Consider the following 115,343-nt stretch of genomic DNA (forward strand, 5'->3'; position numbering starts at 1 on the left):
TATGAAGAATCGATGCGAGTACCATTATTAGCTTACGCTCCAGGCTACTTAGAAGGTGGTAAAATTGTTACTGAAATGGTTGCTAACATTGATATCGCACCAACATTGCTTGAAATGGCAGGTGTTGAAAGCCCTGAACATTTTGACGGTGAGAGCTTCTTAGACCTTGCTAAGGGTAAAGAAAATGGTAAATGGCGTAATGAGTTCCTATACGAGTATTACTGGGAATTTAACTACCCTTCTACACCAACAACGTTTGCATTGCGCTCTGATAATTTCAAAATTATCCAATACCATGGCGTTTGGGATACTGAAGAGTTATACGATCTTAAAAACGATCCAAGAGAAATGAATAACTTAATCAACGATCCTAAGTATTTACCAATTGTTGTTGAAATGCGTGCCAAATTATTTAAGTTACTAGCAAACAATAAAGGTGAGCATACCGTACCATTTACTGAGAAATTTAGCTCTGGTGCAGTATACCGTGAACAAAACCGTTCAAAAGCGGCTGAATTCCCTGAGCACTGGCTTAAAGAAGACGGCGAAGATGGTTTACGTAATTTTATGAAACACGATAAAAAGCGTTTACCTAAAAAGCAGCAAACTAAATAAAAAGTTAAGATTTTATAGCAATTAGTTAGGCTCACATCTTTATGTGAGCCTTTTTTATAATCCCATTATTGCTAATTGCAACATTATACGGTTTAATGCAAATAATTAACCAAATAACATCGCGTTAACAATTTTTCTTCAAGTAGTAAGGATTTCCTTTGCGAGCAACGATAAAAGATGTAGCTAAATTAGCTGGAGTATCAGTTAAAACAGTATCAAGGGTTATTAATAACGAACCTAATGTACGTCCTGCTATGCAAGAGTTAGTTAAAAAAGCCGTTGATGAGTTAGGTTTTAAAAAGAATCCTTTAGCTAGTGCATTGCGCGGGCAACGTAGTTTTATTATTACATTACTGTATTCTAATCCTAATCCAGGCTATGTATTAGAGCTGCAAAATGGCGCCATAGAACAAGCTAATGCGCAAGGTTATAACTTACAAATTCAGCCATGCGATCACAACCAACCTAACTTGATTGAAAATATTGAAACTATGATCAATCACGCTAGGCAGGATGGTATGTTACTTACTCATCCGCTATGTGATAACCAAGAATTAATTAAATTACTTGAAGACAACAAAATCCCTTTTGCTAGGATTTCTCCTTTCAATCGTGAACATGATTCTCCATTTGTTTGTTCTGATGATGAACAAGCGGCATTTGATATTACCAACTTTTTGATTTCTTTAGGGCACACTGACATTGCCATAATTAAAGGTCATCAAGATTTTGGCGCTACACCAAAAAGGTTTGAAGGCTATCAAAGAGCGCTAAAAGAAATGGGCATGCAAGTGTCAGATGACTTGGTAAAACAAGGTGAGTTTACTTTTGAATCTGGTGAAGTTTGTGCTCGTCAGCTATTAACACAAGAGCATAAGCCAACAGCAATTTTTGCTTGTAATGATTATATGGCCGCGGCGGTATTAAAAGTTGCTGCGCAAATGAAGATTAATGTGCCATCTGATTTATCCGTTGTTGGTTATGACGATGCCCCTGTGTCACAACAAATTTGGCCGTCAATTACCACAGTAAAACAACCTATAGCTGAAATAGCCAAACACGCGGTACAAAAATTAATATTGCACATGCAAAAGCAAGATTATAGCGATGTTCAAACCCAGTTCCCGTGTAAGCTTGTTTTAAGAAACTCTACAAGTTTAAAAGCATAATCATATAAAAAACCTTGATGACATAAGTGAAATCAAGGCTTTTTACATTTACTCTCTAAAAAACTGTTATGTGCTAGAGCCTACTTGCTATTAGGCGGTCAGTTTAACCTTATAGGCCTTAGCATCAGGAAATACTTTACTAATATCTGCATTAGATAATTGCCAGTGTTGCTGTAAAACCGTCGCTATCCAAGAAAAGGTGCTAGTTGTTGGCATAAGATCTCTACCAGCAAAAAGCTGCTCAGCTTTTAATCCGGGCCAGTTGCCCAGAACTTTACCGCCATTAACGGCGCCGCCAAGCATAAACATTGCACCACCAGTACCATGATCAGTACCGCCAGTGCCATTTTCTTTAACGGTACGTCCAAACTCGGTTGCAACCATCACTACCGTATTTTGCCAGTGCTCACCCAATTCTTGTTGCAGAGCAGCAATACCGCTATCTAAATCGGATAACTGCTTAGCAAGACGAAATGCCTGATTGTTATGAGTATCCCAGCCACCAAATTCAAGCATTGCGCAATCGGTGCCATTATCACTGGCTAAGAGCTTGCCACACGAGCGAGCTAAATCTATAAACTTAGCTCGTTTTTTACTAGTGTTTTCGCCAGCCATTTGCTGGGTATTTAAGCCTTCGTTTAAGCGAGATAATAAAAGTTCATCATCTTGGTATAAATTCATTAACGAATCATAGATACTCTCATCTGCATCTTTAAGATTGGTTGGGTACCATGAACTTACCTTATTGGTGTCGCGTAAGCTAATGGGCACCGAATTAGCGACAGCTAGCGCTTTACTATTAGGTTGCAGCTCTAATTGATTCATCGCACGGCCTAACCAACCAGTATCATGGTTCATCGTACTAAGACCACTTTCAAGGTAGTCTTGACCATCAAAGTGCGAGCGCTTTGGGTAACCTGAGCCAACGGCAACAACTGGCGACATTTGCTTATTTTTATATAAGCTATGTAAATGTTTTAATGACGGATGCAGGGCAAAATTAGCATCTAATGGTAATAACTCATCTTTAAATGCTTTCGATAGCTTAGGCCTTAATGCTACATAATCAGGGTCAGTAACAGGTACAACTGTGTGCAATGAGTCCATCGCCCCCCTTAGCACTAACCAAACAATTTTAGCTGGTTTTTTAGAGCTTTTATTTATTGCGGCTAATACCGGAGATTGCATAGCTACTAACGATGCAGATGCGCCGAGCATTTTTACAAATTGACGTCTTTTCATCTTATTTCTCCGTTATCTTCTTAAAAACTCTGGGCTAAGTAATAAAAGGGCTAAAGCTTGGGTTCTACTTTCGGCTCTTACAACACTTTTATAAGTATGTTCACTTGGTTTTAAATTTAATGTTTGCTGCATCACTTTTTCAGCATTGGCTTTAGACTTTCTAGCAAGCAACGACACCCAGTCAATTTTAGACATTAATGCGTTTGCGCCATCCCAATCTTGCTGTTCGTCGCTATAGCCTGCAGGAGATCCTGCTTGCATTGGTTGTTGTCCAAAAGTGTTTAATGTAAAGAATAGCTCTTTCGGCTTTATGTTTTTTTTACCAACTGCGCGTAACGATGACATCACAAATTCTCTTGGCGTTTTAAACTTTTGCTTTTGTGCTTGCCAAGCTAAATCAGAATCAATCATTGCATTCATCACAGCTTTAATATTGCCGCCTGATTTTTGCCATGTAGCAACTAAAATATTAACTAAATCTGGGCTAGGCTTATCACTAATGAAATGTTTCACTAATTTACTGCAAACGTAATTAGCTGTTTTAGGATGGTTAGCTAAATCTTTAAGCATGGCTTCACCTTGCGCCATACCCTCTTGCTTATAAGCCTTGCCTAAGAGCACTCTGTCACCCGGCTCTTTTCCCCAAGAGCGATACATAAACCCAACAGTATCTTCTTTACGTGGGTTAGCGATACTCCAACCCGTAATGCCCTTAGCGAGTTCAATAACATCTTGTTGTTGATAACCGCCATCAACACCTAATGTATGCAACTCAAGAATTTCACGTGCGAGGTTTTCATTTAAGCCCCTGCCTTTTTTACCAATACGAGAATTAGGACCAAAAGAGCGCTCGTTATTTAAATACACTATCATTGCCGGGTGTTTAGTAACGGCGAGTAACATATCTTCAAAATTACCTAGTAAATTAGGTGCAATTGCTTCTCGTTCTAAAGTAGATGCAATAGCTGTCATCTGAGGGCCAGATGCCGAGACACTAAAGTGATTAGAGAAAAAATCTAATAAACGCCAGCTCACACTATTATTGGAATTTAAACCGGCAACGAAAGTATCTGTTGATAACCCACGATAAGAGTTTTGTAAAAACTTACCTCGCTCTTTATTGGTTTTGTCAAATTCAGCTTCTGCATTTTTCGATTTTTTAGCTTGCCTACGAGCTTCACCGTATTTAGCTAATTCAGTTAAAATATAATCAGAGGTATATAAGCTATTAGACAACTTAATAGGCTGTAGTTGTTGTTTCAACCAAGCTTTAGGATTTGCATTTGCTTGTGCAAGTTCATCTCCTTTCGCACCTAAACCGAATCGGTTAACTGCTATTGCAGCTTGTGGAGTCGTGGCATTCATTTTAGCACCTAATAAATATAAAATTTTATCCTGATACAGTTAACATTATCAGTAATTTTACAACTCGCTAACCATTTTACAAAACTTTACACTCGAGATTATCATCGTCATGTAAATGTTTAGTAAAGCAATAAAGTTACAGTTGATAACGATATCATTACTTGTTAGTTTACCTGCAAATTATATATTCAGGTTAACTCTATGAAATTTTCTAAAATAAAATTAGTGCTTTCTGGCTTAATTCTTAGCTTAGGCAGTTACCAAGTAAATGCAGAAGCTGCTAGCAAAGCAGCAGATACCATTAAACCAAATATCGTATTAATTATTGCCGATGACTTAGGTCGCCAAGATCTAGAAACTTACGGTAGTGATTTTCATGAAACTCCTAACCTTAACCAATTAGCAAGCGAAGGTATGAAGTTTAACAATACTTACGTTTCTCACCCTCGTTGCGTACCTTCTCGCATTGGTTTTATGAGTGGTCAGTCACCTACTCGCACAGGTAGTAGCCTGAAAAATCATAAGTTGAATGCCCTCCCTCTAGCAAAAGTTACGTTTGCAGAGCATTTACAACAAGCGGGTTATTCAACGGGCTTTATTGGTAAGTGGCATTTAGGAAAAAAGAAAGATGGTTGGCCACAAGCACAAGGCTTTGATGAAAGTATTTTAGCGGCATCAGCTGGAGCACCTGACAGTTACTTTTACCCTTGGGGTGCTAAGACTAAAAAAGGTAAAGAGACCTTTGGTAGTGCAAAAGGCAAAAAAGGCGAATTTTTAACAGACCGTATGAGCGCGGAAGCATTAAGCTTTATTGAACGTCATAAAGAAGAGCCGTTCTTATTAGTACTTTCTCACTATGCTGTACACACTCCTATTGAATCTTTAGGCAAAGATACAGATTACTTTACCAACAAGTTAGAGAAAATGGGCCGTAAACCAGTTAAAGGTGGTAAGCAGTACGATATCAAGCCAGATGGCACTGGGATTTCAGAGCAAAAGACTCTGCAAAACCACCCTACTTATGCAGCTATGGTTAAGTCAGTAGATGACAGTGTAGGTAAACTAAATGCCAAATTAAAAGCATTAGGTTTAGATAAAAACACGGTAGTTATTTTTACTTCCGATCACGGCGGTTTATCTTCTCGTGGTCCAAAGCCTCGTGAAGTTGCAACGTCGAACTTGCCATATAAACACGGTAAAGGTTGGTTATACGATGGCGGTATCCGCGTACCTCATATAATAAAATGGCCAGGTGTTATTGCAGAAAATAGCGTATCAGATGTACAAGTAACCGGAACGGATCATTACCCTACTATGCTTGAAGCTGCAGGTTTACCACTGAGCCCGAAAGACCATTTAGATGGCGTAAGCTACATCAAAGCAGCCAAAGGTGAAAACTACACTCGTGCGCCTATGTTCTGGCACTCTCCAATATCTCGTCCTAACTCAACTGGAGATCGTATTAGTTCAGCTGTAATTGACGGTGACTGGAAATTAATTAACTGGTATAACGATGGCTTTGTTGAATTATTTAACTTAAAAGATGATTTAGGCGAAAACAATAATATTGCTAAGCAACATCCTGAAAAAGTAAAAGATTTACAGGCAAAACTTGATGCTTGGTTATTAGATGCAAATGCACAATACCGTAAACCAGGTAAAAAAATGAAATGGGACTTACCTAAACCAATAAAAGTGAGCGCGAAGTAATGCTAAAGTTTATAACCTCAAAAAGTACAATTTTATTATCCTGCTTAACTTTAATATTAGCTCCTGCAGTTAATGCTAAAGATAAAGTACCAGCGGGTGGAAAAGTAGTTCAGTACAAGCCTGCTTTAACCAAATTGGTTCGTAACAATGAGTTTGCAACCATTAAAAAAGTAGATATTAACGATAAACAATACCCAAGCGTGTTAGATATTAACGTGTTGAAGAAGTCACCAAAAATTTGGGGCATTCAGGTACCCTTTGCTTTTGATAATGCCGGTATTACTACAAATGACGTAGTTATGTTTAAAATAGTAGCTCGTTCAGTAAAGTCAGAAATTGCTGACGGTAGTGTTGGTCAAATGGATCTGTTCTTTAGGTTCAACCAAAAAGGCAAACCACTAGTCAACAAACGCTTAATGCTTACTAAGCAGTGGCAAACACTTTATGTGCCAATAAAAATCAAGCAAGAAAAAACGACTGAAAATATGCGCTTAGCATTTCTTTTAGGGGGCTTAGACAAACAACAGGTACAGATAGCTGAACTAGAACTAGTTAATTATCAGCAACAACAAACCGTTGCTAACTTACCTATGACTAAAATGAAGTATTTTGGTCACGAAGCAGATGCGCCATGGCGTAGTGAAGCAAATGCTCGTATAGAAGAAATTCGTAAAGCGGATTATGCCATCAAGCTAGTTGATGCAAATAACAATGCAATTAGCAATGCAAAACTAAACATTGAACTTGACCGTCACGACTACAGCTTTGGTTGTGGCTTAAAAGCGTTAGAGTTATTTGACGACAAGAAAAAGCGCTTCACTAAAGAGCAAAAGCAGCAGCAACTCGATAACATCGAAGAAATGTGTAACTTAGTGGTATTTAACAACGCATTAAAATGGCGCTACTACAAGCCTGAAGTTGTTGCAAGAGCGATGCAATGGACAGCAGAGCGTGATTTAAAAGTTCGTGGCCACGCATTAGTTTGGGGCCGTTTCCGCAGTGCTCATAAAGACATTGAAAAAAAGCAAGATTACTTCAAGCAACATCCTGAAGAGTTTCAGCAAGAGCTTTTAAAACACGTTAAAGAGTTTGCCGCACTTTACCCTGATCAAATCAGCGATTGGGATGTAATTAACGAGCCATCTCCAGAACATCACTTTGTTGATATTGTAGGTAAAGAAGCAAGTATCGAATGGTTAGAAGCCGCTAAAGAAGCGAATCCAAATGCACAGCGTTGTGCGAATGATTACGGTATTGTTTCTCGTTATGATGCATGGCATCAAGATGCATATTATGACTGGATGAAATTCTATACCGACAATAACGCTATCGATAAAGTTTGTGTACAAGGTCATTATCAAGGCCCTATGCCTATTACTGAAATTTATGAAAGACTAAATCGTTTTGCTGAGTTTGGTTTACCTATCAGTATGACCGAGTTCGATTTCTTTGAAATTGATGAAGAATTAAAAGCCCAGTTCACCAATGACTTAATCACGGTATTTTTCTCACATCCAAGTACCGATGCTTTTATGCACTGGAACTTAACGGATTTATATAATGAACAAGGCCAATTAAATTTAAGTGGTCAGGTTTACGATAAGCTAATCCATAAAACTTGGCATACTAAGTTAGAAAGCAAAGCGAATAAATCAGGCGAAGTTAATTTCAGAGGCTTTAAAGGCCGTTACAAAGTAGTAGTAACTTTAGCCAATGGTAAGCAAAGTGAGCATTTAATTGATTTTGCTAAGCAAGCCACGCAACAAATCAAACTGTAAGCAGATATAAACTTACAGTTTAAAGCCCTAATTCATGAGCGTGAATTAGGGCTTTTTATTTTGTAATAAAAAATACAATTGTTTGTATTGTATATACTTTTTATTACATTAAAGTCTAATTTTTCAGCTATAGTTATACCAATCCCATTAATTTTTTGCTCAATTAATCGCATAATTAATGGCAATAGTATTAAAGACAAAAGTCACTAACATTAATAAATTGAAGGTAGTCGTTATGTTGAAATTATTAAGTTTATTTTCCTTATTACTTTTATCGGCATGTGCAACAAATACAGCTGACCAAGCACCACAAAAGCCCGACCCTCGCCAAGGAGAAGAGGTTACGCAAATATGTTTTAACCGTACTATGGATAGCTGGAGTCCTATTGAAGGCGAAAATAAAGCGTTAGTTGTTTTTGACCGTAGGAAAGAGCAATACAAATTAGACCTTATCGGCACCTGCGATCCAGATTTTGCCATGCTACGCATAGCCACCATTTCAAGAGGTGCGTCTAATTGTTTATCTAAAGGTGATAAAGTGATCACCGATGCAGATATGGACAGACACGATAACTGCACCATTATGGGTATATATAAATGGCATCCAGAAAAAGCTGAAAAGCCTGCTGAAGATAAAAGTACCGAAAAAGACGAAAGCGCTGACAGCAATAAATAGCCGATAAATATAACTATTCGTTGTTACATACAAGACATAGATCAAAATCCTTGCTAGCATCGAGGTAATATATTTTCAGTTACTGAAAATAACAAAACATTTTTATAGATCAATTAAAATAACAACAACGATTTTTATCAGGATTTTTTTATGAGTGCACCACGTGAGCATTTTAGTTCAAAATTAGGATTTATCTTAGCTGCGGCAGGCTCTGCCGTAGGTATTGGTAATATTGTAGGCTTTCCAGTTAACGCAGCAAAAAATGGCGGTGGCGCATTTTTATTAATGTACGCTATTTTTGTATTTGCTATTTGTTTACCGGTAATGATGGCTGAAATGGCGATTGGCCGTAAAACAGCAAAAAACCCAGTAGGTGCTTATGGCGCGTTAGCTGGAGAAAACTCAAGATGGCGCCTTGCTGGTTTAGTCAGCATTCTTACGCCGTTTATGATAGCTGTATTTTATACTGTGTTAACTATCTGGATATTAATTTATTTAGTAATGACCCTAACCGGTAATTTAGATTACTTAGCTAGCACAGAAGGCTTCTCAAGCATTATTAACGACCCTCTTTACCTATTTGGCGCTATGGCAGGTGTTGGCGGCTTAGTTGCTTTCATTTTAAAAGCTGGGGTTAAAGATGGTATCGAACGCGCAGCTAAAGTAATGATGCCTGGCTTATTCGTTATGCTAATTTTATTAGTGATTTTTGTGTTAACTTTAGATAACGCTATGGCGGGCCTTAAGTTTTACATTATTCCTGATATCGACAAAATAACGCCTTCAGTTATTAGTGGCGCGCTTGCACAAGCCTTTTTCTCTTTATCTCTAGGTATGGGTATTTTAATTACTTATGGCTCGTACATTAGCAGAGAAACTAATATTCCTAACTCGGCAAAATTAGTAGCCATTACCGATACCGCTGTGGCATTTATTGCCGGTTTAATGATTTTACCTGCGATTTTCTCTTTCAACCCAGAAGTTAATCCTGATGATTTAAGCTCTAGCTCGGTGTCGATGATTTTTGTTTTCTTACCAAAAATATTCTTAGCCCTACAGCTAACTGTTGGCTACTTCTTAGCAAGTGCTATCGCAGCTGTTTTCTTCTTGTTAGTATTTTTTGCGGCGATCACTTCGCTCGTTTCAATTATGGAAGTACCGGTTGCTTACTTAATTGATGAGAAAAAACAAACTCGTAAAAAAGCACTAAGCAATATGTTTATTTGGGGTGGTATTTTAGCGGCATTATCAACTCTATCATTTGGTTTAGTTTCATTCTTAACAGAGCTAACAACTTATGGCGGCGCAACTAAGTCATTATTCGATGTAATTTACGACATGTTTTACGACACGATTTTACCTCTTAATGGTTTATTAATTTGTTTATTCGTAAGCTACCGCTGGAAAAAACATAACTTAAATGCCGAATTAAGCGAAGGTAACCCAGGCTTTGCTAATACCCTAATGGCGAAGTATGTGGATATTTCTTTAGGCACATTTATCCCTGTAGTATTAGTGGTTATTCTAGTGAACACTGTCGCTAAGATATATTTTGGCTACTCGATGTTTGGATAAGCTAGAAACTAGAAACTTTAAAGCCTAGGGTGAATAACTCTAGGCTTTTCTATGTTAAAATCAGCTAAATTTCATTTAAATCTCAGCTAACTTCATGATCGAACACATTCCTTTTGAGCAATACTCACAAGATGACCTACTAGAGAGCAGACGCTTATTTCATGGTCGAGGCCACGCTTACCCTGGATTAGAGCATGTTTGCGTTGATTGGATGCCTCCGGTTGCGTTAATCACCTTATACAAGGAAGAAGATGCTACTTGGTTAGCAACACAAGCTGAGTTACTAATGCAAAACCTGCCAGAATGTAAAAGTGTGCAGGTACAATTTAGGTGTCGTGACAAAGCGCCAACAGAGTTACTTCGCGGTGATGATGTAAGTAACCTAATAGCTATCGAGCATGGTTTAAAATATCACGTCCAACTTGGGCAAGCGCAGAACTACGGTATTTTTCTTGATATGCGCAATGGCAGACAGTGGGTTAAAGAGCATAGTGATAATAAAAATGTATTGAATCTATTTGCCTACACCTGCCCTTTTTCTATTGCAGCAATAGCAGGTAACGCTAAGCAAGTAGTTAATGTTGATATCAGCAAAGCCCCTCTTGCGAAAGGCAGAGACAATCACCGACTAAATAAGCACGAATTAAACAAGGTGAAATTTGAAGGGGTCGATATTTTTAAATCTTATGGTCGCTTAAAAAAGCACGGCCCGTATGATTTACTTATTAGCGATCCTCCGTCTTTTCAAAAAGGCAGTGTAGATATTAAGCGTGATTACCCCAAAATTATCAGGCGCTTACCACAACTTATGAACGATCAAGGCTTGTTAATGCTTTGCCTTAATTCGCCTGACTTATCTGAAGATTTTATTCATCAAATGATTGAGACACAATGCCCAAGTTGTGAATACATAGAAAGTATTACGCCGCCCGAAGTGTATAAAGAAGCCATGCCGGGCAAAGGCTTAAAGGTATTAATCTTTAAATATCATCAAACAGATTAAATAAAAACAGCTCAAACAAAAAAGGAAAAGCAGAGGCTTTTCCTTTTTTATTAGCTTGCCGGTATTAACTTAGTTAATAACAACGCGTACCGCTAACAATAGCAGTACAACACCGGTAACTTTATCGACAATATGGCTGTTTGATTTAAGCTTATTTAAAATAGGTCCACGCGAAAGACCAAACACAACCAGACAGTACCAAATAGTATCTATACCACCAACGGTAATAATCATAATAAGTTGTTGCTGCAAACTGGCATTAACGTCAACAAACTGACTAAATAACGCTAAGAAAAATATGGCTAACTTAGGGTTTAAAAAAGCAATTAAGAAGCCATCGCGCCAACCATTCACTTTGACTTTATTTACCTTCTCTGACAAATCAATTTTAGAGCCTGAGCTTTGCAGCGCATTTACAGCTAAGTAAACTAAAAATGCAGCGCCAGCATATTGCACAACTTGAAATATTACAGGGGATTGTACAATCACTAAGCCAATACCGGTAACTGCAATTGCCGCATATAAAGCAACGCCAAAACCATGACTAATAGCAGTAGCAAAACCCTGCCCTAGCCCGGCTGAAATTGTATTACGTACTACTAAAGCTAAACTAGGACCCGGTGATAAGGCACCTAACATGCAGATCACTACTAGCGATAACCATAACTCTAAATTCATTGTGTTATTACTCTTTTTTATTTTTCACAATTTAATCATTACCAGCGCATTCATACAAGCTAAAACGCCTTGCAGCTTTAACTTATTTAATTAATTCAGAAGTGCTTTCTCTGTCTTAAAAAACTAGCAAACCTTGGCACTCTAGTTTTAGTGTAGCCCCAATACTTATAAGTAATAATAGAACCAACTTGCGGCGGATTTAACCTTTGCTCATTGCTAAATCCGGTGCCAACTTTAAAGCGAATACCCTCGCTATTTTCCACCAATAAAGAGCCTAACATACCAGAAAACTTTCCTTGCCCTGGTAAGTGTGCCACGACAACCGCTTCGGCATCAAAGTGAGGCTTTAGTTTTAGAACATTATTATTTCTGCCGGCAACATATATAGCATTAGCACGATGTAGCATAAGCCCTTCGCCGCCATTTTTAACAACATCATCAAGTAACTCTTGCAAGTGTTGTCTCGATTGTATTTTTTGCTGAGCTATCATTTGTAAATAAGGCGAGTGCACTTGCCTAACGAGATCTTTCATCGCTTTGACTCTAGCAGTAAAATCTCCATTATATTCAGGCAAGTCAAAAATCATAAAACGCATTTTTTGCCAGCGAATGTCATTGGTTGGTGATGAAGATAATTGGGAAACAATACTTACCGTTTGCTCAAACTCCCCTCTACCTATCCAAAGTTCACCATCTAACGGGAAGTTGGGAAAACCTTTAATGAACCATGCCGGTACAGAAATTAATAAGCCATTGCGAGAAAGCAGCTTATTACCATCCCAGTAAGCACGAACGCCATCAAGTTTTTCACTAACAAAATAATCAGTAACAGCTATATTTTCGTGATAGCTTTTAGCGTGTTGTAATTGCAGCTCTTGGGCAGGCAGCTTAGGTATAAATAGCAATACATAAGCAAGCACAAATAAAAGTAGATTTATTTTGGGTATGTTTATAAAACACATAAGATTATCCTTAATCGTAACGAGCATCCTGCTCACTGTTTATATTTATACCAACCCCATCAATTTTCGGCTCATTGTGTAGCATTTATAAAAACAAAAGTGCTAGCCAGAGGGAATGATATTAACAATCAAAGTGTAGTTTAAATATGGCAATTAAAAAATAAACTATACTGAAAATCACCTATATCCCAATTTGATAAATTAACAAGGAATGTTATGAAATCTTTAATAGTGCAATCTATTGCAGCTTTAATGCTGCTGTCTTTCCCATCACAAGCAAAACATAAATGCGATCCTTTTATGCAAGATTTAAAAAAGGTGCAATCAAAACTTAAGCAAGGCTATAGCGTGCAAAGAGGTGAAAGATTAAAGCACCAAGAAAAACAAGCAAGGAAGCTATGGTGGCAGTGCAAAAATAATAAACTGCCCAAAAAATATAAGCGCGTTAAAGGGTAAATTGACAGGATAAAGCGAGAAGCTAAGCACAAACAAAAACGCCTAGCACTAATAACTAGAGCTAGGCGTTAATAAATAATGAGGTTGACTACTTATTAGCAGCTAAATAGGCATCTTTCATTGCATAAAATTCAGTGTTTACCGCATCAATAACGTCTTGCTCATATTCGCGTAAACCACTTAGCACCATGTATTTAACGCCATGACCGACGATTTCACCGTCACTAAGTAAGTCAAACTTAAGCTTAACTTGGCCGCGTTTACCTGCAGCTTTAAGAACGGTTTCTTCCTTATTAAGTTTTAAAGAAACTTCCTTAACATCAAGAGTATCTAAATCGATTTCCATGCTTTCATACATAATCATTGGGCGTGCCGGATTGATCATGACATTATTACGCTTCATTAAGTCACATAAAATAGTTGGGTAAGTATGCCCTGAAAATTCAACGTAAGAGCGAATTAATGATTCAATTAAAGTAGTACAAGTCGTATGTTCACCTGCAACATTATAATTTAAATACTCTTTACCATTATCATCTAGCACTTGCGCTGAGTCAGTCACTGATGTTGGGAAATTTAGCTCGATACCGTCGGTAACCATACCTTTGAAGTTAAAGGTCATTTTTTGGTTTAAACCCGACTTTGCTAAGATTATAGAAAAAAGCAGATCGCCAGGAACACAAAAACGTTTTGCTTCTGGGTTATGAATTGGGTTGAAGTCATCTGCTACTTTTTTAGCAAAATCACTTGCTTGTAGACGAGTAAAGCTAACCTTTTGGTTTTCTTCATTAAAATACTGCTCGATAAACATCGTTTACTAATTTCCTTGATTAAACAATTTTCGCTGCGTAGTTTAACAGTGTCATTAAAATAAAACGAATACTTATACACTAATCAGACCACAGTTTTGTACTTGATGTACGTATCATTCATTTATGGGGTTTGTTGTTGCGATTAATTTTAGCTTAGCTGCTCGCGATAATTTTTTAATTGCCGCTTCTCTTTTACAGGCAGTTGAACGGTCTTGGCAAGATTCTTGGTACATCAAAGTAATAGGCCGACGATGGCGAGTATATTTTGCTGACTTAACTCCGCCTTCATTATGCTCTTTCATTCGCCTAGTTACATCAACAGTAACGCCAGTGTATAAGGTGTCATCGGCACAGCGCAAAATATAAACAAACCAAGAGCTCTTCATTATTTTTGTATCTTTTCCTTTGATATGGGTTGCAGTGAGACAAGCAATCAATCAATATTAACGCAATTAAGCAAAGACCACCTCTTAAGCGGGCAGCATGCTATTTATATCAAACAACCTGTATTTAAACGAGCAAGAAATTGAATTTTCAGCAATCCGCTCACAAGGTGCGGGCGGACAAAATGTCAATAAAGTGGCAACAGCAATACATTTGCGTTTTGATGTAAAGCAGTCATCGCTACCTGACAAATATAAAGAATTGATTTTAGCTTATAGTGATTCTCGCATAACCAAAGATGGCATTGTGGTAATTAAATCTCAAGGCTCTCGTACCCAAGAAAAAAATAAAGAAGCGGCTATTGCTAGGCTAATCGAATTTATTAAAACCGCAACGGTAGTGCAAAAAAAGCGTCGGGCAACCAAGCCAACGAAAGCTTCACAAAAACGTAGAATGGACAGTAAAAATAAACGCGGACAAATTAAAGCTGGCCGTGGTAAAGTTCAAATCTAGTAGCGAATGAGCTACAAAAAAACATCACTAAGAATAATTAAGACAATAACTATGACAAACTCTATTACTGGCCACTTAGCTAAAATGACATCAAAGCTAATTGATGGACAAGTTGAATACAACCTGCCACTAGGTGAGCACTCACTTGCACTAAACCCACTTATTGGAAAGCACTTAACTTTAGAATTCTCTGGAAATATTAATTGTAGTGAATGTAGTCGTAAAACTAAAAAAAGTTACTCACAAGGGTTTTGTTATGTGTGCATGACTAAGCTAGCCAAATGCGACATGTGTATTATGAAACCGGAAACGTGTCACTTTGCCCAAGGTACCTGTCGAGAGCCACAATGGGGTGAAGATAACTGCTTTGTTGACCACTATGTTTATTTAGCCAATACCACAGCGATAAAAGTGGGCATAACTCGTCATACTCAAATACCTACCAGATGGATAGATCAAGGTGCTAATCAAGCATTACCTATTTTTAAAGTTAAATCTCGAATTATCTCAGGCTTGGTTGAAATTGCATTAGCCGAGTTTATTGCCGATAAAACAAACTGGCGAAATATGCTTAAAGGCAAAGCCGATAGCCTTGATTTAAAAGCCAAAGCAGCAGAGCTAATTCCACAAATTGAAGCAAAATTAGCAGATATAAAATTAAACTATGGCGAAGATGCATTTGAGCGATTAGACGCAGATGTAGTTGATATCGACTTCCCTGTTTTAGAATACCCAAGCAAAATTAGCTCTTTTAATTTTGATAAAACCCCGCAAGTAAGTGGCACACTTATGGGCATAAAAGGTCAGTATTTGTATTTTGATACCGGCGTTATCAATATTCGCAAGTTTTCTTCTTACGAAGTTACTGCAAGTTATTAATAATTCACTATAATAGGGCTAGAGATTGAGCCTTATACTTATAAATCGTTGTAAAGTGGACACCATGAAAAAATCAATATTAGCATTAACAATTCTTGCCGTAACTGCAGGTAATTCCTTTGTTGCCAACAGCGAAGAAAGTGAAGCCGCCGCTACCAAGGTATCAGCTACAGAAACAACCGCAGTCGAAGCTCCTGTTGAGCGTACAGCTGAAACAGAAAAGCAAGCGCTACAATTACTTTTCGATAATCACTTTAAAGCAACGTTAGATATGTCACCAATCTATGGTACGTACATTGGCTTAACAGAGTACAACGATAAGTTTAGTGCACCTATCAGCAAAGAATCCCTAGCAGCTGAGTTAGCTTTAGAAGAAGACTATTTAGCGCAAATTAACAATATTGACGAAAGCCTTTTATCAGGACAAGATTTACTAAGTTATCAGATATTTAAGCGCGATCGTGAAATGGCAATTAAAGGGGCTAAGTTTCCAAGCTACTTAATTCCTCTTAACCAAATGTATGGCATTCATAATTCTTTTGCGACTTTAGGCTCTGGCGAAAGTGCGCAACCTTTTAAGACGGTAAAAGATTACGATAACTTTATCAAAAGAAGCCAAGGCTATGTGGCATACATGGATAGTGTGATTGTGTCGATGCGTGAAGGTATCAAACAAGGTGTTGTTTTACCTAAACCAATTGTTGAAAAAATCTTACCGCAGCTTTCAGCTCATGTTGTAAAAAATGCTAAAGATAGTGTGTTTTATGGCCCGGTTAATATGCTAGCCGATAACCAAGATATTAGCGCTAGTGATAAGAAAAAGATCACTAAAAAGTACAACGACTTAATTTTAAAAACATTAGCGCCAAGCTATAAAAAGTTTCATGACTTCATTAAAAATGAATATTTAGCAAAAGCCCGTAGCACGGTTGGTTTATCCGATTTACCAAATGGTAAAGCTTGGTACGAACACCAAATAGAAGTTAACACTACCCTTGCACTAACGGCAGATGAAATTCATAAATTTGGTCAAGAAGAAGTTGCCCGCATTCTAAAAGAAATGAAGCAGGTAAAAGAAACCGTTAAATTTGAAGGTGACTTACCAGCATTTTTTGAATTCTTAAAAAATGATGAGCAGTTTTACTGGAAAACCGAAGAAGAAGTGGTTAAAGCTTATACCGACGTTAAAGCTAAAATAGAAAAGAGCTTACCTGATTTATTTGAAGTATTCCCTAAAGCTGATTACGAAGTAAAACCTGTTGAAGCGTTTAGAGCGGCATCAAGTGCGGGTGCAAGCTATCAAAGCCCTGCTCCTGACGGTTCTCGCCCTGGGGTGTTTTATATCAACACTCACAACTTAAAAGCACAGCCTAAGTTTTTACTAGAAACATTAAGTATTCACGAAGCTGCGCCAGGTCATCACTTTCAAATAACCATTCAACAAGAAGTTGAAGGCTTACCTATGTTCCGTAAATTCGGTGGTTATACCGTATTCTCTGAAGGTTGGGCACTATATGCTGAAAGTTTAGGTAAAGAAATGGGCATGTTTGAAGACCCTTACCAATGGTATGGCCGCTTATCTGATGAGCAATTACGTGCCATGCGTTTAGTAGTAGATACTGGCTTACATGCTTTTGGTTGGACTCGTGAGCAAGCGATTCAATATATGATTGATAACTCGTCAATGGCTGAAAGTGATATTACTGCCGAAGTTGAACGTTATATCTCTATTCCAGGCCAAGCCGTTTCGTATAAGATTGGCCAACGTGAAATACGCTCGTTACGTAATAAAGCGTCTCGCGCTTTAGGCCAACACTTTGATATTAAGAAGTTCCACACTCAAATACTAATTGATGGCGCACTACCTATGCCGATATTAGAACAAAAAATTGACAAGTGGATCGACTCTCAAGCTTATCTTAATATGGAAGAATAAATTGACTAGCTCAATTTAATCAAGCCAATAAAAAACGAGCTAAATAGCTCGTTTTTTTATTGGTCTATTAACTTAACTTAGATTAGGTTTATTCCCATTCAATTGTCGCAGGTGGCTTACCAGAGATATCGTAAACCACACGCGAAATACCATCGATTTCATTAATAATGCGGTTTGATACATGACCTAAGAAGTCATAAGGTAGGCGAGCCCACACAGCGGTCATAAAGTCGATAGTTTCAACAGCACGTAAGCTAACAACCCAATCGTATTTACGGCCATCGCCCATAACACCTACCGAACGAACAGGTAAGAATACAGTAAAGGCTTGGCTAACTTTGTTGTATAAGTCATGCTTGTGTAACTCTTCGATAAAGATAGCATCTGCACGACGAAGTAAGTCACAGTATTCTTTCTTAACTTCACCAAGAACGCGAACACCTAAACCAGGGCCAGGGAACGGATGACGGTATAACATGTCGTATGGTAAACCAAGCTCTAAACCAATTTTACGTACTTCATCTTTAAATAATTCACGTAATGGCTCAACTAAACCAAGTTCCATATCTTCAGGTAAACCACCTACATTGTGATGCGATTTGATCACATGCGCTTTACCAGTAGCAGATGCAGCTGACTCGATAACATCAGGGTAAATAGTACCTTGTGCTAACCATTTAGCATTGGTTAACTTACCGGCTTCTTCGTCAAAAATTTCAACGAATACATTACCAATAATTTTACGTTTCGCTTCCGGGTCGTCAACACCAGCCATACGATCTAAGAAACGGTTTTCAGCATCAACATGAATGATGTTTAAACCGAAGTGATCACCAAACATATCCATTACTTGTTGGCCTTCGTTTAAACGTAATAAGCCGTTATCAACAAATACACACGTTAATTTATCACCAATTGCGCGATGTAACAGCATAGCTACCACAGATGAATCAACACCACCTGATAAACCAAGAACGACTTCATCATCGCCAACTTGTGCTTTCATTTTAGCAATAGCATCTTCAATGATAGAAGCTGAAGTCCATAATTTTTCACACTGACAAATATCAACAACAAAGTGCTCTAAAATGCGCATACCTTGTTTAGTATGAGTAACTTCTGGGTGAAATTGTACACCGTAAAATTGTTTGTCTTCATTTGCCATTGCTGCGTATTTACAGCTTGGTGTTTGTGCGATGGTTTTAAAGCCAGCAGGAATTTCTGAAACTTTATCTCCATGGCTCATCCAAACATCTAATGACGCATTACCATTAGCATTAATAGAATCTTCAATGGCTTTAAATAAAGCAGATTCGCCAATAACCTCAACCGCAGCGTAACCAAACTCTTTATGCTCTGAGCTTTCAACACCGCCGCCTAATTGCTCGGCCATTGTTTGCATACCGTAACAAATACCTAAAACAGGCACGCCAGCATTAAATACGTACTCAGGAGCACGTGGAGAATCGTTTTCAGTTACCGACTCAGGGCCACCAGCAAGGATAATACCCGTTGGGTTAAAACCTTTAATTTGCTCCTCGGTAACATCCCAAGCCCAAAGCTCACAGTAAACACCAATTTCACGTACACGACGAGCAATTAGTTGAGTATATTGCGAACCAAAATCTAAAATTAGAATTCGATGATCATGAATATCTTGACTCATTAGTCTGTTCTCTTTTTTAATAGAGCAATACTTCAAAAAGCACTGCTCTTTATAATTTATATTCTTTATTATTCGTACTAGTCAACTTCAACCCATTTTTGGGATGGTTGACTTTACCCGGGGTGAGGAATTTGGTTCTAGTTCGGCTTTTAGTGCACGGAGTTTGCTCCTGCAAATGAGTACACTAAAAGTCGAAATAGGGACAAATAACCACCCCTGCAGAAAATTAACCCAATCTATAGTTAGGGGCTTCTTTGGTTATTGTTACGTCATGTACGTGCGATTCGCCCATACCTGCAGCTGTGATCTTCACAAACTGTGGCTTAGTACGCATTTCTTCAATAGTTGCTGAGCCAGTTAAGCCCATTGCACTGCGAATACCACCAATTTGTTGGTGAATAATTGCCGCCATTGGACCTTTATATGCAACGCGACCTTCAATACCTTCAGGTACTAACTTGTCTGCTTCGTCAGATTTTTGGAAGTAACGATCAGATGAACCTTCTTTTTGGTTCATTGCGCCAAGAGAGCCCATACCACGGTAAGATTTGTAGTAACGACCTTGGTATAGTTCAACTTCACCAGGTGCTTCTTCAGTACCTGCTAACATAGAGCCAACCATTACACAGTGAGCGCCAGCAACTAATGCTTTTGCGATATCACCAGAGAAACGAATACCACCATCGGCGATAATTGGAATATCTAATCCTGCTACACCTTTAACGGCTTCAGAGATAGCGGTAATTTGTGGAACACCACAACCAGTTACGATACGAGTAGTACAAATTGAACCTGGGCCAATACCAACTTTAACCGCATTAGCACCTGCTTCAGCTAATGCTTTAGCGCCAGCTGCAGTTGCAATATTACCAGCAACAATTTGTAAATCAGGGTATTGCGCACGAGTTGCTTTTACGCGTTCAATAACGCCTTGCGAGTGGCCATGAGAAGTATCAATTAATAAAATATCAACACCAGCGTCAACTAATGCAGCAATACGCTCATCAGTACCAGCGCCAACACCAACCGCAGCGCCAACACGTAAACGACCTAATTCGTCTTTACATGCATCTGGTTTGTTTTCAGCTTTTTGGTAATCTTTTGCAGTGATCATACCGATGATCGCATCGTTATCGTTAACCACTAAGATTTTTTCAATGCGATTTGCATGCATTAAATTTAAAATTTCTTCGCGTGATGCATCGGCTTTAACAGTAACTAAGTCATCTTGACCAGTCATTAACTCAGATACTTTACGGTCTAAGTTTGTTTCAAAGCGTAAATCGCGAGAAGTAATAATACCAACTAGGTTGTTGTTTTCATCTACAACAGGGAAGCCTGAGAATTTAAGCTCGTGTGCTAATTCTAATACCTCACGGATAGTAATATCTGGACGAACCGTAACAGGATCTGACACAATACCACTTTCAAATTTCTTAACTTGACGAACATTTGCAGCTTGTTCTGCAATCGTCATGTTTTTATGAATAAAACCAATACCACCTTCTTGCGCAAGAGCAATAGCTAAACGCGCATCAGTAACTGTGTCCATAGACGCAGATAAGATAGGTACATTTAGTTCTATTGTACTGGTAAGTTTGGTTTTTAGGTTTGCTGTGTGGGGTAAAACCGTTGAGTGGGCTGGTACAAGTAGTACATCATCAAAGGTTAGGGCTTCTTGGGCTATTCTTAGCATTGCAACATTCTCGCTTATGTGGGAGTCGTACTCCAATAGATGGAGTAATAATTGCGAATGGATTTTAACCACTTTAAAGCTCTAGGTAAACTTATATTTTGTAATTAACAGTGATTTTCTCAAATAATTAGTAAAAGTATCATAATGAATCAATTTAACGCGCCACAACAGCATATATTACAAGTAAGTGAGCTTACCAAAAAAGTACGTTTCATCTTAGAAAGTGAGCTAAGAACCGTATGGTTATGTGGTGAAATATCGAATTTCATGGCGGCAAGCTCTGGACATTGGTATTTATCGTTAAAAGACGGCAAGTCACAAGTCCGTTGTGCCATGTTTAAAGGCAACAATAGATTTGTCCGTATCAAGCCGGGCAACGGTCAGCAGGTTTTATGTAAAGCCAAAGTGTCGATGTATGAACCAAGAGGCGAATTTCAATTAATCATTGAGCAAATGGAAGATGCCGGTGAAGGTTTATTAAGACAACGCTTTGAACAACTTAAAGCCGAATTGCAAATGGAAGGTTTATTCGACAGTCGTTATAAACAACCTATTCCTGAGTTTGTACAAACGGTAGGTATAGTCACTTCTGCAACAGGCGCCGCGGTTAAAGATATCTTAACCGTTCTTAATCGTCGTAACCCAGGCATAAAAGTAATTATCTACCCGACCCTGGTACAAGGCGAATTAGCCGCCGAGCAAATAAGTGATGCCATATATACAGCAAACGAGCGGGATGAATGTGACGTACTTATCGTTGGCCGCGGTGGTGGTTCATTAGAAGATTTATGGTCATTTAATGAAGAAGTCGTGGTTAGAGCTATATTTGATTGTGATATTCCAGTAATAAGCGCTGTTGGCCATGAAGTTGATACCAGTTTAAGTGATTACGCGGCAGATTTGCGTGCGGCAACACCTTCAGCTGCGGCGGAGTTAGTATCAAAAGATAATCAGCATTTAGTGACCCAGCTAAATCATTACCGCCAACGTCTAACTCATTTGATCAAACAAATACTGCAAAACCACAAAGCCAATAGCCAGTACTTTTCACATCAACTAGCTTTAGTAAGCCCGGTTAAGCAACTGCAAAACCAGCAACAACGCGCCGATGATTTAGCAATACGTTTACAACAAGTAATTATTAACCAACAAACACAGCGCACCAATCAAATTACCTTATTGCAGCAACGTTTAACCGGTAGCAACCCAAGTCAAAATATTACCATTGCGCAAAATAAACTTAGCGATTTAAGTAGTAGATTAAAACGTGCGCAATTACAGCTTAAAGACAATAAACAACAGCAACTAGCTAAGCTTGCTCACAACTTAAATATCGTTAGCCCATTAGCTACCATAGCCCGAGGCTATTCAATTACCCGAGATGAAAACGGCAAACTAATTAACAGCATAAATGAGTTAACAACAGGTGATACCATCACCACACAATTAAGCGATGGTAAAGTAGAAAGTGTAATATCGAAGACATTGCCAGAATAGCAATGTCTAGTTTCTAGCTTATTAAACCCAGCGTCTCACTCGCTGGCAATAATCAACATAAGCAACACCAAAAATCTTATTGAGCGCCTGCTCTTCTGGCTTTATTTGAAAGCGTGTCATATAAAGTACAAACACCAGTAACCACAATAAAGCCACAAGTGTCTGCATCTTTATCGCCATAGCGAGCAACATCACAGCAAAACCTAAATACATAGGATTTCGGGTAAATTTGTATATACCAAAATCAACTAATTCTGAGCTTTTACTTGGGTTAGTTGGGTCAACAGTAGTGTTAGCTTTTTTAAAGCAATAAATACCTGACAATATAATCACTACAGAGAGCACACATAAAGCACGTGTTAAGTAATAAACCACTTCTAATGGTAAGTTAAAAAACACAATAGGGTTTGGAGAAAAGTACATAAGCAACGCGGCAATTAATACTAGAACTAGTGGCGGTATTTTCAACTCGAGAGATTTAAAGCTCATTTACTTTATCCAAATGATTAATTGTGAAGTTATATAATCCTACAAATACAATTAAGCCGCAATAAATGCGGCTTAATAAGCGATATTATTTTGCTATTTCTGATAGCAAAAAAACTATACTGACTATTTACTTTTTAGCAGCTTTGGCTTCTTCGCTCCAACCTTGAGTTTCACGAGCCGCTTTCTTACGCTCGGTGTAGGTTAGTTTACGTTTGCCTGCAAATGGGTTTACTGTACCTCTAAAGTCGACCTTAATTGGTGTACCCATGATCTTTAATGACTTACGGAAGTAGTTAATTAAGTAACGCTTATACGAGTTAGGTAAAGAGTCTACTTGGTTACCGTGAATAACGATAAGTGGTGGGTTATAACCACCAGCATGGGCGTATTTTAATTTAACACGGTTACCACGGATAAGTGGAGGTTGGTGGTCGAACGCCGCCATTTCCATGATTTTAGTTAGCATCGCAGTTGATGTACGTTTTGTTGCTGAATCAAACGCTTCTTCTACCGATTCAAATAAGTGACCAACACCGGTACCGTGTAATGCCGAGATAAAGTGAATTCGCGCAAAGTCAACAAAACCTAAACGGCGATCAAGTTCAGATTTAACTCGGTCTTTAACGTCGTTATCTAAACCATCCCACTTGTTTACTACTAGCACTAATGAACGACCAGACTCTAAGACAAAACCTAATAAGCTTAAATCTTGATCGGTAATACCATCACGAGCATCAATCACTAATAACACTACGTTTGAGTCATTGATTGCTTGCAGGGTTTTAATTACTGAGAATTTTTCTACTGCATCGGTCATATTTTTACGACGACGAACACCGGCGGTATCAATAAGTGTGTACTCACGATCGCCACGTTCCATTGGGATATAAACACTGTCACGTGTTGTACCTGGCATGTCATAGACAACAACTCGCTCTTCACCAAGGATACGGTTAGTTAACGTTGATTTACCAACGTTTGGCTTACCAATAATGGCAAGTTTAATTTTGTCATCTTGTTGAGTTTCATCTGAGTCGTCATACTCTTCACCTTCTTCAAGGTAAACAACCTCATCGCTGCTTTCATCTTGCTCAGCCATGTTTTCAACAAATGGTGCTAAGGCAAGGTTAATAAGCTGAGTAACACCACGGTTATGTGCTGCGGCAATAGGGTGAACTTCGCCTAAACCAATGTCGTAAAACTCAGCAACAGCAGAGTCGGCATCAACACCATCAATTTTATTGGCAACTAAGAATACTTTCTTACTTTGTTTACGTAAGTGCTCAGCGATAGCTAAGTCGGCAGATGTTGAACCACTACGAGCATCTACCATAAAAAGTACGGCATCAGCTTCTTCAATAGCTAGCAATGACTGCTCAGCCATTTTGGCATCGATACCTTGTTCATTACCTTCAATACCACCAGTATCAATAACAATGAACGGTAAACCTTCAACTTCAGCTTGGCCATATTGACGATCGCGGGTTAAGCCCGGGTAATCGGCAACTAAGGCATCGCGTGAGCGAGTTAAACGGTTAAATAATGTTGATTTACCAACATTTGGACGACCAACTAGGGCAACTACCGGAAGCATGAAAACCTCAAAATTTATTAAAAAAATGTAAACTAAGTCGTTTAATTACTTAGTTTTAAAAAACAAATAACGGCTCCACAAATTATGTGGAACCGTTAAAATTACTTTCTGTGCTAGTGTTTATTTTAGCAAAAAGCTCGAGAACTGCTTGAATTAATTAGCTTAACTGTAACAACAGTAATTAAATTGGCTAATTAATCGTTATTAACAGTGACGATTTCAGGCGTTTTAATTACTTCTAAATCACCATCTCGACTCATTACATATAACAAACCATTGTGCACTAGCGGCGTATTATAAATGCCACTACTATCAACTTCATGACGAGCAACAATACTACCATCGGCTTTACTTAACCAATGTAGGTAACCTTCAAAGTCGCCAACTACAACGTAGTCTCCAACACTTGCCGCGCCAGTTGTACTTCGGCCAGTAAATGCTAACTGGCTCCATTGCTCAATACCTGAGTTACGGTCAATGGCAAAAACATGCCCTTGAGTGTCAGTTGCAAAAATTTGATTGCCAGCAACAGTTAGTTGACGGTATGACGAATACTTGCGTTTCCAAACTTCACGGCCACTGCGTAAATCTAACGCAGCTAAGTTACCATTTGTCGAGATTGCATAAATTTTATCACCCATGATAACTGGAGTTACATCAACATCAACGATACGTTCAAGTTCAGTAGAGCCACTTGGTTCACCAATTTCAGTAATCCAACCTTGTTGGCCATTTTCTAAAATATATACACCAACTTCACCAGAAGCTAAACCAACAAAAGCACCTCCAGAAGAGGCAGATACACCGCTAACACCGCGCAGAGTTAATGGTGGCACCGATTGCTCAGCTTTCCAAACTTCTTCACCAGAGGTAATATCTAACGCGACTAAAGCACCTGATGCGGTATTAACAATAACTAAGTTACTGTCTAACGCTGGTTTTGAAATTACTTCGCCCGAAACTTTAGCGCGCCAAGCTAGCTTACCGCTGTCTTCTTCAATGGCAAATACATCACCGTTTTCACTGCCCCAAATAACTTTGTTATAGCCAGTTACTGCACCACCGGCAATACGAGCAGAGATAGCATCATCAAAGAAGCCACGCTCATCTTCAATATCGCTTAAGTCGATATTCCACAGCTCATCACCAGTGTTCACATCGAATGCATAGGCGTCGCCAAAACGGCTTGAAACAAATACTTTGTCGTAGGCAATTGCAGGTGATAAACGAGAAAAGTAATGACCTACGCCATCGCCAACCGAATCATCCCATACCACTTCAGCTTCAAATAACTCTTCAATTTCAGTTAGCTCTGCAATAACAGGAGCTTCATCTTCATCGTCTGATGAACAAGCAACTAAAGCTGATGAAAGTAAAATTGCACTGATCAGGCGTTTATTGAAAAACTTCATTAACGCTTCCTTAGTTTGCTGCAGTAACCGCTACAGCTAAATCATCAATTTTCATTTGTAATGCAGGGTTAGTTTGTAAACCACCCGCATCAGCCGATGCTTGATACGCAGTACGAGCCGCTTCACTGTTACCTTGAAGAAGGTATGCATCACCTTTAATTTCTTCAATTGATGCAACATATGATTCAGGCATCGGGTTAGCTAATGTAGCTAACGCATCATCATATGCTTGTTGTTGGATTTGCACTCGAGCTAAACGAAGGTAAGCAATTGCTTTCATGTTATCGCTGCTTGCTAAGTTAGCTGCTTGCTCTAAATGAGTTTGAGCACCAGCCCAGTTTTGGTGTGAGCTAGCATCTTTTGCTAAGGCAAAAGCAGCAAATGCTGAGTAGCTGTTTTCTTTGTTTGCATCAATAAATGCTTGTGCATTAGTGCGGAAGTTATCTTCCTGTGCTGCAAAGCTTTCCATTGTTGCTTGGAACTCGGCAGATAAAGCTTCTTGTGCTTCAATTTGGCTTTCTTGGTAATAGTTAAACCCAACAAAACCACCTAAACCAATCACTAAACCAGCGATTAATGAGTTACCATTTTCATGCCAAAACTTTTTAATTGCATCAACTTGTTGTTCTTCAGTTTGAAAATCGTCCACTTTACTACCCTTTAATTAATTCTGTTAATAACGTTGTAACCTGGTTAAAAGGCAACGTTTGTTGTTCTTTATTTTCACGTAAATACTTAACGGTAGCAACTTGCTGCTCTATTTCAGATTCACCTAAAATAATAGCTACTGTTGCACCAGATTTATCTGCGCGTTTCATTTGTTTGTTAAACTTGCCGCCACCACAATGCACTTGAATGCGAATATCGCTAACTTCGTCACGCCATTGCTCTGCCAGCTTAATGCCAGTCATATCGGCATTTTCACCAACCATTACCATGTAAACATCGGTAGTGGCTCGAATATTTTGTAATTTATCTAACTCGGTAAGCATTAGTACTAAACGCTCAATACCTAAAGCAAAACCTACTGCAGGTGTACCTTTGCCGCCAAGCTGTTCAACTAGTCCATCATAACGACCACCAGCACAAACGGTACCTTGCGCGCCTAATGAGTCGGTTACCCATTCAAATACGGTGCGATTGTAGTAATCAAGACCACGTACTAAACGCTCATTAATTACGTATTTTATTCCAGCAGCATCTAAACGAGTACAAAGCTGAGCAAAGTGCTCACTTGACTCTTCACTTAAGTATTCAGATAACTTAGGCGCATTTACCAATAGCGCTTGTACATCTTTATTTTTTGAGTCTAAAACGCGTAATGGATTAGCATGCATACGACGTTTTGAATCTTCATCAAGTGCGTCTTCGTTTGCAGTTAAAAATGCAATTAACGCATCACGATAATTTGCTCTGTCTTCGTTTGAGCCTAAAGAGTTCAACTCTAATGTGACAAATTCTTCAATGCCAAGTTCCCGCCATAAACGAGCACTTAACATAATAACTTCAGCATCAATATCAGCAGAAGCCATGCCGTAGGTTTCAATACCAAACTGATGGAACTGACGGTAGCGTCCTTTTTGTGGGCGCTCATGTCTGAACATTGGCCCCATATACCAAAGACGTTGCTCTTGGTTATATAACAAACCATGTTGATTACCAGCACGAACACAACTTGCAGTACCTTCTGGACGTAGCGTTAAGCTGTCGCCATTTCGATCGTCAAAGGTATACATTTCTTTTTCAACAATATCGGTAACTTCACCAATACCACGTTTGAAAAGCGCTGTAGATTCTACAATTGGCATACGGATTTCAGCGTAACCATAATTACCAGCAACGCGACGAAGTACATTTTCGACCATTTGCCATTTATTGGTTTCACCTGGCAAACAATCGTTCATGCCACGTACCGCTTGAATTGCTTTACTCACTTAAGTAGTTCTCTATACAAATCTAACCGCCAAAATTTTGACCGTTAGGGAATTATTAAAACAAAGGCGGCATTATAGGCTAAATGTGCTTAATCGTAAAACACATTAGCGCAGATAGCCGCCAATAAATTCTTTATTAAAAAATAGAAAACTAAACTTGTTTTATTTCTATTTGATTTTCTTTATCTAGCATCTGTGCACGAGCACGAATTTTGCTTTCTAACTGGTCGACAATATCGCTGTTGTCAATGCGTTCACGTTGGCGTTCACCATCTAAATAAAAGCCACTTTTTCGAGAACTACCGGTTAAACCTAGGTCTGATACTAATGCTTCACCTGGGCCATTAACCACACAACCTATAATTGACACATCCATTGGAGTGATTAAATCTTCTAATCGCTCTTCTAGCGCATTTACCGTTGAAATAACGTCAAATTCTTGACGCGAACAACTTGGGCAAGCAATAAAGTTAATACCGCGGCTACGTAGGCGTAATGCCTTTAAAATATCAAAACCCACTTTGATTTCTTCAACTGGGTCGGCAGCAAGTGAGATACGAATAGTATCACCGATACCTTCAGCTAAAAGCATACCTAAACCAACCGAAGATTTTACCGCGCCAGCACGGAAACCACCGGCTTCAGTGATGCCAAGATGTAATGGATTATTAATTTGTTTGGCTAATAAACGATAAGCACCAACAGCTAAAAATACATCCGAGGCTTTAACACTTACTTTAAATTGATCAAAGTTAAGACGATCAAGAATGTCGACATGACGCATTGCTGATTCTAATAATGCTTCCGGTGTTGGCTCGGTATATTTCTCTTGAATGTCTTTCTCTAAAGAGCCACCGTTTACGCCAATACGAATTGGGATATTTTTATCGCGAGCAGCTTCAACTACTGAGCGAATACGATTTTCATTACCAATATTACCAGGGTTAATTCGTAAACAATCAACGCCATATTCAGCCACCTTTAAAGCAATTCGATAATCAAAATGAATATCGGCCACTAAAGGTACATCAACTTGTTGTTTAATTTGTTTAAACGCTTCTGCAGCATCCATTGTTGGCACACTGACACGCACAATATCAGCACCGACATTTTCTAACGATTTGATCTGAGCAACCGTTGCGGCAACATCAGTAGTTAACGTATTTGTCATCGACTGCACGGCAATTGGCGCATCGCCGCCAACAGGTACATTACCCACCATAACTTGGGTGGATACTCGACGTTTTATTGGTGATTCACTAAACATAAAAGCTCAATTATTAAATTTATCTGTGTTGGTTACGCTTTTGGCCAAACAAACTTTGCAATTTGACCTGGTAGATACTGACTTAAATCGACAGTCTCTTTATTATACTCTATAGACACTAACTCTGGTTTACCCAAAGTTATGGTAAATGGTGCCTTGCCCGTTAGCGTCATTTTATAATCGGCACGCTTAATGCCCCATGCAAGGCGATCGCCATTTGCGTCAAAAATATTAACCCAGCAATCACCAACAAAATTAAATACAAACGTTTCTAATGGCGTAATGTTTTCATGCTCGGTGCCATCAATATTTGTTGGTAAAGTAGTGATTTCGGCTAAACTTTGCTCTTGTGGAATAAGTGCAGGGGCATTACTTGAGATTACTGTTTGCGTTATAGCATTGGCAGTATCGTTAGTTGCCTTTTCTTCACTTACTGTTTCAGCTTCAATAGTCTCGTTTGTTTCGATTGTCGTATCGACAGTACTATCAGCAGCACTGTCAACTGCACTTTCACTATCATCGCTTGTTACAGCTGTATTGGTTTGGTTAACGTCATCAACAACGCTTTGTTCAGCTACACCTTGCTCAGATGTTTTATTATTTGCATCTTGCATCCACCACATCACGGTTAACGCAACTAAGACAAAAATAATAAAGTAAATAATCATCATTAAGCGGTTATTTTCAGCTTTTTGACGAGTTACTCGCGAGAAGCTTTGCATTTGCGTGCCTTTATGGCGCGCGATAGTTAGCGATGCATAGCTGGCTAACACCTCAGATTCATTAGCACCAACAAACCTAGCAAAGTTCTTTAAATATCCTCGAACAAAAATTTCAGGGGTAGTTGAATCAAATTCATTCTTTTCTATTTGCGCAACGAGCATAGGACGTAAGTTTAAATGTTCTGCGACTTGTTGCTCAGTTAAACCTTGCTGATTGCGTGCATCACGTAAGATTTGACCTGGTCCTATTAAAACTTCATCGTTTTCGATATCAATAGGCTGTTGCGTATTACTCATAATTTCTTCTAACTTAAGGTTTTGTTAATCTAAGTACTTGTCCTACGTGGATAGTTTCTTCTTTTAAATCATTCCAACGGCGTAAACTGCTGATCATGATGTTATATTTTAATGATACTTGATAAAGGTTCTCACCTTTTTCAACTACGTGTACGGGTACATCATCTGCAACGGTTGGCGTATTTACCACAGCCACAGGTTGAACTGTCTGTTTAGCTGGAGTTTGCGCTGCAACTACTACACTAGCAGCTGGTTTATGAACCACAGCAGCCTGTGTTTGCACTGGCGTAGCGTTATTATTACTCGCCGCTGCAGGCTTACTTTGCTTATCAATTACACTATTGCTAGCAATACTTTGACCTGTTTGTTTGGCAATAGTTGCATCATCAACTAATTTATTATCTGTCGCCAAAACATTTGGCTTAGTTTGTTTAAAGTTATCGTCAGTTTTACTCGCTTTACGAGTAACAACCACTGGTTTTTTGTTAATTTTAATGCCCGATTTTAATAGTCGGTATTTACGATATTCCATCGCTAGATTGTCAGCTTCAATCTGTACTAAACCATTATCAATAAATGCTTGTGCTTGCTGTGAATCAGGAAACATTTTCAGCAACATAGTACCGTAGCTATCGGCAACTTCAGTGTTACCCATTTTTTTATTTACTTTATACGCCAAAGCAATCGCTTGCGGCGTAAATCGGCGCGTAGCAAGTTCGTATCGCCCTAAAAATTTAGAGCTTTTCTTGTACTGGCCTTTTGCATATTGTAATTGCGCCATTTGCAATAAACTTGATGCACTGTTTGGACTATGGGCAATACTTCTATTTAAAGCTTTTTCGGCTTTATCAAAGTTATTTTCTTTTAAATGACACAGTGCGATATTTTCATAAGTTTCAGATACTCGCACATAAGTAGGCACTTCGATAGCTCTCATAAAATGGGCTTCGGCTTCATCTACTCGGCCTTGACGACATAAAAACACACCAAAATTATTTAATGTATCGGCATTATCATCTGCTAGTGAAAGTGCTTGTAAAAAAGACTCTTCGGTTTGCTCATATTCGCCCACGGTTTCATAATAATGCGCAAATGCGGTATAAACATCAGGTAAATCTGGAGAGAACTGCTTGGCTTTTTCTAGATTATATTTTGCTTGGGTCATATTGCCCATTTGCAAATAACCAAGCGCTAATGAAATACGAGTGCGAGCAATTTGAGTATCGCTGTAATCACGTTCAACTACAGGCTTTTCTTCTGCAAAATTTTGCGTTACACAGGCACTTAAAGAGCCTAAAGATAAAATAACTAACGCAACCTTTCCTAGTTGCAGTTTGGCTTTTTTCACTAATTTTGGCATTGGGTCTTCCAGCTGATGCTATCGTTATTATTATTTACGCGGGTATTTACCCGCGCAGGTAATAAATTACACCATTTTTACGGAAAGATCGCCCACTTGCGCTTTATTTTTTACAGATCTTTTTGTTCTGTCAAAAACATCGCCTGCTAACTGACCACAAGCCGCGTCAATATCTTCACCACGTGGACGACGAGTGATCACCGTAAGACCATAACTTTGCAATACTTTATCGAATCTATCGATGCGAGAATTACTCGGTCTTTTATAAGGTGAACCTGGGTATGGGTTAAAAGGTATTAAGTTAATTTTACTTGGTGTGCCTTCAAGTACTTTGGCTAATTCATGTGCCTGCTCAGTTGAGTCATTAACATGATCAAGCATTACATACTCAACAGTAACTTGTTTATTAGCCTTTGAACCTTCAATGTAGTCGCGGCTGGCTTCTAAAAAGCTTTCTAATGGGTATTTTTTATTAATTGGTACTAGTACATCACGTAATGCGTTATCTGGTGCGTGTACCGAAATAGCTAATGCACAGTCAATTTTTTCTTTCAACATAGCAAGTGCAGGTACAACACCTGAAGTACTTACTGTTACACGACGTTTAGATAAACCGTAACCTAAATCATTTAAGAAAGTATCTAATGAAGGGATCAGGTTTTTCATGTTTAATAATGGCTCGCCCATGCCCATCATAACTATGTTAGTGATTGGGCGGGTACCTGCAATACGTGTCGCGCCAATATCATTAGCCACACGCCATACTTGGCCAATAATTTCTGATACAGCTAAGTTTCTGTTGAAACCTTGGGTAGCCGTTGCACAGAATGTACACTCAAGAGCACAGCCAACTTGTGAAGAAACACATAAGGTTGCACGCTCTTTTTCAGGGATCCACACAGTTTCAACTTCTTGACCGCCTTCAAGCAATAATGCGTACTTGATAGTGCCATCTTCTGAAACTTGTTTCTCTGAAATCGTTGGTGCTTTGATTTCACATAATCGAGCAAGCTTTTGCTTTAAGGCTTTATTAAGGTTGGTCATTTGCTCAAAATCATCGTAACCAAAGTGATAAATCCACTTCATTACTTGGTCGGCACGGAACGCTTTTTCGCCAATAGACTCAAAGAATTCGCGCATCATTTGATGATCAAAGTTTAATAAATTAACCTTTTTAACAGCCTGGTTTTGCGTAGCGGTGTCGGTCATGTGTATCTCTTTACTTAAATATCTAATGGGCCCAATTGTACACTTTTCATGCAAGTGAAACAATTTAGCCTTGTTATAATTTCGTTAATAAACGTACTGTCATTCGCATTTACAGCCGCATTATTGAAAAAAGCCCTTTTGTTTTTTCTCTAACGTAGAAAAAACAAAAGGACTTTACTGAATCCAGTAAAATCCTTTCGCATACTAGTCTAGCTATAAGCTAGCTAGTATTAACGTAATTCGTTTAAATTAACGAGTACGTGCACAAACTTCTTCGTCAGAGAAGAAGTAAGCAATTTCACGTGCTGCTGATTCTAAAGCATCAGAACCGTGACATGCGTTTTCGTCGATTGACTCAGCGTAGTCGTGACGTAAAGTACCAGCTAAAGCTTCAGCTGGGTTAGTAGCACCCATGATTTCACGGTTTTTAAGAACAGCGTTTTCGCCTTCTAAAACTTGAACCATAACTGGACCAGAAGTCATGAAGTCAACTAAAGCACCAAAGAAAGGACGCTCAGCGTGTTCTGCGTAGAAACCTTCAGCTTTTTCACGGCTTAAGTGGATCATTTTAGCTGCAACGATCTTAAGACCTGCAGATTCAAAACGGTTGTAGATAGCGCCGATTACGTTTTTAGCAACTGCGTCTGGTTTTACGATAGAAAAAGTACGTTCGATAGCCATGATAAGCCCTCAATTAGATTTATAGTCAAAAATTTGGCGCGAATTATAGAGCAATTCAAAACAAATTACATTAACTAATTTGTAGTCTTTAGTTAACCAAAGCTTTCAGGCAAGTTAAGTGCTGATAAAGCCTAGGTAATCTACTCTATGAATTCACGACTTTTAAAATATCAAAAACAATAAAACCAGAGTAATACTCTGGTTTTATCTTGGTTACTTAAAATTAAGCAACAATTTGTAAGTTATTTTCTGCGTTCTCGGCAGAAATTTCACCTTCAGTTTTAGCAACAATTGTATTTATTGCGGTATCACCTACAACGTTTGCTGTAGTACAGAACATGTCACAAATACGGTCAACTGCAGCAACAATTGCTAAAGCTTCAATTGGCAAACCAAAGGTGTGTAAACAAATACCGATAGACACAATACCACCACCTGGAACACCACCAGCACCAATACTAAGTAGTAAAACAGTGAAAGCTAAAGGCAGCATTTGATTCATCTCAAGAGGCATGCCGTAAGCATTAGCAACAAACATAACAGCAATGGTTGTGTAAACCGCTGCACCTGACATATTCATGGTTGCGCCAAGTGGTACTCCAAAACCAGCGATTGATTTTGATACGCCAATATTTTGTACTGTTTTCATTGTTACCGGGATCGTTGCATTTGAACTTGCTGACGATAATGAGAACATGATTTGTTCACGAATGTGCTTAATAAATACTGTTGGTTTAATGCCGGTAGTTAAATAAACAATTACCGGGTAGATCACCATAAACATTAGAATGAACATACCAACAACTAAGGCAATGTAACCGGCAACGGCTAACATTTTAGATGTATCTAAAGTACCACCTAAAGTAATCATTAAGAAGAACACACCGTATGGCGCTAATGACATAACTAAAGTAATTAGTTTCATCATTACTTCGTTACCTACTTTGAATGCTCGGTTAGCAGGGCCGCTTTGCTCACCCAATGCTTGAATTGCAATACCTGTCATAATTGCCATAAAGATGATTTGTAACATATCACCATCAACAAATGCTCTAAATGGATTAGATGGCACAATGTTTATTACCATCTGCCACATGCTCGGCGGCTCAGTAGCAGCAAGTTTTACTGTTTCAGCCATAGATCCTAAATCAACACCAGTACCCGGCTTTAACCATAAAACGATTAGCAAAGTAGCACCGATTGCTACAACAGTATTAAGTACATATAGACCAAAAGTTTTAGAGCCTAAACGACCAAAACTTGATAAATCTTTTAATTCACAAATACCGCTGGCAATCGAAAAGAACACTAAAGGAACGACGATTAATTGGATCATTTTAACAAACATACCACCAAAGCCTTGTGAAGCTTCTAGCGTAAATTTGCCAATTGCCCAAGTTGGCGGAACTGCGTACTGAATTAAAGTACCTATAGTTAGACCTAAAATCAGACCAATAAAAACTCTGGCTGATAAGGAATTTGTGATCTTGCTCATTATTTAACTCGACTAGTTTATGAATTTTTTGAATGGCCTTTTATATACTGAAAACTAGTGTTCAGGCGAGTAAAAACATTCGCCATTTACAAATTAAAACAACTCAAAAACACAGATAAACAAAGGGCTGACAATGAGCACACTTTTTTTAACAGTAATTAACTTAGGGTTTTATTTGATACAAAATCCAACATAAAAACTCACAAAATACTTACAATGTGTAAATGCAATTTATGCGATTATAAATGTACAAAAATGACAGAAGTGGATTTTTTCTAACTAATTTATACAAACGACTAATGTCCCATTAAGTTTGATCTATAGTTAATAGCTGAGTTGCTATTTAAATCCACCCTAATAAGGATTTTCATATATGAATAATATTATCGAAGTTGGTGTTATTGAATCACTTCTAATTGCTATATCGGTACTGTTTATTGGCCGCTTTATTAACTATATCGCGCCACCATTAAGACGATTCAACTTTCCAGAGCCTATTTTAGGTGGTTTAGTTGTCGCAATTTTTATTACCGTACTTCATGCGCAAGGCACAAATATAAACTTTAACTTACCACTTAAAGATACCTTTATGTTGCTGTTTTTCTCAACAGTAGGTTTGTCTGCAAGTTTCAAGTTACTTGCCCAAGGTGGTGCAAAAGTATTTATCTTCTTAGGCGTAGCTTCTCTTTATATTATCGTGCAAAACGCGGTAGGCGTAAGTTTTGCAACCATGTTAGGTTTAGAGCCATTAATGGGTTTAATTGCTGGTTCAATTACCTTATCAGGTGGTCACGGTACAGGTGCCGCATGGTCACAAACATTCTCTGAAAACTACGGTATGAATACCTTAGAGCTAGCGATGGCTGCTGCAACATTTGGCTTAGTTATGGGTGGTATTATTGGCGGCCCGGTAGCGCAACGCTTAATTGACAAGCACGGCCTTGAATCTGAATATGGTAAAGGTGGTCATACCCATGATTCACACCCTGATTTAGTTACTTATGATCAAATGGAAGAAGATAAAGTTACAGCTAAAAAAGTTACTGAGACTTTATTCATTTTACTAATTTGTATTGTTGGTGCAGGTTTTATTAAATCTTTCGTTGATAGCTTTGAAATTAGCCAATTAATGATCCCTGAGTTTGTTTACGCACTATTTATCGGTGTAGTTATTACTAACATTACCGAAGTAACAAAAGCATATAAAATTAATAGCGAAGCCGTTGATATACTCGGCACCGTATCATTAGCCTTGTTCTTATCAATGGCATTAATGAGCTTAAAATTATGGGAAATCTTTGATCTAGCTATCCCGTTATTAATTATTTTAGTTATTCAAACAATTACCTTGGCATTATTTGCTTACTTTATTACTTTCAAGCTAATGGGTGGCACATACGATGCAGCTGTTATCGCTGGTGGTCATTGTGGTTTTGGTATGGGTGCAACACCTACTGCGGTAATGAACATGGGTGCATTGGTAAACCGCAACGGTCCTTCACCAACAGCTTTCATGGTAGTACCAATTGTTGGCGCATTCTTTATTGATATTGCTAACCTAATTATCTTACAAGGTTACTTAGCCTTTATTGGTTAATACCAATGTATAGCTAATAAAAAAGCGCCATTCGGCGCTTTTTTTATATCTACAATCAAGGGGGTCAGATCAACTTGATTTTACTTCAACAGACATAATCTCAAGGTGTCTGACACCTTGATATTTATTAAATGGTTGAACGTTTGTATGTACGATACTCTGCTTTCCAGAAATTTTGTTCAATATTATTAAGCAACTCTTCGTCTGGAATTTCTAATGCTAAGTTTTGTTGTTGTGCAAGCTTACCTATAGCAAAAGCGATTTGCTTACTAATGTTTGCGATTTCTGTTAATGGTGGTAATAAATCACCTTTACCAGTATTGGCTAATGGCGATGCTGCGGCTAAGGTTTCACTGGCAACCATTAACATTTCATCACTGATATACTTTATATTCGCTGCTAATACGCCTAAACCAATACCAGGGAAAATATACGAGTTATTACATTGAACTATGTTGAATGTTTCACCATTGTATTCAACGGGCTCAAATGGGCTCCCGGTTGCAATAACTACATTACCTTTAGTCCAGTTGATCACTTGCTCAGGTGTAGCTTCAACTTGCTTAGATGGATTGCTTAGCGGGAAGATTATTGGCGTTTGAGTACCTGCGCTCATTGCCGTAATAACTTGTTCGGTAAATAATCCCGCTTGGCCAGAAACGCCAATTAAAATATCAGGCTTCGCGCAATGCATAACATCAAGTAATGATGCGTATTCACCGCTGTATTGCCACTTAGCAAGATCATCCGTTTGTTGAACAAGTTTTTGTTGGAAATCGCGTAAATCTTCCATTCCTTGGGTAAGTAAACCAAAACGGTCAACCATAAATACTTGCTTACGTGCCTGCTCGTCAGATAAACCTTCAGAGCGCATCTGTGCAACGATTTGCTCAGCAATACCACAGCCAGCAGATCCTGCTCCAACAAAGGCGACTTTAAGTTCAGATAGTTTGCTATTACGAATACGGCAAGCCGCTAATAATGTACCAACAGTAACCGATGCTGTACCTTGAATGTCATCATTAAAGCAACATATTTCGTTACGGTAGCGCTCTAATAATGGCATTGCATTAGGTTGAGCAAAATCTTCAAACTGTAGAAGTACGCCAGGCCAACGGCGATTTACCGCTTTAATAAACAAATCGACAAATTCGTTATATTCATCTTGGTTAATTCGCTTGTGACGAGCTCCCATATACATAGGATCGTTTAATAACTTTTCATTATTGGTACCAACATCTAGCATGATTGGCATAGTGTAGGCTGGGCTGATACCACCACATGAGGTATAAAGAGATAACTTACCAATTGGGATCCCCATACCACCAATGCCTTGGTCACCCAAACCAAGAATACGCTCGCCATCAGTAACAACAATTACTTTTACTTTATGCTTTGTAGCATTATGCAAAATATCATCGATTTGATGACGTTCATCATAAGAAATAAACAAACCTCGGTTACTGCGGTAAATATCTGAGAAACGCTCACACGCATCCCCTACCGTTGGCGTATAAATAATTGGCATCATTTCTTCAAGGTGAGCTTGTACTAGAGCATGAAACAAGGTTTCATTTTTATCTTGAATATTGCGCAGGTAAATATGTTTATTAAGCGCAGTACGAAAACTTGAGTATTGCATATAAGCTCGTTCAACTTGCTCTTCAATACTTTCAAATCGAGGCGGAATTAAGCCAGTTAAATTAAAGCTTGTTCTTTCTTGAGAGCTAAACGCACTTCCTTTATTTAGCAGTGGCGTCTCTAGCAAGGTCGGCCCCGCATAAGGAATGTATAAAGGGCGATTATTGTTGTCTTGGCTCATAATAATTATTCACTCGTTGTTTTGCTGTACTACAAAAAAGTGCGCCATTGTAATGCTATTTAACAACATAAGCCAACCCAGTTACACTTTATAACTTTTTAGTTCTTTCTATGCAGATTGGTGTGTTTATAAATATTTACAAACGGTGCTTTAACCTAGTCCATTTCATCGATCCAAGCTAGTTGAATTGCTTCCAATACTCTCTCTCCACAATGATTAGGGTCATCACTAAAACGTTCTAAATCTAACACCCACTGCCTTAATTCAGTAAAATGTAGCCGCGTTGGATCCACTTTAGGGTGTTCTTCCATAAGATCTAATGCAATTTCTAACGAGTCGATCCACTTTAATGTCATATAAAATTCTCTATTTTCTAAACCTTAAGTAAGTTTAGTCGAGTTTTAAAATTTTTTAGAACCTCATAGTAATCCCATTAGCTGTTCCTCCAAACAATGATAAGAGCAATTTGATTAATTAAGTGAGCTACTTTTAAGAGGAGGAAGGAATAAATAAAAGACATAAAAAAATCCAAGAGCAAACACTCTTGGACTTTTAAAATTCAACACCTATTAGGACAAGGCCAGTCTAAACTTGAGGTTAACTTAATAGAGCAAAACCACCCGGCACATGATAAACATTTTCAAACCCCATACGTTTTAAGGTTTTAGCTGCGGCATCACTTCGGCTACCACTGCGACAAATACACACATAACTAGGCTGTGTTTTCGCGGCTTTATGAGTATTCACAAAATGAGTGATTTGCGTTAATGGCACATTTATTATTTTTTGATCTCGAATATACTCTCTGCGATTCGCTTCAAACTCGTGCGGCTCTCGTACATCAAAGATCATAACATCTGGATTGCTTGCTAAAAATTGAGAGAAATCACCAGGGTCAACATCAATACTAGGCTCTATGTCAGCTTTTATATTACCGCACAGCGCCGATTGCGTATCATTATTAATACTTTGATCAAGCTCTAGCTTAGCTTCAACAAATTGCTCATCACTAAGTTTTTTAGCTAGCACATCGGCAAGCACAGGATTCGTTTGCTTTTCTAGGGCTAAGGTAGTGATAAATAATTGTTGGTAATCATGAGTTGGACAAATAAGCGTGTGCTCGGTGATCACTTGCGCTAATGATCGTAATGAATGATGCATTTGTACGCTGTCACTGGTATTTAAATCACTGCGACCTATGCCACCAATTTGCAGGGTATCGCCAGCAAATACATATTCAATATCTTCAGCGGCTAAGCGGCCTTGTTTGGCTTCTCCTAATAAGTAAGCCACGCTATTATCTGTGTGTCCTGGAATATCTATTTTAGCTAATACCTTATCACCAATAGTAATAGCATAAGCTAAGGTATCATTCTCTAAGCTTACTTGCTGAGTAACACTTTTATCCCAGCCTAAACTATCACAAGACTCTGAGCTTAACTTACCCGTAAATACATTACGGATCATCTCGGCACAATCTTCTTGGTGCTGATGTAAATGCGTTGCAAGAACCGCTTTAACATTAAAGTCTTGGCAGTTAACTAAGGTTTCAAATTTACTCGCAATTTCAGGCACAGGATCAATGAGTAATATTTCTTTTTTGTTTTTATCTACATAACACCAAGTACATTGTTGGTCATAAATCCATTGCTGTAAGCCATCAGCATTGCTATCAATGATTTCATCAGCATCGGATAAAATTAAACAACTGTTTTTAAGGGCGCTTACAGCATCTTTAATTGCCGCACATGCTTTGTCTATTTCATCTTGGGTATTTGCCGGGCCAAACGACATACGAATAGCACCTTCACTTTGCCATCTTGGTTTATTCATAGCATCAAGTACAAAGCTACCTGAAACTTTTGAGCTACAAGCTGAACCTGAGCTTACACGAATTTTAGCAGCATCAAATAAATCCATTATATCTTTGCTTGATAAGCCTTTAACTGAAAAGTTAAGTGTGGTTGGTAAAGAGTAAGCAAAGTCATGGTTAAACACTATTGCAGGAAATACTTCACGCAAAGTTTTTTCAAGTTGGGCTCGGTAGCTAACTAAAACATCATGAGATTTAAAGGTATCGTCATTTTCATCATTTAAAAGCTTAAAAATTGCATTTAGTGAGGCAATGCCAGGTAAATTTTCGGTACCTGAGCGTAAACCGCTTTCTTGACCACCGCCGGCAATAAAAGGGGTATAAGGCGCGTTATCACGCACATACAATACACCTATTCCTTTAGGCCCATACAGCTTATGGCCACTAAAAGGTGCATAGTCAATACTGGTATTGGTTAAATCTAACGAAATTTTGCCAAGTGCTTGCACACAATCTACCATCCATAAAACATCAGGATTGTTGCTACGAATAATATTTTGTAGTGCTGTTAAATCTTGAAATACGCCAGTCTCATTATTAGCCGCCATAGTGCAGACCATTAAGGCATTGCCAACATGTTTAGCAATAAAATCAAAATCTAAAATACCGTTGCCATCAACAGGAATAGCAACAACCTCTGCGCCAATATTTAAAATTTGATTCCAATGTTTTAATGTCTCAGGTACCGCTTTATGCTCTGTTGCACCATAAAGCAATACAGGTTTAGTAATTAAAGAAGCTGTTGCGCGCGCGGCAATTAATGCAGAAATAATCGACGTTTGAATACCTTCGGTTGCACCACTGGTAAATATTATTTCACCATCGGTAGCACCTGTTACTTGACGTGCAAGTTTTCGAGTTGACTCTAAAATGTACTTAGCACGAATACCTGTCATATGACTTGAGCTTGGATTTCCATAACATAAATTCATGGTATGAATAGCCGCTTCAGCAGCCTGAGGCAGCACTGGAGTGGTCGCGTTATTATCTAAATAAATCTCATCAGATTGAGGTTGGATATCGGTTAAATTGATCATTAATGCTTACTACTTGCTCTATTTTGCCAACATTCTAACCGCTTATAACTTTTGGCGCTATCATATAAGAATAATAAATAGTTATGATTAGTCACGTTTTCATTACTTTTTACTATTTACTACTTTTAGCCTTTGAATTTAAAGAAAATTTTTAATTGATAAGAATCTTCCCTATTCACTACCGAAACTACAATATCCTTGGCGTTTCGGCATACCCCACGTCCTTTGTGCTACCGATACTTCGCTCCCGGCGGTATCGGATTACGACCATCCATGGTCGCAAAAAAAAGGCTTACCTAAGTAAGCCTTTTCAAAATATTTAGATATACTGCGTTAAGCTATTAGAAGCTAAAGCGAGCACCAAAACCAACTACATCACCGTCTGGTGCGTCTTGGCCATTAGCATCTGTTGAATCATCAACTTTAACTTCACTAAATACTCTGAAGTTTTCAGACCAGTAATATGCTACACCTGCAATTAGGTAGCTTTTTTCATAATCGTTACCGGCATCATCAGTAGTTACATTAATAGCACCACCAATAACTTCAAAATCATTATCAAAGCGATAAGCAGCCATTAGCTCCACACCTGTTGATTCATCTAAAAATGAACCTGTGTTATCAAGGTGGTGATTTTCACCATCAACTAAAACAACCGCAGCATATAAACCTTTGCCACCACGAGAGCCATAAGTAACATTAGCTGCAGTCATGATGCTATCTTCTTCGCCTGCCCAGTTAGTATCAAAAGTGGCAGTGTTATAACCTAAAGCAACGCTGATTTTCTCTCCAATCGCGTAGCTAGCACCAAAACCTGCTGAGCCATCTAATTCAACTTCTGCGCCAACAACACCTGGGATATCAATTTCAATATCTTTATTAGATGCTTGAACTTGAGCACTAATTTTTAAGTTACCAAACTGGTTGTTGTACTGTAATGATTTTTCAGCACGACCAACACCGGTAAAACCACCATCGCCTAAATCGAAGATACCAAGACCTTCACCACCGTAGATCATGAAGCTATCTGTTGCTCCAGTAGCCATGTAACTTGAGCCCCATTGTTTACCAATAGTGAAACTACCCCATTTGTCATGAGCAACACCCACAAAACCTAAACGGTTTGAAAGTGATTGATCTGCATCATCACTACCTAAGGCTACGTTATCTTCGCCAGGTCTAAGTACTAAATCAGAATCGTTTTCAGTTAAACGTACTTTCCACTCTAACTTGGCAACCGCTGCCCAGCCATCTTTCATTTCGCTGTTTAAGCTAAAGTAAATACGGTTGAAACCATCTTTTATCTCAGTGTAACTATCACCATTACTGTCATCACCACTAACCATGTTAGCAGTAAGGTCACCAGCAAAGTTTATTGTAGTTTTGTCATCTTTATACAACTCTACTTCTGCTAATGCAGGAGCTGAACAAGCGACCATAGTAGATAAAGCAAGTAATTTTAATTTCATGGGGTACCCTAACATTTGATTATTTATCTTTATTATATAAAGCAGTGCTTTACATATAAAAGTAGACGATATTTTTAGAAATGTATAACTGCATGAATGAATTCATTTATATTTCACTGATTAAGTTCAATATTTCAGCTAACTTTTCAATCTTGTCATAATTTATAACAGGCTATTACAATTAATAATATAGGCAAAAACATCATTGGACGAAGTATTACATTTGAGTCACAAAGTTAATTAACCACTTGTTAAAAAAGTAAATTTTTTAATCCTTCTATGAAAAAAAACGGCATATTATATTGAATGCTTTATAATAAGCGAATAGATAAATATAGGTTGTAAATTATGCAAATCACCGACTTAAATACTGAACAAACTATCCTTCCCATTCTACGTTTAGGTTTTCGACCTTTCTTTTTACTCGGCTCACTTTTTAGTGTTATCGCATTAGTGTTATGGGGGTTAAGCTTAAATGGACTAATAGTTCTAGATTATTATGGCGGTCCAAATTGGTGGCATATTCATGAGATGGTATTTGGCTTTACCTGTGCCATTATCGTTGGCTTCTTACTCACCGCGGTACAAAACTGGACCGGGCAAAGAGGGCTTCACGGTAAACCATTGCTGTGCTTAGTTGCTATTTGGTTATTAGGTCGTATTGGCTTATTGTTCCCTGCAATTTTAGGTAATTTAGCAACCGCAATAATAGATATAAGCTTTATGCCGCTAGCCGCATTTTTTCTTGCACAGCCTCTAATTAAAGTAAAACAAACCCGGAATTTATTTTTTATACCTTTGTTATTGCTCTTTTCACTTGCCAATATCGAAATGCACTTAGCCAGTAATGGCGTATTTAACTTACAGCTGCAACCAGCAACTTATGCCTGTGTGTTATTAGTGACTTTTTTAATCTCAGTTATGGCTGGCAGAGTAACACCTATGTTTACTGCAAATGGCACTGGCACACAAAAAGTTGCCAGCATAGACCTGTTAGAAAAAGTAACCAATGGAAGTTTATTAATTATTTTGCTTACTTACCTGTTACACCCTTTGTTTACTGTCAGCAACACTGTTTATGCCATTTTATTTATGGTAGCAGCGACAAGCCAAATGATCCGTTGGTTACGCTGGAAACCTTGGATAACTTTGAATGTGCCTTTACTTTGGTCGCTACATATCGCTGTAATGTTCATTTGGTTAGGCCTTGCCACTTTAGCCATTAGCTTTATTGTACCTACACTGCCAAGTAATCATATTTGGCATATATTAACCGTTGGCGGCATGGGCGGATTAATATTAGCAATGATCTCGCGTGTATCACTTGGACACACAGGCAGTCCATTAGTGGTTCCTGGCTTAATGCCCTTTGCATTTATAATGATTTTTTTCGGTGCATTAATCAGAACACTTGGCCCGTGGTTAGCCCCTGAAAACTATATTATATTTATTAATTTCAGTATTTTAGCTTGGCTACTAGCATATGGTTTGTTTATTTTTTATTATGCTCCTAAGTTATTAAAAGCACGTAAAGATGGACGCCCGGGTTAGCACATGAAAATAGTATGTTTAGATAGAAGCACCATTGATGAAAGTATCAACTTCAAAGGCATAGAAGATCAAGCTGAAAACATCACCTACCATGACTTTACCCCAAGCGATAAAGTCATATTTAGATGTAAGTATGCAGAAGTGATCATCACCAACAAGGTGGTTTTAACTAAGGCGCAACTTGAGCAATTACCAAGATTAAAACTTATATGTATTGCAGCTACTGGTACCAATAACGTAGATATTGAAGCGGCTACAGCACTTGGTATTAAAGTATGTAATGTAAAGTCCTACTCAACGCCATCCGTGGCTCAATACGTTTTTTCTATGCTATTAGAGCATATGCAAAAGAGCGCACATTACATTGCAAACACAAGGCAAAATCACTGGCAAAACAGTCCTATTTTTTGTCATTTTAGCCTACCAATAAACGAACTCAGCAATAAAGTGATATCGATTGTAGGTTACGGTGAGATAGCCAAGGCGGTAGAAAGAATCGCCCACGCTTTCGGGATGAAAGTGTTAATTGCTGAACGCCAAGGAGCAACAAATATTCGCCCTGAACGGGTTAGCTTTGAGCAAGCATTGCAACTTGCCGATGTGGTTACATTGCATAGCCCATTAACAGCAGAAACAGCAGGTTTAATTAATAAGCAAACCTTAGCTTTAATGAAACCCACGGCTATTTTAATTAATACGGCTCGAGGTGGATTAGTTAACAGTAAAGACTTGCTTAGCAGCATCAAAGCAAAGCAACTTGGCGCAGCCATATTAGATGTTTTAGAACAAGAGCCACCACCTCAGGACCATATATTATTAAATACGGTACAAGACAATCTATACATCACTGCACACATTGCATGGGGAAGTCTAGAAGCTCAACAAAGGCTTGTCGATGGTATTGCCAATAATATTGCTAGTTTCTTAAATGGTGAAAGGTTGAATCAACTCAACTAATAAACGAATAACTTATTGACCAGTAAAGTTAAACACTGGTCAATAAGATATTCTCACAGTCTGTGTTTAAGCGATTGCTTGAATTGGAAAAGCTCTATCTCCTGCAGTATTCAAAATATCAATCATGCCTTCACAAATAGCAATAATTGACTTTTCTTGTTTAAATGAATCAGGAATATCTAGTAAGCCGTTATGATTAACGGCAAACTCTTGAACTTCGTGTTGTAACTCTAAGGAATGGTTATCGTAATACATTACGGTAACTGCTTTGGTATTTATATCTGACATACTGAACTCTCTTATTAATTATTTTATGAGTTCCATCTGAAACAATATTTGCTTTAAATAAACTAAATATTGTTAGCGAGTTGAAGATTCCTTCCAAACCGCTAAATAGACAATAAATCAGCAAATTAAATTATTCAAGCTTTTTCAACTAAAAAATGACAACGATATCAAAGATATTTTGTACGCAAGCTTTGGTTAGAAATATTGATCTTTAATCTTACCATAGTGAAAATAGCCCCATTGCCCTATACGTCTTAGTGCAGGCAGTGGAAATTTAGGTAAATGAGAATTAAACAAAGGTAAGTTAGGTAATTCTTTACCTGCTACTTTATCCGCTAAACGCTTACCCGCCTGCACAGAAAAAGAAACACCGTTACCACAATAGCCCATAGCGTATAAAACATTTTCGTTGTCCTGGGCGTTATTAATATGAGGGATATCATCTAAAGACATACAAATCCAACCGGACCATGCATATTGATATTGCAAGCTTTGTAGGGCTGGAAAGCTTTGCTTTAATACCGATAGCAAACGCTGAGCATAATAAGGGTCATCAGCTGATTTTCCGGTTATCGCGCCTCTGCCACCAAATAAAATTCTATTATCGGGTAGCTTGCGATAGTAATATTTAAGTGCCCTGGTATCCATTACCACATTAGCAGTTAAAAAATTACATTGAGCAACTTGTGCATCGCTCAAAGGCTCGGTAACAATAATCTGCGATAGTACTGGCAGAGTTCTATTGGCGATACTTAAATGGAAGCCTTTTGGTGTATAACCATTAGTAGCAATAACAACTTTTTTGGCAGTTACCTTTGCTTTAGGAGTAATTAATATTTGCTTATTATTTTCTTCAAACCATTGGCTAACTGGAGTGCCTGTATATACCTTAGCTCCTGCTTGTTGAGCTAACTGCTGATATCCCCAAGCTAGTTTTAATGGGTTAATCCCATAGCCATCTTTAAACCTCAAGCCGCCATGAGCATTTTCATCGGCCATGTAGTTTTGATGTATTTCGCTGCGGCTCAATTGTTCAACTTCATAACCAAAGGTCTTTTCTAATAGCTTTGCCTGTGTCGACAGTGACGCCATCATACTAGGTTTATGAGCAACCCGAATATAACCACTTTCTTGGGCTTGACAGTCTATTCCTTGCTTAATAAGTTCATTTACCGTTTCAACACCTTGGCAAACTTCACTATAGATACCTCGCATCACCTCTTCGCCCCATTGCGCAGACATAGCTGACCAAGGTTTGCGACCCGTTGATTTTAAGATAAAGCCGGCATTGCGGCCGCTACATCCCCATGCAGTTTGATTAGCTTCTAAGACAGTGGCTTTAATATTATATTCTTTGGCTAGATGCAAAGCACAAGACAGCCCAGTATAGCCCGCACCAATAATGACCACATCAATATCAATATCTTCATTAAGTTGACCATCACTTTTAGGTGCTTTACCCGAAACATCGGCCCAGTAACTTTCAGGATATGGCTGATTCTCACCAGGAGATGATTGCAATAAAGGATCGTACATAGGAAATTCTACAGTTTTATAGCTAATATTTTCACTTATCATGGCAAAATAGCATTACAATATAAAGTCTTTAGCAACGAATTACTGCCCTTAGGTGCATTTATGAACAAACAAGATATCACTTATCACTCGTTAACTGAGAACGACTTTAAGCAGATACTGATATTAGCCAATCACGTCCATGGTGATGGTTACCTGAATTTACAGCAAATGCAGCAATGGTATAAAAACGGGTTAAAAGACAACTTAAATGCAAGCTTTGTTGCTTATCACGATAAAAAGCTAGTTGGTTTTCGAATAAGTTTTAGCCAACAAAACTGGGCTATAGATCAGTGGTACTCACCAGATTTATGGCAAGTAGAGTTAAAAGATACTGCATACTTTAAATGTAACACTGTTGATGAAAATTATCGTGGCTTAGGCATAGGCTCTAAATTATTAAGCTTATCTATCGCCACCTTAAAGCAGCAAGGTGCAAAAGCAGGAGTAAGCCATTTATGGCGACAAAGTCCAGGTAATAGTGCGGTAAAGTACTTTACCAAGTGTGGCGGTAAGTTAGTTAAGTTGCACCCTGATAAATGGCGTGAAGACAGCTTAAATGGCTATGAATGTACAATTTGCGGATTTGACTGCCACTGTGAAGCGGCAGAAATGATTATTTATTTTAATGAATAGTTTGCTTATTTTAGCTATAAACCAACTTAAATAAGCAGGTCTTAACTAGAAAGTCGCTAATACTGACATATAAAACATGCTTTGGTCTGTTTTATCATTTTCATAGATAGGATTAGTCGAAGTAGTAGGAATTTCCTGTTCAACTTTATCGCGCACGTCATGAACAAAACTACCAGTAAATAAATATGCTGCGCCAAATTCAAATCGTAAGTTGTAAGGTAAAGGATCCCAACGTAAACGAGCTTCAATCTGATTGCCTAAGTAACGATCAGATTTTCCAGTCTCATCTCTAATACCTGTGGTAGACCAAGCATCTTTATCTGAAGCAAGCCAATAAAACTTATCAGCAATCATTACACTTATTTTATCTCGAGGAAAATATTCTAAACGAAAGCCACCTGCAATTAAGTTACTTCGAGCAAATGGGCCATAGAGGCTAGTTGGGCCAAAATCCCCTCTTCGAGCCCCATATAGAGTATCAAATCGGTTATTTTTACCGTCATCAGGGTCTTTATCTCCACTAGCATAATCGAGCTCAAGTGAAACCCGCGTTTCATGCTCATCAGTTAAGGTATAACCGATTTCAGCATGGTGAAAATGAGCAAAGTGATCTAAGTTATCTTGATCAGATAAAGCTGCTGACTCTCTAGATTTACCCGTTTGCCACATGGTTTCAAATTCATAGTCATATTCACCAATAGATGGTCGAGTATAAACTCGTGCGCCAAGGGTTAATAAATCACGATTTCGAGTAGTAAAATCCGGACCATCTTCTTCGATAAGACCGAATAAGAATAATTCAGTATTAGCGTCGTCAATTAAAGTGGATGAGTTTGCAAAAACACCTAAGAAGTTAGATTTAAAGTTTTCTTCATCAAATTCATATTTATTATCAACAAGGTCGTTTCGCTCACTAGGGGTTCTAACAACGGGAAACATATAAAAGGCTGTGATTGACTCACCAGAATCAAGTTGCCAGTTATTATTAATACCATTGAAATTATTCATGGTATTACGATAACCGTTTCGAGCGACCAATCGACGGCTACCTAGGTCCATAGTTTGACGACCAATTTTGACGTAATTATCACTATTAAGTGAAAACATACTTCGATAATGGTAACCAACATAAGCTTGGGAAATGGCAAAAGTGTTTACCATGCTAGAGGTTACTTTCGAGTTATCATCCGCTTGTGACTGACGAGAATCAGCTAGCTCAGCGACAATATCCATTTCGCCTCGTGTAATTTCAGCTTTTATCCGAGTTCGAAATAATAAAACTTGATCATTGCCATCTACGCCACCTTGAAAAACGCCATCGGTATGTTCAAAACGCGCCCTTGCATTACCTGATAGTTTTAACCATTCAGGTAACTCGAGAGAATCATTTACTCGCCAAGGCACAAATGGTTCTTCAGCAGAAGCTGACTGCATAAAAAATGCGGTAGAACACAGCGCAAATACGGCCTTTACTAATAGGTGCTTTATTGACACTAACAAACAATTCCCAAAAGACAATGATGAAAAATTAAGCTACTAAATAGGGCTGGGAAAGAAAACTAATACCCGACCTTAATTTATATAAAGTTATTATACTTATATTAGTTAAAGTTTTGCATTTAAAAATGCCAATACAGTACAAAATTATTACCGCTAGTATAGTCTGCTTCGATTTCATTTAACAAAACAAATTTGTAACTTTATACGGTAAAAGTGTTTAAAAGCTTTAAAATAAAGATGGTTGTTGCTCATCTATTTGCCAGTCTATGGGTTTAATTTTATTGGCGATTAAATACTGATTTATTTTTGAAAAGTGCTGACACCCAAAAAAGCCACGATAAGATGATAAAGGTGAAGGGTGTGCACTGGTTAAAACTAAGTGTTTAGTGCTGTCAATAAATCGCCCTTTTTTCTGCGCATGAGCCCCCCAAAGCACAAAAACAACATTGCTTTTATGTTCATTAATTTTTGCAATTATGGCATCTGTATATCTTTCCCAGCCTAACTTAGCATGGGAGTGAGCGTTACCTTGTTGTACCGACAATACGGTATTTAACAATAATACTCCTTGCTTAGCCCAACTTGTTAAGTTGCCATGTGTAGGTATAGTAAAACCTTCAATATCCGTGGCTAATTCTTTATACATATTAGCTAAAGATGGTGGTATTTTTACTCCTTGCTTTACCGAAAAAGATAAACCATGAGCTTGTCCTGGGCCATGGTATGGGTCTTGGCCAAGTATAACCACTTTAAGATCATCAAAAGACGTAAGTTCAAGGGCCGTATATAACTCATCATCACTAGGAAATATATTTACCCCTTGCGCTCTTTCATTGGCAATGGTGGTTAATATAGATTGAAAGTATTCTTGCTCTTGCTCACTTTTTAATAATTCATGCCAATGCACAACAGACTCCAAATAAAAAAACTCTAAGCATACTAGTATACTTAGAGTTTGATTTACTAAAATGATTTATTAGTACTATTTCTTACAACGCTCTAATAAGTAACTACGTAATGCAGAAAAATCAAAGTCTAAATCTTCAGATAGACTCATTTCACCGGCACAATCGGCAAGCTCTTTCGGTAAGCCCAGAGGACGACCTAGTATACTTTCAACTGTTTCTTTAAACTTAGCCGGATGAGCAGTACCTAAAAATACGCCATACTCTGAATCTGTAATCCCGTATTGCAGAGCTTTATATGCAACACTTGCATGTGGTTCACAGATGTAGCCTTTCGCGTTAAGCTTATGCATACCCATTTGTGTTTGCTCTTCATCAATAGCAATAGAACTTAAACAGTCCTCAGCTACAATGCCACTTTTCAGCATATGTTCAACTCGTGGCCAGTTATTTGGTTTCGACACATCCATAGCATTAGACATAGTAGCAACCGTTTCAGTTGGCTCCCACTCACCAGTTTCTAAATACCTTGGCACGGTATCATTTAAGTTAGTTGCCGCAATGAAACGCTTAATCGGTAAGCCCATAGCTTTTGCTAACAAGCCAGCAGTTAAGTTACCAAAGTTACCACTAGGAATAGCAAACACTAGCTCATCAATGTTACCTCGTTGACGGTATAACTGAGCCGCAGCTTCAAAGTAATAACTAATTTGAGCTAATAAACGGCTAATGTTGATTGAGTTAGCTGAATTTAAACCAATTGCATCGGCTAGCTCTAAATCATCAAAAGACTGCTTAACTAAACTCTGACAGTCATCAAAGCTACCATTGACCGATAATGTCGAAATATTATCGCCCAACGTGGTAAACATTTTCTCTTGTAATAAACTAATCTTGCCTTTCGGGAACATGATCACAACTTTAATGTTATCAAGTCCATAAAAAGCATGCGCAACCGCTGCACCGGTATCACCAGACGTTGCCGTTAAAATAGTAATTTTTTCATTATTATCTTCAGTGAATTTTTGTAAACACTGCGCCATAAAGCGTGCGCCAAAATCTTTAAACGCTAGCGTTGGCCCATGGAACAATTCTAAAATCGAATTTTTTTCATCAACCGCTTGAATTAATGCCGGAAAATTAAATGCATTAGTAACAATTTGAGCAAATTCATCTTCGCTTAAATCATCTTTAACAAATGGATATAAAATTTTGGTACTACGCTCAACGAGTGGCATAGATAATAAAGATTCAATGTCATCAGCAAAATTAGGTAACTCTTTCGGGAAAAATAACCCTTGGTTTTTACCAAGTCCTTGACGGACAGCCTGTGAAAAACTCACTTCTTGTTCTGGGTGTTTTAAGTTATAAAATTTCATATTATTCCTAGTGCTATATAACGCGAGCGCCTTGCACATCAATTTCGCAGATATGCACAAACCCTTGGTCTGATTGTAAATAGTGCTGTTTTAAATATTCAGCTAAGGTATCAGCCATAGCTTGGTCATCACAGACAGCAAAAAGTGTTGGCCCTGAGCCAGAAATGCCAGCCGCTTTGGCACCATTTTTTAATAAATATTGTTTAGTTTCACTAAACTTCGGCAATAAGTTTTCACGATATGGTTCAGCTACCACATCGGTAATATAATTTAGTGCTTGTTCATTATCTTCTCGATGACAAGCATCAACAAAACTCGCTAAGTTTTGCCCATATTGAATTAATTGCCCACGAGTGTACATTTCAGGCAATGCTTCTCTTGCTTCTTTGGTAGACATTTCAATACCAGGATAAGCCATAATCCAATAACTGCCCTTTAGTGCAGGTATTGTTTTGGTGATAACTTCAGGGTCGCTCACCATAAGTTGTAAGCCACCATAATAGCAAGGGGCAACATTATCATAATGTAAGCTACCACTAATTTTTGCTTCCATAGCGCCCATCATGGCTAACATCTGCTCACGGTTAAAGAAGTTATCATAATATTCATTTAAGGCAACAAGTGCCGCCACTACAGAGCAAGCACTAGAGCCTAGCCCACTTCCTACTGGCATTTTTTTATCAAGTACTAAATCGACACTCAATACATTTTGATGAAAGGCCGTTAATTGCTCATTAAATAAAACTAAGCAATCCCAAACAATATTACTTTTTGGCTCTTGTGGTAATTTATTAGCGAAATCCCCTACCACACTCAAGGTACTTGCTGTACCTTGCGCCGAGGATATTTCAACTACATCACCTAATAATTCGCCAGAGAGCGGTTGCACCGCCATACCGAGTACATCAAAACCAACACTAACATTACCGATAGAAGCAGGTGCAAATACTTTAATAGTCATTACATCTCCTGTTTCCATGCTTGTGTGCGCAGTAAGTCTCCAAATACACCCGCGGCTGTAACAGCAGCGCCAGCGCCATAGCCACGAAGAACTAGTGGAATTGGTTGGTAATAACGACTTAAGATAGCCAGTGCATTTTCACCGTCTTTAATTGCGTATAACGGATGACTTGCATCTACGGCTTCAATTGATACTTGGCATTTGCCATTAGTAATTGAGCCAACATAACGAAGTACTTTTCCTTCACTTGCTGCCTGTTCAATTTTGTCCGCAAATACTGGGTTAAGTTCAGGTAAACGTGCCATAAAGTCATCGATAGAACCACTATCGTCAAAGTCACTCGGTAGAACAGACTCAACCTTAATATGATTAAGCTCTAGTGGCATTCCTGCTTCACGAGCCATAATTAATAATTTACGTGCAACGTCCATACCACTTAAATCATCACGCGGATCTGGCTCTGTAAAGCCATTACTCTTAGCTATTTCTGTCGCTTCTGATAAAGACATTCCTTCATCTAGCTTACCGAAAATATAAGAAAGAGAGCCAGATAATACACCTTCAAATTGGACTAATTCATCACCGGCTTTAAATAAATTTTGTAGAGTATCGATTACCGGTAAACCTGCGCCAACATTGGTTTCATATAAGAATAAACGATTTGTTTTAGCGGCATTTTCACGCAGTTTTAAGTAATACTGCCAAGAGTCGGTATTAGCTTTTTTGTTTGGAGTAACAATATGGAAGCCTTCCGCAAGAAAATCTGCATAGGTCATGGCTAAGCCTTCATCTGAAGTACAGTCAACAATAACAGGGTTGATCAAATGGTTAGCTCGCGCAAATGTCTTTAAACTATCAACAGAAAATGCTTTAACATCAGCTTGCATACCTTGCTGCCAATTATCTAAATCAATACCTTCAGGGTTAAAACCAATGCCCTTACTATTAGCAATACCATAGACTTTCAAATCTATATTTTGCTCGATTAAGTGCTGTTGCTGACGAGAGATTTGTTGTAATAATTCACTACCAACCACCCCACAACCAACAACAAACGCATCGATTGTTTGACGGCGAGAGAAGAAGTTTTGATGACAAACCTTTAATGCGTCAGTACATTTTCTCTGCTCTATAACAACTGAAATACTGCGCTCTGACGAGTCTTGCGCAATAGCGATAACATTTACTCTTGCTTGTGCTAACGAACTAAATAATTTTGCCGCAACACCACGCTGTTGATGCATACCATCACCAACTAGAGAAACTATTGATAAGTGCGACTGTAATTCAATTGGTTCAAGTAACTGATTAAGCAACTCTAACTCAAATTCTTGTTGCAAGCTTTGCTGTGCACGATAGGCATCGTGTGAGTACACACAAAAACTAATGCAATACTCAGATGATGATTGACTGATCATCACCAGTGATACATTTTCGCGACTCATACAGGCAAATACTCGGCTCGCCATACCAACCATACCTTTCATTCCTGGGCCAGAAACATTGATCATGGTTAGTTCGTCAAGATTAGATATCGCTTTTACTTTTTTAAGACCTTTATCTTCATTAGAAATTAACGTGCCTTTAGCTTCAGGATTCGTCGTATTTTTAATTAAACAAGGAATATGATGTTGAGCGATTGGACCTATTGTTTTCGGGTGCAGCACTTTTGCACCAAAATATGATAACTCCATCGCTTCTTTATAAGATAAATGGTCAAGTAATTTAGCGTCTTTAATTAAACGAGGGTCGGCATTAAAAACACCATCGACATCAGTCCAAATTTCACAACACTCAGCATTGGCACATACCGATAAAACAGCAGCGGAATAATCTGAGCCGTTACGACCAAGGGTAGTCACTTGTCCTGACTGATTTGAACCGATAAACCCAGGCATAATTGAGATACGCTCAAGTTTATTATATGTCTCATTAAATAGCTGACGACACAGAACCATATCAGCAACTGCATTTAAAGGTGTTTCATTGGTTTTTAAGAATAGCTCCGGCTCTAATACCGTTACTTTCTGTTCATCTGTTTGTAGTAACGACTCTAAAATAGCAACGCTTAAACGCTCACCTAAACTTATAACACAAGCACGGATATGATCAGGGCAATATGCAAGCATTGCTGCACCTTCTAACCAACGTTGTAGCTGATTAGTCCAACGTTTAAGTGCTTGCTCAGCATGTTGACGATTAAAATAGCAGTCAGCAGAATCTAAACCATCAAAGATATGGTTAATTGCCGTCAATAGGTGGTCCATGCCACTCTTAAGTTCTTCACCTTCAGCCAAGTTTTCGGTCAGAGCCACTAAATGATTTGTAATACCTTGCGGAGCAGATACAACTACTGCGAGTGCCGATTGCTTACTTTTATTAGTAATGATGTCACTTACCGCTAAAAAGCGCTGTGCATTGGCTAATGAAGAACCGCCGAATTTTATTACTCTCATATTATTTCCTTACAATGCTATAAACAAAAAACCCGTGAACTTTGCAGGTCACGGGCTTTTTTAAATTTGTATTATTTAAACACACCAGCCAGTAACCTCCATTCGAGTACGAATGGTGGTGATAATAATGGTGGTAAGCGCGTGCATAAATATTCTCATGTGACCTACTCTGCCTCAGCTAATTTATTCTGTCAATGAGTATTTACTCGAATTTTGCAATGAATATGAATAACACAGTGGTTTTTGCTATATGATTTACTATATCCAGTATAAATGCGATTGGTGCTGTTTAAGCCAAACCTTGGCGGCATCTGGGTTTGGGAAGAATCGTTTAACCAATTGCCAAAATTTTGCCGAATGATTCAAGTGTTTTATATGACATAACTCATGGATTATTACATAGTCAATTACACTCATTGGCGCCATGATTAATAGCCAATTCAGGTTAATTCTGTGCTTAGCATCACAACTCCCCCAACGACTTTTATAGTGCCTAATTTTTAAAGACTGAATAGTTATACCAGTTATTTTTTGCAACTCATCAATGCGTTGAGTAAAAAGTAAGTGCGCTTGCTCTACTAGCCAATGTTGTAATTGCTGCTTAGCCAGCTGCTTTTGCTTTTCTTCATTTGGTTGCTTATCTAGGTGGGTATTATCAAGGTTTATGATAATAACTTGCTTATCTAAGTCGAGCTCTACTGCTTTATCAACCTTATTTAAAAGGCGAATATCTAGCTTATATGGGGCACCTAAGTAGTAAAATATTTCACCCGAGCAAAACTGCCTCTCACTCTTATTACTAAGGTGTAATTGTTGTTCGTCAATCTTGCGCCATAACCACTGTGCTTTTGATGCAACTAATCGTGATATTTCGTTCTGACAAATACTCGTAGGTGCTAACACTCGTACTTTCGATGCTTTGACTTGCAGACTAACCGTTTTGCGTTTATTACTTCGTACTAACTCATACTCAGGTACTTGTAACGGCTGTTTAACTTGCATCTTGTAATTTAACAGCAGCTTTCTTAACCGCTTTAGGCTTATCTACCTTTGGCTTTTTCGCTTGTAAAGCAATGAGTATGTCTTCTCTGTTTTTAGCTAAAAACACACTAATATCTTCCACCGCTTGCTCAGATAACTCTAAAGAAGATTGATCGAGTATTGAGGAAAGGTTATCTGCCATATCGAGCATTTTGTCATACTCATCTGCAGTTTTCTTATCCATAAATGTTTCAACCTCCGCCCCGTTACGTATAACAACAAACCGACTCTCGACTGCCATGGTTATCCCTTTTTATTTATCTAAAAAATGCATTTTTAACTGCATTAATAATATTTAAGTTTCATTTTTTCTATACAGAAAAACCTAATAACACAGGAACTGTATATATAATCAGTATATTAACAAGTTTTACAAACTTTTGGCAATAATTAAATCAAAATGATGTTTTTTTTATCGCAAAAAAACAGCAACTCACCTAGGTAAATATGCGCAAGATATTGAATTTTTATGCATCCATGTAAATAAATATTTCAGAAAATACACAATTTTATTTCCCCTTCCATCCATTACCCGCTGAATTCACGCGATTTTTCTTTAATTTAAGGTATATCCACTGAAATGATTTATTACATTCACAAGATTTTCATTAACAACTTTTTAGCAATTTTAGGTAACTATTAAAGGGTAGCAACAATTAATCAACGGGAAGAAAATTATGAAAACTTTAACTAAAATAGCAGCAGTATCATTAACATCAGCAAGCTTACTTGTAGCATTTAACTCGAGTGCAACAATGGACAATTATATGGAATCAGCATTAATCGATGTATGTAAAAAAGCCCAGCAAGATAATGTATTACAATTACGCAAAACAATTAAGGGTTATAGATTAAATGAAAAAACAGTGGCTATGGGGCTTATGTGTAATGGCGAGAATGTAATTAGCTTTGCTGAAAATAATGGCGCATTTAAAACAGCAAATCACTTAGATAAAAAATTAGGTGGCGCTGATATTGTCGATATAGCGCAAGTTTACTCAGTTAAATTTTAATTTATGAACTGCAATAATACCCTGAGAGTTAAAGAATTTACTTTCAGGGTAAAATTGTTTCTAGTAACAATATAGCTAACTAAGCCTATACATTACCCACAAAGGCAATATTTTCATTACATAACGCATAATTGCCCACGGCCACGTTGGTACAAATGCAATATCGACTTCTTTTTCAATCGCTTTAATTATAGCTCTACAGCCTTTATCGGCATTAACAATAAAAGGTACTTGCGTATTATGACTGGTGATCTCGGTAGCTATGTATCCAGGATGTATGGTTGTTACTTTTATTGGTGTTTTCAATACATCTATACGGATCCCTTCTGTTAAAGAGGCTAATCCAGCTTTTGTTGCCGCATAAACAGTAAATGCTCGTCGAAAGCCCCGTTGAGAGCTCACAGATGAAATCGTTACTAAGTGACCAAAATTTTGCTCTCTAAAAATTTCCATCGCCGCCTCACATTGGGCTAATGCCGCAACAAAGTTTGTCATCGCATCAAGTTTATTAGCCTCAAAAACACCAGTACCAACAGAGCCGCCTTTACCGACGCCAGCATTAACGATTACCCTATCAATATTGCCAAACTCTTGTTTCGCTTGCTTAAACACGGCAAATACTTGCTCATGGTCATTAACATCAAGAGCAACGGTTTTCACTTTAACCTGCGGGTATAATTCATTTATCTCAGCTTTTAATTGAATTAAATTTTCAACTCGCCTTGCACATAAAATGAGATTACGACCTTTATCGGCAAACTGTTGTGCCATGGTATAACCAAGGCCGGAACTAGCCCCGGTAATTATTATATTTTTGCGGATCATTTTATTGTCCTTAAAACTCTATAAATTCTTTATTTGCAACAATATCATCAACAACAAGTACTTACATTAACTCAAATATTATTTTTAACATCTAGGTTACTTTTGATAAAGATTTAATACATTTTTTTGATTGACCAGATCGTTTTTTTTGCCTATTTTTCACATATATTTTACACGCAAAGTTGTTACAACTCACAAGGTGTGTAGCCAGATAAAGTTCAATATTTAGGAAGTAGTTATGCCAACAAGTAAAATTATTGAAGATGCTGAAAACAGCATAGGCGAGCATAGTTTTAATGAAAACATCAGCGAGCAAAATGAATCTGATTCAGCAACTCAAGATAGCGCGAAAACACGCAAACGCATTGATGAACTATTAGAGAAAAAACGCCTAAAAGAATTACTCGACGAAGATGAGTGGGATATTTAAAAGCAAATCACTTAATTAAGCTAATTCTGGCCAATATGGCTTAAGGTATTGTTTATAAGGTTGCCACTGCCTTTGAAACTTTGATTGTAATCCTTGACGTAATTGTATGTCGCTAAGCGTGCCTATGTAACGACTACTACCTTCAAAAGACATACATTCAGCGTGCAGTTCCAGATTTAAAAAATTGAATAATTTTTCTAGTTCTATTTGTGGATTTTCCACCAACTCTTCATAGCGTACGTTATATACAAACTCGGGAATTAAATTATTCCAATGTTGCATAACTTTTTGATAGCTTTCTTGATATTCAGTGATTTCAGCTAATGAACAAAAGTATGGCTCTGGCTCAGCGAAATTATTGCGAAAAATAGACCAATTAACATCTAGATGATCACGACTAATGTGAATCACTTTCGCATGCGGCATTAACATTTTTATCAAGCCAATAGACTGATAATTACTCGGCATTTTATCAATAATATAATTTGAACTAGGGGCTATAGTTTGCAATTGGTTTAGATAATATTGAGCTAATTTATGCCGGTGTTGAGAAGTCAGTTTAGCGCAACCATGTGGAAAGTGCTCTCCGGTTAAGCCAACAATACCATCAGCTATTGAACCTGCCATCAGAGACATTTCTCCAGCACTAGCAATTAACGGGTTTCCAAGTAACATCTGCTCCAGTAAGGTAGAGCCTGAGCGGGGTTGCCCTAAGATAAAGATAGGAGTTAAGGTCGGCTGCACATCAGTAGCTAAAGAATTGTCTAATAAAGGTTTATTAAAAGTAGATAGCAAAGAGTTAAAATATGGCTGCATGTCTTTAACCGAGAAATTTATCTGCTGCCGTTGTAATTTATTGGCATCATAAAAGTAGCTAAATGCCTGTTGGTATTGCTTTGCTTTATGGTTGAGTTCGGCAAATCCATATAGCAGTAGAGCTTTATTCTCACAGCTAATCTCGCTTTTTTTGCTTGTTAACTTTGCAAGCATTGACCCAAGATAAGTTTGATCCTTTTTATTGCCTAAACAAAGCCTCCCCATACGCACAAGTAATGCAAACGCTCTAATATTTAAAGGCTCTGCGACTTGTAATTGTTCTATATATTTTTGGCTTTCATCTAGCTGATTTTGCTCACAATAAAACACAGCTAATGCTATTAATGTATTAATCGATTTAGTATTTATTTGATAGGCAAACTTCAACGCCTGTTCGGCTTTATCTAACTTTTGTAAACGGATACAGGCATTAGCAAGTGATAAATAAACTGTAGGCTGATTAGGCTCTATAGATAAGCATCTTACAAATAAGTTATATGCCTGTTTAAAGCTATTTAAATAATACGCAACTTCGCCCAAGCCCCAAATAGCATTTACGTCTTGCTTATTTATTTCGATAAGCTGTCGATAAACTTGCTCGGCTTGTTTATATTTGCCTTGCTGTAAATATTGCTTTGCTAAAATTGCACTCGACATAAATAAAAATAGCTTTAGGATGATAGGAAATTAATAGAAATCATCATCTATTTCTATTAATTAAGCAATAAAAAACCACATCATTTTGATGTGGTTTTTTTATTAATTTACTAAATTAAATTAGAAGTTATAAGTAGCTTTTACGTAGTAGAAAGCACCATTGTAATCAAATGGACCACTTTCGTAGTAAATACCGCCTAATACGCCTGCAGCTTGGTCATTTAGCTTCTCAGCTTCTTGATCAAGTAAATTATTACCACCCGCAGAAAGCGTGATGCTTTCATTTAAGTAGTAGCTAACTTCGGCGTCAAAAGTAATTGCCGCATCAGCAACTTCAGAACCCCAATCAGATGTATCATCAGCATGGGTAGCATAGTACTCACCAAAGTAGTTAGCACGTACAAATAATCCTACTTTATCCCACGTTTGTGAAACAGTGAATGTTGCACGATGATCAGGCATTCCTTCCTCTAAGCGACGGATTTTACCGTCAGATACAGTATCAGGGTTCCAAGAATCAACAGTTGTTTCATTAAAGTTATAAGCTGCACTGAAACCTGTATCGCCACCCATTAATTGCATAGAGTAGTTGGCAACAATATCTAAACCTTCAGTTGTTGTATCAAAATCATTAGCAAAGTAAGTAACACCTGAAATTAACTCAGGGTTTTGTACACCTAAATCACGAAGGTTCTGGTGATCTTCTGGCAACACATCAATTTGACTTGATTGTGCAAGGCGATCTGTAACTTCAATTGAGTACGCATCTACTGTTAAGAAGAAGTCACCATTTTGATAAACCATACCTGCAGCAAAACTAACAGACTCTTCTGGTGTTAACTCTTCACCGCCATAGTAAGCTGATAAAGGATCTGTAGGTGGAGCTAGGAATGTTTGAATTAAGTTACCATTTACAATTGATGTCTGCGTATTAACAACGTTTGCTTGACCAACAGTAGGTGCACGGAAACCTGTAGAGTGTGATGCACGGAATGATAAATTATCAGTTAAAGAGTATTGAGCTGTTAATTTATAATCGGTTGTATCACCAAATGTATTGAAGTCTTCGTAACGAACAGCTGCACCTAATAATAAGTTTTCAGTAACAGGGGCTTCAAGATCTACATAAAGAGCGTAGTTACGACGAACGTTTTCACCTGCTGTTTCAGGGCCGAAACCTTTAAAACCGTGTGAGCCGATGTTAAAGCCTTGATCTGCATAAGGACCGGCTTTCCATGAAGCTTCTTCACCTGCAACAATTTCAAAAGACTCTTCACGCCATTCATAACCAGCAGCAAAATTTAAGTCATCGTACATACCAATATCAAAACCGCGAACTAAATCGAAGTTAAACGTTTTTTCAAGTTGAATATACTTACCCGTTTCAAAAGTGGTTGGCGTGTCTAAACCTAAAGAAGGGTTCAAGGTATTATCTAAATTAAATGAAGATTCACTACGACCCACTGAGCCACTAAGATCAAAATACCAATCAGCTAGTAAACCAGTTTTTATATCACCTTTAGTCCCCATTGTTAATGAAGTATCAGTGATATTACCACCGAAAGCTGGTGTATAACCGCCTGGGAAGATTTGGTTCATTGAGAAACAGTTTGGATCAGCAACCATAGCTTGATACTCTGGAGTATCTAAAACATTAGGAACATTTGCAGGTACTGTAGCACAACTCGCTGCATCACCATTTGCTAAACCAACATCACCCACTAATAAAGTTTCACCTCCATCGGCTGAATAAACAGCACCACGAGTATGCGGGTTACGGTAATAGAAGCCACCCGTTACATCACGCTCAGAATAGTTACCAAACATGTAAAATTCTTTATCGTCACCTAAATCAAGACCAATGTTACCAAATACAGTAATGTCGTCTTCAATTTCTGGGTTACCCCAAATTTGTGCTGGGTTTTGAATATGTGTGTTGCCAGCTTCAGCTAATGCAGCTGCATCTGGACGTTGTACAGAACGACTTGTCGCATCTGCATTTTTAAGTTGGAAACTAAAGTTAGCAAAACCATCATCTGTAAATGGTAAGCCTATGTTACCGTCAACGATAGTTAAACCACCATCACCTTCAGAATATTCACCAGCTTTAACAGAGATTGAGCCGCCATCGCGATCATCTTTTAATACGAAGTTCATTACACCAGCAATAGCATCTGAACCGTACTGAGCTGCTGCACCGTCACGAAGAACTTCTACTTGCTTTAATGCAACTGAAGGAATAACTGAAATATCAGGACCTTGAGCACCATCGTTTACACCACCACCTTGGAATGCAATAACAGATGCTCGGTGACGACGCTTGCCATTAACTAACACTAATGTTGAATCTGAAGATAAACCACGTAAGTTAACTGGCTTAATTAGTGTTGCCGCATCCGAAATTGGCTGCTGACGTACGTTAAATGAAGGAATCGAGCTAACTAACATGTCTAGCATGTCGCTACCGCCAGATTTGGCTAATTCATCGCCATCGATAACATCTACAGGAACTGGTGAATCGGCAACAGAGCGAGGTGCCGCACGTGAACCAACAACGACGATTTGTTCAATGTTTTCATCTGCGGCTGGCGCAGAATTTTCTTCTGCAGCAAATGCTTGTGTGCTGCCTAATGCTAAGCCTACAGCAATGGCTAAATGTCCTAATGGAAATTTAGTATTCATTTTTTTCTCCCTAATTTATTTAACAATTTTTATTATTTGTTTGTAATTCTTATTGTTTGTATTTAATTATTTTTTTTATCAACCCATCTTTTATACTTAAGTAACAAACCTTTTACAAGAGCTAAAACTCTAAAAGCGAAAAACATTGATACAAAAGCACAACACTTTTTTACAAATTGTTTTAAAAGTGAACAGGTTTTAACACTTTATTAATATTTAGTTTTTGTAATCTAAGCTAAAATTAAAACGATAAATATAATCTTTACTGAGTACCTCAATGGACGAAATGACCCAACAATTTTCAGTTATCGCAACTAACAAGATAATTTTATCGCTTGTTATCGTGATATTTTTGCAGTTTATAAGTCATCAAATCGTTCGCCTTATTAGAAAAGATCATGACTTTTTAAATGAGAAACATCGTACTTGGATATCTCGTACCAAGAATATGTCGGTGATGTTTATCATCGTATTATTATTAAGTTTATGGTGGATAGAGTTAGAAAAGTTTGCCTTCTCTATTGCCGCAGTTGCTGTCGCAATTGTAATTGCATCAAAAGAATTAATTTTATGTATAAGTGGCTCTATTCTTCGAGCAACATCAAATGCCTTTATTATTGGTGACTGGATCCGTGCTGGTGATAATTATGGTGAAGTAATCGAGCACAATTTACTTTCAACAAGCTTACAAGAAATCGATTTTGAAAATAACAATTACAACTATACGGGGAAAACAGTAACTATCCCTAATAGTCAGTTTTTAACTCATACAGTTAAAAATATGAATTTTATGAAGCGCTACGTTTACCATACATTTTCTATAACTACTGATGGCGCTATTAACGTATTTGAAGCGAGAGAGCATATATTCAATAAAATGAACGAATACACTCAAGATTTTATTGAAGTTGGTAAGCGTTATAACTATGTTATTGAAAAACGCCTTGGTGTGGATTTACCTGGTGAAGAGCCTTATATTCGGATTACCACCACTAAACTAGGTGACGTAAAGTTCACCATCATCTTATTTTGTCCAACTGAGCAAGCTGTATCTTTAGAACAAAGAATCACTCAAGATTTTATGAATTTTCATTATCAACAAATGAGCTCTCTAAAAAACTAATTTCACTAATGACAACAAAATAAAAACGGAAAAATAAATTATTTTTCCGTTTTTTTATGGCATTTTTGATCTTTTTAGCATTTTTCAAATTTAATAAAAAATCACTTAAAAAGCATAGCTAACAGATTATAGATATCTATACGTCTTGGCTTAAAATCCAAACAAAAATAAAAAGCTAAATAAAAACAATACGTTTGAATATTTATTAGAATTTTGTGCAATTTTTCACACCTTGAATATTTAATAAAAGTGAATAAAATCAAGTAATTCCATTAAGTTATAAGCGTTTTTGTTTTGTTCTAAGGCAGCCTCTATTTTTTCTAATTTTTCTCCCTACACTGAAGTTGAAAAAAACATCTATTAACAAAATATTTACATCAGAAATATCAGTTAATAGACATAACAATATTTAAATAAAAACTATAATTATTTGGGAGTTACATTTTGAAATTATCAAATTTCCTAACCACGGCTTTGGCCGTATCTATTACTTCGTCTTTTAGCGCACAAGCAGCAGACGATCGTTACATCATCCAAGTTGAAAATAACAAAAAAGGCATTGTAAAAGCCTTAGCAAAAAAACTTGGCGGTGAATTACATGTTGAAGGTAATGGCTTTTTTGCAGCAAGTTTTAAGGGCAAAGATCTAAGCTCAGTAAAAGGCTTGCTTAATAACCCGCATGTAAAGTTGATTGAAGAAGATCAACGCAGAATGCCGTTAGCCTTATTTAACGATGACGCTGGAGATGCAAGTAAGGTGCAATTAACACCTTATGCCGTATATCAATCACAAGCGAACCAAGTAAGCTTTGATGCAAATGCAGGCATGAAAGTGTGTGTAATTGACTCTGGTCTTGACCGAAACAATAGTGATTTTATTTGGAATAATATCACTGGTAATGACGATTCTGGCACGGGTAATTGGGATGAACATGGCGGACCTCACGGGACTCATGTTGCAGGTACAATTGGCGCGGCAGATAACAATATAGGTGTTGTCGGTATGGCTCCTGGCGTTCAAATGCATATTATCAAAGTATTTAATGCTGATGGTTGGGGTTACTCATCTGATTTAGCTTATGCAGCAGATAAATGTGCAGATGCAGGGGCGAACATAATTAACATGAGCTTAGGTGGCGGCGGTGCAAATAGCGCTGAAGAAAACGCTTTTAAAGCGTTCACCGAAAACGGTGGTTTAGTCGTTGCTGCTGCCGGTAACGATGGTAACAATGTACGATCTTACCCTGCTGGTTACCCATCAGTAATGATGATAGGTGCTAATGATGGTGATAATAATATTGCCGATTTCTCACAATTTCCATCATGTACTGTTACAACCGGCCGCGGTAAAAACCAAACAACCGTTACCGATGAAACAGTATGTGTAGAGGTAACAGCAGGTGGTGTTGATACCTTATCAACTTACCCTGCTGATATGGCAACTAGCGCATCACTCACTGTAGACGGAAGTTTTGTTGCATCATCGGCAATGGAAAACTCAGGTAGTGTTTCTGGTAATACTTACTTTATGGGCACTGCAGAGGCTATCGATTCTGGTGCTAATGGTAATATCTGTGTTATTGCCCGTGGTAATATTTCATTCCATGACAAAGTCAATAACTGTCAGTTATCGGGTGGTGTTGGCGCAGTTATTTATAATAACGAACCAGGTATGCTTTACGGTACGTTAGGTGAAACAAATGCAACATCTATCCCGGCCGTAGGTGCAAGCCAAGAAGACAGCTCCACTCTATTAGCTGCTAGTACCATTGATATAGCCATTGGCACTAGCGATTATGGCTTTATGAGTGGTACCTCTATGGCAACTCCTGCTGTAGCCGGTGTTGCAGCCTTAGTATGGTCAAATCATAACGATTGTACAGGTACTGAAATACGTGAAGCCCTTAAAGCTACAGCTCAAGATTCAGGTGCTCCTGGTCACGATGTTAACTTTGGCTACGGTATTGTTAAAGCTAAAGCGGCGAGTGAGTATTTATCTGCTAACGGTTGTGGCGGCGGTGTTACTGAGCCACCTGCAGGCGATATTAATTTAGACGCGCAAGGTTACCGTGCAAAGGGTAGAAACAAAGTTGACTTAACTTGGTCTGGAGCAGCAACCAATTCCGTTGATGTTTACCGTGATAATGCCCTTAGAACAACAACAGCCAATGATGGCATGTACACAGACAGTTTCAGAACTTATGGCACATATACATATAAAGTGTGTGATCAAGGCACTGATAATTGTTCAGCTGAGGTAACGGTTAGCTTCTAATATCAAATCCATATTTATCAACTCAGCAAAGACTAAATAAGCGCAATACTTATTTAGTCTTTTTTATTTATTTTCAGCTATATTATGGTCGAGTAAAACGGCTTGTTTGTCTTGCACTAATTGCTTTAGATAATCCCAAAGAATTTGCACTCGCTTTACTCGTTTACTATCAGGTTGGGTCATTAACCAAAACTCTCGAATGATATCTATCTTATTATCAAGTACCACTTCGAGCTCACTATCTTGGCTTGCCAAAAAGCATGGCAGTACAGCAAGGCCTAAATCATTTTTAACCGCCATATACTGAGCAACAACGCTAGTACTTCTAAGTACAGGTGTAACCCCTGGAGCAATATCATTTAAAAACTCTAATTGATCACTAAAATCTAAATGCTCTACATAGCTGATCCAATTATGCTTGTTAAGATCATTTATTGCAGCGACTGGATTATTAGCCAGATATTTTTTACTTGCGTAAACCTTGAGTCGATAGTCACAAAGTTTAGCTACAACCATGGACGTATTTCGTGGCTTGCCGATACTAATAGCAATATCAGCTTCGTGCTTATATAGCTTTACTTTTCTTAGTAAAGGTAATACATCTACACTTATTTTAGGGTGTAAGTGATTGAACTTAAAAAGGTTTGGTGTAACAAAAAAACTACCAAAAGCCTCAGTAGTGCCGATACGAACATTACCACTTTCTTCCAAATCCAAGCCTTGCAAAGATGCAACAGAAGATTGTAATGACTGCTCCATCGCCAGCGCCGAAGTAAATAAAAGCTCGCCTTGCTCAGTAAGGTAATGCCCCTCAACACTGCGTTCAAACAAGCGCACTTCAAGCGATTCCTCTAACTGATGAATACGCCTAGATACCGTTGAAGAATCTATACCAAGCGCTCTAGCAGCAGTAGATAAACGTTGTGTTTTAGCAACTTCTAAAAATATTTTTAAACTTTCCCAATTCATAGCCTAATAGTGTAGCAAACAAATACTTAACGGTCTTGCAAAAATGCAAGACCGCATTGCACTATGCAATCTTGCGAAGTAATAGTTAAGTATTTATTCTGTGGGCAATAAACAAATGCTCATTGAGCAAACGATACAAAATGAAAGGCTACTATTATGTCAATTCGTGAAATTCCATTACTAATCAATGGTGAAAAAATCAGATCTAAAACAGATACTTGGTTAGACGTTTTAAACCCTGCAACGCAAGAAGTTGTGGCACGCGTTCCTATGGCAACAGTTGAAGAAGTTGATGCTGCTATTGCTAGCGCAGCCGAGGCATTTAAAACCTGGAGTAAAACGTCTGTTACCAAACGTATGCGTATCATGCTTAAATTTCAGCAATTACTACAAGAGCGCACTAGCGATATTGCCGAATTAATCACTTTAGAGCATGGTAAAACTTTACCTGATGCCGAAGGTGAAGTTGGCCGAGCTTTAGAAGCGGTTGAAAATGCCTGTTCAGTTACTCGTTTGCAAATGGGTGAAATGTCAAACAATGCAGCTACAGGTGTTGATGTTTACACATTAAATAAACCACTTGGTGTTGGCGCTGGTATCACAGCTTTTAACTTCCCAGTTATGTTGCCATCATTTATGTTCCCACCTGCTATTGCTTGTGGTAACACTTTCGTATTAAAGCCGTCAGAACAAGATCCATCATCTACCATGCTTATGGCTGAACTTGCTATTGAAGCAGGTGTCCCTGCCGGCGTATTAAACGTTGTTCACGGCGGGCCAGATGTGGTTAACCGCCTGTGTAGCCATGATGACGTTAAAGCCGTTTCATTTATTGGTTCTACTCATGTTGGTACTCATGTATACAACTTGGCAAGTCAGCATGGTAAACGTGCGCAATCAATGATGGGCGCGAAAAACCATATGGTTATTATGCCTGATGCAAACAAAGACAGAGCGATTAATGACTTATTAGGTTCAGCATTTGGTGCTGCGGGTCAGCGTTGTATGGCGAACCCGGTAACTATTTTAGTTGGCGAAACTCGTAATTGGTTACCTGAAATTGCCGAGCGTGCAAAAGCTATGGTTGTTGACGCTGGCACAAATAGAAATGCAGACCTAGGTCCTGTTGTTTCTCCACAAGCTAAACAGCGTATTATTAACATCTTAAACTCAGGTGTTGAGCAAGGTGCTAACTTATTAGTCGATGGTAGAGATATTGTTGTGCCTGGTTTTGAAAAAGGTAACTTTGTTGGCCCAACAATGTTCTCGGGCGTAACTACTGATATGGACATTTATACACAAGAAATATTCGGTCCAGCATTATGTGTTTTAGAAGTTGATACACTAGATGAAGCCATTGCCATCATCAATGCCAATCCAAACGGCAACGGTACATCAATCTTTACTTCATCTGGTTATGTTGCTCGCAAGTATGAAAATGAAATTGATATCGGCCAAATTGGTATTAACGTACCAATTCCTGTACCTGTAGCTTACTTCTCATTTACCGGCTCTCGCGCTTCTAAATTAGGTGATTTAGGGCCAAATGGTAAAGAAGTAACCAAGTTTTGGACTCAAACTAAATCTGTAACAGCCCGCTGGTTTGAACCAGATCACGAAGAAGGTCAAAAAGTACATACTACTATTAGTCTGTAACTAATAAACCTGAACAAGAATAAAGCCGACTTAACGTCGGCTTTTTATTTAGTTTGCCCGGCCTTTAGTTTTTATCTAAAGGTGTTGCTTTGCCGCGCGTAAGGTATTTTTAAGCAAGCAAGCTATCGTCATTGGCCCGACACCACCTGGCACTGGAGTTATTCCTGAGGCAACTTTACTTACCTCAGCAAAATCTACATCACCAACGAGTTTATCTTTACCTTGCTCATCTTCTATATGATTAATACCAACATCAATAACCGTTGCTCCTGGCTTTACCCAATCCGCTTTGATCATTAATGGTCTGCCAACTGCGGCAACAAGAATATCGGCTTGCCTGCAAAGTGCGGGTAAGTCGGTGCTTCGAGAGTGAGCAACAGTTACAGTACAGTTCTCTTGTAAAAAAAGTAAACTCACTGGTTTACCAACAATATTAGAGCGACCAACAATAACTGCATGCTTTCCTGATAAGTCATTACCTAGGTGTTTTTTAGCTAAAATCACACAACCTTGTGGCGTACAAGGAACTAACGCTTCGGCGTCACCATTAAGTAAATGGCCAGAATTCATTGCATGAAAGCCATCTACGTCTTTTTCAGGAATAATACTGGTGATAATAGCTTGTTCATTAATATGCTTAGGTAGAGGTAATTGCACTAAAATACCGTGCACATCATCATCATTATTTAAACCATGCAAAAGCTCAATTAGCTCTTCCTCTGTTGTCTTTTCAGCTAAGCGGATCTCGTTAGAGATCATGCCTACTTCAGTAGTTTGTTTTATTTTATTACGCACATAAACATGGCTGGCAGGATCATCGCCAACTAAAACAACCGTTAGGCCGGGCGTTATATTATGTTTTGCTTTTAACTCTTGTACTTGTAATTTTAATTTGCTGCGCAATTCCTGTGCAACAATTTTACCGTCAATAATCATTAAATATCCATTGCTTGCTGCTCTCGTATTTGAGAGTCTTTTTGTTGAGATTCTTCACTTTGAGAATCGATTTGTTCAGTTAAATCTTTTATCTGCACTAAATTACGGCCCATTTTTTTAGCTTGGTATAAGCAGGAATCTGCAATTTCAACCCAATCTAAAACATCTTTAGAAAATGTAGCCGGAGCTAAAATAGCACCGATGCTTGCGCTAATATGAATGATTTTTTCATCCGGTGTATAAATCACCGATTTTTCAATGCGGTGGCGTAATCTTTCTAATTTATAATCAAGGTTATGAGGTGAAATCCCTGTAATTAATATCACAAATTCCTCACCACCGTAGCGGGCATTAACATCGGTCTCACGACAAAATTCGGAGGTCATGATTTGCGCAACCTTGCGCAAACAATTATCTCCGGCTAAATGACCATGTAAATCATTGATGTCTTTAAAATTATCAAGATCAATCATAATAACGGCAATAGTTTGTTTATTACGATATGCGAGCTTTTGAAAAAATGAAAATTGACGGTCAAAATAGCCACGATTATAAATCTTAGTTAAGGCATCTTTTTCGGCAAGTTTAGTTAGCTTTTGATTAGCAAGCTCTAACTCTTGGGTTCTTAACTCAACTTGATTTTCTAGCTCTTGTTGATGATTTAAGATTTGCTTTTTACTTACTTGTAACTCGTCATACAGGGAGCTTATCTCAATTGATGCAGTTTTTCTCAGAGGCTTAAACTCATGAATATTATTAGCTTCTACCGATTTAATTTGTTTTAAGATAAACATTAAAGGCTTAGTTAAACGAATACCAATTCTTTCAGCTAAACCTAATGAAATTAAAACCGCTAAAATTAACAACGCAAAGAGCAGTAGATACTCTCTTTCTACCGGGCTAATAACATTGTCGGAATCAAGCATTACATAAATTTTCCAACCGTTACTTAATTTACCCCGCGATAAAAAGTAATCATTTTTTAACTCGCCACTTTCTGTTGAAATAGTAACTAAGCCCGTAGATTTAAAGCTTAAGTCCTTCTTTTCTTGATATTTAAAATGATCATTTAATTCTACAGGAACGGTAGGTGTTGCATAAATGATTTGGTTATTTGCATCGGTAATAACATAATGTAGCTCTTGCAACATACCCTCAGGCATAAGCTTAGCTAAAGAGAGCCACTTTATTGATATTTGTACAACACCAGCAACTTGTTTTAATTCGCTCCCGGTAAAATACGGGTAACTTATTAAAATTACTGGTTCAGCAATCGCTGAATTACTCATACCTTTGGCAATAACACCATCTTTACTTGTTATAGTTGCTTTAAAATTAGCCTGAGATTTAATGCTATCGTTTGCTTTAACTAATTTATCAGCAGTTATATTGCCATTAGAATTTGAAACAAGAATAGTACCATCTGCAGCGGCAATTAAAATTTCATCAATATATTGATAATCGTTTCGTTGCTGGCTAATTAGGGTCAGTTGTTGTTGCTGGTTTATATCTGGGCTAAGAGTTAATCCGTTTGCAATATTCTTAACCACTAAACCATACATATTTAAAAAGTCATTGGTTCGATGAACTAAATGCTTTTTGCCATCGATCAGGTTACTTTCCACCGTATCATGTTGATATGTTAGTACTTTATGAGTAACAAAAAGTGAAGTCGACATAATACAAAATATCACGATAAGCGAAGTAGCGTAGACTATTTGATCTTTTAAGCCACGAACTTTAGTTGCCTGTTGACGAAAAGAAAATGAGAATGTTTTTGAGAAAAAGTAAACAAGCAAGCCAGCAATACAAGCGCACAATAAACCATTGAAAACTTGTTTCACCATTATTAGTAATTTAAGTTGATAAGGTATATCTGCCATAGTAGACAATAACACCATAGTGACAGGCGTACCGATAAAGATCCAAAAGAACAGATCACCATAAAGTACATACCAACCGCGAGTTCTGAGGAACGCAATACAAATAGCTTCAAGGCCAAATATTAAAAAGCCAAATGGGTGACCTGCGGAAAAAATTAAAGATGATGTCACAATCAAAGCAGCGAACAATGTATAAAGTACGCCAAAGCGCATGGCCACAATAACAAAAGCGATATTACCTAAGATCAAGTAGACATTGGCAAATAAGGGCACTGGCGTTAGGTTTAATAAGTAGCCGATGGCAGAAAGTAGCAATACAAAAAGTATTGGTTTTATTTGCTCTTTTAATGATTGATTAAACATAATTTATTATTTTTATTATCTGCGTTTCTTAAAATTAACATTTACCTGTATATTATGCACATGTTAATAAATTATTTTAGCTATAATTTTTTATAGTAATCAAACAGTTTAAAAGCCATTTAGGAAATCACTTGGGCAACAAAATAATCATTGCGATGATCTTAGGATTGATCATAGGCTTTAGCACGCAATTTACCTTACCTATCATAGATCTTATTGGTCAAGGCTTTGTCATGTTGTTACAAATGACCGCTTTACCTTATATTTCTGTTTCATTAATTTACGGCATTGGCTCAATGAGTCGGCAACAAAGCAAGCAATTACTAAAGTATGGTAGTGCAAGCTTTATGCTTTTAGTACTCACCGTTTTATTCTTTATTTTCCTAGCGCCTATCGCATTTCCAGACTGGACAGCTGCAGCATTTTATAGTGCCAGTGCCATAGAATCTAAACCCGAGTTAAATATATTACAGCTATTTTTACCTGCTAACCCTTTCAATGCGTATGCAGAGTCAATTATTCCTGCGGTTGTGGTATTTAGTATATTTATTGGCATTGGTTTTATTGGGGTCGAAAACAAACGCCGCAGCCTTTATGTGTTTAAAGATATGAGAGAAGCATTATCTGTTGTTACTAACATCGTTATGTATCTAGCACCTATTGGTGTATTTGCTATTTCTTTAAATGCTGCAGCAACCTTAATTCCGGAAGAATTAGAAGGCCTTTTAGTTTATATCGTCACCATTGCTAGTATCGTCGGCCTACTCTGCTTTATCGTATTGCCAATGATACTAACTATCATCACCCCTTTAACTTATAAGCAATTATTAACCATAGCCAAAGCACCGTTAATTACAGCTTTTGCTACGGGCAGTTTATTTGTTGTATTACCACTGATTGTTGAAAATGTGCGTAAGCAGTTAAAAGATTATGCCAAGATAAATACTGCAGCAAAGCGCATTCCATCAATATTAGTTCCTATTTGCTTTAGCTTACCGGTCGGTGGAAAACTGCTTGCTATATTCTTTGTATTATTCGCCGGTTGGTTCTCAGGAGAAACTGTTGCCATAGCAGATTACCCAAAACTAATGCTGATGGGGGTTATGCAACTGTTTGGCTCAAGTATGATTGCGGTACCAAATTTACTAGAAAGCTTTAACGTATCCGGCGGTATGTTTGAACTATTTATCGTTGCAGAACAGTTAATTATTTCACGTTTAGGCGCATTGCTATCAGTCATGTTTATTATGGTATTTAGCTTACTCGTGACTTTAATGGTATTAAAACAAGTTAAATTTAATTTAAAGCCGTTTGCATTATTTAGTTTTGGTGCGCCATTATGCACTGCGCTGGTTTTAAGTGTATTAAGTTTTGGTTTTGATTCAATTGGCCATCAATACCAGGGCTATGAAAAGTTTATTAATCGCGATTTACTATTACCACCAGCCAAAGCGAGATACTTAAAAGAGCCATCAGAGCTTGCCTATACCGAAGTAAATTCATCTGACACATTAACTAACATTCAAAATCGTGGTTTTCTGCGCATGGGTTATTATCGTGATTCCTTACCCTATGCTTTTCATAATAAAGATGGAGTATTGGTTGGACTGGATATCGAATTAGGTCATCTACTCGCATATGAATTAGGAGTGGATATTGAATTTGTACAAATTTATCGTAACCGCACCAACGAACTACTTAATAGTGGTTATTTAGATATAGTATCGGGCATCCCTATTACTCCTGCTAACTTGATCAAATACAACCTAAGCGAATCTTATATAAGTGAACATGCTGCTTTGTTAGTTAAAGATGAAGCTCGCCAAAACTTTACTACATGGGAAAGTTTAATCGGCCGTAAAGACTTAGTGATAGGCATCCCTGAAGCTTACTTTTATGCTCAAGGTGTACAAAAGAATTTACCTGACAGTGTGGTGTGGGAGCTTTCTACCCCTAGGTTGTTCTTTAAAGAAAAAGGTGAAAAAATTGATGCTATGCTTTATGGCGCAGCCGGAGCCTCGGCCTGGACTTTACTTTATCCAGAATATTCAGTGGTGCTGCCTAAACCGCAAATGCCCGCCGTTGCCATTGCTTTTCCTTTAGCTCAGGACGATGCTGCTTTTGAGCATTTTATTAGCCATTGGATCCGTATGAAAAAACGTAGCAATACTATTTCAGCCTTCTATACTTATTGGATAGAAGGTAAAAAGCCAGCGAACTTTATAAGATAACCTTGTCTTAAATAGCTACAGGGTTAAAATCAATAAATTCTGGCCAAATACAGCAAAAGTTACAATTTCTCTGTTCCATTTTATAAAAAAGAGGATTAGAGTAGCAGATAGAACAATTGCAGACATTACAGGAATAATATGATGCAAATAACAGAATGGGTTGACGAATTATTTGAAATTTTTGATGAAGACAAAGACGGCGTAATTAATCGCTCTGAATTTGTTGAGTTAATTGACTGCTTACTTCAGCAAAAAGGCTTAAACATGTGTGAAACAATTTTCCACAAGTTTGATAAGAATCATGACAACAGCATCAACAAGGAAGAGTTGACGGAAATGATCATCGATTTGGCGTTATAAACAAAGCCAATAGCAGCTCGAATACATTTAATTTGAGCTGCAAAATATATACATACTTTCCCAATAAGGCCGCCCGGCTAAACAATTGGCAACCTCTCCTAGTGCGTTAAACACATAAAACCAATACACACAAAAAATTAGCAATCCAAGATAGTCATACCAAGCAAACCATCTTTTTTCAGCTGTTGGTACTGGGATAATAAGTTCTCGGGCAAAGCAGTATTTAAAAACCAAGTTAAACATAAGATAAAAGACTTGGTATACAAAGCCAATCGCTAACAAAATAAATACGGGATGATAAATAGATAACAGCATTGCCGCCAGTAATAAAAAGAAGAATAAAATGGTGAAACCAATGCGCATTTTTTGCAACGTTTTAAGCCTAAAGTTTCAAAACCAATATATTGTTAAAATAGTTAATAAAAACTGTTTTGTAAATAAAACTAGCTACTTTGATAAATTGCACAAAAAAACAGCCAACACGAATGTTGGCTGTTTTGATTTTCACTAAGTGTATTAACGCTTAATCAGGGCAAGTTTCACTAGGTAGGTTAGTGATCCACTGTTTGATTAACTCAACACCTTCTATGTGGTGGGTACTGCGTCCTAATGGTGCCATACGTTGATTAGGATCAACCGTTGTCATACGTAATAATAAATAAGACTCTTCAGGCTTACCAGGTACAACACCATAAGTTACGTTTTTAGGGAACTGTGGTAGTAAACGATCGAAAGCATAATCACTTTCTTCATCAATACGAGACACAGGATCACGGTTCGCAATTGGCAGTTTACATACACCAAATCGATCTGAGCGTTCACTGTAATCACGATTGTACTCTAACTGCAAACCAGTATAACCAGCAGCACCTGCATAGTTAGGTTTTCCAGCATCTTCTAAACTCAATTCAGAACGATGACAATGGGCACAGTTAATATCTAAGTATGCGCGGGCAGCATCATCAACTTCTTCATTAGATAATTGGCTAAGTACCGTATTGTCCTTAAACAGCATGATTTTTTCTAATGCATCAACACCACTTTCAGGTAAGCCAGTTAAAAAGCCCTGCTCTTGCCAATACTCTAATTGATTCGCTGTTGTGCCATCTTCATATTCAAACTCTTTATTTAAATAACGAGCTTTAGGACCAATAGGCATAAAAATGTTTGGACGAATATCATCCGAACCTTGTGATACAGGTAATAACTGATGACATGAATTACACGAAGTAGCTTTCGGTACTTGGTAAGTAAAATCAATCATTTCACCTTTATGCGTTGTAGTAACATCTAATGATGCACCGGTAATAGCTAATTCAGCTTTACTGCCATCAGATTCAATTGGATCCCAGTAATAAGGTAATGCCGTCCAACCATCTTGACGGTGTATTAATAAGCGAGTTTCAATAACTAACTCTTCACCATCACGATCAGCTGTTGTAACTGGCATAGTAAATGTTTTCACGAGTACAGTTCCAACAGGGAAATCTAAAATTTCATGCTCACTATAGACAGCTTTTGTACCTTCAGGAATAAATGCATAACGGTATTTAGTTGCATAATCGGTAAATAAAGGCACGGCTAAGTCAAATGGAACACCACCGGCACTTGGGTTAGCAGTTGGATCGCTACTATCTTTAAATAAGTTGTATGACGATAAATCCTTACATGTCTCAGTCATTAACGCATCCCAGTTAACTCCTGAAGTCTGCGCATCACAGTTACCAGGCTTACCTGTTGGACCGCCAGCACCTTCATTTGAAGAACCATCATCTGGGTTAGTTTCATCTTCAGGTTGTTCCTCTGACTCCTCTCCATGAGGAGTTGGATCAGCATTGTCACCAATACCATCACCATCAGAATCAAATTGCTCACTTGCATCATTTGGAAAGGCATCATTATGATCATGATAGCCATCACCATCAGTATCAACGACTTGCTTGTCTTGGAAAGGCATGCTTTCACCATCGCCGCCACATGCAGTCAGTGCAACAGCAAAAACTGCGGCTAATGAAATGATTTTTACTTGCTTGATATTTTTCATTTTTGTCACCTACCCCATACATATTTGCAACAAATATAGGGCCTAAAAATAAGGTGGGCAGTGCCCACCTTTAATTATTTTCTATTTAACCTGCTCTTATAAATTACAAGAGTATGAAGCTCTGTCATCACCGTCACAACCGTATGATTTACCACGGAAAGATACCGTAGCAGGAGCTAGACGAGGTTGAGTACAAGCAAATTTGGTATTGCTATGAATATTTGAAATTTCAAACGTTGGCACAGGTAAGCCATCTTGAGTACCAAAAACAGCTTGAGCAGCTCTCGATGGGAAAACCATGCCAATTTGAGGACCATTGTCACTAGCTGCAATTTCAGCTGTACGACCAGCAACAGCACCTTCACCATAGAATTCTTGATGTGAAGCTGAAGAGTTACCATCAATGTTGTTATCTAAACATAAACCATCTTCAACCGGGTAAGGTTTAAAGTCAGCATTAAGCGCTTCAAGTTGTTTAAATTCTTCAGTTTCATTTACAACGTATTCACCAATACCGTCAAATAAGATCGCTGGCATTTTATAACCTGTACGCTCAATTGGGTATAGTGCAGCCATGTATGCATCTGTCATACCAGTGAAGCCTTTAGTGATAGAGAATCCTGGAGCAAAATCATCATCTAAGATATGACCGCGCGGCTCAGCACCGGTGCGTTCAATTACGTTATCGTGAATATAGTTCAGTTTAAAGTTTGGTGACCAACCTGACATCATAGTTTCAACATAACGACCGGCGTAATCTTCAAGATTAGTGTTAACAATGAAGTAGCTCACAATTTCCATTGCGGCAGTTTCGTTGTCTTTAAAGTAGTTGTGGTAAACCTCAACACTTGATGTTGCTAGGTTTAAAAAGCCAGTGCCCGGAGGAACTAGACCAACAGTAGATGTTTTAGGAGCAACACTATTTGTGTTGTTAGCAATCATGTCATTATCGAATACGCGGACATTGCCGCCGTAGGCTTTTTCAAGACCAGGTAAGTCAAATACTAAAATACCGCCAGTGTTGCCTGTAGCTAAGTTTTTATAAACATCAGCATTGGTTGAGTTTTCAATTTCAATACCCGCTACGTTGTTTTTAGCGATGTTATGACGTACAACGATATTACTTGTTTGACCAACATAAATACCTGCATCAGCAGAGCCGTACGCGTAGTTGTATTCCATTAAAACATTTTGGCTACTTACTGGGTATAAACCATAAGCACCGTTACCTGAGTCTAACTCACCTTCCCAAATAGCACCGGTATAAGCAATTTTAACACCATTTGCTTTTTCAATTTTGATACCATTTTTGTTGGCTTCAAATACTGAGAAATCACGGATTTCAAGGTCTGAACCACCTTCAAAGCGAACAGCATCATCTGATACTGTTGAAGTACTAAAATCTAATTGAGTTTCATTGATACCGTAACCAGTGAAAGTAATATTTCGCTTATTTTGAACTAAAATAGTATCGGAAACGAAGAAACGACCTTGAGGTAATACTAAAGTTTCGCCATCTTTTAAATCAAAGATAGCTAAGTTGATTGCATCAGTAATATCAGCACCATCTTCTAACTCACCAGCAAAATAATCGCTAACTAGGATTGCATCTTCATAAATAGCAAAATCAGAAGTTGTGTATGCAAAAGCAGCTGAGGCTGTTGCATCTTCACCACTACCGCCAGCACCAGCTGGTCCAGTTGGACCGACTGGACCTTGTACACCAGGTAAGCCATTTGCACCTTGAGAACCATCTTCGCCAGCACAACCAGCCAAAAGTAAGACACTTGATACTGCAGCGGCTAAAGCAGACTGCTTCCAAGTTAACTTTTTATTACTTAATTTCATTTTTTCCCCTAAACTCTTTAAAACATCGTCTGGTACGAGGTCCTTCTTGTTTGTTTTGATAACATTACATTAACAATCAAATTACAACGCCAAACTATTAAAACTCAACACAACGCATCCAATTCGTTGATATTCATACAATTTTATTTAAAAATCGATTGTTTATTTTTATTTATTTTATTAACAATCGCTCAATTAATAACACAAACGTACTATAAACAGGTTAAATTTAATTTACAACTGCTAATAACAAAGTAACGAAAAGTTACATATTAATAGATAAAAAACTGGCTTAGTTAATAAATCTATAACACTGAAAATTATGGATTTTTTAGTAATCAGTAGAAAAAATAATTTTCTTATTTTGTGGAAACGGTGCTAAAGGAAAAATTTAGACAAAAAAAAAGCCCAATCATAAGATTGGGCTTTAAGAATATGGTGCCCCGACCCGGATTTGAACCAGGGACACGCGGATTTTCAATCCGCTGCTCTACCAACTGAGCTATCGGGGCTTCAAGTCACAACTCTGTTGTGCTGAAGAAAACGTATAATATCGGGCATTTTAGCGCTTAGCAACCTATTTTTAATGAAATTAATTTGCATGCCTATAAATCAAGCAAAGTGCTTAAATTTAGGCTTAATTAAAGAAAAGTTATAACTCAAAATCTTCAAAATCTAAGTCATCGAGCTTATTGTCAATTTTGTTATCTGTTGGCGGGTCAAGAAGCGACGGCTGTAAGTCATCAAGCTCTTCTTCAATTACTTTAACTTTTATTGGGGCATTTCGACGCTTTTCTCGCTGCAGGCATAATTTAATCACCCGCTGCTTTTCATTATTAGAAAGCTCTTTCCAACCAAAGCGCTCCTCTCGTGAACGAAAGCAACCTTGGCAATAACCTTTATTATCTGACTTGCAAACACCTCGACAAGGGCTTGGAATGTCAAAGAAATCAAATTGTAAGTCTTGCATTCATCCCCCTTAGATTGTTCAGCCAAAATACCAATGCAGTCACTTAGAATATAATTAAATTAGTCTATTATGCAAATTATCCAGGTTACGGATATAGAAAAGGGGCAACAAGCCCCTTTTAATTAAATACTCTTTGTTAGCGCTTAGTCTAACTTATCCGTTGCTACATGGTATTGTGGATCTTCAATGTAGTTAACTTCAACTAAGTCACCGGCTTTGGTCAGTAATACACGACATTCAGGGCTAAGGTGGCGTAAATGCAATGTTTTTCCTCGACTCTTATAACGCTCTGCTAGTGTATCAATCGCTTCAATCGCTGAATGGTCAGCTACGCGAGAGTTTTTAAATTCAACGATAACGTCTTGGCTATCGTTTTGCGGCTGAAATTGCTCTAAGAAGCTAGTAATTGCGCCAAAAAATAGCGGACCATTAACTTCGTAAACCGTTGAGCCATTTTCATCGATAGAGCGATTTACAATAACGTGTTTCGCGTGTTGCCAAGCAAATACTAGTGCTGAAACAATAACACCAACAATTACTGCTACGGCTAAATCAGAAATAACGGTTACACCAGATACTAGGATAATAACAAACGCATCAGCTTTAGGTATCTTGCCCATAATACGTAGGCTAGACCATTCAAAGGTACCGATCACAACAATAAACATAACCCCAACTAATGCTGCTAATGGGATCATTTCAATTAAGCCTGAAGCAAATAATATGAAGCCTAGTAACGCTAAAGCAGCAGTTATACCCGATGCTCTGCCACGACCACCCGAGTTAACATTAATCATTGATTGACCAATCATGGCACAACCACCCATACCACCAAAGAAACCGTTTACTGTATTAGCAGCACCTTGGGCAACACATTCGCGGTTCGCTTGGCCGTGAGTTTCGGTTAACTCATCAATCAGGGTAAGAGTTAATAGTGACTCAATTAAACCAATCGCAGCTAAAACTAACGCAAATGGTAAAATGATCATAAGAGTTTCAAGATTAAATGGAACCTCTGGAATATTAAAGCTCGGTAAGCCACCAGCTAAAGTACGTGTTGGATCACCAGTCATATCACGTACATAATCTATAACCGTACGAGAATCTATATCAGTAAATAATACGATTGCAGTCACTACAATAATCGCAACTAATGATGATGGCACAGCTTTAGTTAACTTAGGTAAAAAGTGAATAATTGCCATTGTTAAAGCGATTAGGCCAACCATGGTGTACATAGCGGTACCTGTCATCCACTCTAGCTCACCTGCAGCATTAGTAACTTTAAATTGACCAAGCTGAGCAAGGAAGATAACAATCGCTAAACCATTTACAAAGCCAAGCATAACTGGGTGTGGTACAAGGCGAATAAATTTACCTAATTTGAACACACCAAATATCACTTGAAAAATACCGGTGAGCACCACGGCGGCAAATAAATATTGCACCCCGTGCAATGCCACTAACGACACCATTACAACAGCCATAGCTCCGGTTGCACCAGAGATCATACCTGGACGACCACCAAAAGCAGATGTAATTAAACCAACCATAAAGGCTGCGTATAAACCCACTAAAGGGTCAACTCCGGCCACAAAAGCAAAGGCAACCGCTTCTGGCACAAGAGCTAGAGCTACTGTTAAACCTGACAATACATCATTTTTCAGGCTAGTAACTTTACTTGCATGTAAACTAAACATTTATTAACTCGCGTTTGATAAGCAATATCCATTTAAACCAGATGGTTAAAACGCTCTGCTTCTTAAGAAATTATGCTGCTGACTACAATTTAATTAATGATAGCCAACAGCAAGAAATTAGGGCGTGAATGTTAAAGACATATAGCTAATTTGTCAATGAATGTGTACGTTTAGCACAGTTGAAAAGTAAGCAAAAAATGAAGTTGGCTTGATTGTTGAATGCTGTGAATAGCAAACCAATCAAGCCTGAAAAATTAAATATGAGGTGTAATAAGGCCAACAATTGCCTTGATATGGTCATCACGGTCATTGAGTGCTTTGATGTAATGAAATGTCAAGCCACCAGCATCAATAAAAACTTTTCGGCTTTCTACTTCTAATTCTTCTAAGGTTTCTAAACAATCAACACTAAAGGCAGGACTGATCACCGCAACGTGTTTAACACCATCATTAGCTAATTGCTCTAGTACACTATCGGTGTATGGTTTAAGCCATTCGGCTTTACCAAATCGTGATTGAAAGGTGAGTTCATAATCACTTTCACTAAAACCCAATTGCGCCATAGCTAACCGAGTTGTTTTGTGACAAAAGCAAAAGTAAGGATCGCCATTGGTGTGAAATAACTTAGGCATGCCATGGTAAGACAACAATAGTTTTTCGGGCTTACCATATTCACTGATGTGCTCATTTATACTATTAACTAATGCACTAATATAGTCAGCATTATCGTGATAACTACTAATAAAATGTAATGATGGTACCCAGCGCCAGTTTTGAATTTCTTTAGTAATGGCGTCAAAGGTTGAACCCGTAGTTGGGCCTGCATATTGCGGATACAAAGGCAAAGCAATGATCTTATTAACGCCCTTGCTTTGCAAATCTTTTAACGCACTTGATATAGATGGGTTGCCGTAACGCATGGCAATAGCAACTTCTACTTCATCACCATGTTGCTCGTTAATAATTTTAGCAACTTTAGCTTGTTGATCTTTAGTTATGCTTAACAGTGGCGAGCCGGCCTCGGTCCAAATGCTTTTATACAGCTTTGCTGACTTTGCTGGGCGCACTCGTAAAATAATGCCGTGTAAAATTATCATCCAAATCAAACGCGGGATCTCAACCACTCTTGGATCAGATAAAAATTCTCTTAAGTAAACTCGTAACGCATCAGCTGTTGGCGCATCTGGTGTACCTAAATTAGTTAGCAGTACCCCGGTTTTAACTGAACCTGTATTTACAGGTCCATGCTTAATATTTTTCTCGTGTAAGTTTTTATTATTACTGATAAAACGCGACATGCATTAATCTCTTTATTAAGTTACAACTGAGCTTGAATAGCTTTTAATAGCTCTGCTGATTGCGGCTCGACTTTTGATGAAAAGCGTTGAATAGTTTTGCCATCACTACTTACTAAGTACTTGTAGAAGTTCCAATATGGCGAGGCAGTCTCTTCACCTAAATGCGCAAAAATAGGATGTGCATCACCACCACGAACTTCTACTGTATTAAACATAGGGAAAGTAACGCCGTAATTTACAAAGCATACTTTGGCAGTATCTTTCTCTTCATCTTCTTCTTGAAAAAAGTTATCAGAAGGGAAGCCTAGAATAACTAAACCTTGGTCTTTGTATTCTTGATAAAGCGCTTCTAACTGCTTAAATTGCGGAGTAAAACCACAGTTACTAGCAGTATTAACAATAAGGAATGTTTTACCGGCAAATTCTTGGCAAATATCAACCGACTTTTTCGAGTTTAGTTTGCGTACCGTATGATTTAAAAAATCTGGACACTGAGCAGTTTGCGCACTAGCTTTTTGTTCAGTATTTATTGTAGTTTTAACATCTGCGCTGTTTGCTAAAGCGTTAAAACTAAATACAGTAGTTAGCACCATAGCGCTAAATTTAATCAAACTTGTCATGACTCTTAATCCTTAAAGTAGTGTTACAGCAATATTATTAATTATTGTACGATGCTATCGATAACAAGGTTCATTTGCTCACTAACATTTACCGAAATATTAGTTAGTTCACCTTTAAAGTCACCCGCTTTCATCCCAGGCTGTCCTGTGTGAGAGATAACAGCGTAAATATTTACTGCATCAACGCTTGATAAATTCATCTGCGGGGTCATAGCTTTGCTGTCATCAAGATTTACTGTAATAGGTAAATCACTTGCTCTTAGCTTAACCGCAGCTAACGGCATGCGCGCACCAGATGTTGCTACTGCATAAATAAATACCGTTTTATCGGCACCTGAATTTAACTCGTTAATAATGTTATCGGCAATGCTCACGCTCACCTTCAAATTAGGACCTGTTACCGCCACGCTATTTGTGCTTTGTTGTTCTGGTTGCGACTTAACAGCAGGTTGACCTGACATGGCTACGGCTTCATTTATCGCGCTTTGTAGTGCCTGGCTATTAACTCCAGCACCATTAGTATCTAGTATTTTCTGCCATGTTTGCGCAGCTAAGCTGTATTCTTGACGAAGATAATGATCCATACCTATTAGCATTAATGTTGTTGGGTCGTTCGGGTCAATTGCTAATGCTTTATTTAATAACTCATCAATTTTAGCGTTACGTTGTTGCTTATTTTGATAATACATAGCCTGTGCTTGCATAGCATAAACATCAGCTTGCGGGCCCTCTATTGAGATCACCTTGTCAAAGGCAATAACGGCACTTTCAAATTCACCAACGTTAGTTAATATTTGCCCTAAACGGAACCAAGCATCAGAGTTTTGCGGATTGTCTTGCACTTCTTTATGTAGCACTTTTAACTGTGCAATCATCATTTGCGCTTCACTCTGTTCACCTTGAGGGTGACCAGCAGGTTGCGACAATGCTGTTTCTAATTCTTTATATTGACCAAATTGGCTGTAATAACCAACAGTAAATACCACAATAAAAACACTTATCGCAATTGGCCAAAGTACTGATGTTTTTTTATCAACTGCTGCTGATTCTTTTTCAGTTGCGCTGATATCTTGAATTAAACTGCGGTCAAGTTCAGACTTTAAATAACCAAAGTTTTCTTCGTCAATTCCACCTTCAGCATAGTCTTTTTCAAGCTCTTGCAAATGTTCATGATATAAATCTTTATTAGTTTCACCGCGCATATTTTTTTGATCAGCAACCCTAAGTTTGCTTTGCATAAAGTGGCGAACGACAATCAATATTGCCACAACCAGTAAAACTACTGAAAAAAGGTAAAGGTTCGTCATTATTTAATCGTCTTTTAAAATTGAGTTTAATTGTTGCTGTTGGTCATCGCTTAATGCGGCTGTTTTTACTTCTTTTTTACGAACAAATAAAAACACTACAAAGCCACCAATTAAAATGAAAACTACAGGTCCAAACCATAATAAGTAAGTTAACGAGTTTACTCTTGGGCGGTACAATACGTATTCACCATAACGGTCGACCATAAAGTCCATAATTTCAGTATCGCTGCGGCCATCGAGTAACATTTCGTAAACTTCATGACGTAAGTCTTGCGCGATTGGAGAATTAGAGTCGGCTAAATTTTGATTTTGACATTTCGGACAACGTAATTCGTAAGTTAAATGCTGAAACCTTACTTTCATTACCTCATCAGGAAACGTGTAAGTGTCAATTGGTCCGGCAGCAGCTTTACTCGCAAATAACGTCGCAAAAAGTAATGTTGCAACCGCGGCTAAAAATACATTAATAACCGACTTGCTAACTTGCTTATTGTCCATTGGCTATCTCATCTTCAATAGTATTGATTAATGGTAAAAATTCACGTTGCCAAACATTGCGTTCTAATACGCCAGCAAAACGTTTTCTGATCACATTGTGATGATCAACAACAAAGGTTTCTGGCGCGCCAAACACGCCTAGGTCTAACCCTAGAGAGCCTTGTTGATCAAAAATAGTAAACACATAGGGGTCACGATAGTTTTCTAACCATTGTAATGCAGGCACACGTTCATCTTTATAATTTAAACCATATAAATTAAAACGTTTATCTTGTGACAACTTCACTAAAAACGGGTGTTCAACTTTACAAGATGGACACCAAGTTGCCCAAACATTCACTAATTTGATGCCTTTGCCAAAGTCATCTACAGATAACTGCTGCTCTTTGTTTTGTAAATTTGGCAAAGTAAACGCAGGAAATTGCTTACCCACTAATGCTGACGGCATATCTTGTGGATTTAATGACAAACCTCGATATAACAACACACCCAATAATAAAAACAGGATCAGAGGGATTAATCGAATAATGACTTTCATTAGTTACTTCCTAACGCAGCGCTATCATCAAGGACTGCCTTTTCTTGTTTAACTGTTTTACGTCTACGGTAACGCTTATCTAACATGGCAAAGATACCACCCATGCCCATGAAAATGGCACCAAGCCAGATCCAACGAACAAATGGCTTATAGTGAACTCGTACTGCCCAACTACCATCGTCTAATGGGTCACCTAAAGCAACATAGATATCTCTAAATAAACCAGGATCAATTGCCGCTTCGGTCATGCCCATTGTTTGCACGCGATAAGTACGACGTTCAGGCTTTAAATAAGCAATAAGTTCGTTGTCGTTATAAACCTTTATTTGCCCTTGCTCGGCGCTGTAGTTTGGCCCTTCAACCATTTTCACGCCAAGAAATTCAACATCAAAATGTTCAACTGTTACACGTGTGCCAACATCCATTTTAATGTTAGTTTCAGACTCATAAGTAGACACTAATGTAACGCCAACAATAGTAATAGCAATACCCGTATGCGCAACGGCCATACCTAAATGACTTAAACTAATTTTAGGTAGTTTGTTAAAGTTAAGCTTACCGTCTGTATCTTTAATTTGATTTTTAAGATCTTTAAGTGCAACTAAAGCAACCCAACAAGCTAATGCCATACCAAAAGCGACCCAAGCATCAAAGCCATCTCCATAAAGGAATGGGAAAGCTAAACCAAAAATTACACTAAATATTGAGATAAGGTTAATTTGTTTGAACAACTCACCTTGCTTAGCTTTTTTCCAGCGAATAAGTGGACCTATGCCCATAAACACGAAGAGTACACTCATAATAGGAACAAACACGGCATTAAAGTATGGAGGGCCTACAGAAATTTTACCCATGCCCATGGCATCAATAATTAATGGGTACATGGTACCTAATAGCACGGTTACAGCAGCAACAACTAAAATGATATTACAAATAAGCAGTGCAACTTCACGCGATACTAAATTAAAGCGGCTAAAGCTACCAACGTTTGAACCACGAACAGCATAAAGTAATAATGAGCCGCCAACAGCAATGGCAAGTAGCACTAAAATAAAGGCACCACGAGTAGGATCTGCGGCAAAAGAGTGTACAGACGTTAATACCCCTGAACGTACAATAAAAGTACCAAGTAAACTTAAACTAAAAGTAAAAATTGCCAGTAATACAGTCCAGTTTCTAAATGCGCCGCGTTTTTCGGTAACGGCTAATGAATGTATTAATGCAGTACCAACAAGCCAAGGCATAAATGAAGCATTTTCAACTGGATCCCAGAACCACCAACCGCCCCAACCAAGTTCATAGTATGCCCACCAACTACCTAGTGCGATACCAAGGGTTAAGAACATCCAAGCGCCTATAGTCCACGGGCGTGACCAACGAGCCCAAGCAGCATCCATTTTGCCACACATTAAAGCAGCGATAGCAAAAGCAAATGCTACTGAAAATCCAACATAGCCCATATACAACATTGGCGGATGAATAATTAAGCCTACATCTTGTAATAAAGGGTTTAAATCTCGCCCTTCCATAGGAGGATTTGGCAATAATCTATCAAATGGGTTTGAGGTTAATAAAGTAAAAGCAATAAAGCCAACAGCTATCATGCCCATAATAGCTAAGACTCTTGAAACAAAGGCTTGGTCAACATGCTTACTAAATACAGCAACCGCCATAGTCCATGCGGTTAAACAAAATACCCATAATAAAAGCGAGCCTTCATGACCACCCCACACTGCACTTATTTTAAAGTAATATGGTAAGTGTGAATTTGAGTGACTGGCAATGTAAGTTACCGAGAAGTCATCTACAACAAAGCTATAACCTAATAAAATAATACTTAACGAAGTAAAGGCAAACATACCTAATGTTAACGGCTTTGCTAAGGTAATTAATCGTTGGTTTTGCTTATAAACACCTACTAACGGCACAACTGACAAACATATAGCAAACGCCATAGCAATTATCAGGGCAAGGTGTCCTAATTCAGGGATCATTAAATACTCCGCTTGGATCGATTATCAAGAAAGTTAATACTCTGACTTTAACAGAAAGTATTACACTAAAAATTTGCGTTATTATACCCAGTATTGATTAAAAATAGCTAATTACCTTTAAGCTAAGTTTATTGATTAAATTGCTACAAAATATTTCAATTTGGCAAAAAATCACATTTCCATCTTCTTATTAGTAAAACAAACAAGTAGAATCTATAAAAATACTTTTATGCAGTCCAACTAGGCAACACTTTGACCACCACAAACCCAATTTTACTTAGTGCAGATAAACTCACTTGTATTCGTGAAGACAGATTACTGTTTGATGAATTAAGTTTTAATGTGCACGCTGGTGATATTATTCAGGTTGAAGGTGCTAATGGTACTGGTAAAACTAGCTTGCTTCGCATTTTAGCTGGTTTGTCACAGCCCTATAGTGGCCAAGTTTTATATAAAGACCAAGCCATTAACCAGTGTGATGATGAATACAAAGCGGATTTGTTATTTATTGGTCATTTAGCAGGCATTAAAGGTGAAATGAGTAGTGAGGAAAACTTAGCTTTTTATCTTACTATGCATGGTTTAGATGCAACCAAAGCTGAAGCCACGTTAGATGAAGTTAACTTATTTGGTTTTGAAGATGCTATGGCATCAAACCTAAGTGCAGGCCAACATAGACGCATAGCTTTAGCGCGTTTATGGCAAAGCCAAAGCAAAATTTGGATTTTGGACGAGCCTTTTACCGCAATTGATAAAGCTGGTGTGAAAAAGCTTGAGCAGTTAATGCTAAAGCATACACAAAATGGTGGCGCAGTGTTACTTACTACTCACCAAGATTTATCTATTAATAGTAATGATTATTCAAAAATCATTCTAGAACATCAGTTTTTTTAGGTATGACTATGCAACTTTCTTACCGTCGTGCCTTTAGCACCATATTAAAACGTGATTTAGTTATCGCCTTTAGACACCGTGATGATATTTTAAATCCAATCCTGTTTTTCATCATTGTGGTATCTTTATTCCCTTTAGGTGTTGGACCTGCTGCTAATACCTTAATGAAAATAGCACCTGGAGTAATATGGGTTGCCGCCTTACTATCAACCTTATTATCACTTGAACGTTTATTTAAACATGACTATAACGACGGTTCATTAGAGCAGTTATTATTGATGCCGTGTCCAACCTTTGTATTAGTGCTAGCTAAAATCACGGCCCATTGGTTGATTACGGGTTTGCCATTAATTATTATTGCGCCATTTTTAGGCGTATTACTTAACCTAAATCAAGATAGCTATGTTGCTCTGATGTTAAGTTTATTACTCGGCACACCAGTACTCAGTTTATTGGGCGCAATAGGTGTGGCACTAACGGTAGGATTAAAAAAAGGTGGCGTGCTATTAAGCTTACTAGTATTGCCTCTATATATTCCTGTTTTAATATTTGCCACTGGCGCAATTGACGCGGCAAGTATGAATTTACCTTATAACGGACACCTTGCTATAATAGCTGCGTTATTTTTTGGGTCATTAACTTTGGCCCCTTTTGCTGTAGGCTCAGCCTTAAAAGTGAGTACCAATTAGTATGTGGAAATGGTTACACCCTTACGCAAACCCAGAAGTTTCTTATCATTTTACTGGTAAGTTAATTCCTTGGTTTGCTGTTATTAGTGCAATTTTATTAACCGTAGGTTTAGGCATGGGCTTGTTATTTTCTCCAGCCGATTATCAACAAGGTGAAAGTGTACGTTTATTTTACCTACACGTGCCAGCTGCCATGTTATCTATGGGCCTGTATTTAGGAATGGCCATTGCTGGCTTAACAGCATTAGTTTGGCAAATGAAACTTGCCGAATCATCAATCGCGGCTTTAGCTCCCGTTGGTGCAACCTTTACCGCAATTGCATTATTAACCGGCGCTGCTTGGGGCAAACCTATGTGGGGTGCTTGGTGGGTTTGGGATGCAAGGCTTACTTCAGAGCTGATCCTATTATTTTTATACTTTGGCGTAATGGCTCTGCAAAATGCTTTTGAAGACAAAGCGCTTGCAGGTAAAGCAGCAAGCATTCTGGCCTTAGTAGGCGTAATTAATTTACCAATTATCCACTACAGTGTTGAATGGTGGAATACCCTTCATCAAGGGGCAACCGTGTCTAAATTTGAAAAACCATCTATGTCAATTGATATGCTGAGACCTTTTCTGATCAGCTTATTCGGTTTTGCATTCTTAGCAGGCACTTTAGTCTGTATGCGTTTTCGCGCAGACATTATCGAACGCAATTCTATGCGTCCATGGGTAAAAGCATTAGCTAAGGAGCACAACTAATGGCTTTCGACTCGTTCAGTGAATTTTTAAATATGGGTGGCTACGGTTTTTACGTGTGGTTATCTTATGGCTTTACCGCTTTGTTATTAGTGTTGCTTACCCTTAATAGTAAAGGTAAAGATAAACGCATTTTTAAACAAATTAATAAACGCTTAAAGCGAGAAGAAAAGCTTAAGCAGGTTGCAAAGCGCAACGCTAAACAAGATACGTAATTAGATTAAAAGGTAGTAATGTATGAACCCCCGTCGTAAAAAAAGACTCGCTATTGTTTCATCAATATTGATTGGTGTAGCAGCTGTTGCCGGCTTGTCTTTATATGCATTAAATGAAAACTTCGATTTATTCTTTACCCCAACTGAAGTTATTAATGGTAAAGAAGAAAGTGGCATTATGCCTGTTGTAGGTCAACGTATTCGTGTTGGTGGCATGGTAGTCGTTGGTAGTGTCAAAAGGGATTCTGAAAGTTTAAAAGTTGCCTTTAAATTAAAAGACAGTGGCACTGAAACTATTACCATTAAGTACGATAAAATTTTGCCTGATTTATTCCGTGAAGGACAAGGTATTGTTGCACAAGGTATCTTAATCGATAAAAATACATTAGAAGCAAGTGAAGTACTCGCTAAGCATGATGAAGAATACATGCCAAAAGAAGTTGCAGAAGCTATGGGTAAAGAACATAACAAGCCAACTTATTAATGCTGTTCTAAATATTTTATATCATTGCACTTAAAAACCAGTGACTAACTTGAGTTAGTCACTGGTTTTTTGTTTATGCGTCAATAATTTTTACACCTCTGACATTCAAACCAAGTAACTATTTAAAAATCAAACACTTAAAGATTGGCTTGAAATATGCTATTCCAGGAATAGCATATGAAAATATACTTAAAGCTTTTCTTCACAATATTCACTCTAAGCACCTACTGTTTCAGTAGTTATGCTCTAGCGCAAAGTAAGTTAACATCTGCAGCGCCCCCTTTAGAGATAGATACATCGTTCACTGACAATTACTTCGAAATGAACGCTCCTAAGCTGCACTCAACCAATCAAAATTTACTTCTAACTCGGTTATATATGTTATCGCCTACCTATACCAACAAAGCACTTTGGCGCTTGCCTATGCAAGCTCGCCCTATAAAATCCCGTAAAAAGGCCGCTAAAGTTAGGATTTAACATCGCCGACAGAGCCTAATAAATAGGAAATTAACAACAAACCTATCGATTTGTTTCTTTTCAACCAATCTAAGTGTTGCAACTTTGCAACACGAAAACATTTCGGATACACATTGATATAGCTATCTACAAACACCCTGCAAACAACTTAACCCAATGATTTAAATAAAATTATATAAAAACATTTAAAATTAAAGTCCATTTTATTAAATATCTCTTTTTTTGTATATATTCTCTACCTCAACTTCAAAAAATAAAACACGACACAAAAACACCTTAAAAAACAACTAGCTACACCAGGCGTTAACAATGCATTTACAGTGATTGCGTAACTGTTACACCCTATTCTCCTAGTAACAGTTTACCCATAAGATGTATCCAAGTCGTAACGAGCAGTAAAAAAGAATAGCTCACAAACTTTACCGGGAATTAATTATGTTTAAGAAGAATTCAATAGCAAAAGCAATGATGCTAAGCGCAACCGCTGCTGCATCATTTGTATCAGTTAATGTTAATGCTGAAGAAGCAGAAGTAACTGAAGTAGAGCGCATCGAAGTAACTGGCTCTCGTATTAACCGTACCGATATGGAAACTGCATCTCCAGTAACTGTAATCTCTGCAGACGTTATCGCTAAAAGCGGTTACACATCGGTTCAAGAAATTTTAGCAGTACAACCAACAGCGGCAGGTATGAGCCTTGGTGCTTCATCAAACAACGGTTCTGGTGGTTCTGCAACAGTTAACTTACGTGGTATGGGTGTTCAAAGAACATTAGTACTTTTAAATGGTCGTCGTATGGTAGCTTCAGGTACTGGTGCTGACTCTTCAGTGGATTTAAACACTATCCCTGTAGCAATGATCAAATCAATTGAAATCTTAAAAGACGGCGCATCAGCTGTATATGGTTCTGACGCTATCGCTGGTGTTGTAAACATCATCACTAAGAAAGATTACGAAGGTACTGAAATTAACGCCGAATTAAGCTCTACCGATAAAGGTGATGGCGAGTCAGGTGGTTTCAGCATTTTACACGGTCGTGAAGTAGCTGGCGGTAACTTAGTTGTTGGTGTTCAATACTCTGAGCGTGGCGAAGTAATTCAATCTGACCGTGATTTCGTACCACCAGGACAATCATCTTTTGTTCCTGAAGGCTCTTTAGGTGGATTAGTACCAAAAGATGGCGGTGGTTTTGAACCTCGCACTTATGGTTACGATTACACAACGTCAAGTTATGCACAAACACCAAACGAATTATTCAGCCTATTCTCAAGCTACAACAAAGAAGTAGCAGAAGAAGTAGAGTTAAGCGTTGAAGGTATGTACACACGTCGTGATTCGAACCAACAAATGGCGCCACAACCAGCAAACATTGATTTAGAAACAGCACAACTTGATCAAAAACACATTGATAATGTACAAAGCGTATATGACCAATTCAATGCTGAAATTTCAGACCCAGCAGATCACTACATGGTAGGTGATGAGTTAAACTACCGTCGTCGTATGGTTGATGCAGGTCCTCGTATTTACGGCCAAGAGACAGATACTTACCGCTTATCAGTAGCACTAGACGGTTACTTAGAAAATGGCGATTCTTGGAATGTTTCAGCAACTTACGGTCGTAACGACTCTAAGGATGAAGTAGAAAATTCAATCCACGCCGGCAATATGGAACAAAGCATTTATGCACATCAAGATGCTTGGTTCTCTGGCAACCCAATGGATAGAGATTTCTTAGTAAATGAAGGTATTGTTTACACTGAAAATAACGAAGGTGGTAACGAGCAACTTACATTAGCAGCTGGCTACTCGGGTATGACGGATAACGACATCGGTTACGCTTTTGGTGTTGAACACCGTAAAGAAGAAGGTCACTACACTCCTGATGAAGTAACTCAAGCTGGTGAAAGTACAGCAGCTCAACAAGATCCTACTAAGGGTGATTACACTGTAAACTCTGCTTATGTTGAAGTTTCAGTACCAGTAACTGAAAAGTTAGCGGTAGAAAGTGCGGTACGTTACGATGATTACGACACATTTGGTGGCGCAACAACATGGAAATTAGGTGCTACTTATAGCTTCACTGATACATTCATGATCCGCTCTGTAGCTGCAACTGGTTTCCGTGCACCAAGCGTAAGTGAATTATACGCTGGTAACTCTGGTTCATTTGATTACTTATCTGACCCGTGGGGCAACGCACCAGATGCACAAATTTTAGTTAACTACACTGGTGATGAAAACCTACAACCAGAAGAAAGTGAATCATTTACTTTTGGTGCAGTTTGGGAAATCACAGACGGTTTATCAACGACAGTAGATTACTGGCAGTTTGAAATCACAGATGCAATCAGCCGTGTAGATGTACAAGCTAAAATGAACGAATGTTACGCTGGTACTCAAGCATCTTGTGATGCAATCAACATCACAGCAGATGGTGATTTATCAAACATGACTTCTGCGTTAACAAACATTGGTGAGCAAAACACTTCAGGTATCGACTGGAACATCAGCTACAGCTTCGACATCTTTAAAGTAATGTTAGATACAACTTACCTTTTAGATTTCGAACAAGATGGTATTGACTACACAGGTCGTATCGATGGTAACAACGGTGCTTACTCTGAGTTAAAATCGTCACTAACAGTTGGTGCTGATATTACTGAAGACTTAAGCGTGCAATACACTGCACAATTCATCCAAGGTATGGATGGTGAGTACTACGGTGAGAAATTCTCTACCGATGATGTTGTTTACCACAACGTTTCAAGTTCTTACTACTTAAACGACAACTGGTCTGTAAATGGTGGTGTTAAAAACTTACTAGATACTGAACCAGAAGAAGTACCAGGTGGTAACGACATGGGTACAGTACCAGGTACATATGATGTTGTTGGTCGCACATTCTTCTTAAGTACTTCTTACAAGTTCTAGTACTTAACTGAATAGTCAGTAATTAACAGAAATAAAAAGCGATGGCATAAGCCATCGCTTCTTTTTAAAGGAGGTAGTATAAATGTTAACTAAATTAAGACAAGAAGAAAGTTCGCGCTTTAATAATTCACCGTATATTTACGCTATTTCTCTGTTTTTAATGATCTTCGGTTTAATAATCTGCGCTTGGAATATCATCGACTTGTTGTTTATTCCAACAATCAATATTAGCTATTCTATCGCAACCATAGTTTCTTTATTAACAACAATAGTGCTGCTGTTGTTTTTAGATTTAGAATTTAATAAAACTGCATCTAAACAATAGTAAACTAGTCTTGAACTTCCTGTTCGATTGCTTCATCTGCAGATAATAAATAACCTTTACCCCAGATAGTTTTTATCTGAGTTTTAACCACACCTTGACTGATTAATTTATCGCGAAGTCTTGATAAACGAACATCAACAGAGCGCTCAGCTCCATCATACTCACGCCCTAACAATAATTTATAGATATCGTCACGAGTTAATACTTTACCTACATTAAACATAAGTAATGATAATAGTTCGAACTCAAATACACTTAACGATATGCTCTTGTCATTAACTTCACACTTTTGTTCACTCGGTGTTAAAGTGATTTCACCTACCGTTATTTTTTGGCGGCTATTCTTAGCTGTTTTATTTTTACTTCGACGCACTAATGCATCAAGGTGCACAGCAATTAACTGCGGGCTTGTTGGCTTTACTAAAAAGTCATCGGCGCCAACATTATATGCAGCAATATGCTCAGCTTCACTGTCATGAGCTGTTAAAAATAAGATTGGTCCTTGATAAGTCGAGCGCAATTCATGACATACTTTATAGCCATCTTTACCAGGTAAACCAATATCTAAAATTATCACATCTGGCTGAATTTTAATTTGATTACGAGCAGCTTGGTCACCACGATATACCTGATGTACCACATAAGCCGACTTTTCTAAGTAATTCTTCAGCAATTCGGATAAAACTTTATCGTCTTCAACAATCATTACGGTTGAAAATTCTCTGTTACTACTGTTATCTTTTTTCATAGTAGCTGTGTTGCCTAAAACCTTAAAAATTTTACAGCCCAAAAAATAGGCTATTTTCATATGCGCAGATATTAAAGAAAAATGCTCTGTAATACTGTTTACATTTGTAACTCATAAGTTGATTAATACATAAACAAGTATAATTCTAGTTTAAATTGGCAATTATGGATTATTTAATACCCTAGAAATAGAAAAGGCACCGAAGTGCCTTTACAGAATTACGCGAATATTAGTAGTTAGCGATTAAAATAACTCATCATCAATATTAAATAAGTGCTCAGCCCCACTGGTAGCTGATGCCATTAGTGATAAACGTCTTGGCAATATACGAGCATAGTAGAAACGAGCGGTTAGTAGTTTCGATTTATAAAACTCATCAGTATCAAGTTTCTCAAGAGATACTTTTGCCATTTTCGCCCACATATAAGCAAGTGCGGTATAACCAAAAACATGTAAATAATCACAAGCAGCCGAGCCTAACTCTTCAGGATCTTTACTTGCCGACATTAGAATCGTTGTCGTAAACTTATCTAAATCACGCACAGCTTGTGCTAAAGGCTCAATGAACTCGGCCATTTCAGCTGTCTGATTGGCACTGATAAATTCACTAATTTCTTTACCAAACAATTTCATAAACTCACCACGATTGGCAGCAAGTTTACGGCCGATTAAATCCATCGCTTGTACGCCATTAGTGCCTTCGTAAATTTGCGCAATACGAGCATCACGGACTAGCTGCTCTTGGCCCCATTCACGAATATAGCCGTGACCACCAAGTACTTGCTGACCTAAAACGGTACATTCTAAACCAATGTCAGTGAAAAATGCTTTTGCTAAAGGGGTCATTAATGCCGTTAATGCCGTACCCACTTCCTTTGCTTCGCCTTGTGCGTAAGTGCTTAAATCTAATTGTTTAGAAATATATAAAGCAAGGGCACGATTACCTTCATTGAGAGATTTCATCGTTAGCAACATACGGCGCACATCACCATGCACCATAATAGAATCCGCTTCTTTATTTGGTGTTTTAGCGCCAGATAAACCTCGACCTTGTAATCTATCTTTTGCGTATTCTAAGGCATTTTGATAAGAGCGAATACCTGCTGATAAACCTTGGATACCAACACCAATACGCTCAAAATTCATCATAGTAAACATACAAGCAAGGCCTTTATTAACCTCACCCACTAAGTAACCTTCGGCATCATCAAAGTTCATAACACAAGTAGCAGAAGCATGAATCCCCATTTTGTGTTCAGTACTACCACAACTAACGCCGTTACGATCACCTAAACTACCATCAGCATTAACTTTAAACTTAGGCACAATAAATAATGAAATACCGCGAGAACCCGCTGGAGCATCAGGTAATTTAGCTAATACTAAATGTACAATATTTTCTGATAAGTCTTGTTCACCACCGGTGATAAATATTTTACTACCGCTTAGGTTATAACTGCCACCATCATTTGGCACAGCTTTAGTACGGATAATACCTAAGTCTGTACCAGAGTGAGCTTCGGTTAAACACATAGTGCCCGACCATTCACCACTGTACATTTTAGGTAGATAAATTTCTTTTAACTCATCTGTAGCATGTTTGGCAATAGACAATGCAGCGCCAGCAGTTAAGCCTGGATACAATGAAAATGACATGTCTGCCCCACATACAATTTCTTCTTGTAATGCGGTTAACATTTTCGGCATACCCATACCGCCATAATTAATATCACCGCCTAAGCCAACCCAACCACCTTCAGCGTAGGTAGCCCAAGCTTCTTTAAAACCAGGAGGTGTGGTTACTTCACCATCTTTGTAAGTAACGCCAATTTCATCACCATCTCTAGAGATAGGAGCAAGCACTTGCTCGCCAATTTTTGCACACTCTTGCAGGATTGCCGTAGCCGTTTCACGTTCTAAATTTTCTGATAACTGTGGAGATTGCGCCCAAAACTCATCCGCTTTAAATACATCGTATAGCAGAAAGTCCATATCTTTTAAATTTACTTTATAATCAGCCACGACGGCCTCCATGATAATTTATTAATTAGTTATTGGCAGTAATTACAAACAAACAATTTAAACCACCAATTAAAACACTTGTTTTAATAATGCGATATTTAAGCTTGCGAGTAAAGGGAAAAAATCAGGAGAGCTGACATTTGCCTATTACAATTTAATCAGCACTTTTAAAATTACCGAACAAAGCTCTGAATAAGTAAGAAACAGTGCATAAAATTTGGATTATTTTAATATTGATAGAGTATCAACATTAACGTTGACAACGATATCATATAAAGTTAAGGTGAGAAAAATAACATGTAAACAAACTGTAAAGAGTTAATAAGGAAAAATAATGAAAAAACTTACAGCAGTATTGCCTCTGATAATTGCTTCAAGCTTTTACTCAACGGCTAGTTTAGCCGAATCACCGAGCTGGAATAAAGTTGAACAATCATATGTAATGATGGATGTAGATAAAACGGATATCGAGGCATCTGGATATGCAGTTAACATTTCAAAACTAGTATCAGATAATATTTTCGCTGTAGGTGGATATTTACAAGTAAGAGACGACATCAAAGTTGAAGGTAATACTGTACATTTAGAATATTATACGGCGAATTTTGGTTTGGGATACAGGTCTGAAATCTTTAAAGATACAGACATATTTGTAACTGCAGAGTACGTTATTGCAGATTTAGAGGCGAGATTTGCAGCAAATAGTGAATCGGTTGATGATTCTGGCTATGCATTAAGCACAGGTTTTCGTTCGATGATTATTGATGATTTAGAAGCAAATGTTGAAATGCGCTCAACCACTATTGATGATGAAACTGATACCCAGTTCGGTGCAGGAATTGAATACTTTGTAACCGAAAACCTTTCAATCGGCTTAAATCATTTAACTAGCGATGACTTCGACACAACAAAGCTATCGGTTAGCATAAACTTTTAATAAAAACCTTTATTCATGCTAAATAATTGTTATTTAGCATGAATTTATAAAATTTAATAAAGCCTATTAATATAGTACTCCTAAGATCTGCTCTAGCCCAGAATCCCCTCCTTCATCCAACAATAATTATATTGAAAGTTCCCCCTATCGAGGTTGGTCAACCTTAATTTCTGCAGGGCTAATAACATAAATATCTTCAGCATAGAAACTTTCACTACTTGCTTGTTGCCACCACTGACTCCAAGCACCACAATCATATTTATCATCGAGTAAACTTTTATGACCAAGAGGTTTAACGAGTCCGCCAGTAGACATAAGTAGCCCATAAGGTGTACGACGTTTTAGCATGTTAGGCGTTAGTTTTGCTGGGTCATCTAAGCCCATACTACCAACTAATTCATAAAAGCTTTCTAAAGTGTTGTGATGAAAGTTACGTACACGGTCACTTTTCTCTTCGATATTAATAGCTTTACCGCGAACAGGGTCTTGCGTAGCAATTCCGGTAGGACAAAGGTTGGTATTACAATGCTTAGTTTGAATACAACCAATAGCCATCATCATTGTTCTAGCTGCATTCACGGTGTCAGCACCAATGGCAATTTTAGATAATAAATCAAAGCTTGATGCGGTGATCCCTGAGGCAATAATTCTAATTTTATCGCGCAGGCCTATACCAACAAGAGCATTATCAATAATACTAACCCCTTCAAGACAGGTAACACCAAGCCGGTTAGCAAACTCTATAGGTGCCGCTCCAGTTCCCCCTTCGGCACCATCAACGGTAATAAAGTCAGGCGTGATCCCAGTTTCTAGCATAGCTTTACAAATACCAAGGAATTCGACTGGATTACCAAGACACAATTTAAAGCCAATAGGCTTACCTTTACTTAACTCTCGTAGCGTTTTAACAAAATTTAAAAGCGCTAGCGGTGTTGTACACTCAGGATTTATAGCCGGAGAAATACAGTCCTTATCTTTGGCAATATGACGAATAGCAGCGATTTCATCGGTTATCTTAGCCGCAGGTAGCACTCCACCATGGCCAGGTTTAGCGCCTTGACTCAGCTTTATTTCTATCATTTTTACTTGTGGATTATTAGCTTTTTCAGCAAACCTATCAGGACAAAAATTACCAGCCTCATCTCGACAGCCAAAAAAACCAGAGCCAATTTGCCACACTAAATCACCACCATGCTTTAAGTGATAAGGACTTATCCCCCCTTCACCCGTATTATGATAACAACCAGCTTTTTTGGCGCCTAAGTTTAATGCCTCAATAGCATTTGCACTTAAAGAGCCGAAACTCATTGCAGAGATATTTAAATAAGAGGCAGTGAAAGGCTGCAAACAATCAGGACCGCCAAAAGTAACAGTTTTAGCAACTTCGGATGCATCTTTAGGACTCATCGAGTGCATTAAACTAAGATAATTATTTTCAATTAAATTTCGCTGCGTACCAAAAGCAACAGTATCTCTAACATTTTTAGCGCGCTGATATACTAGTGATCTTTGCTCTCGGTTAAACGGCCTTTCTTCGGTGTCATTAGCAATAAAGTATTGTTGAATTTCAACGCGATATGATTCAAGAAAATAGCGAATATAAGCAACAACAGGATATAAACGGTTTAGCGTATGCTTACTATAATTAAGGTCGTAATAGCCAACAATTGTATAAGCTAAAGTGGCAGCAAAAAATATTACTTCAAAAATTTCTACATTATTGACTAACAAGGTTAGCGAAAGAATATTGCCGACTGTGGCAATAAACCAGTAGACTTTTTGCATTATGGTCATAGATACCTCAACGAAATTAAATTCATTTCAAATAATTAATAAAGAGTATAGAAAACAAATAGATATTTACAAATCATAAAAATAAAAAAGTCAGCTATTTACCTAGCTGACTTTCATAAATACAACAATTGAAGCTGATTAATCGTTAAAGATTTTCCTCTGCAAAAGCGGCAAGAGAACTTCGCACTACACCATTTAGATTAACCGTTGCACTACCTGGGTAGTCTTTAAATCGTTCAACAATAAAAGTTAAACCGGAAGTAAGTGCCGTTAAGTAGTTACTATCAATTTGCGCCAAGTTACCTGAACAGACAATTTTAGTACCTTCACCACAACGAGTGATAATAGTTTTTAATTGCGCGGCTGTTAAGTTTTGCGCTTCATCAAGCAATACAATGGCATTTTGAATACTACGACCGCGCATAAAGTTTACTGATTTAAATTGAATATTGGCTTTTTCAATAATGTAATTCATGCTACCAGACATACTTTCATCTTGCTTGTGTAACACTTCAAGCGAATCGGTAATAGCGGCAAGCCAAGGTGCCATTTTCTCTTCTTCGGTACCTGGTAAAAAGCCTATAGACTCTGCCAACTCAGGCGTAGAGCGAGTAACTATAACTTTGTCATAAACGCCTCGTTCAACTACCATCTCAAGTGCAGTAGCTAAAGCAAGTAAGGTTTTACCACAACCAGCGGGACCAGTTAAAATAACTAAATCGATATCAGGATCGAGCAAGGCATCCATCGCCATACCTTGGTAAATATTTTTTGGATGTATACCCCATGCATTTCGGCCCATTAAACGCTCATGACCTAAATCCATCACCGACATTTTATCGTTTTCTACGCCAACAATTTTTCCGGCAAAGGTTTCATCTTCATCAATTAAATATTCGTTAAGAAAAGCGGCAGGGATAAGGTCTCTATCCATTATATGTTGAGTGTAACGGCCCGTAGTTTCACTTTCACAGTTTTTGACTTTCTGCCAAAAATCGCCTTCAAACTTATGATAGCCCTTAGTTAAAAATTTAATATCATCAACTAATTGGTCAGTACGGTAATCTTCAACAAACTTTAAACCCGCACCTTTACCTTTAAGGCGCATATTTATATCTTTGGTGACTAACACCACCCGTTTATCTTGGCGCTCTCTTTGTAAATGCAATGCTGTTTGAATGATACGGTTATCATTTTCATTTTTAGATAAACCGCCAATTTCTTGCTCAAGTGAGAAATCGTTAAAAATAGAGATATGCCCGGGAGTGACTTGGCTTTCATTAGTATTAGGTAATTGAACTCCGGCAAGAACTTGTTCTGGGGTAGCATTTGAAAGCAAATCCTCAAGTGCCCTAATGGCAACACGAGCATCACGACTTACATCTTTGTTTCTATCTTTGATACTGTCTAACTCTTCTAAGACAGTCATTGGAATCACTACGTCATGTTCTTGAAATGACAAAAAGGCAAAAGGTTCGTGCAGTAGAATATTGGTGTCGAGTACGTAAATCGTGCTTTCTTCATTCATATAAAATCCTATAGCGCTAGCTAACAGTGAGACGTTAAATAATTCGAGAGAGCATATGCATATTAAACAAAGCCAATGAGCTTTTAGGGCTTTGCATTAATACTATGTATGCCTACAAATCGTATTATTCGAATGGTATTTACTTTCCTTTAAATCCCTCTTTGGTAAACCCTTAACTCTAATCTGCCAGAATAATTTAAGACTAGCAAGTAACAATGAATGAATTTTTTTCACCATTAATTGATATTTCGTTAGGCAATATTTTACATTCAATTCTATCCTTAATAATCATGTTAATTTTATACGTTTGATTTCATTTATTTAATGAAATCATTTGTATTAATCGTTACCATAGCGCCCCTTTGCGAGCCCGTGTATTTTTGGAGAGTGTTAATGTCGTTTTTTCTTGGCCAACGTTGGATTAGTGATAGTGAGTCAGATCAAGGATTAGGAACTGTTGTTGCGGTTGAAGGACGGTTTGTTACTATATTATTTACTGCCACCGGTGAATCACGCCAATACGCGATGCAAGAAGCGCCATTAACTCGAGTTATCTTTAATGTCGGGGACACAGTTCCTTCACACGAAGGCTTTAGTGTATTAATTAGCGAAGTTAAAGAAAGCAATAATTTATATACCTATATCGGTACACGAACAGATACAGCTGAGCCAATCGCATTAAAAGAAATGCTACTCGATCACTTCATTAAATTTAATAAGCCACATGACCGCTTATTAAATGGCCAATTTGATCGTCTCGATTGGTACCAACTACGTAAAAACTCTTTAAGCCAACAATTTAACCAACAGCAATCAGAACTAACCGGTTTAACGGGTGGGCGTGTAAGCTTAATCCCTCACCAATTATATATTGCTGAAGAAGTTGGTAAGCGTTTTGCGCCTCGTGTATTACTTGCCGATGAAGTTGGTTTAGGTAAAACCATTGAAGCAGGTTTAATTATTCATCAACAACTTGTTTCTGGCAGAGCTCAACGAGTATTAATTGCCGTTCCAGAATCTTTAATGCACCAATGGTTAGTTGAAATGCTACGCCGATTTAACCTTAAATTTAGTATTTTTGATGAAGAGCGTTGCCAGCAATTTGGCGAAGACGAAAACCCATTTAGCAGTGAACAACTGGTTTTAGTTAACTTAGACTTTTTAGCGAATAGCCCAGAGCAATTTGAAAATATTGCTAGCGAAGATTGGGACTTAATGGTGGTAGATGAAGCCCATCATTTAGCTTGGTCGCAAGACAATCCAAGTATTGAATATCAATGTATTGAAATTTTAGCTGAGCATATCCCTGGCGTGTTATTACTAACCGCTACGCCAGATCAATTAGGTCATGAAAGCCACTTTGCTCGCCTGCGCTTACTAGACCCTAATCGTTTTTATAATTACCAAGAGTTCATTAAAGAAGAAGAGCAATATGGCGACGTTGCCGATGCTGCAAATTCTATATTATCTGGCGATAACCTTAATGATGAACAACAAAATGCACTTACAAATTTACTTAGTGAGTCTGATATCTCGGCAAGTATTAGTTGCTTAAATAGCTACACCATTAGCGATGAAGATAAAGAGCAAACACGTAAAGAGTTATTGTCACAATTATTAGACCGTCATGGCACGGGTCGCATTTTATTTAGAAACTCACGTAACACCATAAAAGGTTTTCCAGAGCGTAAGTTATTAGCTACCGAATTGGAGCTGCCAGAGCAATACGAAGAAGAAATTCAAAAGTATATTGTTAGTGATGACGATGAAGTTTTATTAACCAGTGCCAAAAGTAAGTTAATTTTTACGCCTGAATGTTTATATCACTTAGACCATCAACAACAGCAGTGGGTTGACTTTGATCCACGCGTAGAGTTCCTTATCGATTTATTAAATGAAAACCGTCAGGAAAAAGTATTAGTTATTTGTGCCCAGGCACAGACGGCAAAAGATTTAGAAGAGGCGCTTAGAGTAAAAGAAGGTATTCGCGCTGCAGTATTCCATGAAGGCATGTCAATTTTTGAACGTGACAAAGCCGCAGCATACTTTGCTCAAGAAGAAGAAAGTGCACAAGTATTACTTTGTTCTGAAATTGGCTCGGAAGGTCGTAACTTCCAATTCGCTCATCATTTAGTATTATTCGATTTACCACGTAATCCTGATTTATTAGAACAACGCATTGGTCGTTTAGATCGCATAGGTCAAACCGAAACGATTAAATTACATGTTCCTTACTTTGCTAACTCACCACAGTCTTTATTACTAAATTGGTATAAAGAAGGTATGAATGCATTTGAACAAACCTGTGTTACTGCTCGTGCTATTTATGAAGAATTTGGCACAGCTATAATGCAAACAGCACTGCAAGGTTTATGGCATCAACAAGCTATTAGCAATATCATCAGTGCAAGCCATGATTTACACGTTAAGTTGAAAACTGAGCTTGAACATGGTCGCGATAAATTACTCGAAATCCATTCATCAGGCCAAGGCAAAGCAGAGGCGATTGTCGCCGACATAGAAGAGTTAGATAATAAACCAGATCTTGCACAGTACATGTTTTCGGTATTTGATGTCTTTGGTTTAGAGCAAGACGACAAAGCAGATAACTCGATTGCCCTGCACCCAAGCGAGCATATGCTTAGCGCTAATTTCCCTAACTTACCAGAAGACGGTGCTACCGTAACCTTCGACCGTAATACCGCGTTAACCAACGAAAATTATCAGTTACTTACTTGGGATCACCCTATGGTAAGAGGCTCTATGGACTTAATTTTAAGTGATGAGATCGGTAATTCAAGCATTGGCATTTTGAAAAACCCTGCTCTACCTGTAGGAACATTCTTCATCGAATGTATATTTACTTTTGAAGCGATGGCACCTTCAGAGTTGCAGCTTGGCCGTTATTTACCAACAACACCTATTCGCGTGCTGTTAGATAAAAATGGAAATAACTTATCAGCTAAAGTTGGCGAATCGGTCCTTGATAATCAACTGTCTCCGGTGAAAAAGCAAACAGGTATGCAACTAATTAAAGCACTTAAAGGTATGATCCCAGCTTTAGTTGAAAAAGCAGAAGGTTTTGCCACACAAGATGTATCTCAACTGCAGCAACAAGCTTTAACCTCAATGACAACAGCTCTTAATGAGGAGCATGCTCGCTTAAGTGCGTTGGCAGCAATTAACCCTAATGTGCGTCAATCTGAATTAGACTTTATTATGCACCAACAACAAGAGTTAACGCACTTTATTAATAATGCGCAAACTAAATTTGAAGCAATTCGCTTAATCGTTGTTAGCAATTAATGGCCGCTAATCCGGATTTTGTTTATGCCCCACCAATGTCACCTTATCTAGATATTATTTATTTAGATAATGACATTGTGGTGCTTAATAAACCAAGCGGACTATTAACGGTAACTGGACGCCTACCAGAGCATCAAGACTGTTTGCAAACTAGAGTAAATAGAGTCTTGCCTACTGCAACAATTGTGCACCGCTTAGATATGGCAACCTCTGGTGTTTTAATTATGGCGTTAAACAAACCAAGCCATGTTGCCATTAGTCGCCAGTTACAATTACGACAAACAGAAAAATATTATATCGCCCGAGTTTTTGGGCAAGTAGCAGAGCCACAAGGTGAAATTAATTTTCCACTGATTAGCGACTGGCCAAACAGACCAAAACAAATGGTATGCTTTGATACCGGTAAACAAGCAATTACCAACTACAAAGTATTATCTGGTGATCAGCAATCAACCTTAGTAGAGCTAAAACCAATTACTGGCCGTTCACACCAACTAAGGGTTCATATGCTAGAGCTTGGACATCCTATTTTAGGCGATCGATTATATGCTCATCAACAAGCACTAAAGATGAGTTCTCGGCTAACATTACACGCCAAGTTTCATAGTATTTTTCATCCAACTACAGGTGAAAAAATTGACTTTGAAGTGGCCTGCCCATTTACCTAAAACTTTAATACCATCCATGGTGTTTCAATAATCTATTAGCGACTATTTTTGACTAGTAATTAGCTCATACGCAGCCTGAATATCTTGCGCTTTTTGTTTAGCATCTTCCATTAACTCAGGAGGCAAACCTTTGGCAACTAGCTTATCAGGATGGTGTTGTGACATAAGTTTGCGATACGCTTTTTTAATCTCTTTTGCATCAGCATTAGGCGAAACCCCAAGCACTTTATAGGCATTTTCCAAATGCTGTTTTGCTTGTTGTGGCGAGTAAGAATTGCCCTGCTGATGAAATTGCTCGCCAGCAACAATTCGATCAAGCAACATGTCTAGTTCACGGCTTGAAATTCCCATACTGCGCGCGATTTTATGAAGGATTTCTCGTTCTTTAGGGTGTAAATCCCCATCAGCAAAAGCGGCTTGAATTTGAATTTCAATAAACATTTGAATCAAATCATGACGACCAAAACAAGATCGCTTTAACTCTTGCAATTGTTTAGCCAATGAAAACTCAGCACTTTTACCTTGGCTAAATGCATTTTGCGCCAAGGTTACCATTTCTTGGTTTAAACCCCATTTGCGCATGGCTTGTTTGGCAAACGCTATTTCATCTTCACTCACACGACCACTGGCTTTGGCAATATGGCCCATAATTGAAAAGGTTGCGCGAAAATATGATTGCTGCCTTTGCTGGGCATTTTCTTGATTAAAGGCTTGAAAATCAATACCTAAACCGACATCGAACTTATGTCCAAGCCAACAACCAAATAAAGCCCCTATCGGTCCGCCAGCCATAAAGCCAAGCAAGAAGCCTAAAATTTTACCCCAAATTCGCATGTTATGTTTCCGTCAACTGTTTGTTTATTTGCTCCAAGCGCTGTGGAGTACCAATATCACTCCACACCCCAGAATAACGCGTACCTGAGATAGAACCTTGTTCCATTGCTTTAATTAAGATGGGAGCGAGTGGCGCTTTTTCAATAGCCAAGCCTGCAAATAATTTAGGATGATATACCCCCAAACCAGAGTATGTAAACTTTTCATTTGCTTGCGCTAATTTACTATCAAAAGTAAGTGTTTTGCCATTAAAGCCAAAATCACCGGCTAAATTATGCTCTGGATTTTTAACTAAGATTAAGTGCGCTAACTCAAACGATTGCAGCTTGGGCAACTGAGCAAAGTTAAAATCACAATATATATCGCCATTAACCAAAACAAATGGTTCGTCGCCAAGTAAAGGCAAAGCTTTAACAATACCGCCAGCAGTTTCTAGTGCACCATCGCCCTCAGCTGAGTAAACGATATTTACACCAAACTTTTTGCCATCACCAAAATATTGTTCAATTTGTTCACCAAGCCACGCATGGTTAATAACAATATCAGTGATACCTGCTTGTTTTAAGTTACGTAGATGATGTTCAATCAAGGGCACACCGGCAACTTTTAATAAGGGCTTAGGACAAGTATCGGTAAGAGGTTTCATCCGCTCGCCGCGACCTGCAGCTAATATCATTGCTTTCACTTGTTGTCCTCAACTAACTTGGCATTTAATGCGGGTAACACCTGCTTAGACACTAATTCAGATATAAACTTCAGTTCAGGATATTTATCTGCGATATCCACCAAGTAACTTAACGTTAATGGAATATCGGCTAAATACCCTGGTTTATTGTCCCTGAGATACAAACGAGCAAAAATTCCTGAGGCTTTAATATGGCGCTGGATCCCCATCAAGTCTACCCAGCGCTTAAAAACATCTAGGTTCACGTTAAAGCCATTAGAAGTTTGCTGTAAGCTTTGCCAAAACTCAGCGATCAATTGTGCAACAAGTTTGTCATCCCAACGAACATAACAATCTCTTAGCAATGAGACTAAATCGTAAGTAATAGGTCCTATAACAGCGTCTTGAAAGTCAATAACACCTAATTCATTGTTAGCTAAAAGCATTAAGTTTCTTGAATGAAAATCTCTATGCACAGTAACCTGAGGCTGCTCTAAAGCGCTCGTAATGATCACATCAAAACATTGTTGTAATTGTTGTTGCTGCAGCTCACTTAATTCTATATTTAAATACTCACCTAAAAGCCATTGGATAAATATCTCCATTTCCATTTGCAAAAAAGCAGCATCGTAAATAGGAAGAGACCAGGCTTTAGTCGCTTTTACATTGGATATTTTTGGTAACAAGGCCAATGCTTTGCGATAGAGCTCAAACATTGAATCTTGTGTTAACTTATCCGCTAATAAACAATCACCAAAATCAGTTAAACACATAAAACCGTGTTCTACTTGATATGCAATAATCTCTGGGATTACTAACCCTTGCTCACTAAATGCTTTTGCCAATTCAACAAAAGCTAAGTTATTTAATTTTTCAGGGGGTGCATCAACCACTATGTAACTTTGCTCAGGTAACTGAAGACGATAGTAACAACGAAAACCAGCATCCCCACTTAGCGGTGTTAAGTTAATTTTGTGTTGTGGAAATTGATGTTGCAACCAATAACTGAGTTGGGTGTTTCGATTCATCGCTGGTAGGAATTCTTAGATTCAATAAATATTGTGCTCCAATATAACTAAATCTAGTTACAATGAAAAATACAAAGTGTAACTCTAATCAAATAAAGTGAAATAACTGAGTTTAGATTGGGATCCAAAGCCGTTACCTAATTGCACTAGCATTCTTAATACATGATGATAATATTAATAAAATTGGTGTAGGTATAAATATTTTTCTGATACTTAATCATAAAGTTTGTTAAACTTAACTAATAATAATTAATATATAATTAGCAAAGCTTTTAGATAGGCTTTGCTAATGCGCAGCATTAATAAATCGGAATATGCATGCAACTTTCCCGAACATTACTTTTTATCAGTTGTTATGGCGTTTACAACTTAGCAAATGCTACTGAAGAGCTTCCTCTGCAGAATATCACCGACCCTGAAGCTCAACCATTTTTTGTCGAATGCCAAGTTACCCCGCCAACTTTTATAACCATGGATTTACCTGAGCAATACAGTGAAGGCGATATTGTCATTCAATCAAGTAAATCAGAAATGGTGAAAAACTCTACCATGCGCTTATCTGGTGGAGTAAAGCTTGCCTCAGGTGAACAAAGAATAGAAGCTCAAGAAGTCACCATAGACAAAGCCAACAATGAAATATATACCACAGGTGCAACTCGTTTCCAAAATAAGGAAATAACCATAGATTCAGCCAAGCTCTACGCTAATACCAAGAGCAAAGAGATGACTATGGATGACACTCAATATCGAATGAATACCATGTCAGGTAAAGGTGGGGCACAACAATTAAAAATGACAGAAGATAATGTCATTCTTACTCATTCAACTTTTACTACGTGTATTGATGAAGTGCCTGACTGGCAAATTTCAGCAAGTGAAATAAATTTATCCGCCGAAGATAATGAAGGCGAGACTTGGAACACCGTTTTTAGGGTAAAAGATATACCGGTATTTTATCTGCCCTACTTTAACTTTCCATTAACGGACGAACGTAAAACTGGCCTACTTTACCCTGAAATATCGTCTTCAAGTAATTCAGGTGCCAAAATAGGTATTCCGTTTTATTGGAATATTGCACCAAATATGGATGCTACATTCACTCCATATCATATGTCTGAGCGAGGCGATCAACTCAATAGTGAATTTAGATATTTAACCGGAGAACAATTCGGTCAGATAAACTTTGAATATCTAGATAAAGATGAAAAGCTAATTAACAATGAAGACTCTAGATATTTAGCTCGTTATCAGCATATAGGTAGCTTTGCTGATAATTATCGCGTTTATGTTGATTACAGTGACATGAGTGATGATAACTACTTAGTTGATATTGGCAGTGATCAATTTAGCAGCTCTGATGCTTACTTATGGCGTATTGGTGAATTATCTTACTTTGGTAAAAATTGGCACAGCACAGTTAAAGTCCAGGACTTTAAGGTACTTGGGGATAGCAACGAAAGTTATGAAACATTACCTCAAATTGAGTTCACTTCATACCAGCCATTAGGTTTTTACAATAGTAAATTTAATTTTTACGGCGAATATAGCCGCTTTGAAATAGATGATGACAACTTACCAAGCGCAGATCGCTTTCATTTTGAATCAGGGATTTCTTTACCTTATGCACAGCCTGGTTGGTTTATAAATTCTGATGTCAGCGTTATGCACACGGTTTACCAACAAGATAATATTGATTTCATTAATAACTCGACCAACTTAGTGTCGCTTGAAGAAGATACAACTCGAACCTTGCCTAAAGTTAGGATACATACAGGCTTAAATTTTGACCGCGACACTTCACTATTTGTAGATGATATGGTGCAAACTTTTGAGCCACAAATACAATACCTTTACATTCCTTATAAAAATCAAGAAGACATATATATCTATGATAGCGCTAGCTTACAAGATGATTTTGATGGTTTATTTAGGGACCGACGTTTTAGTAGTGTTGATAGAATAGCTGAAGCAAACCAAGTATCAATTGGTGCAACCAGTCGTATATTAAATAAAGAAAATACTGAACTTTTTCGTGTTAGTTTAGGTCGTATTTTTTATCTCAACGATACCAATATTTCTTTTAACGATGAAGGTGAGCGTGAAGATTCTTCTTCTCTTGCTGGAGACCTATTTATACAATTGGCTAGACGTTGGCAACTACAAGGTGATATTCAATATGATACCTCGACTAAAGAAACAGAAAAAAGTCAGTTAAGTGTCGATTATCGAGCCAATAATAATAATTTATTTCAAGTAAGCCATCGATTTATTCGAGATGTTTCAGGCAGTGATATTGAACAAGTATCTGCCCTTAACAGTTATGCGATTAATCGAAATTGGCAGCTAGTTGGTCGAATAACTCAAGATTTGAAGGGCAAGCGGTCAATAGAAAGTTATGCTGGTGTGCAGTATGAAAGTTGTTGTTGGGCCGTTCGTGTTGCTTATCATCGCAGCATTAACACCAATTTAGATGAACAAGATTTTATCGAAGAAAATCGCGATGAATTTGATAGTGGAATTATGGTACAGTTTGTATTAAAAGGACTAGGTGGAAATCAAAGACCACTTGGTGTCAATGATATGTTAGAATCAGGCATATTCGGTTACAAACGCCCATATTTCCTAAGTAATTAACCTAAGAAAATTAAATTTAATGAAAACAATAATTAGACTTGCCTTGATCATTTCAGGCTTAACCTGCGCGAGTGTTGCGACACTTAGTCAAGCGAAAGAACAAAAATTAGATAACGTCGTAGCTATCGTTAATACAGGTGTTGTATTAGAGTCAGAAATTAATGAACTGATCAATAACGTAAAAAAACAAGCTTTAGCTGAAAATCAAAGCTTACCTTCTGATGCAGCTCTGCGCACCCAAGCACTTGATAAACTCATTAACGATACCTTAATGCTTGAGATGGGTGAACGTATGGGGGTGCAAATCAGTGATGCGCAACTTGATCAAACGATTGCATCTATTGCTAAAGATAATGCCGGTTTAAGTATTGAACAATTTAGACAAAAGTTGGTTAATGACGGAATTAATTTTGAAAGCTACCGTGAAGGTATCCGCAAAGAGATGATCACAGGCGAGGTTCGTCGCGCAAGTGTTCGTCGCCGTATTAATATCTCGCCACAAGAAATTGATAACTTAGTTAAATTAATGAATCAACAAACTAATGCTGATGTTGAGTATCATTTAGGTCACATCCTTATTGCTTTCCCAGAAGATGCAACTCAAGAAGATTTAAATGCAACGAAAGAGCGTGCAGATAAAGTAATGGATTTACTGAACAACGGTTCTGATTTCAAGAAAATTGCGATTGCTTCTTCTGGCGCAACTACCGCTCTAGAAGGTGGTGATATCGGTTGGCGTGGGATTAATGAGATGCCAACATTATTTGCAGATCTTGTTGATGGCAATAACAAAGGCGAAATATTCGGTCCAATAAGAACTGGCCTTGGCTATAACATTATTAAGATATTCGATATTCGTGGCAAAAAGACGGTTGAAATAACCGAAGTAAAATCGCGCCATATATTAATTAAGCCGTCGATTATATTATCTGAAGAAAAAGCAGAGCAGACACTTAAAGATTTTCTTGCTCAAATAAAAGCTGGCGAAGCTGATTTTGATACCTTAGCTCGTGAACATTCCGAAGGTCCTACAGCGAGCAGAGGTGGTGACTTAGGTTGGGCTGATCCTAATAGCTACGATCCTGCATTTAAGAATGCCCTAAAAGATTTAGCTGTAGATGCATACCATGCACCATTTCGTTCATCTTTCGGCTGGCACTTAGTACAATTAACTGGTCGTAGAACACTAGATGCAACAAAAGAAAGTGATTCTAATCGCGCTTACCAATTAATTTACAATCGTAAATTTGGCATTGAGTCACAGCGTTGGATAAAAGAAACTCGCGATGAAGCCTACATTGAAATTTTAGATAACGAATAATCATGATTTTTAAAATTGCCGTAACTCCAGGTGAACCTGCAAGCGTTGGACCTGATTTATTAATACAACTTGCGCAAGAGAATTGGCCAGTGCAGTTAGTTGCTATTGCCGATCCTGACATGTTAAAAGATCGAGCACAGCGTTTAAACTTACCTCTGCAAGTTACAATTTATGATACTGATGCGCCAGCGAAAGCACATCAAGCGGGCACTATACAGGTGTATCCAGTTAAGTTATCTGAGCCTTGCCAACCAGGTGTATTAAACCCGAATAATGGTTCTTATGTTGTAGAAACATTACGAATTGCCTGTGAAGGTAATATGACAGGTGAATTTAAAGCAATTGTCACCGGACCTGTTCATAAAGGTTTGATTAATCAGGCAGGTATTCCATTTAGTGGCCATACTGAGTATTTTGCCCAGCAAGCAAATTGTATTGATGTTGTTATGATGCTGGCAACTCCTGGACTAAGGGTTTCTTTGATGACTACTCATATTCCATTAGCCTATGTATCAAAAGCAATAACTTTTGAGCGAATTCAAAAAATTACTCGTATACTAGATAAAGATCTAAAAGAAAAATTCGGTATCGCCTCTCCTAAAATATATGTTTGTGGTTTAAATCCGCATGCTGGAGAAGATGGGCACTTAGGTAGAGAAGAAATTGATACGATTATTCCTGCACTTGAGAGCTTAAGAGCAGATGGGCTAAATTTAGTCGGTCCACTGCCAGCTGACACAATTTTTCAGCAGAAATACCTTGACGATGCCGATGCTGTTTTAGCTATGTATCACGACCAAGGATTACCGGTATTGAAGTACAAAGGGTTTGGTTCTTCGGTGAATATCACGTTAGGCTTACCTTTTATCAGAACATCTGTAGATCATGGTACGGCAATCGAACTTGCCGGAACAACTAAAGCCGACTCTGGTAGCTTTAGGGCCGCAATTAATAATGCAATTGAATTAGTAAATAATCAGCAATAGCAATTAATACTAAGAGTTAAAGCAAGCAATACCAAACTATTAAACAACCAACAGTGAGTTATTAAATAATTAACTATGAGCAATAAAAGTCACTTAGGACACCAAGCCAAAAAACGCTTCGGTCAAAACTTCTTACATGATGATGCTGTAATTGGCAAAATTGTCGATGCGATTGATCCAAGTGAGGGCGAAAATCTGGTAGAGATAGGCCCTGGGTTAGGTGCATTAACTGAGCCAGTTATTGAACGTGCCGGTGATATCTCAGTAGTTGAATTGGATAGAGATCTAGCTCATCGTTTACGCCACCACCCGTTCATTGCTAAGAACCTCACTATTTATGAAACCGATGCGTTATCGTTTGATTTTGCCACATTAGCAACGGAGCAAAAATTACGTATCTTTGGTAATTTACCTTATAACATTTCAACACCTTTGATCTTTCACTTACTAACGTTTAAAGATTGCGTGCAAGACATGCACTTTATGTTGCAAAAAGAAGTGGTCAATCGCATGGCAGCCGCACCAAACTCAAAAACATATGGTCGTTTGTCAATTATGACGCAATATTTTTGCCAAGTAATGCCGGTGATGGAAATTGGTCCTGAAGCATTCCAGCCACCACCAAAAGTAGACAGTGCAATTGTCCGTTTAATTCCACACAAAGAAATTAAGTACCCGGCCAAAGATGTAAAATGGTTAGCGCGTGTAACTCGTGAAGCATTTAATCAGCGCCGTAAAACTATTCGCAATAGCTTTAAAAAGCTTATATCTGTGGAACAACTTGAAGCGTTAGGTATTAAAGCTAGTTTACGACCTGAAAACTTAACTCTTAAAGACTATATTGATGTTGCTAATTTCTTAGCGGATAACCCACCAGAGCAATAACAAGATGAGTTCGCTGATGTTAGAGTCTATTGATTTAGTAAAAGTTTCCACCCAAGTTGAGTTTATCGAGCAACAGTCGGATCAATATCAAGAGCGCTTCGTTTTTAGCTACACCATCACTATTGAGAACAATAGTGATAAAACCTTACAGTTATTATCAAGAAGCTGGCTTATTACTGACTCAAATGGCAGTAAAGTAAGTGTTGAAGGGGATGGTGTTGTTGGTCAACAACCTATTCTACAAAGTGGTCAACGTTATCGTTATAGTAGCGGTTCGGTATTAAAAACTCCGCTTGGCACTATGGAAGGGTTTTATATTTTCAAAGATTTACAAGGTAAAAACTACAGGGTTGAAATACCCGTTTTCCGCTTATCCGTACCAAATATTTTAAACTAAAGCATGGCTATTTATTTAGTAGGCGACATACAAGGTTGCTACCAAGAGCTTTGCCAATTAATGGACAAAGTAAACTTTGATTTAAATAATGATCAACTATGGTTAACTGGCGATTTGGTGGCTCGCGGCCCTGATTCTTTAGCTACATTGCGTATGGTAAAATCATTAGGCCCTGCAGCTAAAGTTGTACTAGGAAATCATGATCTGCACTTACTAGCGGTGCATGCTGGTATTAAACAAGCTAAAGCCAATGATAAATTAGACACTCTATTAAACGCTCCAGACATAAACGAGCTTACCGACTGGCTTGCCCTACAACCGCTATTACTGCAACTTCCTAATGAACAAGCTTTTGTTAGCCATGCTGGCTTTTGTCCGCAGTGGAGTATTGCTACTGCTATTGAACAAAATCACTTTGTACAACAAAGATTATCATCAAAAGAACGTAATCATTGGTTAACTTTAATGTATGGCAGCATGCCTAATTCTTGGCTTTTAGCAAAAAGTGAAGAGGAAAGGTTTCGTTTTAGTATTAATGCTTTCACCCGAATGCGTTTTTGCTTTAATGATGGTTCACTGGAGTTTCAACAAAAAAATGCCCCTGAGCATAATACTAATGCGCAATTACAGCCTTGGTTTAATTTACAGCCACAATTAAACAATATCCAATGGGTCTTTGGGCATTGGGCGTCACTTGAAGGACACTGCCAGCATGATAATGTATATGCCTTAGACACTGGCTGTGTTTGGGGTGGAAGTTTAACCATGCTTAGATGGCATGATAAACAGCTATTTTCTGTACCTGCAATTAAATAATAGTAATTTGATTAAATATTAGCTTTTGCATTTTCCAATAAACTCATATACTTAATTCAAGTAAATTTTCAATTTCGAGTAATAAAATGGCAAGAGAACAATTTGGTATCTGTGCTGAGCCTAACCTGCACAGTTATTACCTACTATTTAATGTATTAGATAATAAAAATGCATACATAAGAAAAGCATTATCGAAATTACCGGCACTGTTTGATTATTATGCCGATCAATTCTCCGAAGCTAACATGAGCACAGTAATTGCTATCGGTGCAAACTACTGGGATGAATTCTATCCTAATTCTCGCCCTAAAAATTTAACACCATTTAGCGCAATGAAGTGCGATGATCGTATTGCTCCAGCCAATAACTACGATCTATTTATTGAGATACGTAGTGATCGAGCCGATGTTAATCACGTAGTTAGTACCAAAGTTTGTGAACTTCTCGATGAAGCGGTTGAGTTAATTGAACAAGTTAAAGGCTTCCGCTACTTAGATGGTCGCGACTTAACAGGTTTTGTCGATGGAACTGAAAATCCAAAAGGTAAACATAAGCGCGATGTAGCTTTAGTTGATGAAGAAAGTGACCAAGCCTTTGTAAAAGGTAGTTACTTACACATTCAGCGATACCGCCACAATATGAGTTTATGGCAGTCACTTGAAGAGAAACAACAAGAAGATATCTTTGGCAGAACCAAGCGTGACGATATCGAATATGCAAGTGCAGATAAGCCTTTAACCGCCCATACCAAGCGCGCTAACTTAAAAGATGCCAACGGTAATTCTCTTGAGATATTAAGACAAAGCATGCCTTATGGCCATATGAAAGTACAAGGCTTATTCTTTATATCGTATTGTAAAACTC

The 115,343-nt window shown here is 38.0% G+C and carries 95 protein-coding genes and 1 tRNA gene (2 of these 96 only partly in view); 40 read left to right on the forward strand and 56 right to left on the reverse strand.

Features of this window, described 5'->3' with window-relative positions; all coding sequences use genetic code 11:
• On the forward strand, positions 1-615 hold the end of the coding sequence (locus FNN08_RS13430) for a sulfatase (RefSeq protein ID WP_260679353.1). 1,026 nt of this gene lie to the left of the window's left edge; only the last 615 of its 1,641 coding nucleotides appear in the window; its start codon lies off the left edge, out of view; it ends in the stop codon at positions 613-615.
• 158 nt (positions 616-773) lie between these two features.
• The gene (locus tag FNN08_RS13435) at positions 774-1,784 is read left to right on the forward strand and encodes a LacI family DNA-binding transcriptional regulator (RefSeq protein ID WP_143586633.1); all 1,011 of its coding nucleotides are present in this window, start codon (positions 774-776) and stop codon (positions 1,782-1,784) included.
• Positions 1,785-1,874: 90 nt separating this feature from the next.
• Here FNN08_RS13435 and FNN08_RS13440 read toward each other — a convergent pair whose 3' ends face one another.
• Both FNN08_RS13440 and FNN08_RS13445 read right to left on the reverse strand, forming a co-directional pair.
• The gene (locus FNN08_RS13440; protein WP_143586634.1) at positions 1,875-3,026 is read right to left on the reverse strand and encodes a DUF1501 domain-containing protein; all 1,152 of its coding nucleotides are present in this window, start codon (positions 3,024-3,026) and stop codon (positions 1,875-1,877) included.
• A gap of 12 nt (positions 3,027-3,038) precedes the next feature.
• Entirely contained in the window at positions 3,039-4,391 is a 1,353-nt protein-coding gene (locus FNN08_RS13445; protein WP_143586636.1) for a DUF1800 family protein, read from the reverse strand.
• 201 nt (positions 4,392-4,592) lie between these two features.
• On the opposite strand from FNN08_RS13445, the gene FNN08_RS13450 reads away from it, so the two are divergent.
• The 5 genes from FNN08_RS13450 (at position 4,593) to FNN08_RS13470 (ending at position 11,133) form a co-directional block, all read left to right on the forward strand.
• On the forward strand, positions 4,593-6,101 hold the full coding sequence (locus FNN08_RS13450) for a sulfatase (RefSeq protein ID WP_143586638.1): 1,509 nt from the start codon (positions 4,593-4,595) through the stop codon (positions 6,099-6,101).
• The gene (locus tag FNN08_RS13455) at positions 6,101-7,879 is read left to right on the forward strand and encodes an endo-1,4-beta-xylanase (RefSeq protein ID WP_143586640.1); all 1,779 of its coding nucleotides are present in this window, start codon (positions 6,101-6,103) and stop codon (positions 7,877-7,879) included. The genes FNN08_RS13450 and FNN08_RS13455 overlap by 1 nt, the downstream gene beginning before the upstream one ends.
• 235 nt (positions 7,880-8,114) lie before the next feature.
• Positions 8,115-8,555 (forward strand): DUF6491 family protein, encoded by a 441-nt coding sequence (locus FNN08_RS13460; protein WP_143586642.1) that lies wholly within the window; start codon positions 8,115-8,117, stop codon positions 8,553-8,555.
• Between the two features lie 150 nt (positions 8,556-8,705).
• Positions 8,706-10,130: a sodium-dependent transporter gene (locus FNN08_RS13465; RefSeq protein ID WP_143586644.1), complete on the forward strand. Its 1,425-nt coding sequence runs from the start codon at positions 8,706-8,708 to the stop codon at positions 10,128-10,130.
• A 94-nt stretch (positions 10,131-10,224) separates the two neighbouring features.
• Entirely contained in the window at positions 10,225-11,133 is a 909-nt protein-coding gene (locus FNN08_RS13470) for a class I SAM-dependent methyltransferase (RefSeq protein WP_143586645.1), read from the forward strand.
• A gap of 69 nt (positions 11,134-11,202) precedes the next feature.
• Here the strand turns inward: FNN08_RS13470 and FNN08_RS13475 are convergent, their stop codons facing one another.
• Positions 11,203-11,811 carry a LysE family translocator gene (locus tag FNN08_RS13475; RefSeq protein WP_143586647.1) on the reverse strand — a complete coding sequence of 203 codons (609 nt, stop codon included), beginning with the start codon at positions 11,809-11,811 and terminating at the stop codon, positions 11,203-11,205.
• A gap of 95 nt (positions 11,812-11,906) precedes the next feature.
• The gene (locus FNN08_RS13480) at positions 11,907-12,773 is read right to left on the reverse strand and encodes a DNA ligase (RefSeq protein WP_185962673.1); all 867 of its coding nucleotides are present in this window, start codon (positions 12,771-12,773) and stop codon (positions 11,907-11,909) included.
• Positions 12,774-12,989: 216 nt separating this feature from the next.
• On the opposite strand from FNN08_RS13480, the gene FNN08_RS13485 reads away from it, so the two are divergent.
• A complete protein-coding gene (locus tag FNN08_RS13485; protein WP_143586651.1) occupies positions 12,990-13,229 on the forward strand; it encodes a hypothetical protein in 240 nt (79 codons plus the stop codon).
• Between the two features lie 88 nt (positions 13,230-13,317).
• Here FNN08_RS13485 and FNN08_RS13490 read toward each other — a convergent pair whose 3' ends face one another.
• Positions 13,318-14,040, reverse strand: coding sequence for a DUF3581 family protein (locus FNN08_RS13490; RefSeq protein WP_143586652.1), 723 nt, complete (start codon positions 14,038-14,040; stop codon positions 13,318-13,320).
• Between the two features lie 114 nt (positions 14,041-14,154).
• The gene (locus FNN08_RS13495; protein WP_143586654.1) at positions 14,155-14,427 is read right to left on the reverse strand and encodes a GIY-YIG nuclease family protein; all 273 of its coding nucleotides are present in this window, start codon (positions 14,425-14,427) and stop codon (positions 14,155-14,157) included.
• Between the two features lie 97 nt (positions 14,428-14,524).
• Here FNN08_RS13495 and arfB point away from each other — a divergent pair, with 97 nt between their 5' ends.
• From arfB to FNN08_RS13510, 3 genes are all read left to right on the forward strand, one after another.
• Positions 14,525-14,938 (forward strand): alternative ribosome rescue aminoacyl-tRNA hydrolase ArfB, encoded by a 414-nt coding sequence (gene arfB / locus FNN08_RS13500; RefSeq protein WP_143586656.1) that lies wholly within the window; start codon positions 14,525-14,527, stop codon positions 14,936-14,938.
• 63 nt (positions 14,939-15,001) lie between these two features.
• Complete coding sequence (locus FNN08_RS13505; protein ID WP_409574609.1) at positions 15,002-15,817, forward strand: DUF2797 domain-containing protein; 816 nt, start codon at positions 15,002-15,004, stop codon at positions 15,815-15,817.
• Between the two features lie 64 nt (positions 15,818-15,881).
• Positions 15,882-17,753: a DUF885 domain-containing protein gene (locus FNN08_RS13510; RefSeq protein ID WP_143586660.1), complete on the forward strand. Its 1,872-nt coding sequence runs from the start codon at positions 15,882-15,884 to the stop codon at positions 17,751-17,753.
• Positions 17,754-17,841: 88 nt separating this feature from the next.
• Here the strand turns inward: FNN08_RS13510 and guaA are convergent, their stop codons facing one another.
• Both guaA and guaB read right to left on the reverse strand, forming a co-directional pair.
• Positions 17,842-19,419 (reverse strand): glutamine-hydrolyzing GMP synthase, encoded by a 1,578-nt coding sequence (gene guaA / locus FNN08_RS13515; RefSeq protein ID WP_143586662.1) that lies wholly within the window; start codon positions 19,417-19,419, stop codon positions 17,842-17,844.
• 226 nt (positions 19,420-19,645) lie between these two features.
• Positions 19,646-21,115 carry an IMP dehydrogenase gene (gene guaB, locus FNN08_RS13520; protein ID WP_143586664.1) on the reverse strand — a complete coding sequence of 490 codons (1,470 nt, stop codon included), beginning with the start codon at positions 21,113-21,115 and terminating at the stop codon, positions 19,646-19,648.
• A gap of 144 nt (positions 21,116-21,259) precedes the next feature.
• On the opposite strand from guaB, the gene xseA reads away from it, so the two are divergent.
• Complete coding sequence (gene xseA, locus FNN08_RS13525) at positions 21,260-22,612, forward strand: exodeoxyribonuclease VII large subunit (RefSeq protein WP_143586666.1); 1,353 nt, start codon at positions 21,260-21,262, stop codon at positions 22,610-22,612.
• Positions 22,613-22,633: 21 nt separating this feature from the next.
• On the opposite strand, the gene FNN08_RS13530 is transcribed toward xseA, so the two are convergent.
• The 11 genes from FNN08_RS13530 to FNN08_RS13580 form a co-directional block, all read right to left on the reverse strand.
• Positions 22,634-23,101: a methyltransferase family protein gene (locus FNN08_RS13530; RefSeq protein ID WP_143586668.1), complete on the reverse strand. Its 468-nt coding sequence runs from the start codon at positions 23,099-23,101 to the stop codon at positions 22,634-22,636.
• 127 nt (positions 23,102-23,228) lie between these two features.
• Positions 23,229-24,695: a ribosome biogenesis GTPase Der gene (der, locus tag FNN08_RS13535; RefSeq protein WP_143586670.1), complete on the reverse strand. Its 1,467-nt coding sequence runs from the start codon at positions 24,693-24,695 to the stop codon at positions 23,229-23,231.
• Between the two features lie 194 nt (positions 24,696-24,889).
• Positions 24,890-26,107 carry an outer membrane protein assembly factor BamB gene (bamB, locus tag FNN08_RS13540; protein WP_143586672.1) on the reverse strand — a complete coding sequence of 406 codons (1,218 nt, stop codon included), beginning with the start codon at positions 26,105-26,107 and terminating at the stop codon, positions 24,890-24,892.
• A gap of 10 nt (positions 26,108-26,117) precedes the next feature.
• On the reverse strand, positions 26,118-26,756 hold the full coding sequence (locus FNN08_RS13545; protein WP_143586674.1) for a YfgM family protein: 639 nt from the start codon (positions 26,754-26,756) through the stop codon (positions 26,118-26,120).
• A gap of 4 nt (positions 26,757-26,760) precedes the next feature.
• Positions 26,761-28,041, reverse strand: a complete 1,281-nt coding sequence (gene hisS / locus FNN08_RS13550) for a histidine--tRNA ligase (protein WP_143586676.1) — start codon at positions 28,039-28,041, stop codon at positions 26,761-26,763.
• Between the two features lie 151 nt (positions 28,042-28,192).
• Positions 28,193-29,308 carry a flavodoxin-dependent (E)-4-hydroxy-3-methylbut-2-enyl-diphosphate synthase gene (ispG, locus tag FNN08_RS13555; protein ID WP_143586678.1) on the reverse strand — a complete coding sequence of 372 codons (1,116 nt, stop codon included), beginning with the start codon at positions 29,306-29,308 and terminating at the stop codon, positions 28,193-28,195.
• A 32-nt stretch (positions 29,309-29,340) separates the two neighbouring features.
• Positions 29,341-30,327, reverse strand: a complete 987-nt coding sequence (locus tag FNN08_RS13560; RefSeq protein WP_143586680.1) for a RodZ domain-containing protein — start codon at positions 30,325-30,327, stop codon at positions 29,341-29,343.
• A gap of 13 nt (positions 30,328-30,340) precedes the next feature.
• Positions 30,341-31,687 carry a type IV pilus biogenesis/stability protein PilW gene (gene pilW, locus FNN08_RS13565; RefSeq protein WP_143586682.1) on the reverse strand — a complete coding sequence of 449 codons (1,347 nt, stop codon included), beginning with the start codon at positions 31,685-31,687 and terminating at the stop codon, positions 30,341-30,343.
• A gap of 66 nt (positions 31,688-31,753) precedes the next feature.
• A complete protein-coding gene (locus tag FNN08_RS13570; RefSeq protein WP_143586684.1) occupies positions 31,754-32,896 on the reverse strand; it encodes a bifunctional tRNA (adenosine(37)-C2)-methyltransferase TrmG/ribosomal RNA large subunit methyltransferase RlmN in 1,143 nt (380 codons plus the stop codon).
• A 249-nt stretch (positions 32,897-33,145) separates the two neighbouring features.
• Positions 33,146-33,577: a nucleoside-diphosphate kinase gene (ndk, locus tag FNN08_RS13575; protein WP_143586685.1), complete on the reverse strand. Its 432-nt coding sequence runs from the start codon at positions 33,575-33,577 to the stop codon at positions 33,146-33,148.
• Positions 33,578-33,800: 223 nt separating this feature from the next.
• Positions 33,801-35,063 carry a dicarboxylate/amino acid:cation symporter gene (locus tag FNN08_RS13580; RefSeq protein WP_143586875.1) on the reverse strand — a complete coding sequence of 421 codons (1,263 nt, stop codon included), beginning with the start codon at positions 35,061-35,063 and terminating at the stop codon, positions 33,801-33,803.
• A gap of 382 nt (positions 35,064-35,445) precedes the next feature.
• Here FNN08_RS13580 and gltS point away from each other — a divergent pair, with 382 nt between their 5' ends.
• On the forward strand, positions 35,446-36,669 hold the full coding sequence (gene gltS / locus FNN08_RS13585) for a sodium/glutamate symporter (RefSeq protein ID WP_143586687.1): 1,224 nt from the start codon (positions 35,446-35,448) through the stop codon (positions 36,667-36,669).
• 127 nt (positions 36,670-36,796) lie between these two features.
• On the opposite strand, the gene FNN08_RS13590 is transcribed toward gltS, so the two are convergent.
• From FNN08_RS13590 to FNN08_RS13605, 4 genes are all read right to left on the reverse strand, one after another.
• The gene (locus FNN08_RS13590; RefSeq protein WP_143586688.1) at positions 36,797-38,491 is read right to left on the reverse strand and encodes an NAD-dependent malic enzyme; all 1,695 of its coding nucleotides are present in this window, start codon (positions 38,489-38,491) and stop codon (positions 36,797-36,799) included.
• Between the two features lie 155 nt (positions 38,492-38,646).
• Complete coding sequence (gene iscX, locus FNN08_RS13595; RefSeq protein ID WP_143586690.1) at positions 38,647-38,847, reverse strand: Fe-S cluster assembly protein IscX; 201 nt, start codon at positions 38,845-38,847, stop codon at positions 38,647-38,649.
• 241 nt (positions 38,848-39,088) lie between these two features.
• Entirely contained in the window at positions 39,089-41,401 is a 2,313-nt protein-coding gene (locus FNN08_RS13600; RefSeq protein WP_143586692.1) for an aminotransferase class V-fold PLP-dependent enzyme, read from the reverse strand.
• Between the two features lie 341 nt (positions 41,402-41,742).
• Entirely contained in the window at positions 41,743-42,870 is a 1,128-nt protein-coding gene (locus FNN08_RS13605; RefSeq protein ID WP_143586694.1) for a porin, read from the reverse strand.
• Positions 42,871-43,218: 348 nt separating this feature from the next.
• Here FNN08_RS13605 and FNN08_RS13610 point away from each other — a divergent pair, with 348 nt between their 5' ends.
• On the forward strand, positions 43,219-44,421 hold the full coding sequence (locus tag FNN08_RS13610) for an NnrS family protein (protein WP_143586696.1): 1,203 nt from the start codon (positions 43,219-43,221) through the stop codon (positions 44,419-44,421).
• Between the two features lie 3 nt (positions 44,422-44,424).
• The gene (locus FNN08_RS13615) at positions 44,425-45,378 is read left to right on the forward strand and encodes a D-2-hydroxyacid dehydrogenase (protein ID WP_143586698.1); all 954 of its coding nucleotides are present in this window, start codon (positions 44,425-44,427) and stop codon (positions 45,376-45,378) included.
• 66 nt (positions 45,379-45,444) lie between these two features.
• Here the strand turns inward: FNN08_RS13615 and FNN08_RS13620 are convergent, their stop codons facing one another.
• Entirely contained in the window at positions 45,445-45,666 is a 222-nt protein-coding gene (locus tag FNN08_RS13620; protein WP_143586700.1) for a TIGR02922 family protein, read from the reverse strand.
• A gap of 195 nt (positions 45,667-45,861) precedes the next feature.
• The gene (locus FNN08_RS13625; RefSeq protein ID WP_260679354.1) at positions 45,862-47,244 is read right to left on the reverse strand and encodes an NAD(P)/FAD-dependent oxidoreductase; all 1,383 of its coding nucleotides are present in this window, start codon (positions 47,242-47,244) and stop codon (positions 45,862-45,864) included.
• A gap of 60 nt (positions 47,245-47,304) precedes the next feature.
• Between FNN08_RS13625 and FNN08_RS13630 the strand changes: the two genes are divergently transcribed.
• A complete protein-coding gene (locus FNN08_RS13630) occupies positions 47,305-47,877 on the forward strand; it encodes a GNAT family N-acetyltransferase (protein ID WP_143586702.1) in 573 nt (190 codons plus the stop codon).
• A gap of 45 nt (positions 47,878-47,922) precedes the next feature.
• On the opposite strand, the gene FNN08_RS13635 is transcribed toward FNN08_RS13630, so the two are convergent.
• From FNN08_RS13635 to FNN08_RS13665, 7 genes are all read right to left on the reverse strand, one after another.
• Positions 47,923-49,371: an alginate export family protein gene (locus FNN08_RS13635; RefSeq protein ID WP_143586704.1), complete on the reverse strand. Its 1,449-nt coding sequence runs from the start codon at positions 49,369-49,371 to the stop codon at positions 47,923-47,925.
• 232 nt (positions 49,372-49,603) lie between these two features.
• A complete protein-coding gene (ung, locus tag FNN08_RS13640) occupies positions 49,604-50,284 on the reverse strand; it encodes a uracil-DNA glycosylase (protein ID WP_221931802.1) in 681 nt (226 codons plus the stop codon).
• Between the two features lie 75 nt (positions 50,285-50,359).
• Positions 50,360-51,661 (reverse strand): threonine synthase, encoded by a 1,302-nt coding sequence (gene thrC, locus FNN08_RS13645; protein ID WP_143586708.1) that lies wholly within the window; start codon positions 51,659-51,661, stop codon positions 50,360-50,362.
• Between the two features lie 13 nt (positions 51,662-51,674).
• Entirely contained in the window at positions 51,675-52,622 is a 948-nt protein-coding gene (gene thrB, locus FNN08_RS13650; RefSeq protein ID WP_143586709.1) for a homoserine kinase, read from the reverse strand.
• Complete coding sequence (thrA, locus tag FNN08_RS13655) at positions 52,622-55,078, reverse strand: bifunctional aspartate kinase/homoserine dehydrogenase I (RefSeq protein WP_143586711.1); 2,457 nt, start codon at positions 55,076-55,078, stop codon at positions 52,622-52,624. The genes thrB and thrA overlap by 1 nt, the downstream gene beginning before the upstream one ends.
• 258 nt (positions 55,079-55,336) lie before the next feature.
• Entirely contained in the window at positions 55,337-56,080 is a 744-nt protein-coding gene (locus FNN08_RS13660) for a M48 family metallopeptidase (RefSeq protein ID WP_143586713.1), read from the reverse strand.
• The gene (locus FNN08_RS13665; protein ID WP_143586715.1) at positions 56,070-56,360 is read right to left on the reverse strand and encodes a YebG family protein; all 291 of its coding nucleotides are present in this window, start codon (positions 56,358-56,360) and stop codon (positions 56,070-56,072) included. The genes FNN08_RS13660 and FNN08_RS13665 overlap by 11 nt, the downstream gene beginning before the upstream one ends.
• A gap of 436 nt (positions 56,361-56,796) precedes the next feature.
• Between FNN08_RS13665 and FNN08_RS13670 the strand changes: the two genes are divergently transcribed.
• On the forward strand, positions 56,797-57,132 hold the full coding sequence (locus tag FNN08_RS13670; protein WP_143586717.1) for a DUF3718 domain-containing protein: 336 nt from the start codon (positions 56,797-56,799) through the stop codon (positions 57,130-57,132).
• Between the two features lie 75 nt (positions 57,133-57,207).
• Here FNN08_RS13670 and FNN08_RS13675 read toward each other — a convergent pair whose 3' ends face one another.
• Entirely contained in the window at positions 57,208-57,957 is a 750-nt protein-coding gene (locus FNN08_RS13675) for an SDR family oxidoreductase (RefSeq protein WP_143586719.1), read from the reverse strand.
• A 238-nt stretch (positions 57,958-58,195) separates the two neighbouring features.
• Here FNN08_RS13675 and FNN08_RS13680 point away from each other — a divergent pair, with 238 nt between their 5' ends.
• A complete protein-coding gene (locus FNN08_RS13680; RefSeq protein WP_143586721.1) occupies positions 58,196-58,387 on the forward strand; it encodes a PA3496 family putative envelope integrity protein in 192 nt (63 codons plus the stop codon).
• Between the two features lie 15 nt (positions 58,388-58,402).
• Here the strand turns inward: FNN08_RS13680 and FNN08_RS13685 are convergent, their stop codons facing one another.
• Together FNN08_RS13685 and FNN08_RS13690 are read right to left on the reverse strand one after the other, a co-directional pair.
• Positions 58,403-59,860 (reverse strand): tetratricopeptide repeat-containing sulfotransferase family protein, encoded by a 1,458-nt coding sequence (locus FNN08_RS13685; protein ID WP_143586723.1) that lies wholly within the window; start codon positions 59,858-59,860, stop codon positions 58,403-58,405.
• A gap of 120 nt (positions 59,861-59,980) precedes the next feature.
• Positions 59,981-62,542: a TonB-dependent receptor plug domain-containing protein gene (locus tag FNN08_RS13690; protein WP_143586725.1), complete on the reverse strand. Its 2,562-nt coding sequence runs from the start codon at positions 62,540-62,542 to the stop codon at positions 59,981-59,983.
• 277 nt (positions 62,543-62,819) lie between these two features.
• On the opposite strand from FNN08_RS13690, the gene FNN08_RS13695 reads away from it, so the two are divergent.
• Positions 62,820-63,665 (forward strand): mechanosensitive ion channel family protein, encoded by an 846-nt coding sequence (locus FNN08_RS13695; RefSeq protein ID WP_143586727.1) that lies wholly within the window; start codon positions 62,820-62,822, stop codon positions 63,663-63,665.
• 444 nt (positions 63,666-64,109) lie between these two features.
• Positions 64,110-65,939: a S8 family serine peptidase gene (locus FNN08_RS13700; protein ID WP_143586729.1), complete on the forward strand. Its 1,830-nt coding sequence runs from the start codon at positions 64,110-64,112 to the stop codon at positions 65,937-65,939.
• A gap of 63 nt (positions 65,940-66,002) precedes the next feature.
• On the opposite strand, the gene FNN08_RS13705 is transcribed toward FNN08_RS13700, so the two are convergent.
• Positions 66,003-66,908: a LysR family transcriptional regulator gene (locus tag FNN08_RS13705; RefSeq protein ID WP_143586731.1), complete on the reverse strand. Its 906-nt coding sequence runs from the start codon at positions 66,906-66,908 to the stop codon at positions 66,003-66,005.
• A gap of 156 nt (positions 66,909-67,064) precedes the next feature.
• Between FNN08_RS13705 and FNN08_RS13710 the strand changes: the two genes are divergently transcribed.
• Positions 67,065-68,564 carry a CoA-acylating methylmalonate-semialdehyde dehydrogenase gene (locus FNN08_RS13710; protein ID WP_143586733.1) on the forward strand — a complete coding sequence of 500 codons (1,500 nt, stop codon included), beginning with the start codon at positions 67,065-67,067 and terminating at the stop codon, positions 68,562-68,564.
• 75 nt (positions 68,565-68,639) lie between these two features.
• Here the strand turns inward: FNN08_RS13710 and folD are convergent, their stop codons facing one another.
• Positions 68,640-69,500 (reverse strand): bifunctional methylenetetrahydrofolate dehydrogenase/methenyltetrahydrofolate cyclohydrolase FolD, encoded by an 861-nt coding sequence (gene folD, locus FNN08_RS13715; protein WP_143586735.1) that lies wholly within the window; start codon positions 69,498-69,500, stop codon positions 68,640-68,642.
• The gene (locus tag FNN08_RS13720; RefSeq protein WP_143586737.1) at positions 69,500-71,746 is read right to left on the reverse strand and encodes a diguanylate cyclase; all 2,247 of its coding nucleotides are present in this window, start codon (positions 71,744-71,746) and stop codon (positions 69,500-69,502) included. The genes folD and FNN08_RS13720 overlap by 1 nt, the downstream gene beginning before the upstream one ends.
• 131 nt (positions 71,747-71,877) lie before the next feature.
• Between FNN08_RS13720 and FNN08_RS13725 the strand changes: the two genes are divergently transcribed.
• Both FNN08_RS13725 and FNN08_RS13730 read left to right on the forward strand, forming a co-directional pair.
• Entirely contained in the window at positions 71,878-73,977 is a 2,100-nt protein-coding gene (locus tag FNN08_RS13725) for a cation:dicarboxylate symporter family transporter (RefSeq protein WP_143586739.1), read from the forward strand.
• Positions 73,978-74,115: 138 nt separating this feature from the next.
• Positions 74,116-74,337, forward strand: coding sequence for an EF-hand domain-containing protein (locus FNN08_RS13730; RefSeq protein ID WP_260679355.1), 222 nt, complete (start codon positions 74,116-74,118; stop codon positions 74,335-74,337).
• 523 nt (positions 74,338-74,860) lie between these two features.
• Here the strand turns inward: FNN08_RS13730 and FNN08_RS13735 are convergent.
• The 11 genes from FNN08_RS13735 to FNN08_RS13785 all read right to left on the reverse strand — a co-directional run bounded on the left by FNN08_RS13735 (position 74,861) and on the right by FNN08_RS13785 (position 87,154).
• Entirely contained in the window at positions 74,861-76,381 is a 1,521-nt protein-coding gene (locus tag FNN08_RS13735) for a hypothetical protein (RefSeq protein WP_143586741.1), read from the reverse strand.
• A gap of 96 nt (positions 76,382-76,477) precedes the next feature.
• Positions 76,478-78,229 carry a parallel beta-helix domain-containing protein gene (locus FNN08_RS13740; protein ID WP_143586743.1) on the reverse strand — a complete coding sequence of 584 codons (1,752 nt, stop codon included), beginning with the start codon at positions 78,227-78,229 and terminating at the stop codon, positions 76,478-76,480.
• A 436-nt stretch (positions 78,230-78,665) separates the two neighbouring features.
• A tRNA-Phe gene (locus tag FNN08_RS13745) sits at positions 78,666-78,741 on the reverse strand.
• Positions 78,742-78,881: 140 nt separating this feature from the next.
• Positions 78,882-79,199, reverse strand: a complete 318-nt coding sequence (locus FNN08_RS13750) for a DUF1289 domain-containing protein (RefSeq protein WP_143586745.1) — start codon at positions 79,197-79,199, stop codon at positions 78,882-78,884.
• Positions 79,200-79,342: 143 nt separating this feature from the next.
• Positions 79,343-80,899, reverse strand: coding sequence for a SulP family inorganic anion transporter (locus FNN08_RS13755; protein WP_143586747.1), 1,557 nt, complete (start codon positions 80,897-80,899; stop codon positions 79,343-79,345).
• Between the two features lie 254 nt (positions 80,900-81,153).
• On the reverse strand, positions 81,154-82,197 hold the full coding sequence (gene hemH, locus FNN08_RS13760) for a ferrochelatase (RefSeq protein ID WP_143586749.1): 1,044 nt from the start codon (positions 82,195-82,197) through the stop codon (positions 81,154-81,156).
• A 20-nt stretch (positions 82,198-82,217) separates the two neighbouring features.
• Entirely contained in the window at positions 82,218-82,790 is a 573-nt protein-coding gene (locus tag FNN08_RS13765) for a glutathione peroxidase (RefSeq protein ID WP_143586881.1), read from the reverse strand.
• A gap of 68 nt (positions 82,791-82,858) precedes the next feature.
• Positions 82,859-84,124, reverse strand: coding sequence for a c-type cytochrome biogenesis protein CcmI (gene ccmI, locus FNN08_RS13770; protein ID WP_143586751.1), 1,266 nt, complete (start codon positions 84,122-84,124; stop codon positions 82,859-82,861).
• A 3-nt stretch (positions 84,125-84,127) separates the two neighbouring features.
• The gene (locus FNN08_RS13775) at positions 84,128-84,622 is read right to left on the reverse strand and encodes a cytochrome c-type biogenesis protein CcmH (RefSeq protein WP_143586753.1); all 495 of its coding nucleotides are present in this window, start codon (positions 84,620-84,622) and stop codon (positions 84,128-84,130) included.
• A complete protein-coding gene (locus FNN08_RS13780; protein WP_143586755.1) occupies positions 84,612-85,160 on the reverse strand; it encodes a DsbE family thiol:disulfide interchange protein in 549 nt (182 codons plus the stop codon). The genes FNN08_RS13775 and FNN08_RS13780 overlap by 11 nt, the downstream gene beginning before the upstream one ends.
• Positions 85,160-87,154 (reverse strand): heme lyase CcmF/NrfE family subunit, encoded by a 1,995-nt coding sequence (locus FNN08_RS13785; RefSeq protein ID WP_143586757.1) that lies wholly within the window; start codon positions 87,152-87,154, stop codon positions 85,160-85,162. Before FNN08_RS13785 ends, FNN08_RS13780 begins: the two co-directional genes overlap by 1 nt.
• Before the next feature lie 252 nt (positions 87,155-87,406).
• Between FNN08_RS13785 and ccmA the strand changes: the two genes are divergently transcribed.
• The 7 genes from ccmA (at position 87,407) to FNN08_RS13820 (ending at position 93,911) form a co-directional block, all read left to right on the forward strand.
• Positions 87,407-88,048, forward strand: a complete 642-nt coding sequence (gene ccmA, locus FNN08_RS13790; RefSeq protein ID WP_143586759.1) for a cytochrome c biogenesis heme-transporting ATPase CcmA — start codon at positions 87,407-87,409, stop codon at positions 88,046-88,048.
• A gap of 2 nt (positions 88,049-88,050) precedes the next feature.
• A complete protein-coding gene (gene ccmB / locus FNN08_RS13795; protein WP_143586761.1) occupies positions 88,051-88,737 on the forward strand; it encodes a heme exporter protein CcmB in 687 nt (228 codons plus the stop codon).
• A gap of 1 nt (position 88,738) precedes the next feature.
• Positions 88,739-89,479, forward strand: coding sequence for a heme ABC transporter permease (locus FNN08_RS13800; protein ID WP_143586763.1), 741 nt, complete (start codon positions 88,739-88,741; stop codon positions 89,477-89,479).
• Complete coding sequence (ccmD, locus tag FNN08_RS13805) at positions 89,479-89,691, forward strand: heme exporter protein CcmD (RefSeq protein WP_143586765.1); 213 nt, start codon at positions 89,479-89,481, stop codon at positions 89,689-89,691. The genes FNN08_RS13800 and ccmD overlap by 1 nt, the downstream gene beginning before the upstream one ends.
• A 22-nt stretch (positions 89,692-89,713) precedes the next feature.
• Entirely contained in the window at positions 89,714-90,175 is a 462-nt protein-coding gene (gene ccmE, locus FNN08_RS13810) for a cytochrome c maturation protein CcmE (RefSeq protein ID WP_143586767.1), read from the forward strand.
• A gap of 912 nt (positions 90,176-91,087) precedes the next feature.
• Positions 91,088-93,586 carry a TonB-dependent receptor gene (locus FNN08_RS13815; protein WP_260679357.1) on the forward strand — a complete coding sequence of 833 codons (2,499 nt, stop codon included), beginning with the start codon at positions 91,088-91,090 and terminating at the stop codon, positions 93,584-93,586.
• 82 nt (positions 93,587-93,668) lie between these two features.
• On the forward strand, positions 93,669-93,911 hold the full coding sequence (locus tag FNN08_RS13820) for a hypothetical protein (protein ID WP_143586769.1): 243 nt from the start codon (positions 93,669-93,671) through the stop codon (positions 93,909-93,911).
• 4 nt (positions 93,912-93,915) lie between these two features.
• Here FNN08_RS13820 and FNN08_RS13825 read toward each other — a convergent pair whose 3' ends face one another.
• Both FNN08_RS13825 and FNN08_RS13830 read right to left on the reverse strand, forming a co-directional pair.
• The gene (locus FNN08_RS13825; RefSeq protein WP_185962674.1) at positions 93,916-94,659 is read right to left on the reverse strand and encodes a response regulator transcription factor; all 744 of its coding nucleotides are present in this window, start codon (positions 94,657-94,659) and stop codon (positions 93,916-93,918) included.
• 243 nt (positions 94,660-94,902) lie between these two features.
• The gene (locus FNN08_RS13830; protein WP_143586773.1) at positions 94,903-96,681 is read right to left on the reverse strand and encodes an acyl-CoA dehydrogenase C-terminal domain-containing protein; all 1,779 of its coding nucleotides are present in this window, start codon (positions 96,679-96,681) and stop codon (positions 94,903-94,905) included.
• Between the two features lie 334 nt (positions 96,682-97,015).
• Between FNN08_RS13830 and FNN08_RS13835 the strand changes: the two genes are divergently transcribed.
• Positions 97,016-97,618 carry an outer membrane beta-barrel protein gene (locus FNN08_RS13835; protein WP_143586775.1) on the forward strand — a complete coding sequence of 201 codons (603 nt, stop codon included), beginning with the start codon at positions 97,016-97,018 and terminating at the stop codon, positions 97,616-97,618.
• A gap of 144 nt (positions 97,619-97,762) precedes the next feature.
• Here the strand turns inward: FNN08_RS13835 and FNN08_RS13840 are convergent, their stop codons facing one another.
• Together FNN08_RS13840 and FNN08_RS13845 are read right to left on the reverse strand one after the other, a co-directional pair.
• A complete protein-coding gene (locus FNN08_RS13840; RefSeq protein WP_143586777.1) occupies positions 97,763-99,412 on the reverse strand; it encodes an FMN-binding glutamate synthase family protein in 1,650 nt (549 codons plus the stop codon).
• Positions 99,413-99,557: 145 nt separating this feature from the next.
• Positions 99,558-100,940 (reverse strand): PhoH family protein, encoded by a 1,383-nt coding sequence (locus tag FNN08_RS13845; RefSeq protein ID WP_143586780.1) that lies wholly within the window; start codon positions 100,938-100,940, stop codon positions 99,558-99,560.
• 393 nt (positions 100,941-101,333) lie between these two features.
• On the opposite strand from FNN08_RS13845, the gene rapA reads away from it, so the two are divergent.
• Together rapA and FNN08_RS13855 are read left to right on the forward strand one after the other, a co-directional pair.
• Positions 101,334-104,246: an RNA polymerase-associated protein RapA gene (gene rapA, locus FNN08_RS13850; protein WP_143586782.1), complete on the forward strand. Its 2,913-nt coding sequence runs from the start codon at positions 101,334-101,336 to the stop codon at positions 104,244-104,246.
• On the forward strand, positions 104,246-104,914 hold the full coding sequence (locus tag FNN08_RS13855) for a pseudouridine synthase (protein ID WP_143586784.1): 669 nt from the start codon (positions 104,246-104,248) through the stop codon (positions 104,912-104,914). Before rapA ends, FNN08_RS13855 begins: the two co-directional genes overlap by 1 nt.
• 42 nt (positions 104,915-104,956) lie before the next feature.
• Here FNN08_RS13855 and djlA read toward each other — a convergent pair whose 3' ends face one another.
• From djlA to FNN08_RS13870, 3 genes are read right to left on the reverse strand one after another with little or no spacing between them, the layout of a single operon-like run.
• Positions 104,957-105,748, reverse strand: coding sequence for a co-chaperone DjlA (djlA, locus tag FNN08_RS13860; protein WP_143586786.1), 792 nt, complete (start codon positions 105,746-105,748; stop codon positions 104,957-104,959).
• Position 105,749: 1 nt separating this feature from the next.
• Positions 105,750-106,433 carry an N-acetylmuramate alpha-1-phosphate uridylyltransferase MurU gene (gene murU, locus FNN08_RS13865; protein WP_143586788.1) on the reverse strand — a complete coding sequence of 228 codons (684 nt, stop codon included), beginning with the start codon at positions 106,431-106,433 and terminating at the stop codon, positions 105,750-105,752.
• Complete coding sequence (locus FNN08_RS13870; RefSeq protein WP_143586790.1) at positions 106,430-107,440, reverse strand: aminoglycoside phosphotransferase family protein; 1,011 nt, start codon at positions 107,438-107,440, stop codon at positions 106,430-106,432. Before FNN08_RS13870 ends, murU begins: the two co-directional genes overlap by 4 nt.
• Before the next feature lie 318 nt (positions 107,441-107,758).
• On the opposite strand from FNN08_RS13870, the gene lptD reads away from it, so the two are divergent.
• The 7 genes from lptD to FNN08_RS13905 form a co-directional block, all read left to right on the forward strand.
• Complete coding sequence (gene lptD / locus FNN08_RS13875; protein ID WP_143586792.1) at positions 107,759-110,074, forward strand: LPS assembly protein LptD; 2,316 nt, start codon at positions 107,759-107,761, stop codon at positions 110,072-110,074.
• Between the two features lie 19 nt (positions 110,075-110,093).
• Complete coding sequence (gene surA / locus FNN08_RS13880; RefSeq protein ID WP_143586794.1) at positions 110,094-111,395, forward strand: peptidylprolyl isomerase SurA; 1,302 nt, start codon at positions 110,094-110,096, stop codon at positions 111,393-111,395.
• Between the two features lie 2 nt (positions 111,396-111,397).
• Positions 111,398-112,381 (forward strand): 4-hydroxythreonine-4-phosphate dehydrogenase PdxA, encoded by a 984-nt coding sequence (gene pdxA, locus FNN08_RS13885; RefSeq protein ID WP_143586796.1) that lies wholly within the window; start codon positions 111,398-111,400, stop codon positions 112,379-112,381.
• Between the two features lie 75 nt (positions 112,382-112,456).
• Positions 112,457-113,266 carry a 16S rRNA (adenine(1518)-N(6)/adenine(1519)-N(6))-dimethyltransferase RsmA gene (gene rsmA / locus FNN08_RS13890; protein ID WP_143586798.1) on the forward strand — a complete coding sequence of 270 codons (810 nt, stop codon included), beginning with the start codon at positions 112,457-112,459 and terminating at the stop codon, positions 113,264-113,266.
• 4 nt (positions 113,267-113,270) lie between these two features.
• Positions 113,271-113,663, forward strand: coding sequence for a Co2+/Mg2+ efflux protein ApaG (apaG, locus tag FNN08_RS13895; protein WP_260679358.1), 393 nt, complete (start codon positions 113,271-113,273; stop codon positions 113,661-113,663).
• Between the two features lie 3 nt (positions 113,664-113,666).
• A complete protein-coding gene (locus FNN08_RS13900; protein ID WP_143586800.1) occupies positions 113,667-114,479 on the forward strand; it encodes a symmetrical bis(5'-nucleosyl)-tetraphosphatase in 813 nt (270 codons plus the stop codon).
• Positions 114,480-114,565: 86 nt separating this feature from the next.
• Positions 114,566-115,343 carry the 5' portion of a Dyp-type peroxidase gene (locus FNN08_RS13905; RefSeq protein ID WP_143586802.1) on the forward strand. The gene runs 149 nt beyond the window's last position, so only the first 778 of its 927 coding nucleotides appear in the window; its start codon is at positions 114,566-114,568; its stop codon lies beyond the right edge, outside the window.

Source organism: Thalassomonas sp. M1454 (assembly GCF_007097525.1).
GTDB lineage: Bacteria > Pseudomonadota > Gammaproteobacteria > Enterobacterales > Alteromonadaceae > Thalassotalea_A.

What these genes read in the sequence shown, in the direction of transcription:
- FNN08_RS13440 (WP_143586634.1), bottom strand. Translation starts at nt 3,026, where the DNA reads ATGAAAAGACGTCAATTTGTAAAAATGCTCGGCGCATCTGCATCGTTA.
- FNN08_RS13445 (WP_143586636.1), bottom strand. Translation starts at nt 4,391, where the DNA reads ATGAATGCCACGACTCCACAAGCTGCAATAGCAGTTAACCGATTCGGT.
- FNN08_RS13450 (WP_143586638.1), top strand. Translation starts at nt 4,593, where the DNA reads ATGAAATTTTCTAAAATAAAATTAGTGCTTTCTGGCTTAATTCTTAGC.
- FNN08_RS13455 (WP_143586640.1), top strand. Translation starts at nt 6,101, where the DNA reads ATGCTAAAGTTTATAACCTCAAAAAGTACAATTTTATTATCCTGCTTA.
- FNN08_RS13460 (WP_143586642.1), top strand. Translation starts at nt 8,115, where the DNA reads ATGTTGAAATTATTAAGTTTATTTTCCTTATTACTTTTATCGGCATGT.
- FNN08_RS13465 (WP_143586644.1), top strand. Translation starts at nt 8,706, where the DNA reads ATGAGTGCACCACGTGAGCATTTTAGTTCAAAATTAGGATTTATCTTA.
- FNN08_RS13470 (WP_143586645.1), top strand. Translation starts at nt 10,225, where the DNA reads ATGATCGAACACATTCCTTTTGAGCAATACTCACAAGATGACCTACTA.
- FNN08_RS13475 (WP_143586647.1), bottom strand. Translation starts at nt 11,811, where the DNA reads ATGAATTTAGAGTTATGGTTATCGCTAGTAGTGATCTGCATGTTAGGT.
- FNN08_RS13480 (WP_185962673.1), bottom strand. Translation starts at nt 12,773, where the DNA reads ATGTGTTTTATAAACATACCCAAAATAAATCTACTTTTATTTGTGCTT.
- FNN08_RS13485 (WP_143586651.1), top strand. Translation starts at nt 12,990, where the DNA reads ATGAAATCTTTAATAGTGCAATCTATTGCAGCTTTAATGCTGCTGTCT.
- FNN08_RS13490 (WP_143586652.1), bottom strand. Translation starts at nt 14,040, where the DNA reads ATGTTTATCGAGCAGTATTTTAATGAAGAAAACCAAAAGGTTAGCTTT.
- FNN08_RS13495 (WP_143586654.1), bottom strand. Translation starts at nt 14,427, where the DNA reads ATGAAGAGCTCTTGGTTTGTTTATATTTTGCGCTGTGCCGATGACACC.
- arfB (WP_143586656.1), top strand. Translation starts at nt 14,525, where the DNA reads ATGCTATTTATATCAAACAACCTGTATTTAAACGAGCAAGAAATTGAA.
- FNN08_RS13510 (WP_143586660.1), top strand. Translation starts at nt 15,882, where the DNA reads ATGAAAAAATCAATATTAGCATTAACAATTCTTGCCGTAACTGCAGGT.
- guaA (WP_143586662.1), bottom strand. Translation starts at nt 19,419, where the DNA reads ATGAGTCAAGATATTCATGATCATCGAATTCTAATTTTAGATTTTGGT.
- guaB (WP_143586664.1), bottom strand. Translation starts at nt 21,115, where the DNA reads ATGCTAAGAATAGCCCAAGAAGCCCTAACCTTTGATGATGTACTACTT.
- xseA (WP_143586666.1), top strand. Translation starts at nt 21,260, where the DNA reads ATGAATCAATTTAACGCGCCACAACAGCATATATTACAAGTAAGTGAG.
- FNN08_RS13530 (WP_143586668.1), bottom strand. Translation starts at nt 23,101, where the DNA reads ATGAGCTTTAAATCTCTCGAGTTGAAAATACCGCCACTAGTTCTAGTA.
- der (WP_143586670.1), bottom strand. Translation starts at nt 24,695, where the DNA reads ATGCTTCCGGTAGTTGCCCTAGTTGGTCGTCCAAATGTTGGTAAATCA.
- bamB (WP_143586672.1), bottom strand. Translation starts at nt 26,107, where the DNA reads ATGAAGTTTTTCAATAAACGCCTGATCAGTGCAATTTTACTTTCATCA.
- ispG (WP_143586678.1), bottom strand. Translation starts at nt 29,308, where the DNA reads ATGTTTAGTGAATCACCAATAAAACGTCGAGTATCCACCCAAGTTATG.
- FNN08_RS13560 (WP_143586680.1), bottom strand. Translation starts at nt 30,327, where the DNA reads ATGAGTAATACGCAACAGCCTATTGATATCGAAAACGATGAAGTTTTA.
- pilW (WP_143586682.1), bottom strand. Translation starts at nt 31,687, where the DNA reads ATGCCAAAATTAGTGAAAAAAGCCAAACTGCAACTAGGAAAGGTTGCG.
- FNN08_RS13570 (WP_143586684.1), bottom strand. Translation starts at nt 32,896, where the DNA reads ATGACCGACACCGCTACGCAAAACCAGGCTGTTAAAAAGGTTAATTTA.
- ndk (WP_143586685.1), bottom strand. Translation starts at nt 33,577, where the DNA reads ATGGCTATCGAACGTACTTTTTCTATCGTAAAACCAGACGCAGTTGCT.
- gltS (WP_143586687.1), top strand. Translation starts at nt 35,446, where the DNA reads ATGAATAATATTATCGAAGTTGGTGTTATTGAATCACTTCTAATTGCT.
- FNN08_RS13590 (WP_143586688.1), bottom strand. Translation starts at nt 38,491, where the DNA reads ATGAGCCAAGACAACAATAATCGCCCTTTATACATTCCTTATGCGGGG.
- iscX (WP_143586690.1), bottom strand. Translation starts at nt 38,847, where the DNA reads ATGACATTAAAGTGGATCGACTCGTTAGAAATTGCATTAGATCTTATG.
- FNN08_RS13600 (WP_143586692.1), bottom strand. Translation starts at nt 41,401, where the DNA reads ATGATCAATTTAACCGATATCCAACCTCAATCTGATGAGATTTATTTA.
- FNN08_RS13605 (WP_143586694.1), bottom strand. Translation starts at nt 42,870, where the DNA reads ATGAAATTAAAATTACTTGCTTTATCTACTATGGTCGCTTGTTCAGCT.
- FNN08_RS13610 (WP_143586696.1), top strand. Translation starts at nt 43,219, where the DNA reads ATGCAAATCACCGACTTAAATACTGAACAAACTATCCTTCCCATTCTA.
- FNN08_RS13615 (WP_143586698.1), top strand. Translation starts at nt 44,425, where the DNA reads ATGAAAATAGTATGTTTAGATAGAAGCACCATTGATGAAAGTATCAAC.
- FNN08_RS13620 (WP_143586700.1), bottom strand. Translation starts at nt 45,666, where the DNA reads ATGTCAGATATAAATACCAAAGCAGTTACCGTAATGTATTACGATAAC.
- FNN08_RS13625 (WP_260679354.1), bottom strand. Translation starts at nt 47,244, where the DNA reads ATGATAAGTGAAAATATTAGCTATAAAACTGTAGAATTTCCTATGTAC.
- FNN08_RS13630 (WP_143586702.1), top strand. Translation starts at nt 47,305, where the DNA reads ATGAACAAACAAGATATCACTTATCACTCGTTAACTGAGAACGACTTT.
- thrC (WP_143586708.1), bottom strand. Translation starts at nt 51,661, where the DNA reads ATGAAATTTTATAACTTAAAACACCCAGAACAAGAAGTGAGTTTTTCA.
- thrB (WP_143586709.1), bottom strand. Translation starts at nt 52,622, where the DNA reads ATGACTATTAAAGTATTTGCACCTGCTTCTATCGGTAATGTTAGTGTT.
- thrA (WP_143586711.1), bottom strand. Translation starts at nt 55,078, where the DNA reads ATGAGAGTAATAAAATTCGGCGGTTCTTCATTAGCCAATGCACAGCGC.
- FNN08_RS13660 (WP_143586713.1), bottom strand. Translation starts at nt 56,080, where the DNA reads ATGCAAGTTAAACAGCCGTTACAAGTACCTGAGTATGAGTTAGTACGA.
- FNN08_RS13665 (WP_143586715.1), bottom strand. Translation starts at nt 56,360, where the DNA reads ATGGCAGTCGAGAGTCGGTTTGTTGTTATACGTAACGGGGCGGAGGTT.
- FNN08_RS13670 (WP_143586717.1), top strand. Translation starts at nt 56,797, where the DNA reads ATGAAAACTTTAACTAAAATAGCAGCAGTATCATTAACATCAGCAAGC.
- FNN08_RS13675 (WP_143586719.1), bottom strand. Translation starts at nt 57,957, where the DNA reads ATGATCCGCAAAAATATAATAATTACCGGGGCTAGTTCCGGCCTTGGT.
- FNN08_RS13680 (WP_143586721.1), top strand. Translation starts at nt 58,196, where the DNA reads ATGCCAACAAGTAAAATTATTGAAGATGCTGAAAACAGCATAGGCGAG.
- FNN08_RS13685 (WP_143586723.1), bottom strand. Translation starts at nt 59,860, where the DNA reads ATGTCGAGTGCAATTTTAGCAAAGCAATATTTACAGCAAGGCAAATAT.
- FNN08_RS13690 (WP_143586725.1), bottom strand. Translation starts at nt 62,542, where the DNA reads ATGAATACTAAATTTCCATTAGGACATTTAGCCATTGCTGTAGGCTTA.
- FNN08_RS13695 (WP_143586727.1), top strand. Translation starts at nt 62,820, where the DNA reads ATGGACGAAATGACCCAACAATTTTCAGTTATCGCAACTAACAAGATA.
- FNN08_RS13705 (WP_143586731.1), bottom strand. Translation starts at nt 66,908, where the DNA reads ATGAATTGGGAAAGTTTAAAAATATTTTTAGAAGTTGCTAAAACACAA.
- FNN08_RS13710 (WP_143586733.1), top strand. Translation starts at nt 67,065, where the DNA reads ATGTCAATTCGTGAAATTCCATTACTAATCAATGGTGAAAAAATCAGA.
- folD (WP_143586735.1), bottom strand. Translation starts at nt 69,500, where the DNA reads ATGATTATTGACGGTAAAATTGTTGCACAGGAATTGCGCAGCAAATTA.
- FNN08_RS13720 (WP_143586737.1), bottom strand. Translation starts at nt 71,746, where the DNA reads ATGTTTAATCAATCATTAAAAGAGCAAATAAAACCAATACTTTTTGTA.
- FNN08_RS13730 (WP_260679355.1), top strand. Translation starts at nt 74,116, where the DNA reads ATGATGCAAATAACAGAATGGGTTGACGAATTATTTGAAATTTTTGAT.
- FNN08_RS13735 (WP_143586741.1), bottom strand. Translation starts at nt 76,381, where the DNA reads ATGAAAAATATCAAGCAAGTAAAAATCATTTCATTAGCCGCAGTTTTT.
- FNN08_RS13740 (WP_143586743.1), bottom strand. Translation starts at nt 78,229, where the DNA reads ATGAAATTAAGTAATAAAAAGTTAACTTGGAAGCAGTCTGCTTTAGCC.
- FNN08_RS13750 (WP_143586745.1), bottom strand. Translation starts at nt 79,199, where the DNA reads ATGCAAGACTTACAATTTGATTTCTTTGACATTCCAAGCCCTTGTCGA.
- FNN08_RS13755 (WP_143586747.1), bottom strand. Translation starts at nt 80,899, where the DNA reads ATGTTTAGTTTACATGCAAGTAAAGTTACTAGCCTGAAAAATGATGTA.
- hemH (WP_143586749.1), bottom strand. Translation starts at nt 82,197, where the DNA reads ATGTCGCGTTTTATCAGTAATAATAAAAACTTACACGAGAAAAATATT.
- FNN08_RS13765 (WP_143586881.1), bottom strand. Translation starts at nt 82,790, where the DNA reads ATGGTGCTAACTACTGTATTTAGTTTTAACGCTTTAGCAAACAGCGCA.
- ccmI (WP_143586751.1), bottom strand. Translation starts at nt 84,124, where the DNA reads ATGACGAACCTTTACCTTTTTTCAGTAGTTTTACTGGTTGTGGCAATA.
- FNN08_RS13775 (WP_143586753.1), bottom strand. Translation starts at nt 84,622, where the DNA reads ATGGACAATAAGCAAGTTAGCAAGTCGGTTATTAATGTATTTTTAGCC.
- FNN08_RS13780 (WP_143586755.1), bottom strand. Translation starts at nt 85,160, where the DNA reads ATGAAAGTCATTATTCGATTAATCCCTCTGATCCTGTTTTTATTATTG.
- FNN08_RS13785 (WP_143586757.1), bottom strand. Translation starts at nt 87,154, where the DNA reads ATGATCCCTGAATTAGGACACCTTGCCCTGATAATTGCTATGGCGTTT.
- ccmB (WP_143586761.1), top strand. Translation starts at nt 88,051, where the DNA reads ATGACTATGCAACTTTCTTACCGTCGTGCCTTTAGCACCATATTAAAA.
- FNN08_RS13800 (WP_143586763.1), top strand. Translation starts at nt 88,739, where the DNA reads ATGTGGAAATGGTTACACCCTTACGCAAACCCAGAAGTTTCTTATCAT.
- ccmD (WP_143586765.1), top strand. Translation starts at nt 89,479, where the DNA reads ATGGCTTTCGACTCGTTCAGTGAATTTTTAAATATGGGTGGCTACGGT.
- ccmE (WP_143586767.1), top strand. Translation starts at nt 89,714, where the DNA reads ATGAACCCCCGTCGTAAAAAAAGACTCGCTATTGTTTCATCAATATTG.
- FNN08_RS13815 (WP_260679357.1), top strand. Translation starts at nt 91,088, where the DNA reads ATGTTTAAGAAGAATTCAATAGCAAAAGCAATGATGCTAAGCGCAACC.
- FNN08_RS13820 (WP_143586769.1), top strand. Translation starts at nt 93,669, where the DNA reads ATGTTAACTAAATTAAGACAAGAAGAAAGTTCGCGCTTTAATAATTCA.
- FNN08_RS13825 (WP_185962674.1), bottom strand. Translation starts at nt 94,659, where the DNA reads ATGAAAAAAGATAACAGTAGTAACAGAGAATTTTCAACCGTAATGATT.
- FNN08_RS13835 (WP_143586775.1), top strand. Translation starts at nt 97,016, where the DNA reads ATGAAAAAACTTACAGCAGTATTGCCTCTGATAATTGCTTCAAGCTTT.
- FNN08_RS13840 (WP_143586777.1), bottom strand. Translation starts at nt 99,412, where the DNA reads ATGACCATAATGCAAAAAGTCTACTGGTTTATTGCCACAGTCGGCAAT.
- FNN08_RS13845 (WP_143586780.1), bottom strand. Translation starts at nt 100,940, where the DNA reads ATGAATGAAGAAAGCACGATTTACGTACTCGACACCAATATTCTACTG.
- rapA (WP_143586782.1), top strand. Translation starts at nt 101,334, where the DNA reads ATGTCGTTTTTTCTTGGCCAACGTTGGATTAGTGATAGTGAGTCAGAT.
- FNN08_RS13855 (WP_143586784.1), top strand. Translation starts at nt 104,246, where the DNA reads ATGGCCGCTAATCCGGATTTTGTTTATGCCCCACCAATGTCACCTTAT.
- djlA (WP_143586786.1), bottom strand. Translation starts at nt 105,748, where the DNA reads ATGCGAATTTGGGGTAAAATTTTAGGCTTCTTGCTTGGCTTTATGGCT.
- FNN08_RS13870 (WP_143586790.1), bottom strand. Translation starts at nt 107,440, where the DNA reads ATGAATCGAAACACCCAACTCAGTTATTGGTTGCAACATCAATTTCCA.
- lptD (WP_143586792.1), top strand. Translation starts at nt 107,759, where the DNA reads ATGCAACTTTCCCGAACATTACTTTTTATCAGTTGTTATGGCGTTTAC.
- surA (WP_143586794.1), top strand. Translation starts at nt 110,094, where the DNA reads ATGAAAACAATAATTAGACTTGCCTTGATCATTTCAGGCTTAACCTGC.
- pdxA (WP_143586796.1), top strand. Translation starts at nt 111,398, where the DNA reads ATGATTTTTAAAATTGCCGTAACTCCAGGTGAACCTGCAAGCGTTGGA.
- rsmA (WP_143586798.1), top strand. Translation starts at nt 112,457, where the DNA reads ATGAGCAATAAAAGTCACTTAGGACACCAAGCCAAAAAACGCTTCGGT.
- apaG (WP_260679358.1), top strand. Translation starts at nt 113,271, where the DNA reads ATGAGTTCGCTGATGTTAGAGTCTATTGATTTAGTAAAAGTTTCCACC.
- FNN08_RS13900 (WP_143586800.1), top strand. Translation starts at nt 113,667, where the DNA reads ATGGCTATTTATTTAGTAGGCGACATACAAGGTTGCTACCAAGAGCTT.